The 115343-nt window shown below is 44.3% G+C and carries 112 protein-coding genes, 6 pseudogenes and 1 riboswitch (1 of these 119 only partly in view); of the genes and pseudogenes, 80 read left to right on the top strand and 38 right to left on the bottom strand.

Features of this window, described 5'->3' with window-relative positions; translation table 11 throughout:
* The 4 genes in view from LRL21_RS26375 to LRL21_RS26360 are tightly spaced (at most 49 nt apart) and all read left to right on the top strand, a layout consistent with a single transcriptional unit that may run on beyond the window.
* Positions 1–1331, top strand: partial view of an AAA family ATPase gene (locus tag LRL21_RS26375; protein ID WP_240418752.1) — the 3' end only. 2290 nt of this gene lie to the left of the window's left edge; the window shows 1331 of its 3621 coding nt (coding positions 2291–3621); its start codon lies off the left edge, out of view; its stop codon occupies positions 1329–1331.
* Positions 1332–2372 (top strand): hypothetical protein, encoded by a 1041-nt coding sequence (locus LRL21_RS26370; protein WP_240418751.1) that lies wholly within the window; start codon positions 1332–1334, stop codon positions 2370–2372. It begins immediately after the preceding gene.
* A 49-nt stretch (positions 2373–2421) separates the two neighbouring features.
* Positions 2422–3468: a hypothetical protein gene (locus LRL21_RS26365; RefSeq protein WP_240418750.1), complete on the top strand. Its 1047-nt coding sequence runs from the start codon at positions 2422–2424 to the stop codon at positions 3466–3468.
* 47 nt (positions 3469–3515) lie between these two features.
* Entirely contained in the window at positions 3516–4193 is a 678-nt protein-coding gene (locus LRL21_RS26360) for a hypothetical protein (RefSeq protein ID WP_240418749.1), read from the top strand.
* Positions 4194–4213: 20 nt separating this feature from the next.
* Here the strand turns inward: LRL21_RS26360 and LRL21_RS26355 are convergent, their stop codons facing one another.
* The 7 genes from LRL21_RS26355 to LRL21_RS26325 all read right to left on the bottom strand — a co-directional run bounded on the left by LRL21_RS26355 (position 4214) and on the right by LRL21_RS26325 (position 9503).
* Positions 4214–4489 carry a hypothetical protein gene (locus LRL21_RS26355; RefSeq protein ID WP_240418748.1) on the bottom strand — a complete coding sequence of 92 codons (276 nt, stop codon included), beginning with the start codon at positions 4487–4489 and terminating at the stop codon, positions 4214–4216.
* A gap of 26 nt (positions 4490–4515) precedes the next feature.
* Positions 4516–4821, bottom strand: coding sequence for a hypothetical protein (locus tag LRL21_RS26350; protein WP_240418747.1), 306 nt, complete (start codon positions 4819–4821; stop codon positions 4516–4518).
* 232 nt (positions 4822–5053) lie between these two features.
* Entirely contained in the window at positions 5054–5605 is a 552-nt protein-coding gene (locus tag LRL21_RS26345) for a cyclase family protein (protein ID WP_240418746.1), read from the bottom strand.
* 293 nt (positions 5606–5898) lie between these two features.
* Entirely contained in the window at positions 5899–6252 is a 354-nt protein-coding gene (locus tag LRL21_RS26340) for a hypothetical protein (RefSeq protein ID WP_240418745.1), read from the bottom strand.
* A gap of 231 nt (positions 6253–6483) precedes the next feature.
* Entirely contained in the window at positions 6484–6996 is a 513-nt protein-coding gene (locus LRL21_RS26335) for a GNAT family N-acetyltransferase (protein WP_240418744.1), read from the bottom strand.
* Positions 6997–7318: 322 nt separating this feature from the next.
* Positions 7319–8269 (bottom strand): MBL fold metallo-hydrolase, encoded by a 951-nt coding sequence (locus tag LRL21_RS26330; protein WP_240418743.1) that lies wholly within the window; start codon positions 8267–8269, stop codon positions 7319–7321.
* Between the two features lie 202 nt (positions 8270–8471).
* Positions 8472–9503 carry an aldo/keto reductase gene (locus LRL21_RS26325; protein WP_240418742.1) on the bottom strand — a complete coding sequence of 344 codons (1032 nt, stop codon included), beginning with the start codon at positions 9501–9503 and terminating at the stop codon, positions 8472–8474.
* A gap of 186 nt (positions 9504–9689) precedes the next feature.
* Between LRL21_RS26325 and LRL21_RS26320 the strand changes: the two genes are divergently transcribed.
* The gene (locus LRL21_RS26320) at positions 9690–10280 is read left to right on the top strand and encodes a TetR/AcrR family transcriptional regulator (protein ID WP_240418741.1); all 591 of its coding nucleotides are present in this window, start codon (positions 9690–9692) and stop codon (positions 10278–10280) included.
* 55 nt (positions 10281–10335) lie between these two features.
* Here LRL21_RS26320 and LRL21_RS26315 read toward each other — a convergent pair whose 3' ends face one another.
* The 4 genes from LRL21_RS26315 to LRL21_RS26300 all read right to left on the bottom strand — a co-directional run bounded on the left by LRL21_RS26315 (position 10336) and on the right by LRL21_RS26300 (position 12812).
* Entirely contained in the window at positions 10336–10779 is a 444-nt protein-coding gene (locus LRL21_RS26315; protein WP_240418740.1) for a hypothetical protein, read from the bottom strand.
* 232 nt (positions 10780–11011) lie between these two features.
* Positions 11012–11425 (bottom strand): GNAT family N-acetyltransferase, encoded by a 414-nt coding sequence (locus LRL21_RS26310; RefSeq protein ID WP_240418739.1) that lies wholly within the window; start codon positions 11423–11425, stop codon positions 11012–11014.
* A 159-nt stretch (positions 11426–11584) separates the two neighbouring features.
* Positions 11585–12106 carry a hypothetical protein gene (locus tag LRL21_RS26305; protein WP_240418738.1) on the bottom strand — a complete coding sequence of 174 codons (522 nt, stop codon included), beginning with the start codon at positions 12104–12106 and terminating at the stop codon, positions 11585–11587.
* A 52-nt stretch (positions 12107–12158) separates the two neighbouring features.
* Positions 12159–12812, bottom strand: a complete 654-nt coding sequence (locus tag LRL21_RS26300; protein ID WP_240418737.1) for a TetR/AcrR family transcriptional regulator — start codon at positions 12810–12812, stop codon at positions 12159–12161.
* A 205-nt stretch (positions 12813–13017) separates the two neighbouring features.
* Here LRL21_RS26300 and LRL21_RS26295 point away from each other — a divergent pair, with 205 nt between their 5' ends.
* On the top strand, positions 13018–13218 hold the full coding sequence (locus tag LRL21_RS26295) for a hypothetical protein (protein ID WP_240418736.1): 201 nt from the start codon (positions 13018–13020) through the stop codon (positions 13216–13218).
* 71 nt (positions 13219–13289) lie between these two features.
* Positions 13290–13724, top strand: a complete 435-nt coding sequence (locus tag LRL21_RS26290; RefSeq protein WP_240418735.1) for an Rrf2 family transcriptional regulator — start codon at positions 13290–13292, stop codon at positions 13722–13724.
* Between the two features lie 58 nt (positions 13725–13782).
* Here the strand turns inward: LRL21_RS26290 and LRL21_RS26285 are convergent, their stop codons facing one another.
* From LRL21_RS26285 to LRL21_RS26250, 8 genes are all read right to left on the bottom strand, one after another.
* On the bottom strand, positions 13783–14145 hold the full coding sequence (locus LRL21_RS26285) for a VOC family protein (protein ID WP_240418734.1): 363 nt from the start codon (positions 14143–14145) through the stop codon (positions 13783–13785).
* Between the two features lie 479 nt (positions 14146–14624).
* Positions 14625–15725 (bottom strand): glycoside hydrolase family 88/105 protein, encoded by a 1101-nt coding sequence (locus LRL21_RS26280; protein WP_240418733.1) that lies wholly within the window; start codon positions 15723–15725, stop codon positions 14625–14627.
* A gap of 89 nt (positions 15726–15814) precedes the next feature.
* Positions 15815–16828, bottom strand: a complete 1014-nt coding sequence (locus LRL21_RS26275; RefSeq protein WP_240418732.1) for a zinc-binding alcohol dehydrogenase family protein — start codon at positions 16826–16828, stop codon at positions 15815–15817.
* Between the two features lie 28 nt (positions 16829–16856).
* Positions 16857–18194 (bottom strand): ABC transporter substrate-binding protein, encoded by a 1338-nt coding sequence (locus LRL21_RS26270; RefSeq protein WP_240418731.1) that lies wholly within the window; start codon positions 18192–18194, stop codon positions 16857–16859.
* An 89-nt stretch (positions 18195–18283) separates the two neighbouring features.
* Positions 18284–19867, bottom strand: a complete 1584-nt coding sequence (locus tag LRL21_RS26265) for a response regulator transcription factor (protein WP_240418730.1) — start codon at positions 19865–19867, stop codon at positions 18284–18286.
* A gap of 26 nt (positions 19868–19893) precedes the next feature.
* The gene (locus LRL21_RS26260) at positions 19894–21630 is read right to left on the bottom strand and encodes a cache domain-containing sensor histidine kinase (RefSeq protein WP_240418729.1); all 1737 of its coding nucleotides are present in this window, start codon (positions 21628–21630) and stop codon (positions 19894–19896) included.
* Between the two features lie 103 nt (positions 21631–21733).
* Entirely contained in the window at positions 21734–22576 is an 843-nt protein-coding gene (locus tag LRL21_RS26255; protein WP_240418728.1) for a carbohydrate ABC transporter permease, read from the bottom strand.
* A 1-nt stretch (position 22577) separates the two neighbouring features.
* Complete coding sequence (locus LRL21_RS26250; protein ID WP_240418727.1) at positions 22578–23492, bottom strand: carbohydrate ABC transporter permease; 915 nt, start codon at positions 23490–23492, stop codon at positions 22578–22580.
* A gap of 382 nt (positions 23493–23874) precedes the next feature.
* On the opposite strand from LRL21_RS26250, the pseudogene LRL21_RS26245 reads away from it, so the two are divergent.
* Positions 23875–24015: pseudogene (locus LRL21_RS26245) on the top strand (aldo/keto reductase); the annotation flags it as partial.
* A 162-nt stretch (positions 24016–24177) separates the two neighbouring features.
* Here LRL21_RS26245 and LRL21_RS26235 read toward each other — a convergent pair.
* The 5 genes from LRL21_RS26235 to LRL21_RS26215 form a co-directional block, all read right to left on the bottom strand.
* Positions 24178–25176 carry a DUF1835 domain-containing protein gene (locus LRL21_RS26235; RefSeq protein WP_240418726.1) on the bottom strand — a complete coding sequence of 333 codons (999 nt, stop codon included), beginning with the start codon at positions 25174–25176 and terminating at the stop codon, positions 24178–24180.
* A gap of 237 nt (positions 25177–25413) precedes the next feature.
* Entirely contained in the window at positions 25414–25752 is a 339-nt protein-coding gene (locus LRL21_RS26230) for a GrpB family protein (protein WP_338044682.1), read from the bottom strand.
* A gap of 47 nt (positions 25753–25799) precedes the next feature.
* Positions 25800–27560, bottom strand: a complete 1761-nt coding sequence (locus LRL21_RS26225) for a M91 family zinc metallopeptidase (protein ID WP_240418724.1) — start codon at positions 27558–27560, stop codon at positions 25800–25802.
* Positions 27561–27831: 271 nt separating this feature from the next.
* Positions 27832–28191: an MmcQ/YjbR family DNA-binding protein gene (locus LRL21_RS26220; protein WP_240418723.1), complete on the bottom strand. Its 360-nt coding sequence runs from the start codon at positions 28189–28191 to the stop codon at positions 27832–27834.
* A gap of 231 nt (positions 28192–28422) precedes the next feature.
* Entirely contained in the window at positions 28423–29424 is a 1002-nt protein-coding gene (locus tag LRL21_RS26215) for an oxidoreductase (RefSeq protein ID WP_240418722.1), read from the bottom strand.
* A gap of 147 nt (positions 29425–29571) precedes the next feature.
* Here LRL21_RS26215 and LRL21_RS26210 point away from each other — a divergent pair, with 147 nt between their 5' ends.
* Positions 29572–30006 carry an Lrp/AsnC family transcriptional regulator gene (locus LRL21_RS26210; protein WP_240418721.1) on the top strand — a complete coding sequence of 145 codons (435 nt, stop codon included), beginning with the start codon at positions 29572–29574 and terminating at the stop codon, positions 30004–30006.
* 40 nt (positions 30007–30046) lie between these two features.
* Here LRL21_RS26210 and LRL21_RS26205 read toward each other — a convergent pair whose 3' ends face one another.
* The 4 genes from LRL21_RS26205 to LRL21_RS26190 form a co-directional block, all read right to left on the bottom strand.
* On the bottom strand, positions 30047–30601 hold the full coding sequence (locus LRL21_RS26205) for a M20/M25/M40 family metallo-hydrolase (RefSeq protein WP_240418720.1): 555 nt from the start codon (positions 30599–30601) through the stop codon (positions 30047–30049).
* Positions 30602–30862: 261 nt separating this feature from the next.
* Positions 30863–31474 carry a DJ-1/PfpI family protein gene (locus LRL21_RS26200; RefSeq protein ID WP_240418719.1) on the bottom strand — a complete coding sequence of 204 codons (612 nt, stop codon included), beginning with the start codon at positions 31472–31474 and terminating at the stop codon, positions 30863–30865.
* Positions 31475–31533: 59 nt separating this feature from the next.
* A riboswitch (ZMP/ZTP riboswitch) is annotated at positions 31534–31612 on the bottom strand.
* A gap of 54 nt (positions 31613–31666) precedes the next feature.
* On the bottom strand, positions 31667–31942 hold the full coding sequence (locus tag LRL21_RS26195; RefSeq protein ID WP_240418718.1) for a hypothetical protein: 276 nt from the start codon (positions 31940–31942) through the stop codon (positions 31667–31669).
* Positions 31943–32212: 270 nt separating this feature from the next.
* Positions 32213–33100: a LysR family transcriptional regulator gene (locus LRL21_RS26190; RefSeq protein WP_240418717.1), complete on the bottom strand. Its 888-nt coding sequence runs from the start codon at positions 33098–33100 to the stop codon at positions 32213–32215.
* A 203-nt stretch (positions 33101–33303) separates the two neighbouring features.
* Between LRL21_RS26190 and LRL21_RS26185 the strand changes: the two genes are divergently transcribed.
* The 10 genes and pseudogenes from LRL21_RS26185 to LRL21_RS26150 all read left to right on the top strand — a co-directional run.
* Entirely contained in the window at positions 33304–34338 is a 1035-nt protein-coding gene (locus LRL21_RS26185; RefSeq protein ID WP_240418716.1) for an IS630 family transposase, read from the top strand.
* A gap of 780 nt (positions 34339–35118) precedes the next feature.
* Positions 35119–36543 (top strand): TnsD family Tn7-like transposition protein, encoded by a 1425-nt coding sequence (locus tag LRL21_RS26180; protein ID WP_240418715.1) that lies wholly within the window; start codon positions 35119–35121, stop codon positions 36541–36543.
* 246 nt (positions 36544–36789) lie between these two features.
* Positions 36790–37308 carry an RNA polymerase sporulation sigma factor SigK gene (gene sigK, locus LRL21_RS26175; protein ID WP_338044681.1) on the top strand — a complete coding sequence of 173 codons (519 nt, stop codon included), beginning with the start codon at positions 36790–36792 and terminating at the stop codon, positions 37306–37308.
* Positions 37309–37889: 581 nt separating this feature from the next.
* Positions 37890–38279 (top strand): hypothetical protein, encoded by a 390-nt coding sequence (locus tag LRL21_RS26170; protein WP_240418714.1) that lies wholly within the window; start codon positions 37890–37892, stop codon positions 38277–38279.
* 60 nt (positions 38280–38339) lie between these two features.
* On the top strand, positions 38340–38588 hold the full coding sequence (locus tag LRL21_RS26165; RefSeq protein WP_240418713.1) for a hypothetical protein: 249 nt from the start codon (positions 38340–38342) through the stop codon (positions 38586–38588).
* 208 nt (positions 38589–38796) lie between these two features.
* A pseudogene (locus LRL21_RS26160) lies at positions 38797–38913 on the top strand (IS6 family transposase); the annotation flags it as partial.
* Between the two features lie 29 nt (positions 38914–38942).
* Positions 38943–39029 (top strand): hypothetical protein, encoded by an 87-nt coding sequence (locus LRL21_RS46835; protein ID WP_420832487.1) that lies wholly within the window; start codon positions 38943–38945, stop codon positions 39027–39029.
* Positions 39030–39218: 189 nt separating this feature from the next.
* Positions 39219–39375: pseudogene (locus LRL21_RS46830) on the top strand (transposase domain-containing protein); the annotation flags it as partial.
* Between the two features lie 405 nt (positions 39376–39780).
* Positions 39781–40593 (top strand): metallophosphoesterase, encoded by an 813-nt coding sequence (locus tag LRL21_RS26155; protein ID WP_240418712.1) that lies wholly within the window; start codon positions 39781–39783, stop codon positions 40591–40593.
* 111 nt (positions 40594–40704) lie between these two features.
* Positions 40705–40806, top strand: a pseudogene (locus LRL21_RS26150) (NAD-dependent protein deacylase); the annotation flags it as partial.
* Between the two features lie 261 nt (positions 40807–41067).
* Here the strand turns inward: LRL21_RS26150 and LRL21_RS26145 are convergent.
* The gene (locus tag LRL21_RS26145) at positions 41068–41286 is read right to left on the bottom strand and encodes a hypothetical protein (RefSeq protein ID WP_240418711.1); all 219 of its coding nucleotides are present in this window, start codon (positions 41284–41286) and stop codon (positions 41068–41070) included.
* Positions 41287–41799: 513 nt separating this feature from the next.
* Between LRL21_RS26145 and tnpA the strand changes: the two genes are divergently transcribed.
* The 6 genes and pseudogenes from tnpA to LRL21_RS46375 all read left to right on the top strand — a co-directional run.
* Positions 41800–42171: an IS66 family insertion sequence element accessory protein TnpA gene (gene tnpA / locus LRL21_RS26140; protein ID WP_240418710.1), complete on the top strand. Its 372-nt coding sequence runs from the start codon at positions 41800–41802 to the stop codon at positions 42169–42171.
* On the top strand, positions 42161–42517 hold the full coding sequence (tnpB, locus tag LRL21_RS26135; protein WP_240418709.1) for an IS66 family insertion sequence element accessory protein TnpB: 357 nt from the start codon (positions 42161–42163) through the stop codon (positions 42515–42517). The genes tnpA and tnpB overlap by 11 nt, the downstream gene beginning before the upstream one ends.
* Before the next feature lie 94 nt (positions 42518–42611).
* Complete coding sequence (gene tnpC / locus LRL21_RS26130; protein ID WP_240418708.1) at positions 42612–44165, top strand: IS66 family transposase; 1554 nt, start codon at positions 42612–42614, stop codon at positions 44163–44165.
* Positions 44166–45449: 1284 nt separating this feature from the next.
* On the top strand, positions 45450–45770 hold the full coding sequence (locus tag LRL21_RS26125) for a hypothetical protein (protein WP_240418707.1): 321 nt from the start codon (positions 45450–45452) through the stop codon (positions 45768–45770).
* A gap of 184 nt (positions 45771–45954) precedes the next feature.
* A pseudogene (locus tag LRL21_RS26120) lies at positions 45955–46675 on the top strand (IS6 family transposase).
* Between the two features lie 54 nt (positions 46676–46729).
* Positions 46730–46811: pseudogene (locus tag LRL21_RS46375) on the top strand (VOC family protein); the annotation flags it as partial.
* A 51-nt stretch (positions 46812–46862) separates the two neighbouring features.
* On the opposite strand, the gene LRL21_RS45790 reads toward LRL21_RS46375, so the two are convergent.
* The gene (locus LRL21_RS45790; protein WP_275900903.1) at positions 46863–47192 is read right to left on the bottom strand and encodes a transposase; all 330 of its coding nucleotides are present in this window, start codon (positions 47190–47192) and stop codon (positions 46863–46865) included.
* Positions 47193–47409: 217 nt separating this feature from the next.
* On the opposite strand from LRL21_RS45790, the gene LRL21_RS46370 reads away from it, so the two are divergent.
* From LRL21_RS46370 to LRL21_RS26045, 15 genes are all read left to right on the top strand, one after another.
* Entirely contained in the window at positions 47410–47829 is a 420-nt protein-coding gene (locus LRL21_RS46370; protein ID WP_338044678.1) for a Ku protein, read from the top strand.
* 1 nt (position 47830) lies between these two features.
* Positions 47831–48025: a Ku protein gene (locus LRL21_RS46365; protein WP_338044677.1), complete on the top strand. Its 195-nt coding sequence runs from the start codon at positions 47831–47833 to the stop codon at positions 48023–48025.
* 60 nt (positions 48026–48085) lie between these two features.
* Positions 48086–48262 carry a hypothetical protein gene (locus tag LRL21_RS46360; RefSeq protein ID WP_338044676.1) on the top strand — a complete coding sequence of 59 codons (177 nt, stop codon included), beginning with the start codon at positions 48086–48088 and terminating at the stop codon, positions 48260–48262.
* A 237-nt stretch (positions 48263–48499) separates the two neighbouring features.
* A complete protein-coding gene (locus LRL21_RS26100) occupies positions 48500–49312 on the top strand; it encodes a TnsA endonuclease N-terminal domain-containing protein (RefSeq protein ID WP_240418706.1) in 813 nt (270 codons plus the stop codon).
* A 14-nt stretch (positions 49313–49326) separates the two neighbouring features.
* Positions 49327–51504 carry a Mu transposase C-terminal domain-containing protein gene (locus LRL21_RS26095; protein WP_240418705.1) on the top strand — a complete coding sequence of 726 codons (2178 nt, stop codon included), beginning with the start codon at positions 49327–49329 and terminating at the stop codon, positions 51502–51504.
* A 17-nt stretch (positions 51505–51521) separates the two neighbouring features.
* On the top strand, positions 51522–53198 hold the full coding sequence (locus LRL21_RS26090) for an ATP-binding protein (RefSeq protein ID WP_240418704.1): 1677 nt from the start codon (positions 51522–51524) through the stop codon (positions 53196–53198).
* A gap of 560 nt (positions 53199–53758) precedes the next feature.
* Positions 53759–55333, top strand: coding sequence for a TnsD family Tn7-like transposition protein (locus tag LRL21_RS26085; RefSeq protein ID WP_240418703.1), 1575 nt, complete (start codon positions 53759–53761; stop codon positions 55331–55333).
* Positions 55334–55763: 430 nt separating this feature from the next.
* Positions 55764–56741, top strand: coding sequence for a hypothetical protein (locus tag LRL21_RS26080; protein WP_240418702.1), 978 nt, complete (start codon positions 55764–55766; stop codon positions 56739–56741).
* 16 nt (positions 56742–56757) lie between these two features.
* Positions 56758–59040: a hypothetical protein gene (locus LRL21_RS26075; RefSeq protein WP_240418701.1), complete on the top strand. Its 2283-nt coding sequence runs from the start codon at positions 56758–56760 to the stop codon at positions 59038–59040.
* A gap of 81 nt (positions 59041–59121) precedes the next feature.
* A complete protein-coding gene (locus tag LRL21_RS26070) occupies positions 59122–59793 on the top strand; it encodes a pilus assembly protein (protein WP_240418700.1) in 672 nt (223 codons plus the stop codon).
* Positions 59775–60305 (top strand): A24 family peptidase, encoded by a 531-nt coding sequence (locus LRL21_RS26065; protein WP_240418699.1) that lies wholly within the window; start codon positions 59775–59777, stop codon positions 60303–60305. Before LRL21_RS26070 ends, LRL21_RS26065 begins: the two co-directional genes overlap by 19 nt.
* A gap of 18 nt (positions 60306–60323) precedes the next feature.
* On the top strand, positions 60324–62027 hold the full coding sequence (locus tag LRL21_RS26060; protein ID WP_240418698.1) for a DUF6382 domain-containing protein: 1704 nt from the start codon (positions 60324–60326) through the stop codon (positions 62025–62027).
* Positions 62028–62030: 3 nt separating this feature from the next.
* Positions 62031–62903 carry a PP2C family protein-serine/threonine phosphatase gene (locus LRL21_RS26055; protein ID WP_240418697.1) on the top strand — a complete coding sequence of 291 codons (873 nt, stop codon included), beginning with the start codon at positions 62031–62033 and terminating at the stop codon, positions 62901–62903.
* A gap of 52 nt (positions 62904–62955) precedes the next feature.
* On the top strand, positions 62956–64515 hold the full coding sequence (locus LRL21_RS26050) for an ABC-F family ATP-binding cassette domain-containing protein (protein ID WP_240418696.1): 1560 nt from the start codon (positions 62956–62958) through the stop codon (positions 64513–64515).
* A 397-nt stretch (positions 64516–64912) separates the two neighbouring features.
* Complete coding sequence (locus tag LRL21_RS26045) at positions 64913–65203, top strand: Dabb family protein (RefSeq protein ID WP_240418695.1); 291 nt, start codon at positions 64913–64915, stop codon at positions 65201–65203.
* A 26-nt stretch (positions 65204–65229) separates the two neighbouring features.
* Here the strand turns inward: LRL21_RS26045 and LRL21_RS26040 are convergent, their stop codons facing one another.
* Positions 65230–65706: a DUF2269 family protein gene (locus tag LRL21_RS26040; protein WP_240418694.1), complete on the bottom strand. Its 477-nt coding sequence runs from the start codon at positions 65704–65706 to the stop codon at positions 65230–65232.
* A gap of 41 nt (positions 65707–65747) precedes the next feature.
* Positions 65748–66077, bottom strand: a complete 330-nt coding sequence (locus tag LRL21_RS26035; RefSeq protein WP_240418693.1) for an ASCH domain-containing protein — start codon at positions 66075–66077, stop codon at positions 65748–65750.
* Between the two features lie 97 nt (positions 66078–66174).
* Between LRL21_RS26035 and LRL21_RS26030 the strand changes: the two genes are divergently transcribed.
* The 3 genes from LRL21_RS26030 to LRL21_RS26020 all read left to right on the top strand — a co-directional run bounded on the left by LRL21_RS26030 (position 66175) and on the right by LRL21_RS26020 (position 70884).
* On the top strand, positions 66175–67242 hold the full coding sequence (locus LRL21_RS26030; RefSeq protein ID WP_240418692.1) for a M42 family metallopeptidase: 1068 nt from the start codon (positions 66175–66177) through the stop codon (positions 67240–67242).
* Between the two features lie 3 nt (positions 67243–67245).
* The gene (locus tag LRL21_RS26025; protein ID WP_240418691.1) at positions 67246–69183 is read left to right on the top strand and encodes an ABC-F family ATP-binding cassette domain-containing protein; all 1938 of its coding nucleotides are present in this window, start codon (positions 67246–67248) and stop codon (positions 69181–69183) included.
* Positions 69184–69270: 87 nt separating this feature from the next.
* Positions 69271–70884: an ABC-F family ATP-binding cassette domain-containing protein gene (locus tag LRL21_RS26020; protein WP_240418764.1), complete on the top strand. Its 1614-nt coding sequence runs from the start codon at positions 69271–69273 to the stop codon at positions 70882–70884.
* 50 nt (positions 70885–70934) lie between these two features.
* Here the strand turns inward: LRL21_RS26020 and LRL21_RS26015 are convergent, their stop codons facing one another.
* Positions 70935–71144: a hypothetical protein gene (locus LRL21_RS26015; RefSeq protein WP_240418690.1), complete on the bottom strand. Its 210-nt coding sequence runs from the start codon at positions 71142–71144 to the stop codon at positions 70935–70937.
* Between the two features lie 95 nt (positions 71145–71239).
* Between LRL21_RS26015 and LRL21_RS26010 the strand changes: the two genes are divergently transcribed.
* From LRL21_RS26010 to LRL21_RS25980, 7 genes are all read left to right on the top strand, one after another.
* Entirely contained in the window at positions 71240–71764 is a 525-nt protein-coding gene (locus tag LRL21_RS26010; protein WP_240418689.1) for a hypothetical protein, read from the top strand.
* Between the two features lie 41 nt (positions 71765–71805).
* A complete protein-coding gene (locus tag LRL21_RS26005) occupies positions 71806–72138 on the top strand; it encodes a thioredoxin family protein (protein WP_240418688.1) in 333 nt (110 codons plus the stop codon).
* 14 nt (positions 72139–72152) lie between these two features.
* Positions 72153–72536 (top strand): kinase-associated lipoprotein B, encoded by a 384-nt coding sequence (kapB, locus tag LRL21_RS26000; RefSeq protein WP_240418687.1) that lies wholly within the window; start codon positions 72153–72155, stop codon positions 72534–72536.
* Between the two features lie 23 nt (positions 72537–72559).
* Positions 72560–73930 (top strand): sensor histidine kinase, encoded by a 1371-nt coding sequence (locus LRL21_RS25995; RefSeq protein ID WP_240418686.1) that lies wholly within the window; start codon positions 72560–72562, stop codon positions 73928–73930.
* A complete protein-coding gene (locus tag LRL21_RS25990; protein WP_240418685.1) occupies positions 73927–74580 on the top strand; it encodes a response regulator transcription factor in 654 nt (217 codons plus the stop codon). The genes LRL21_RS25995 and LRL21_RS25990 overlap by 4 nt, the downstream gene beginning before the upstream one ends.
* A 1-nt stretch (position 74581) precedes the next feature.
* Entirely contained in the window at positions 74582–75202 is a 621-nt protein-coding gene (locus tag LRL21_RS25985; RefSeq protein WP_076228566.1) for a trimeric intracellular cation channel family protein, read from the top strand.
* 89 nt (positions 75203–75291) lie between these two features.
* On the top strand, positions 75292–75795 hold the full coding sequence (locus LRL21_RS25980) for a hypothetical protein (protein WP_240418684.1): 504 nt from the start codon (positions 75292–75294) through the stop codon (positions 75793–75795).
* A 115-nt stretch (positions 75796–75910) separates the two neighbouring features.
* On the opposite strand, the gene LRL21_RS25975 is transcribed toward LRL21_RS25980, so the two are convergent.
* The gene (locus LRL21_RS25975; protein WP_240418683.1) at positions 75911–76612 is read right to left on the bottom strand and encodes a response regulator transcription factor; all 702 of its coding nucleotides are present in this window, start codon (positions 76610–76612) and stop codon (positions 75911–75913) included.
* Between the two features lie 218 nt (positions 76613–76830).
* Here LRL21_RS25975 and LRL21_RS25970 point away from each other — a divergent pair, with 218 nt between their 5' ends.
* Positions 76831–77019 (top strand): aspartyl-phosphate phosphatase Spo0E family protein, encoded by a 189-nt coding sequence (locus tag LRL21_RS25970; RefSeq protein WP_240418682.1) that lies wholly within the window; start codon positions 76831–76833, stop codon positions 77017–77019.
* Between the two features lie 141 nt (positions 77020–77160).
* On the opposite strand, the gene LRL21_RS25965 is transcribed toward LRL21_RS25970, so the two are convergent.
* Positions 77161–77472, bottom strand: coding sequence for a winged helix-turn-helix transcriptional regulator (locus LRL21_RS25965; RefSeq protein WP_240418681.1), 312 nt, complete (start codon positions 77470–77472; stop codon positions 77161–77163).
* Between the two features lie 178 nt (positions 77473–77650).
* Between LRL21_RS25965 and purT the strand changes: the two genes are divergently transcribed.
* The 13 genes from purT (at position 77651) to LRL21_RS25900 (ending at position 93775) form a co-directional block, all read left to right on the top strand.
* A complete protein-coding gene (gene purT / locus LRL21_RS25960; protein WP_240418680.1) occupies positions 77651–78832 on the top strand; it encodes a formate-dependent phosphoribosylglycinamide formyltransferase in 1182 nt (393 codons plus the stop codon).
* Between the two features lie 142 nt (positions 78833–78974).
* A complete protein-coding gene (locus tag LRL21_RS25955; RefSeq protein ID WP_076228572.1) occupies positions 78975–79247 on the top strand; it encodes a hypothetical protein in 273 nt (90 codons plus the stop codon).
* An 80-nt stretch (positions 79248–79327) separates the two neighbouring features.
* Positions 79328–81034: a sensor histidine kinase gene (locus tag LRL21_RS25950; protein ID WP_240418679.1), complete on the top strand. Its 1707-nt coding sequence runs from the start codon at positions 79328–79330 to the stop codon at positions 81032–81034.
* 3 nt (positions 81035–81037) lie between these two features.
* Positions 81038–82594 carry a response regulator gene (locus LRL21_RS25945; RefSeq protein ID WP_240418678.1) on the top strand — a complete coding sequence of 519 codons (1557 nt, stop codon included), beginning with the start codon at positions 81038–81040 and terminating at the stop codon, positions 82592–82594.
* Positions 82595–82693: 99 nt separating this feature from the next.
* A complete protein-coding gene (locus tag LRL21_RS25940) occupies positions 82694–83404 on the top strand; it encodes an ABC transporter ATP-binding protein (RefSeq protein ID WP_240418677.1) in 711 nt (236 codons plus the stop codon).
* A 28-nt stretch (positions 83405–83432) separates the two neighbouring features.
* Positions 83433–84431: an efflux RND transporter periplasmic adaptor subunit gene (locus LRL21_RS25935; protein WP_240418676.1), complete on the top strand. Its 999-nt coding sequence runs from the start codon at positions 83433–83435 to the stop codon at positions 84429–84431.
* An 11-nt stretch (positions 84432–84442) separates the two neighbouring features.
* Positions 84443–87355, top strand: coding sequence for an ABC transporter permease (locus LRL21_RS25930; protein WP_240418675.1), 2913 nt, complete (start codon positions 84443–84445; stop codon positions 87353–87355).
* A 2-nt stretch (positions 87356–87357) separates the two neighbouring features.
* Positions 87358–88374, top strand: a complete 1017-nt coding sequence (locus LRL21_RS25925; protein ID WP_240418763.1) for an ABC transporter ATP-binding protein — start codon at positions 87358–87360, stop codon at positions 88372–88374.
* A gap of 2177 nt (positions 88375–90551) precedes the next feature.
* The gene (ytxJ, locus tag LRL21_RS25920; RefSeq protein WP_240418674.1) at positions 90552–90893 is read left to right on the top strand and encodes a bacillithiol system redox-active protein YtxJ; all 342 of its coding nucleotides are present in this window, start codon (positions 90552–90554) and stop codon (positions 90891–90893) included.
* A gap of 23 nt (positions 90894–90916) precedes the next feature.
* On the top strand, positions 90917–91708 hold the full coding sequence (locus tag LRL21_RS25915) for an alpha/beta hydrolase (protein WP_240418673.1): 792 nt from the start codon (positions 90917–90919) through the stop codon (positions 91706–91708).
* A 203-nt stretch (positions 91709–91911) separates the two neighbouring features.
* Positions 91912–92811, top strand: coding sequence for a TIGR01777 family oxidoreductase (locus tag LRL21_RS25910; RefSeq protein WP_240418672.1), 900 nt, complete (start codon positions 91912–91914; stop codon positions 92809–92811).
* 22 nt (positions 92812–92833) lie between these two features.
* Positions 92834–93145 carry a hypothetical protein gene (locus tag LRL21_RS25905; RefSeq protein WP_240418671.1) on the top strand — a complete coding sequence of 104 codons (312 nt, stop codon included), beginning with the start codon at positions 92834–92836 and terminating at the stop codon, positions 93143–93145.
* A 24-nt stretch (positions 93146–93169) separates the two neighbouring features.
* Positions 93170–93775, top strand: coding sequence for a P-loop nucleotide/nucleoside kinase family protein (locus LRL21_RS25900; protein WP_240418670.1), 606 nt, complete (start codon positions 93170–93172; stop codon positions 93773–93775).
* An 86-nt stretch (positions 93776–93861) separates the two neighbouring features.
* Here LRL21_RS25900 and LRL21_RS25895 read toward each other — a convergent pair whose 3' ends face one another.
* Positions 93862–96018: a DNA topoisomerase III gene (locus LRL21_RS25895; RefSeq protein WP_240418669.1), complete on the bottom strand. Its 2157-nt coding sequence runs from the start codon at positions 96016–96018 to the stop codon at positions 93862–93864.
* A 162-nt stretch (positions 96019–96180) separates the two neighbouring features.
* Positions 96181–97020, bottom strand: coding sequence for a helix-turn-helix domain-containing protein (locus LRL21_RS25890; protein WP_240418668.1), 840 nt, complete (start codon positions 97018–97020; stop codon positions 96181–96183).
* Between the two features lie 131 nt (positions 97021–97151).
* Between LRL21_RS25890 and LRL21_RS25885 the strand changes: the two genes are divergently transcribed.
* The 4 genes from LRL21_RS25885 (at position 97152) to LRL21_RS25870 (ending at position 101184) form a co-directional block, all read left to right on the top strand.
* Entirely contained in the window at positions 97152–98153 is a 1002-nt protein-coding gene (locus LRL21_RS25885) for a Gfo/Idh/MocA family protein (protein ID WP_240418667.1), read from the top strand.
* A gap of 25 nt (positions 98154–98178) precedes the next feature.
* Positions 98179–99105 (top strand): aldo/keto reductase, encoded by a 927-nt coding sequence (locus LRL21_RS25880; RefSeq protein ID WP_240418666.1) that lies wholly within the window; start codon positions 98179–98181, stop codon positions 99103–99105.
* Positions 99106–99599: 494 nt separating this feature from the next.
* Entirely contained in the window at positions 99600–100019 is a 420-nt protein-coding gene (locus tag LRL21_RS25875) for a hypothetical protein (RefSeq protein ID WP_240418665.1), read from the top strand.
* Between the two features lie 196 nt (positions 100020–100215).
* A complete protein-coding gene (locus tag LRL21_RS25870) occupies positions 100216–101184 on the top strand; it encodes a helix-turn-helix transcriptional regulator (RefSeq protein WP_240418664.1) in 969 nt (322 codons plus the stop codon).
* 12 nt (positions 101185–101196) lie between these two features.
* Here LRL21_RS25870 and LRL21_RS25865 read toward each other — a convergent pair whose 3' ends face one another.
* The gene (locus LRL21_RS25865) at positions 101197–101697 is read right to left on the bottom strand and encodes a GyrI-like domain-containing protein (RefSeq protein WP_240418663.1); all 501 of its coding nucleotides are present in this window, start codon (positions 101695–101697) and stop codon (positions 101197–101199) included.
* A 241-nt stretch (positions 101698–101938) separates the two neighbouring features.
* On the opposite strand from LRL21_RS25865, the gene LRL21_RS25860 reads away from it, so the two are divergent.
* The 12 genes from LRL21_RS25860 to LRL21_RS25805 all read left to right on the top strand — a co-directional run bounded on the left by LRL21_RS25860 (position 101939) and on the right by LRL21_RS25805 (position 115186).
* Positions 101939–103513, top strand: coding sequence for a response regulator transcription factor (locus tag LRL21_RS25860; protein ID WP_240418662.1), 1575 nt, complete (start codon positions 101939–101941; stop codon positions 103511–103513).
* A 35-nt stretch (positions 103514–103548) separates the two neighbouring features.
* Complete coding sequence (locus LRL21_RS25855) at positions 103549–105327, top strand: cache domain-containing sensor histidine kinase (RefSeq protein WP_240418661.1); 1779 nt, start codon at positions 103549–103551, stop codon at positions 105325–105327.
* A 147-nt stretch (positions 105328–105474) separates the two neighbouring features.
* A complete protein-coding gene (locus LRL21_RS25850; protein WP_240418660.1) occupies positions 105475–106437 on the top strand; it encodes an ABC transporter permease in 963 nt (320 codons plus the stop codon).
* Entirely contained in the window at positions 106431–107291 is an 861-nt protein-coding gene (locus tag LRL21_RS25845; RefSeq protein WP_076228592.1) for a carbohydrate ABC transporter permease, read from the top strand. Before LRL21_RS25850 ends, LRL21_RS25845 begins: the two co-directional genes overlap by 7 nt.
* 109 nt (positions 107292–107400) lie before the next feature.
* Positions 107401–108966, top strand: a complete 1566-nt coding sequence (locus LRL21_RS25840; protein ID WP_240418659.1) for an extracellular solute-binding protein — start codon at positions 107401–107403, stop codon at positions 108964–108966.
* A gap of 112 nt (positions 108967–109078) precedes the next feature.
* Positions 109079–109927 carry a phytanoyl-CoA dioxygenase family protein gene (locus tag LRL21_RS25835; RefSeq protein WP_240418658.1) on the top strand — a complete coding sequence of 283 codons (849 nt, stop codon included), beginning with the start codon at positions 109079–109081 and terminating at the stop codon, positions 109925–109927.
* A gap of 18 nt (positions 109928–109945) precedes the next feature.
* The gene (locus LRL21_RS25830) at positions 109946–110710 is read left to right on the top strand and encodes an SDR family NAD(P)-dependent oxidoreductase (protein ID WP_240418657.1); all 765 of its coding nucleotides are present in this window, start codon (positions 109946–109948) and stop codon (positions 110708–110710) included.
* Positions 110711–110729: 19 nt separating this feature from the next.
* Positions 110730–111755, top strand: a complete 1026-nt coding sequence (locus LRL21_RS25825; RefSeq protein WP_240418656.1) for a LacI family DNA-binding transcriptional regulator — start codon at positions 110730–110732, stop codon at positions 111753–111755.
* 44 nt (positions 111756–111799) lie between these two features.
* Positions 111800–112978 carry an FAD-dependent monooxygenase gene (locus LRL21_RS25820; protein ID WP_240418655.1) on the top strand — a complete coding sequence of 393 codons (1179 nt, stop codon included), beginning with the start codon at positions 111800–111802 and terminating at the stop codon, positions 112976–112978.
* 22 nt (positions 112979–113000) lie between these two features.
* The gene (locus LRL21_RS25815) at positions 113001–114212 is read left to right on the top strand and encodes an MFS transporter (protein WP_240418654.1); all 1212 of its coding nucleotides are present in this window, start codon (positions 113001–113003) and stop codon (positions 114210–114212) included.
* 53 nt (positions 114213–114265) lie between these two features.
* On the top strand, positions 114266–114457 hold the full coding sequence (locus LRL21_RS25810) for a YqaE/Pmp3 family membrane protein (protein WP_240418653.1): 192 nt from the start codon (positions 114266–114268) through the stop codon (positions 114455–114457).
* A 48-nt stretch (positions 114458–114505) separates the two neighbouring features.
* A complete protein-coding gene (locus tag LRL21_RS25805) occupies positions 114506–115186 on the top strand; it encodes a class I SAM-dependent methyltransferase (RefSeq protein ID WP_240418652.1) in 681 nt (226 codons plus the stop codon).
* Positions 115187–115343: the final 157 nt, after the last annotated feature.

Here is a 115343-nt window from a genome sequence, read left to right as displayed (position 1 = left end):
AGACCAAGGAGCTGGTAGAGTCAGCTTTGGGCGGTGTTCTATTCATTGACGAGGCGTATGCCCTCGCTGAGGAAGGTATCAAGGGTGGCGGATTTGGCAAGGAAGCCGTAGATACTTTAGTCAGATTGATCGAGCTGCACAAAGACAATTTGATCGTCATTTTGGCGGGCTATACAGCAGAAATGAGGAGCTTCCTAAAAATAAATCCAGGCTTGTCCTCCCGCTTTCCATTGATGATCGAGTTTCCTGACTATACCGCCGAGCAGTTGGAACAGATCACTTTGAAAATGGCAGAGTCTCGCGGCTTCACCATAGAAACGGATATTCGCGAGGGGCTTATGGCTTATTATGAGAAAAAACAGATTCCCGGCAAAAACGACAGCGGCAACGGCCGATTGGCTCGGAACACACTGGAGGAAGCGATCCGCAACCAATCGATTCGTATCGCTGATCAACCAGACCTGCCTGTGCACCAGCTTAACCTTCTCAATAAGGCGGATTTCAATATTATCCCCGCTTCCGACAAACGAGAGAATCATAATGCGCTGCACGAGCTTGAGGAAGTGATTGGATTAATTGAGGTTAAAGATTTTGTAAAAGGAATCTCTGCGCAGATTGAAATGGGTAATCGCCGCAAAGCAATGGGCTTGCCTGTAGAAGGAACGCAAACGCTGCATATGATTTTCAAGGGTAATCCAGGAACAGGTAAAACCAAAATCGCGCGTATAATCGCCAAACGGCTCAAGGAGCTGGGAGCAGTTAAATCCGATTCCGTTGTTGAAACGGATCGTTCAGGCCTTGTAGCCGGGTATTTGGGACAAACTGCACTAAAAACAAAGGATGTAATCGACCAGGCTTTAGGCGGAGTATTGTTCATTGATGAGGCCTATTCTTTGGCTAGCGGCCAGGATGACTTTGGCAAAGAAGCCATTGATACACTTGTTAAAGCAATGGATGATTACAGAGACAGGCTGGTCGTCATTCTGGCCGGCTATGAGCAGGATATGGACGACTTCATTGCCAGTAATGCCGGCTTGAAATCGCGCTTTCCGAACATCATCTCGTTTCCCGATTATGCTCCTGAGGAAATGCTGCAGATCAGCCGTTTAATCTTCAAATCCAAAGGCTATCAAGCTGCCGCGGGTGCGGATACGGCATTATTAGGTCTTTTCCTGCAATATATTGGCGATCCCACAGCCGGAAATGGGCGATTGGTTAGAAATATATGTGAAAAGGCTATTCGCAATCACGCTGTTAGGCTAAGCGGTAATCCTATGGCAACGGTCGAAGAATTATCTACTATCATTTATGAAGATGTTGGAAGGTTATAAATGAAAAATTCAAATGCAAGCTCAGCTGCAGGCTTAGGGTGCTTAGTGGTGCCTTTAATTATTGTTTTAAGTCCGATATTATTCTTCATTTATATGATTGATACTTACAAGAAAGAGATTTTTTTTGGACCCTTGTACATTATTTATGCTTCGATTAAAGTGTTGGTACTGGAGGTACCAGCCTCTAATTTTCCTTATGGCGTCCTATTGTTCTTAGGAGTCATACTTTACGGTTCTATGATGATTCCAAAGATCCGGGCCCTTTATGATGAACTGCCTGTCCTGATCCCTTTTCTTCAAATGTGCTTTCTTACGCTTATTGCTTCGATCATCGGTTTTTACATCCTAAACGCTTGGGCAGATAACCAAACCTATTCAAAGGTAGAAGCTGTCTTATTAACCGTTACGACATTTGTACTGATGCGTCTGTTCATGTCTTATTGGTACTACAGCTTTCCAATCAGCTCCAAGGTTACGCGTGAGGAAGAACAAGATATTCAGGCCATCCGGGTAAATGGCGGTTCTGCTAGTCAATCATTGCTTCCCCATGGGTCGATGCATAAGAACCTTGTGTTGTTTGCTCTGATATTTGTTTTTTTCCTTACGATGTTTTTTCTTGGTAACATTCCTCCAGCTTTAGACACAAATAAGTTGATGAAAGAGCAAATAAGCAGAGAAGCAGCGGCTGGCGCTATATTGTTCCATGGAGAAGAAAAAAATGGTATTCAAGCTAAAAACTTTGAAGTTCCAGGTCTCAACAGGAGCGTGTCTACAAGAATGTTAATATGGGACTATAACTTGGAGGACAACGATAAAGTACAAATTTTGGTGGATGGAAAGCCTATACATGATTCAATTGTGCTGACCCATACACCTGTAGCTTTCACTGTTCCGGTTCCAAGCGTAATTACTATTAAAGGCATTCATGACCAGGGAGGTGGGCTCACATATGCAGTCAAATTTCCGCAAACCAAATACACCTTCTTCAACATCGTTGCTGTGAACGGTGTGAATACGTACACATTGATGCCTGCACCTTAGGTAGCAACATAAACGCCTCTTCTCTATTGAAGATGTTGGGGGACAGCAGATGACAAATTCCAAGCAAAATGCTGATGCAGGCTTCGGCCTCTTCTTAGTGCCTATCTTTATCTTTATTCTTTTAAGTCTATCTTTGATAATCAAGTATATTCTTAGTAATTACCCGGAAAAGGTTATTTTTGGACCCCTATACTTTATTTTTGTATCAATTAAAGTATTTGTCTTGGAGGTTCCACTCGCTAATTTTACAGTTAACATACTCTTTTTGATAGGAATACTATTTTACGCTTCTATGGTCATTCCGAAGGTCCGGACCATTTATGATGGGCTACCTGTTCTGATTCCTTTTTTTCAAATGTGTTTTTTAATGCTTATAGCTTCTGTCTTTGGACTCGAATTCCTGAACTCGTGGGCAGATAATCAGATGCTCTCAAAAGCAGGAGCTGTTTTATCTGCAATTATTACGTATGTCTTGATACGTCTCTTAATGTCCTACTGGTACTATAAATTTCCAATCAGCTCAATGATCACTCGTGATGAAAAGCTAAATAATCGGACAGTTTCAGCAGCTACCAGCTCTGCTAATACAATATTGCTGCCACATGGTAGGATGCATAAAAACCTTGTCCTGTTTGCTCTAATCTTTCTTTTTTTACTTTTTATTGCTTCTTGTAGATATATCCCCACACCATTAGACAGCAATAAACTTATGAAAGAGCAATTCAGCAGAGAACCAGCGGCTGGCACTCGATTGTTCGATCAAGAATTTAACAATGGTATTCAAGCTAGAGATTTCAATATTTCTGGCTTAACACGGGATGTCTCAACAAGAATGTTAATATGGGACTTTAACTCAGAGGATCACGATATTGTGCAAATTCTGGTGGATGGAAAAATTATTCAAGATTCAATTGTACTGACCAATAGGCCTGTAGCTTTCACTGTTCCGGTTCCTGGTGTAATTACCATCAAGGGCATTCAAGATCAAGGAGGCGGACTCACGTACGCAGTCAAGTTTCCGCAAACCAGATTGACTTGTTTTAACATCGTTGCTGTGAATGGCGTGAATACATACACCTTATTGCCTAAACCATAAATTGCTAAAATAGCACATAGGGTTAAATTTGATTGGAGGATATTGCAATGGATCCAAGAAGAAACGTTAGAAGTAAAGAGGCCACTCAACCCGTTCAACAGAGAACGGGTATCTCTTCACAAGCTCCACTAGTTCCACTTGAGGAAGAGTTAAATAGTGAGGAAACCTTGGTTCCGAGCAGCCCAATTCCAGACACTGCCCCCGCCCCTTCTGCACCCCCCAAAAAACCTAATAAATGGCTGAATTCAATCCTGATCCTTCTTGGAGTTGGATTGCTTTTTCTTACTATCAATTATGCTTTTAATGAGAGTACCCCCACCTTAGGAAGTAACGTGATTAATAAAGATCAAATCAGCAGCCAGGTCGCGGCTGGTACTGTATTGTTCAATAAAGAAGAAAATCCGGGACTTCAAGCTAAGGACTTCAAAGTCAATGAGTTAAAGCAAGGCGGATCTGCCAAATTGGTCATATGGGACTTTAACGTACAGGATTACGATGAAGTGCAGATTTTTGTTGATGGCAAGCCTATTCATAATTCCGTTATATTGACCCATACACCTGCTGAATTCAGTGTCCCGGTACCTAGTGTAATTACCATTAAAGGTATAAGTGACAAAGGGGGCGGAATCACATATGCAGTTAAGTTCCTACCCAATGATTTAACTTATTTTAACGTCGCCAATGTGAATGAAATTAATACATATACCTTGGTACCAGGTCCTTAAATATGAGAAAGTTGTTCGAATTAGATTTGAAAAACCAATAGTACCTGCCGCTTTAACAGCTTTAATGTCCGTAGGTTGATCCCGATGTAATACACTGATTTGATTCTTTGTAATTTTCTTTGTCTCAAGCCTGTCGCAGCATATTTACCCATAATTGGCAGCACCCAGAATGTTAATTTGTTGTACAAAAAAAGCGCCCCCTTCGAGGTGCGTTTCTTTTGTGCTTCTTGAGGTTTTTTAGCAATCGCCACCCTGCCAGGTACGATGAGACCGTTTTGTTCTGCCCAATCAGGCATGACTACAACGCCTCTCGATCATTAAATCATTTTTCTTGAATAATAACTGTACCGTTATAAATAATTGTGCGTTTGCCATTTAACTCGAACAGTATTTTGTTGCCGTATTCTGTATCCTGTACGTCGATTTTGCCTTCATATTCTTTGATGAGATGTCCGCCTTGATCATAGACTTGAACGGTGCGATTCAACCCACCCGAGTTATTGGATATCCATGTTTTAACAGCTCTTCCTCCCACTCCAGTGTTGAAATACCATATTACGCTACCAACTATGATAAAAAGAATAATAGCCAGTACCGTAATTGTAATTACTTTTCCTTTACTTTTCATTTGCTACCCTCCAATTGATATTGCAATGATCTATGACATTATAACTCATTTACTAATCAATATTAATTAGAATGATTGACGATCCAGAGATTTGACATCTACTTTAGAACAAAACGAGGGCTACTCCAGTATGTTACAAAGATATATGCCAATCAACATTAGACTTCAAAGAAACATCAAAGAGGAGCTGTCCTTCCGACAGCTCCATACTATCGTTCCCCGCTAGTACATTTTATTCGTTCATTCCAAGTCCAGCCGGTTCAGCCTCCACTACCGCAACAGCTCGTACCGGGGAACCGTCACCACTGACGATGCGCAGAGGAAATCCGTAAAACATAAAGTCGGCTCCGCCGGAAAGACGATCCAAACCCTGTAGCCCCGTATACGTCACAATTCCGATACCTAACAACGCGCGCTCCAGTTCTTCAGACAGTTCGCCGCCGACGAACGGCGGCCACAGCGCAGCGAGTCGATCAAAGCATTCTAGCCCGACGGATTCTGCAAAAAACAGACCACGACCTTCCGGCCATGTCGGGTCTTCGATCCGTACTAAGCGCGATGATCCGAAAAATCGCTCCAATGGCAGTTCATCCAATGTTGCGGAACCAGGGTGCATGTGTGAAGGCGCGTCCACGTGTGTTCCGGTATGGCTGCCCATCGAAAGCAGCCGCAGCTCCCAATTGTGACTCTCGTATGTATGCGTCACTTTGACTTTTACCTCCGGATCACCGGGATAAACGGGCATGCCGTGCGCAATCGGCAACGACAAATCGATCACTCTCACTCAGATGCCTCCTTCCCTGCAAGCTTATTATCCAAATTTCTCTTCACTTTTGTTTGACTTGAAATATTATATTCCGTTACTTCAATGTAGTGTCATGACATGAATAGCCTGAGCTCCGCGCGGCGTATTCGCAAACAGCCAGTTCTTGCGCCCGATTACAAATAAAGCGCAGCAGGGCCTCTACTCCTGTTCATCATTTCGCCAGTACAGCCCCCAAATCTGCTATCACCTAGCGCACACTCGGAGAAGGATCGTCGTGTTGATTAAACCAGCAGTATATGTCGAGATAGCTACTAATCTTCTGGCATTTGCCAGCCCGCTTCCTCATCCCAAATGGCATCCGTATCATCTAGATGCACATGCCAATCCCCATTAGAAATACTTCTTCTAATATCCGTCAAGCAGGTCAACCAATAAAACAGCGCATGCAATGTATCTTCAAAATCATCTGAAAAGGGAAGCTTTGTTGAGCCTGCAAAAATCACTGTTGGTTCATCCTGCTCATAGTCATAAACACAAAATGTTTCTCCAATATCCTTCATTTCAAAACCTATATTGTATTTATCAATGATGGCTGTTATCTCTTGCTCCTCACTGCTGGTAAGGTTATGGTTTCTCATACAAGTATAATAAATAGAAATACCCATGGTACATTTCTCCTTTTTCTTCAGTATATCAGAACTAATGTTCTTATGCACAATTAATCGACAATGTTCACTTTTATAGTCCCGTACTAACAGAGCCGTCTGTCTAGAAATCCATAAAGACTATGAAACTTTCTTATATTAATGGCTATGTTAAATTCTAATGTTGATAATAAACCATAAGAAAGCCGCCTTGCTGAAAAGGCGGTTCATTGAGCTATCGTGCCCTTTAGTTTAATGTCGCAATCTTAAAATCATTAAGTCTTCATCAAAATACTGTTCATCAAACTTTAATGCATGTGGTTCTACACCGTAAACTTCAAACCCCAGCGAGACATATAAGCGTTTTGCTGATTTGTTATTAGACACAACCGTCAAATGAATCTGTTCCAACCCTTCACATTCTTTTGTTGCTCTTTCAATCAAGGCTATTAGAAGGGCTTTACCTAACCCCCGTCCTCGAAATTTAGGCTCTACGTACATGCCGTAAATATTTCCTTTATGTGCCGTCTTAAGCCTGTTTTCACGTAAAAAATTGACAATGCCAACTAATGTGTTATTGTCGTCAAAACATCCCAATGCAAATTGATCTTTTGTATGGTGTATCCTTTCTATAATGTGCCCCAGAGGTTTAGTTTCTTCTTGCTCATACATTGATCCAAATGCATCAGGATCATTTTTCAATGCACGCAACCTTACTTCCTTGTACACTTGGGCATCAGAGTCATTCAACAGACGAATGTTCATTAGTCACTTCCGTTCATTTATCAAATTGTTCTAAATAAAACTTGCGGATTGAAGTAAACTCCGTTTAGCTTAACAAGAATAAGCAGAAAGCCGAAGCTTGGTGTTCGTGTCGGTCACAGTAAATAGGCACGATTTGGCCCACATATTTTTCTTATTCGATGCGGTATTCTCATATTCCTTGCTGTCTAAGTAACGAAACCAAGCCAAATAATTCTTGCGTGTGCCTTGGATACCTTTACACACATCTGCCATTTGGCTTCAACTGATGGTTTCGTCACAGTTGGTATTCGTGATAATGTCCAGACACTAGGGCTATTGAACGCTATACAATTAAAGTCTCGCCAAGAAGCAGTGTTTGTAGTCTGCGAGCTTCAAGCTCGAGCCGCTCCCACTCCTGATGCAGTCGCGAAAGCGCCTCATGTGCAGTATCGTCAGCCAGTCTGAAGGCTCCATAGTGCATGGGGATAAAGACTTCCCCTTTAACATCCATAAATGCTTGTACAGCCTCCTCAGGTGTTACATGCTGCATAGACATGAACCACTCCGGTTCATAAGCGCCAATCGGCATCAGTACATACTGCAGCCTGCCATAACGCTCGCCAATCTGCTTGAAGCCGTCAAAGTAGCCGCTGTCACCGGCGAAATAAATGCTGCCACCATAACCCTGGGCGGAGCTTCCTCCGTCACCCTCGCCTTCAATGATCCACCCTCCCCAGTGAGAGGTGTTGGTGTCCCACAGCGTACGGCGTGTCCAATGCTGTGCGGGCACAAAATGAAAGACTGCTCCACCGATCGCAATGCTTTCCCACCAGGTAAGCTCTACTACGGCTTTAAAGCCCTTACGCCGCATCATGCTCCCAAGTCCCTCAGGCACGAGCAGCTGCGGGCGGCCCGGCATGGCCCGCAAGGAGCTGACATGCAGATGATCGTAATGGCCGTGCGACAACAGGATCACGTCGATCTCCGGCAGCTCGCTGATCGTGAGACCCGGCTCCGTGAGCCGCTTGGCAAAGCCCATACGCGAAGCCCAGACAGGATCGGTCACGATATTGAGACCTGCTGTCTGCAGCAGGAAGGTCGAATGTCCAATCCAGGTAATTGTCGTTTGTTCACGATTCGTTCGCAACAAATCAAGCTTCTTATCCGGGCTTTGCGATACAGCAAAGCTGAGATCCTTTACCTTCGTCTTCCGCTCCTTTTGCCACTTGCGCACATCCTGCAAAGAATTAACCTTCGCCGCCGCATTCATATTGGCATATCTTTTTCTGGCCATGCTCCGTGCCTCCCTTAAATATGTATGGATACAAGCATCATAACATGGACCATCTCCAGGAGGAAAATTCGACAAAACGCAAGATTAATTCGCATTGGACGATACAAGGGAAATACATTGGATTGCGGGGTAGTTGAGCCCATCTTAGGGCTGGTGATATTACCAATCGAAAGCAATTATTGGGGAGCAGTCTAATCCCATTTCAGTTAATGTATCGTCTGCGCCGTTCGGTACTCATCCACTCCGGAGTCCAGGTTTGCTCTTTGTCATCGATACGTTTGCCTGGTGGAACAATTGCATCAATAGCATCTAACACATCTGTGCCGAGCCTCATCTGTGCACCGGAAATATAGGCTTTCAATTGCTCTAAAGTGCGTGGTCCCCATAGAGTGGATGTGACGGATGGATGGCTTTGGGTAAAAGCTATCGCCATATCCGCTAGTGAAATTCCCGCTTCATTTGCCAGCTGTTGCAACTTTGCAATTATCTTAAACTTATATTCATTTTCAGCTAGTTCAGGATCTAATGTATCCATATATCCTTTTAATGTGGCAGCTCGTGAATCGCTTTGTGCAGCCTGCCCTGCCGTGTATTTTCCAGTTAGTAATCCACCAGATAAGGGACTGTACACCAATAGAGAAAGGTCATATTGTTTAGCTACTTCAGCAAGTTCAAATTCCATTCGTCGATTAATAATAGAATATGGTGTTTGCTCACTTGCAAATCGCTGAATATGATATCGATCACTAATGGCTTGTGCTTGAACAATTTGCCAACCCAGGTGATTTGAAGTGCCGATATGATGAATTTTCCCTTCCTTCACCAAATCGTTCAACGTTAATAGAATCTCTTCATAGGCAACAAATTCAAAAGGAAGATGAAGTTGATAAAGATCTATATAATCGGTTTGCAAACGTAATAGACTTTGTTCAACAGCGGATCGTATCCAACGGCGAGATGCACCGCCTTGATTTAATTCATTGGCAGCCTCAGCACCAAATTTAGAAGCTAATATGACATTTTGCCGCTTGTTCTTAATAGCTTTACCGATAATATGCTCTGATTCCCCATTTCCGTATCTATTGGATGTATCAATCAGATTGATGCCAAAGTCCAATGCTTCATCAATAATTTTTATGCTTTCTTCTTCACTTGTCCTAGATCCAAAACTTGATCCGCCTAACGCAAACGTGCTTACTTTTGTACCAGTTCTTCCAAGATATCGGTATTCCATCGTTCGCCTCCTTAAATTTATACAGCCCAAAGGTAATGAACTCGTGTTGATTAAGGCTATAGAACCGATTATAATCAAGCATGACGAGAGGGTCAATGAACATAAAAGGCCATGTGTTGATTAATAGATACAACGTCAAAAGTGTTGATAACTAAGTACAACGTTCATCATAGGGAGGAATAACAAATGATCGAAAATAGTACGGATATGAGAGTAATCCGCAGTCGTACGCTAATGGAGAACGCATTGTTGTATATTTTAGAGAAAGAAGGTATTAAAGGGCTTACAGTTAAAAACCTTTGTGAAATAGCAGGAATAAATCGAGGCACCTTTTATCTGCACTACAAAGATATTTTTCATCTGATTGAGGAAACGGCGTTTATTCAAGGATTATTGAGTGTATTCGAACCTATTAATCTTGAGAAGTTGATGCAGCATCCTGACCATCAAGGAGCTTATCCTCCAATCACCCAAGCCTTTCAATACTTGCATAAGCATGCCAGTTTTTTTAAAGCACTATTCCATTCGTCAGCTCCAGCAGAATTAAGAGAACGGCTCCAGTATTTAGTAGGCACACGTTTGTATGAAAATCTGAAACGAGATCAATCTAGTAATGAAAGCCTGTTTTCTGACTATGTAATTGCTTATTTAGGAAATGCACAGTTTGGAATTATACAACACTGGTTTAAGACTGATCGTACAATTCCTCCCGAAGATATAGCAAAAATTTTAACGTTATATATACGTAAAACACCATGCCTTGATCAGAAAGTTTGAAATTTGTAGGGTACTGCCAAATCTTAGGACTTACAGGATGGATAAACAGTAAGATTTAAGGGGTGTGTACATTGATATACATATTTGCTTGTGTAGAACCATCAATTCCTAATGCTTGAACTTGGATATGATCATGAAATGTCCGACTACCGAACTCCCATGTGTAAGACCATCCATCACTTCCATCTATGTCGTAACCAATGAGTTTTCTTTCACTCCCTGCTTCCGTCCCTGTTGGTGCTATCCAAAATAAAACTGATTCTGTATTTTCAGCCTCTGCATATATAGTCATCGTACTAACGTTTTCTGGAACAACCCACCAATTCGATTCCTCTGTTAAATCTGTATATACCCTCAAAAGCTCAGTACGTGTATGAATCTGTTTCGCTTGGTTGCTTGAGGTTGATATTGCTTTTTGCTTCGGAGTTTCGACATTAGAACAAGCTGAACAAATCAGCATAATCATTAAAAGACATGCGCCATAAGCTTTGTTTTTCATAAATACCTCCTGAATTGCTAGTATTCTTTAGACTGTATATATGCTTGTAAAGTTGCAAATTCAAATAATTAGTATAACCAGGCTACCAACCTTATTCAATAATCCTGCCTAACTTAAGGCAAAGAAAAAAAGAAATGCTTCCAAAATCGCAATGAAAAAGGGACCCGCAGCAGTCGCAGATCCCGTTTCAATTGATTGCACTATTTTGTCCCGTTGGTTATATCAGTGAGACTTACACGTCATCGTAGAAACGTTCCATAACAATATAAGCTTTGGCGCTTTTACTAAAGGTCGCGTCAGTTTTAGAAAGTCCTAATTTCTCATAGAACGGTGCTTTTTCGATTCTTGCATTGCAATAAATCCGCTTTGCGCCTAGGCGCTCTGCTTCGATGAGTACATAATTCAGGAGTTTGCTTCCATAGCCTTTATTTTGATGACTGGATAGCGTTGCAAGCTTTCTAAACTGTGCTTGTACTCCATGAATGAAGAGTGACACCACTGAAATCAGTTCTTCCCCTTCAAAAAGTCCATAGTGAGTACCCTCGTCGTCATTTTTCAGTTTTATAAAATCGAAATCCTTCTCCGGCCACATTACTTTATGACGCAATTGCCAAGCTTGTTCTTTCTCAATAATCCTAATTTCCAAATGATATCAAACCTTTCTTTAGGTGGCCACGGTTCCCGTTCCGATGATTGACAAAGTCAGATCTCCGCCCTGAACATCACTAGCGGTCGCACGGGCATCCGTGAGCTCACTATCCTAATTTCTTGGTCCACTTAGAAGCCAAGCTTAGATGAGGTGATTTTAGCTTTCTATTTCTACAAAGTGTTGCGGGTTGGAGCGAATATACGTTCTAATTTGTTTGAGACTATCCAGAGCGATCTCATGAAAGCGTTCAAATAAAAGACTTACAGCGTTTAGGAGTTCATTATCGTGATCCAAGTCTTTAAAAGTAGCTTCACTCCATTGCACACCTAGCTTGTGGTTCCTTGCTTCGAGAACCTCTTGCGTTTCCTCAAGCAAACGGATCATGGAAGTATCGCCAAAGAAACGCAAGCCTTCATTCACACTTGACCAATAACCCGGTTTATCCAGCAAGTAGGATATCCAAGCATAATACTCAATCACCGAGTTTTTGGCATGATCGTACAATACTCTAAACATGCATAATGCCTGTTGTCCCTTGGTGAGTTGAGCTATTACTTGTGTTTTCACGGACATATCTTTTCCGCGAATTTGAAGAAAGGTTGGTTCCATGCATACCCACCCGAGTCTTTCATCATCCAATGAATCAAAATCCTGTTTTTTTACTGCTGCTAACGTCATTTGTCCTCTCCTTTTCAGACTATCACGATTGTCAATAATAAGAATAAAAAAATTACTCTGGCCTTACTACCCCTAAAGCCGACTCAATCACTTGCTCTAAAAGCACCTCTAGCTGCTCCTTCATCTCCTGCTCCAAAGTCCCCTGTGAGAAGAGATCTTGCTGCAGTTTGTCTAAATAATTCATGCCTTGTGATACGGCACCCCAGAATTGCATAGCCATAAGGCTTGCATTTCCCCGACGAATCGTCTTTTGGTTAATGCCCTTCTCAATGGCTTGCGCCATCGGTTCTATGAAGCTCTTCACCCATTCAAACGGAGAAAATGGTTCAGCAGTATACAAGTAATGCACATCCATGCTGATTCGCATGTAAAAGCGAGATACCTCAGGTTCATCCAGTACTTGCTTGCAAACCAATCGTGCGTACTCACTGAACAGATTAAACGATGAGCCCTCTTGTTGGAAATGGGATTTCGTAAAATGTTGGGTCCTGTTCATCATGTACTCGTACAGTTCACGAAACAAGGTTTGCTTGTTTTTGAAATAGTGGTAAACCAGCCCGCGCGCCAGACCTGCCCGTTCCGCTACTTCACCAATCTCAGATGCCGCGTAACCTTTTTCCGCATAAACAAGAATGGCTGCCTGCAAAATCTCTTGTGTCCGCTGCTTACGAATCTCTTCATTTTGTTCTTTTGTACGTGGCGACATGGTGTACCCCTCTTTTTTAATTGACATACATGATAATCAAAATATAAAGCGGATTAGGATTATTGTCAATAGAACCGTATCTGCTAGAATGAAGTTTCGTTTTTGTTATTGGATATCCTGATATTCAATCCTGCAAATCTTCTCTGAGATGCTCGGGACATGATAGAATGGCTATGCCAATATGTTCTGCATTACGATCATCTTAATGGACCGTGAATGCATGTCAAAACAGTTGAAAACAATACAGGGTGGAGCCAATGGAGGTGCTCTTGTACTTATGACCATCCAATCCGAACATACATTAGCTATACCTGCAAACGATAGCAACAAGGAATCGCTTGCTCTAGAAACAGTTTGCTTGGCCAACCTGATTAGTGACCAAGCTCCGTTCGTCGGAGGCTTATAGCCCCTACCTTTGTTTTGTCGATTGACCTGTTCTTTAATTGGAATTATACTGTGTAGCAAGAGGGTGAGAAGATGAAGCAAATTAGCAGTCGTTTTTCGATGGCAGTCCATATTCTCTCGATGATTACATTGGACCCGCTATATAGTACAGGCGATCGAATAGCACGAAGCATCAATAGTAACCCTGTTGTCATTAGACGGATCATGGCCCAGCTCAAAAAAGCAGGATACATTGAAACAAAAGCTGGAGTTGCGGGGGCCTCCCTTCGAATATCTCCCGAAAGATTAACCCTTCTGGATATCTATCAGGCGGTCGAATCTGTGGAAGGAAACCAGCTTTTCAATTTTCACAAGGACCCTGACCCAAGTTGCTCTGTAGGCATGAACATTGAATCGGTTCTTGCACCACAGCTCTCTCATGCGCAGTTGGCAATGGAGCATAAACTGGCTTCCGTCACTCTGGCTCAGATTGTTGAGGAATTACGGACAAAAGCGAATGTAAAATAAAGCTGCTCTCTACGTACCGTGGAGCAGCTTTATTTTACATTTTTTATATTTGTGCCAGTCAAACAGTAGCCTGAGCAGGCTCTACATATTCAATAAAACTGCCATCAGGATGTTGTACAAAAATGCTTGGACCAATAGGACCATGCTGATCCCTTATAATAAGGGTATTTTGCTGTTTGAATACGTCCTTCAATTCGTTCATGGAATCAACGTACACTACGGCACGGAGTGACCTGGCGGGCTCCAAGGCCTCCGGACTTCCAGATACGATAACGTAAGGATATACTGTGGCTAAAGACAATCCAGCTTCGGGAATTTCCCAGCTTCGATCCATAGGTCGGTTAGCAAGAGATTCATAATAAGCAACGGTTGTATCTAGTTGATTGGTAAAAACGGGGATAAAATGGTCTGTGATTTTCATATTAACCTCCCAAATTTGAATTTAATTTATTAACCTATAACTATATTGGTTATAACAATTATAGTTATATATTAATATCTCGATCCTGTCAAACTTTTTTGGCGAAAATTCTTCAAATGTTACAAGTACAGATAGAATCAAGCAAGGAATATATCTTCATCATTTCAGAGGATGTATATACGTGTTTGTATAATTAATGTAAAGAGCCCGAAAATACAAGAAACGGTATCTTCGGGCTTTTATTAATCTCGCTTGCACCTTACTTTTGCAGTTTCCTTTGCAAAGCCAATTTTTGTCCATTTTGGATAACGCTACCATGATCCTGTTTGTCTAGGTTATATCTACCCGATAATACTACAAAGATGACTAAAGATCATAGAAGCCCGTATGTCGAGCGAAATGACAAACTCCGCAATATGACAAAAAATCCAATTTATCGCCAATGGTAATGACAACAAATTGGATTTCATCCATTCATATTATTTCAGCAGCTTTATCTCATTGTAAGCCAGCAGCAGCGGTGCAACCCCGTGTCCGTTGTTCTCCACAACCTGCTCTCCGGTAATATAGTACACATAGCTGCCGTCGCGCACAATGCCCGTGTCCGGATTTCTGCCAAGCCCTGCACTTTTACAAATACCGCCCAGCCGGATTTCTCCATCCACCTCATGAATGTATTCCTTTACGGTACCATCAAAAGCTTTTTGACCGTATACCGCATATTCCTTGGGTAGACATCCAAGCCGCACACCTTTTAAGATTGCATAAGCCAGCATCAGCGTTCCACTTGACTCCAGGTAATTGCCTGCACTGTCCTCATGATCTACAACCTGGAACCACATGCCACCTTCGTGCTGATGAGGCAGCATGTCATTAATCGTTTCCAACAGCATGGCCTTTAATGGCTCCGTATCGGCAGGCTCCTTCTCAAGCAGCTCCAGCACATCGACCAGTGCCATGACCAGCCAGCCCACAGCACGCCCCCATACATGAGGAGACTGCCCCGTAACAGGATCGCACCAGAAAATTTCAAGGCTCTCATCATAAGCATGCGCATATAGCTTTTTACTGTCATCATATAAAAATTGGCGCGCATTCGCGAATTGGCGCAGGGTATCGGAATAATCCTTGGTTTCGCTGAACTCCTTTATATACTGCACATAAAACGGCTGGCCCATAAACAAGCCGTCAAGCCAAACCTGATTCGGATAATTCTCTTTGTGCCAGAAGCTTCCCGATTTCGTACGCGGATACGAATCCAGCTGCCTATAAATCTGGTCCAGCACGTTTTTGTATCTCTCATCCTTCTCCTGTTTATAAAGCGCGAACAGGTTAGAGGCCATCCGGATCTGATCTATGCTGTAATAATTCACATCAATGAATTCAATAATACCCGCTTCATTAAATTGACGATCGATAAAGCTTTTGGCAAAATCGTACTCGGCTTGGTCTCCTGTCTGCTCATAGCTGTCCTGATAAGCCTTGAGAATGCAGCTTTCAATATAATGCCAGCGCAGCGAATACCACTTCTCTTCTGTTCGATACTGCTTCTTAAGCAGATCAATTTGTGCATAAGTCATTGTCAACTACCTCCTAAATTCATGAAAATGCGCGTTCCCCCAAGATGGCCCAAGGCTCTTGGTGAACACGCACTGCTTGCCGTATGCTCTTAAACCTCAACCATTGCTTTAATGACACCGTTCGCCGGATCCAACCATCCTTCAAATTCCGCGATCATGCCATCAAAGCTTGTTTTATGTGTAATATAAGCATTCATATCCATCTTACCGCTGCTTAAGGCTTCAATGACAACCTCAAAATCCGCCTTGGTGGCATTGCGGCTGCCCATCAGGGTCAGCTCTTTTTTATGAAACTCCGGATCGTTGAAAGTGATATCCGCACTGACCAAGCCGACATATAACAGCTTGCCGCCATGGGCTGCCCATTGAAAAGCACCAGTCATCGAATGCCGGTTGCCCGTGGCATCCCACACAATCGTCGGATAGTCACCATCTGTGATAGCCTCCAGCTGCTCCTTCGGATTATCGGATGCGTTCACGATATAGTCAACACCGATCCATTCGCGACAAAACTGCAGACGCTGATCATTCATATCCATCGCAATGACAACGGCACCACGCTGCTTGGCAAAGGCCATAACGCCAAGTCCGATCGGACCCGCTCCAATGACAAGCACCTTCTCTCCCGGCTGTGGCTCGGCACGTCTTACAGCGTGGGCGCCGATGCTCAGCGGCTCCAATACAGCTGCCTCGTCCAGCGTAAGCTGATTGACCGGGATCAGGTGATCAGTCGGTACAGCAATAAATTCTCTCATACCGCCATCTGTATGAACGCCCAGCACACGCATCTTCGTGCAGCAGTTCGTCTTGCCATTCCTGCAAGCAATACATTCGCCGCATTCCAGATAAGGAATGAACGCCACTTGATCACCGACGGAAATCCCCTTTGCTTCGCCTTCAATCTGCTCGACGATGCCCGACAGCTCATGACCCAATATGCGTGGATAGCTGAAGAAAGGCTGATTGCCTTTATAAGCATGAAGATCCGTTCCACAAATACCGATCCTTTTAATACGGACAAGCGATTCGCCGGGCTGCTGTATGGGAATTTCCGCTTCAGTCATTTTGAATTCATTGATTTGTTGACAAACGATGCTTCTCATTCAGCTTGTCTCCCCTGCTTGATTTCACTTATTTACCAACAGTTTCCTGCCATTTTTTCTTCAGCTCATCGAAGCCCTGCTCCGGTGTGATCTTGCCAAATCCGATTTGCTGAGAGACCTTGTTGTATTCGCCGGCAAAGCTGCCATAGCCTTTGGGTCTGCTGTTAAATTCATTTGCAATAGGAGCCGTCTTTTGGATCAGATCAATCTGCTGCTTCTCCACATCCGTATATGTAGAAGTGAGAGCCTCTGAAACTTTTTTGGAAACCTGCGGTCCGCGCGACAATCCTAAGATTTTGCCCGCTTCTACATCATTCACGAACCAGTCGATGAATTGCTTTGCTTGCTCCGGATATTTGGACTCCTTGGAAACTGCAAAAAATTGGGCAGGCAGCAGGAAAGAACCTGATTTTACAGCTTTAGGTGTAACCATTAATCCGAATTGGCCTGGCTTCACACCATCAATAGCACCGATGCTTGCCGCATATCCACGCTGGATCATGATGGTACCATTCAGCAAATTGTCTAGCTTCGGATCATTCTCCTTATTCGCTACCGTAACATCAATCGGAGGTACGATACCATCCTTGCGCAGCTCCGCAAACAGCTGATTGAATTTCACGAAGGTGTCTTTATCGATATTGAATTTACCGTCTGGCGTGTGCAGAAGGCCTTTGCCTTGGGCCAGCTGGTAAATCTCATATTTGTCCGTTTCATTCCCGGCAATGGAAACCGATAAATCCTGAAGCAAATACTTTCCTTTGTCCAGCTTCGGCTTCACCTCGCGCGCCAGCTTGATCAGCTCATCCCATGTGAAGCCTTGATCGGGAACCTGAATGCCCAGCTTCTCTAACATCACCTTATCGTAATGCAGAGCTATGGCGTTGGCACCGATCGGAATCGCGTACTGCTTGCCATCCACATTGCCGGCTTTAATCAGGGAAGGATCAATATCGGATGCGCTGATACCGCTTCCAATGTCTAATAATTGACCGCGCTGAGCGTAATCCATCAAGTTATTCGTATCGATTTGCATAATATCGGGCAAATTTCTGGCTGCGGAGAGCGTACCCATCTTGGTCCAATACGTATCGAATCCCATATACTCAGGCTCGAATTTCACTTCAGGATGCAGCTTGGTATAAGCATCCAGAGCTTTAAGCGTAGCATCATGTCTAACTTGCGAGCCAGCCCATGTAATTCGCAATTTGACTTCCGATTTTTTATCCCCGCCTTGGGCAGGCTGGGCTGTCGGACTGCCCGAACCGCACGCCGATAAGGTTAAGCTTAAGCCAAGTACAGACAGCATAGCAGCCGTCTTTTTACGTCCAAATCCCACTGTAATCACCCTTTTCTTTGTTTTCACCCTTGACCCTTCATATTATAATTTAACGGCAGATTGAATCCTATAACACAAAGTTACAATTGTTTCTACAAAACAACAAAAAACGATTGTTATTTAATTAAATCCGTCGGATTATAGCCGGTATATTTTTTAAATTGCGTACTAAAATAGGAAATACTGTTATATCCAACCTTTTCGGCCACCTCATAAATGTATAAATTCCCTTCAAGCAGCATACCTTTGGCCCGCTCCATACGGATTCGGGTGATGTAGTTATTAAAGGTCTCGTTCATTACATTTTTGAAAATTTGGCCCAAATAGTTTTTGGACACCTGAACCTTCTCCGCAATCATACCGAGTGTAATATCTTCCATGTAATGCTCATGGGTAAACTGGGTGATGAATTCGACTATTTTCTGATGGCGTACATTTTCATTCATATACGTGCTGTGAATAATGGTCCGCACCATCTCTTGGAGCCAGCGCTGCAGGCTGTCTGTAGTATGCTCCCCGCCTGGCTCCGGCACGGGCTCAAAAGCCGGATACATGTTCTTCAGCTCGATTCCGATATCATACAGCGAATAGTTCATAATAATCCAAAGCTCACTCACAAACTGCTTCACATCCTGCTTATGAAACGGTTCGTCAGCCTTCAGCCCGGCTATATATTCAGCTATGAGCTGGTTGCCGTGCTCCTCTTGAACATTGCGAACGGCTTCAGCCAATTGATGGAAAAAGCGTACGGAGCTGATTTCCTGCCCCTGAATAGGCTTATCCTCTCCAAGCGTCTCACCCTTAAGGCTGTGGCATGCCTGTTCGAACGATTCGCCCAGCTGTCTCCAGTCCTTCTGGAAGCTGCCGACCCCGGTTGCCATCGTCAGCTTGACATGATCCCGCAGAGCGAGCTCGATCTGACGGCTGCTTTGGCGGGTGATCGTATGCAGCAGCTGCTCACTTTGTTCATTCGCATCCAGATGGATCAACAGCGCGTACAATCGGCTGTTCATTTCCATATATTCGTACTCGACTCCGTAGGCGTCGAGTATTTCCCGGACCACATTCTGGATCGCAAATCGCATCAGACTGCGGTCGAAAGCATACCAATTCTTCAATCCATCCGACATTTCCAGCTCCATGCAGAGTACGACATGCACCTGTTTCTCCCATTGCTCCACCTTGATTTGAACCAGCTCCGATCGGATGACCTGCTTGCCGGCATCTCCGATCAGCAGTGATTTCAGCCATTCCTTCATTACATAAGGCTCAAAATCCTGCAGCCTCTGCTCATGCTCCTGAGCTTCCTGTTCCTTCAACCGTTCCTGCTCCAAATTCCCGATGACCCGCTCCAATACCTTTTTCAAGCTTTCAATTGAAATCGGCTTGCTTAAATAATCATCTACCGACAAGCGCAGCGCCTGCCTTGCATATTCAAAATCGGAATATCCGCTCAAAATAATAAATTTTCCTTCGTACTGCTCACGACGCAGCGCTTCGAGCATTTCCAGCCCATTCATCACTGGCATGTCAATATCGCTAATCACAATATCGGGCCCTGACTGCAGAATCAGCTCCAAACCCTCCTTGCCGTCAATAGCCTCGCCTACCCACTCTGCCTGCAGCTCCTTCCACGGAATTGCATATCGCATCCCCTCCAGTAAATTGGGGTCATCATCAATAATCGCAACCTTCCACATGACGTAGCCTCCCTCCCGGTTCTGGTCTATAGCTTCGTTTCCAGCTTTGGAATTTGAATGGTCACCCGGGTCCCCTCGTGCTCCAGAGCGATTAATTCAATACTGTAATCCGAATCAAAAAACTCATTCAGCCTCGCTCGTACATTACCAATGCCGTAGCCGCCAGCCGTTTTTTTCCCAATCTGCTTCGTGTTATGAAGGCCCTTCCCATCATCGGTGATCGTGATTACAAGCTTCGTTTCCGTCGCGCTGACATGGATATCCAGATTGCCGTGCTCCCTGCCGTGAAATCCATGCTTGATACTGTTTTCAACGAAAGGCTGCAGGGTCATCTTAGGAATAAACAAGGGCAGCAGCTCCTCACTGACATCGATCCGGTACTTAATTTTCTTCTCTCCAAGGCGGATTTGTTGGATTTGCATATAATTTTTTACAAAGTCCAGCTCCTGCTCTACGGTTATCAAAGCTTCTCCGTCTGATAACCCGATCCGCAGCATCGCACCCGTCATCTCCAGCACGACGCTCATCCGTGTATTCCCGTCCTTAATAGCCATCCAATTCAGCTGGTCCAGCGTATTGTATAGAAAATGCGGATTCATCATCGCCTGCAGCGCTTTAACCTCGGTTTCCTTTTTGCGTTTATATTGCTCTTCGAGCGACTGGTACAGCTCCTCAATCCGTGTCAGCAGCCGGTTGTAGCCTAGAAACAGCTGTCCGAACTCGTTGCGGTAATCCGAGGGCAGATGACCCTTATTCAGATCAGGGTATTGGTTCATGCTTCGGAGCAGCAGATAGATTGGCTTCGTAAACTGCCGATTCAAATAGACACTGATCAGCATTACAGCAATAATTGATAGCAAACCGATCATTCCGAGCACCTTCAGCATAAACAGACTGTCCTCTGCAAGCAGCTCCCACGGCGTAATTTCCGCAACCACCCAGCCGGAGCCAGCCATCTTGGAGGAAACGACCAGAGCTGTCGAGGATGAAAATACAAGCTTCTCGACGCTCGTCATTTCCTGAGCCGTCAACGGTAGTGCGCTGCCGAGCATTTTCTTGTATTCATCGTCGGTCAGCACAATGGACGGATTACCGATCTGGACAATCTTGTGTCCGGTGGAATCAACCAAAAGCCGCTGTGACAGCAAATGCTGATCTCCGAGCACCGCCTGCAGCGTGGTCGCTTTCATATGAATCAGCACGACTCCGGCATAATCACCCGACAACGAAGTCAGCTTACGTGCAAAGCTAACGACCGACTTTTTACCATTTGGGGAATCGATCAAATGCTCGCCAACCCATAGAAAATCGTTTTTTTCCAATAACGGGTACCAAGCTTCCTTGTCCAGCTCCTGAAGCGGAAGATAGGCCACTGGGGACACGGGGGCTGGGGGCATATTCATATAAACATGGATGCTGTCAATCATCGGTGATGAGAAGGTCAGCCCAAGCAGCGCCGAGGAAACCCGCTCCGTCAGAGCATGCTGCTCATAAGCCTCGTTTTGATTGCCCAGCAGATTAATTACATCGGGATTTCTGGATACCGCTAACGAAATGGACTCTATAAAGTCCAACTTCTCCTTAAGCCGTCCGTTTAATTCAACAAGCATTTTCTCCTGGTAACCCGAAGCGGTCTTCACGATAGCTTTAACCGAGTAGTGATAGCTGATCCAAAAAATGACGGTGAACAGGCAAAGGGCGAACACCGCAAAAGATCCGAAATACAGATAACGTATAGGAAGCTTTTTGAATAACGACTCCAAGCTCTTCGCCTCTATTCTATAAATTAGTGTCCGCCCAAAACGCAAAGACCGAAATATGCCGTAAACCGGCACATTTCGGACTTGGATGCAACTGAACTTGAACTTAGCCTTTTAAACCGGAGGTCGCCATACCCTCCACGATATATCGCTGTGCCAGGAAGAAGATCAACGTTCCCGGCATGATCGACAAGAATGACATAGCGAACAGTTGGCCCCATGGCGTACTCGATTGAGCGTCGACAAATACTTTAAGCGCCAAGCCGACGGTGTACTTGTCTATGGATTGAATATAAATCATATGTCCCAAAAAGTCATCCCAATTCCACAAGAAGCAGAATATAGACATCGTAATTAAGGCGGGGACAAGCAGCGGTAATATAATACGCCAGTATATTCCGAACGGCGAGCATCCGTCGATCTTGGCGGCCTCATCCAGCTCGTGAGGAATACCGCGAATAAACTGTACGAGCATAAAAATAAAGAATGAGCCGCCCACGCCGCCTGCAAGCGAATGCGGTACGATAAAAGGAAGGTACGTATCTATCCAGCCGAATTTGCTGAACATCACATACTGTGGCACAATAGTAACCTGATTCGGAAGCATCAGCGTGACCAGAACGATGGAAAACCAAAAGCTTTTTAAAGGAAAATTCAATCGTGCGAACCCAAAAGCAACCAGACTGCAGGAAAAGAGCGATGTGAACAGGACACTCAAGATCAAACGGAACGAATTCAGGTAGAAATGACCGAATGAGTAGCCTGTAATCGCGGTCCAGCCCTTCACGAAATTATCCAGGGTCGGATGCTGCGGCCAGAAGCCCGGTGAAGCCAGCTCCGCATTTGTTTTGAAAACAGCTCCCACCCACCAAAATATCGGATAGAAGAGAATTAAACATAACACAATCAGGAACAGATGTGAAAGAATTCGATTGCGGCCCCAAGTCATTCTATTTCCCTCCTTCAGTTTCGTAATGAACCCAGCGCTTGGATGAAAAGAAGATCAAAGCCGTCACTACGCCAATAATTAACAACAAAATCCAGGCTAATGCAGAAGCATAACCCATTTGGTAGCGGGTAAACGCCTTTTCGAATAAATAAAGTGCGTACATATATGTAGATTCCAATGGTCCACCACGTGTAATAATAAAAGCCTGAGTAAACATTTGAAAAGCTCCAATCGTCTGGAGGACCAGATTAAACAAAATAATCGGGGACAGCATCGGCAGTGTGACGGCGAAGAAGCTTCTAACCTTGCCTGCGCCATCCACAGCAGCCGCTTCATAAAGCTCATGAGGAATTTGCTTTAAGCCGGCCAGGAAAATAACCATCGAGGAACCGAACTGCCAAACCGCCAGAATAATCAGTGTCAACAGCGCCGTTTGGGGAATCCCGATCCAGTTCATGCCTTCAATTCCAACTGTCAGCAGCAGCTGGTTGATCAGGCCATCACGACCAAATAAGTTGCTCCACAGAATCGCAACCGCGACGCTTGACCCGATCAAGGAAGGAAAATAAATGACTGTACGATAAATGAACATGCCTTTGAGCTTCATATTGAGAACAACAGCAATGAGTAGAGCTCCTGCCAGCTTAATCGGTACGGCCAGTAGAACGAAAATAAATGTAGCTTTAATCGAGTTGATAAACGACGAGTCATCCAACAGGATTTTGTAGTAGTTGTCCGTACCAATCCATTTCTCCGCTTCCAGCAAGGAATAATCGGTAAACGAAAAGTAGAGGGATTGCAGCATGGGCCAAAACGTAAGTAAAAAAAATCCCAGCAACCATGGTGAAATAAACAAATACCCTTGTAAATAAGACTGCCATTGCTTTTGTTTGTTTGCTGCTGCAAGTTTTGTCATGTGCTAATTCACCTCGCTTAATTTGGTCTTTTGCAGGTTTTCGAAATATCCATTGTCCGGTAAAGCCATTTTTCCTACACCCCTTCTGTTGCCTTTCAGTTATCAAGTATAGGATTAATTATAAAGCATAAAGAAGCCGTCCAGAGGCATGATCTTTTTAAGATAGTAACGAAACTTCTCAATAACTAACGTTTCCTGCTAGCCTACTGAATTCTTTTCTAACTATCTGGAAAGGAATGTGAGAGGATTAGGCAATCATTTGGCAAGAATGGGATAACGGTCATTTTGTCATCTGGTGCATAATAAGGGTGTGAAGCGGGGGATCATACATCGCAATGAGTAACACTTGAAAAATTTACCTTCGGTTAATAAATAATTTTAAGATCAAAATGAATGTGAACAAAGCGTTTATGACGCTATGATGGCAGGCTATCGGCTGATTGATACAGCTGCCTCTTATCAAAATGAAGAAGCGGTTGGCAGAGCGATCAAACGGAGTGGAGTAACAAGAGAGGAGCTATTTTGAATTAAACCAAGAGGATATGGAATCGATTACTACATTAGATACGAATCAGAGCCTGTTCTTTTCACATCGCGATCCTGAAATGGTAAAGTGGATTGGTAAACGTAAACTTGATATCTAACAATTGGTTCACCGCACTGTCTGTAACGGCAAGCTATTCCTTTATTCCATGCGAACCAACTGCTTTCTCTCAGAGTCCCAGCGCCATGTTAAATCACCCTGCAGCCGCAGACCGCCATACCACTCATTCATTCCCTTCACCTTCACCCAGTCCTTTACTCCCGCGGCTACTTCCATCCCTACCTTTGTTAATGAAATATCGCAATTTTCAAAGGAGGGAGTAGTTTTCTTTCGGTAATCAGGAAAAGTATGTGAGCCCCGTACCTCTAATAGTGCATTCGGTTGTTCCGACATCCTCCTTAAACGATACCAAAATTCCAAATCACCCATCCCTAGCACACTTAAGCGGTTCCCGATTTCTTTAAAAAGCTCGCGCGGGGTATCCACCCCATGCCGAATAAGCTCCAAGATGGTCTGTTCCACAATTCCCAACCCATTCATTGCTGAAGGCAGTCGAGATAAGTGCAGCTCAAGTGCAGCGTGAGCGTAGGGCAACTCCGATGTGTCTTCATGCAAAAGCTCAACATGCCGTTCTATATCCGGAGAGGCGTATGCCTCCCAAATTCTTCTACCCGTCTCAAGCTCCTTCTGCCCGATCCTCTGCCACGTACCTGACAATGTTTCCAACTGCTTGGTTGTAAGCTGTCCCAATCCACGAAACAAATCAATGCCTGGGTAGTCGCCGATACACAGTAAATTCAGTTTTGTATGTCCTAGTGTCCGCTTTGAAAACCAATGCAGCAAAAAGCTTAGCATGAGCTGGTCAAACAAATCATGCTCGAACCATAATACAACCTCATCGTATGTGTGGAAGCTTTGTAGAATCTGTTCTTGCGACTTACAATTTGTCACATAATCATCTGCCGGAATGCCCATGGTGTTTTCCAAATACTCCACTCTTGTCGACCTCTGAATGGGTTCGCCCATTTCAACGAATACCGGACCTACGGGGTACACTTCTCTCCAGACCAAGATATCTCCGCCAATATTCCCCTTTCTTAACTTATCACCAACAAAATCTCCGTTTACTATATGGAGCATTGATACTCCCCCTTCGTATAGATCGTCGAACATGGATTTTATAAAATCCATATCTGATGCTAATTTGCACAATTTTCTAAGTTCATTGATATGTTCTTTGATTAGTTTATCCAGCAAGTCAGTTTGCTTACATTATACACAAATGAGCCCATATCGCGCTTTTATCTGGGGTTTATACCGTTCAGGCGAGATTTGAGGTTATCCAAATGGCCAAATTTGAAGAAGTGAAAAATGCTGTTATTTTTCCAGCCTTGCTCGTTCCAGCAAGCTGTATACGTAATCAGCTTTTTCATCAGAATAGGCAAGAAGAGTTGTAATTCCTTTATGAAGTGAACTCAGTTTCCGATCTGAATATTGTTTAGCGAAGTCTGGATTCTCTCTTAGGTAATCCCAAATCAGAATGTTGTTAATCCATTGTTCACCATTCCATACAACGACGGCAAGATTGTATGCATGTTCCTTACGTTTTCGGAAATACAGTCTTCCCTTTACACCGGCTTCACCGAAACCCTCATAGCCCATTTGTTCTAATGAAGAAGTTATAGAACTAACAAGTTCAAGTGTACTGACACCAATATGATTTTATTTATGTAAAATTACAAAATTCAGAGATTATTGTCTTTTTAAAAAGTAAAGTCGAAATCGACATCCTCCAGCAATGAGGCTACCTTGAACTCCATGCTCATGCTCCGCCCTTTCGCTAATTCATACAATCGGCCCAGCTCCGCGGCAAGTCCGTCGAGTGGCGCCTTTTCGATCGCCTGCTCGAATAAAAATTTATACTCCTGAAATGGCTCATCATCGTTCAACCGCGATTTGACGGCTTTATTCGCTTTAGCGTACAGATCGTCCGGCGTTTTGCCCTTCAACGGTTCCAAAGCGGCCAATATCGGTTCGAGCTCATTGAGCCGTCGCATCAGCAATGCTATGGCATCGGGGTCGCCAAAATCGGCTTGCGGCTCCACGAATTCGGCTCTGAGCACTTTGTTCGCCTCTTTATGATTGAACAACTGCCTTGCGGCCCATTCGAACCGGTTGAACAAAGCCGTACGGCGCAGGTCATACCGCTCGTGCAATACCTGCTTATTCACATCGTCGACCGAACCGACATGATATTTTCTTTTGCCGATGCCATGATCGTCGCGAACCTCATTTTCCACCGAATTAATGTTCAGATATTCCTCGGAGTTATGCCACAGTTTCATGTCGGCCTTGCCTCCCACCCCGAGCTGGTCAACGCCGATAAAGGAATCAGGCACCATCCCTTTCATGAAACGGGACGCGTGCCCCAATTCATGGCCGACCGTGACAAATTCCGGCGTGGCAATTTCCTGGTTCCCTTGGCCGACCATTTTTTTCATCCCTTCGTCGTTAATGCGTACCAGGCTCCCTGTTGATTGGCCTGTCTTATATACTTTGCCATTGAATTTGAAATAGGGCTGTCCGCGATTCTCATGCAAAAACCGATTGAGTGCGGAGGCGTCTCCCACCTCTCCCCCGTACCCGGGAATTGCAGCCATATCTACTCCCACAAGCTCATCATCATTAGCGGGTTTGAAATTGTAGCGTTTATCTTTCGATTCCAGATCGCTCCGCGGGATCGCCTCGTTTGAAGTCGTATCGGTGATGCCGGTGCCAGTCAACTCTGTGGCAAAATTGGAAGACAAAATGACCTGTTTCTTATCGCTGTCCTGCGCTGCATTCAGCTCGGCAATCAGCTTGCGGCCATTCGGCCCCTGCAGCAGCTTAGCAATAGCGGCTAACATCCGGTCGCGAAAGCCGACCGTTTTTTCCAAAATTTTGATGTTACCTGCTCCTGCTACGATTTCCCTCCAAATCGTATGGACGGTTTCGATGGCCTCGCCCCCTAGGCCAGCCGTGTCGATCGGAACAAGCGCTTCTTGCCGCGCGATCTCCTTAACCAGTTTGCGGTGCTCGTCCTCACTTTCCCTCAGCAACGACATCAGCAAGGTACCATTCGGAACTTCATTGATCTTCCTCTCAACGAATGTATTCATCCAACTGTGGATATGTGTATCCAACTGTTTCAGGGCATGCAGCCGCAATTGACCATTAGCGTCGTTTTCACTGCTGAGCAACCGGTATTGCTCCAGTTGCTCGGCAATCTGCTCGAGCAGTTCGTTTTGCCCTTCACGAGGTGTACGTTGAGTGAGAAACGTATCTCTGTCCCTCATCATTTGAATCGTTGAGGAAGGGTTTGGGGAGCGGGTTAGCCATTGGCCTACCGCGCGATTTCCCACCGTCTTCTGCATTTGCAGCACATGCGACCACATCGTAGCCGGAATTTCCCGATTCGTTTCCGTGGGGCGGACCGGGCTATTTCGCTTGACTTGTCCCTCCGTCCGATTGCGTGTTCGTTCCATAAGTTCCCTCTTTTCATTAAAAAAGTCTGAATTGGGTTACCTGCCACACTATCTCACTCGATCTCTACTTATCGATGTATCCTTGTTGTCCCATTCAGTCTAGCACCCGTTCCAGATATTGACAATCAGAAAAATCCGCCTCATGGCTGTTTGCACAAAAAAAACACTCCCGGCATCAGGAGCGTTTGTTCTCATAAAAAGCTTAACATTCCTTTACCAACGCCGAGCATCTTGCTCTTTCGGATCGGTTACGTCGGTTCATGCCTCTCGCCTACAATCCGATAAGTCCTTGTCGCTCCGATTTCGGGAGCTTGGCGACGACGAGCTGGTAGGATTCCCTGAGCATCGTTGCAATGACGTCTTCGGGCACCGTACCGTTAAGAATAACGGTATTCCAGTGAGTCTTGTTCATATGGTATCCGGGTATGACAACCCCAGGATAGCTCTCGCGCTGCAGCCAAGCTTCGTCTGGAGATGTTTTCAGGTTGATGCTCTCCACGCCCTGCTGCTTGCCAAGCAAAGCAAACATTTTATTCCGTACAAACAGCACCGGCATATGCGGGTCGAACGGATACCGTAGGCTTGTGCCGTAGTAGCTGAGCCCTAGCTCAATTAATTGTTCATGATTCATAAGTTCGGTCCACCTTGTCCCGTTTAATTGGTCATCTTGGCAGGAAGGAGGAGTGTCCGTTTTCCTGCCTAATGGAATATTACCAAAATCACGGTGCCAAGCAAACCCTTATTCTTGAACGCCAGGCTCATAGGGCGAACGATGACATTCTCTATGGTGACCGTCAGGTCAAGGTAATTGGGTACACCCTTCTGCTGCTCAGATCAATTCAATAGCCTTAGTGTTGGTCATTCATCCACGGTTACTAGCTTGCTCTTGATTCATCAATAGACTTTCCGCATAATCCGGGTCCTCCAAGAGCGGGCTCCCGAGGGCAATACAATCGGCTAATTGATCCTCAAGGATACGGTTGGCGAGACTGCGGGTATATATCTTTCCGACTGCAATAACCGGTATATTGACATGTTGCTTGATCGCAGAAGCATGAGGCAGCTGATAACCGGAGTATACGTCAATAGGTTGTATAGGGAGAAGTCCACCTGTTGAGACATGAATCGCGTCCAATTCAGTCTCAAGGGGCTTTAGTATCCGCACCCACTCCTCAGGGGTTAACCCACCTGTACAATAGTCCGTGGCAGAAACCCGTATGGTAACCGGATAGTGTCGACCGACTTCTCCCCTGATGGCCAGGAGAACCTCTTTCAAAAATCTTGCCCTATTCTCCGAGCTGCCCCCATAATCATCCGACCTCACGTTGGATAAAGGAGATAGAAATTGATGGATTAAAAAACCATGTGCCGCATGAATTTCAATGCCATCGAATTCCGCTTTGACCGTTCTTATCGCTGCGAGGCGGTATTCGTCTATGATGCTTTCAATACCTGCCACAGACAACGACTCGGGCAGGCCGTAATGCTCGTCGAACGCAATTGCGCTCGGCGCAACTAATGAATTCGTAACTTCCGGCGAAGATTTCCTTCCGCCATGTGATAATTGGATAAATGCAGGAGTGTGATGGGCATGGATGGCATCGGCAATTTTTCTTAGTGGTTCCACATGCTGATCTGTAAAAATCCCAATATCATTTTTCCACAGTCTTCCATTGGGAGAAATCGCGGTAGATTCCAAAATAACAAGCCCCACATGCTTCGCCCTTCGGCCATAATGTTCAATGTGGTGGTCTACGGGAAACGCCTCAAGCGTGCCTTTATATTGCTGCAAAGGCGCCATAATTAATCGGTTCCTCAGGCGTAAGCTGCCCAGATCAATCGGGTCATCCAAGGTCCATGACATATCTATTCATCTCCTTTACACGTTATTCTTTAATTTTAGTATTGATAACAAGTAAAATACATAGTAATATTAAACTTAATAACGAATAATAACTAATATATTAAGTTATTTATACGTTACAACCTTATATATCGAGGTGATTTTACAGTGGACCAAATCGATTCCAAAATCTTATCGTTGATGCATGAAAATGCCAGAATATCAATTTCTGAAATGAGCAAAACGATTGCCATGTCGCAGCCCGCTGTAACTGAAAGACTCCGGAAACTGGAGGATCAGGGATTCGTTACTGGCTATCGTGCGCAATTGTCCCCACAGAAGCTTGGCAAGCATACATCTGCTTTTGTCATGTTCAAAACCAATTGCTGCCCGGACTTCATCAAATTCTGCGAAGCATCCCCTGAAATTGTCGATCTTTACAGAATCAGTGGAGAATATAACTTTCTTATGAAAGTGTTAACCCAAACAACAGAATCGCTGGCACAATTTCTTGACACTTGCAACCCTTATGGATTTTCAACGACTTTAATGGTTCTCTCAACGGCATTTGAAGATAAAAGTCTTATACCAAGAAAGGTGTAATTAAGGAGAGGTGCGGACGCTGAGGAGCTGAATTGTCCGGCTAGACTTCGTCCTCCTGGCTGAGTCCCTCCAGTACAAAAGATAGATGCATGGCAGCGCCAATCTTGAGGGCATGTTCGTCAACATCAAAGCACGGATGATGGAGCGGATGAACAATTCCCAGCGTTTCATTGCGTATGCCGAGGAAGGCGTAAGCGCATGGGATCTGTTCCGCGTAGAGGGCAAAATCCTCTCCCGCAAGACTCGGTGTCTCCAGCCATTGAACTTCCGCCCCGCTTTCTGTGACTGCTTTGGCCGCTGCTCGCACAGCTCCCGCATCATTCAGCAGAGCCGTCCCTAGCCGGTAGCTGGAGGCGTAAGTTCCGCCGAACGATTTGGCAACGGATTCAGCTCGCTGCTCAAGCATGTTTTTCAACCACAGTACGGCATCTTCGCCAAACGTACGGAAGGTGCCTTTCACTACGCCTTCATCCGCGATTGCATTCTGTACTTCCCCCGCATGCATCATACCGAAAGAGAGCACCACTGGAACTAACGGATTCCACTGGGTGGCTACCGCCGTCTTGGCTTCAATCGCGAATTGAGCCGTCATCATATCGCAAAAATAATCAATTGACCTTAATAAATATATGTTAATTATTTTAATAATTTGGTAAAATCAAGAATTACCTTTAAGAGCTAGAAGGAATGTTGGCATACTGCAGAGGAACCTGGTGAATTTTATGAAATAATGAATATAGACAATCCAAAAAGAGCTGCCGTGGTTCAGCAACTCCTTCATCTTGGTAATGTCCATCTGTGTGTGATTAATCCATAATTTCAACTATTTGGTGTGAATTCACTAAAAGATCTCTACCTAATTCTGCTCATCTTCGTTAGGCATGAAAATATTAGATAAATTCCCTGCCTGATAGTACGGATAATCCATCATCTTTTGAACCTTTTTCGCCATATCCGCATTCGTTAATGATTCAACAAAGTATAAACCTAAATCAATAGATGCTGAAACACCGCCACCTGTAAAAGTATCCTCGTCTCTTACAATACGCGCCTTAACGACCTCTGAGCAATAAGGAGTCAACAATTTGTAAGCAGAAGGGTTCGTTGTTGCCATTTTGCCATTTAAGAATCCTGCAGCCCCTAAAAGCAATGCACCTGTGCAGACAGATACTTTGTACTGTACATCGCGTGCACTTTGGATCCATGAAACGAATTCTGTATCATATCGCAGTTCTCTAGTGGGCATACCGCCAGGAATAAATATTAAATTATACCCAGATAAATCTGGGCTAATATGCTTGATTTTAATCGTCATACCCCGATCGTCAGTAATTTCCTCTTTGTTCGAACAGAGATCCCACGTTACTCCTTCCTTGACATTTAGAATGCTTAACCAAGATACCGCGTCGTAAAAACCGACAAAATCTAACGTTGTCATCTTGTCAAACAGAATATAGGCGATCTTCATCTCTAAGCACCTGACCTTTCCTAATTTGAAATAAAAAAAAGTATCTGATCTAAGATCAAATACTTTGCCCAGGCGTACGGCTTATGAAATATGTGCTCCCTCGTAGTTACCTACGTTGCGCCAGTGACACATACCAAATTATTCCTAAATCATTTATATCAGAATTTTTTGAATAGTTCAACTCAGCTTTCTTTATTTCTCACCTAATAAAAGCTCCATTACATACATTTCAAGTGCTTCATAGTTTCTCGTTTCCTGGTATTGCTTCAACACATTATTATCAAAACGATTTACTTTAGACTCCAATATTTTAACGATTTTCAAGCTATTCTCCAAATGGGAAAATGACTCCTCAATGGATTGTGTCCTCATCGCCTTTACATCAAGACCAATGTATTCTCCGTTTTTGCCATATCCATTATCAATAAGCACCTTGAGTTGGTTGAAGGCGGACCGGATATTTTCCACACCAAATGATTTGTCTTGATCATGATTTTAAAATCTTCCAGTAGCTCGCTCCGATTTCTACAAAAGCTTAAGAGTAACATCCAGCTCCTGATCTGAGCTGCGATCCGCAATGATCCGATCTGAAGCCTGATCGAATTTACATTGCGCTCGGGCGTTCCACATAGTGATAAGGGGGCATGAATGCGTAAATAAGCATGCGGCAAATTCGCTGCATACTCAGAATGTCGAGATAATCGACAGGATTTATTATGGATTAATGGGACATCATGATTACATAGTCCCTTTGGATATCGACCCAAAATATTCTAATACTACTTGACAGAATTCCTGAGCAATCCGCGAAATATACCTACTCTTGTGCCATAACAAAGCAATCTCCCGAACCAATTCGTGGTCCTCTAATTTGAGATAACAGATATGTTCCTGTGGATTCCTTGCTGTACTTGGTATGAAGGCTATGCCAATTTCTGCTTCCACAAGAGCGGTTAGCCTAGCAGGTTCGTCTCCCTCATATACGTATTTTGGTGCAAATCCAACTGATTTGCACATAGAGTCCACTAGATCGCGGGTACCATAGCCTTTCTTTACACCGACAAACCATTCATCCTTTAATTCTGCCAAGGATACGCTGCTTTGTTCGGCCAGACGATGCCCTTTGGGAACAGCTACTAGAATCGGGTCTAAGTACACGATTTGGCATTCAATGTCATCCCCTTGTATAGAAGGTGAAGACAAACAAAAATCGACCTCTCCTCTATGAAGAAGCGTAACCATTTCCTGTGTGGTCAGCATTTGTACATGAAATTGAACATGGGGACGCTTTTTCCGAAACTCTCGAAGGATATTTGGCAGCTTGCTTGCGGCCGTCACCGCCAATTCGAGTGTGCCATATTCCGGGCTGGATAAATCACTAAGCTCCTGCTTCCCTTGCTCCAATTCAAACAAAGCCCTTTCTGCACGGCGAAGGAATCTTTTTCCGAACTCATTCAATCGCAGCTTCCTCCCTATTCGATCGAATAGAGGGACCCCTAAATCCTCCTCCAAGCGTTGTATCGTTTTGCTTAATGACGATTGCGTAACGTGCAGATTTTGCGCAGCTTCGGTCACATGTTCCAATCGAGCTAATGTAAGAAAATATCGTAGTTGAAGTAGTTCCATATCGCAACTCCGTTCATTCCTTCGTGTCACTGAAATCATAACATACAATGTATTCAAATGAATAATTTATTTGGAGTAAGTGACATCATTGCGGGTAATATCTACTTGCCGTCAAACGCTTCTATATAAACCGCACATGAAAAACTTACCAAGCCACCAAATGGGTAATAATCAGTAAGACAATCCCAAAGGTGGCGTTAAACATGAGTACAAGTGAAATCAATAAGCTGAATAAAGCCATGAAAGAAACCAACGACAAACGACTGTATGAACGTTATCTGGCTGTGCGGCTGCACTTGGAAGGACACAGTTTTGCTGAAATTAGCCGTCTTCTGGGTCTGGTCCGCCAAACCATCAGCCTCTATTGGCAGGGCTACCAAGAAAAGGGTCTGGAAGGTCTATTCATGAAGCATTCGCCTGGAAAGCCGCCTAGATTGAATGAAGAACAGCTCGATCAACTGGCTGAATTACTAATCAGCAAGCAGCCCGTAGATGTAGGCTTTGAAGCACGCTACACCTGGACACTGCCGCTGATTGCTTCCTGGATCGAGCGTGAGTTTGACATTATCTATAGCGTTCGTGGTGTCAGCAAAGTTCTGAAGCGGTCGGGTTTCAGCTTCACCAAGGCAACCTATACGCTAGCTAAGGCAGATCAGGAGGCTCAAACCGCCTTTCGAGACGTGACGTTTCCCGAGTTGAAGCGCAAACTTGGGGACGGTGCCATTGATCATCTGCTGTTTGAAGATGAGTCCATGATTCGGGCCTATCAAGCTTTGCAATATAGTTGGTTTCCTCGAGGACAGCAGCGTAAAGTCAAAACCTACGGTCGACATGAAGGCGCCAAGTTGTTCGGAGCGATCAACTACGAGACGGGTCAGGTTCATCATCGGGAAGAAGAGATTGCGGACCTGTCGGCATGGATTCGTTTCCTTTCCGATTTGCTGAAAGCTTATCCAACAGGAAAAATCGTTATGATTTTGGACAATAGTCGAATCCATCACGCCGCGGGCCTTCGGGCCTTTTTACAGGAACATCCACGTCTGCAGCTTGTTTTTCTTCCGCCCTACAGTCCTGAGTTAAACCTAATGGAAGGAGTTTGGAAATGGCTGAAGAGCGACGTCATCAACAATGTGTTTTTCAGCAAATTCTATCGCATTCGACTTCATGTCACGGCCTTCATGAAACGACTCAACAAGCACCCTATGCAAACCATCGATCGGTTGCTCGTTCGGTTATAATCTTAAGTGCGTTTTATATAGGAAAAAAAATAATGGAACGCAGAAGTAGCGCATTGAAACCAGCTATCGTTATTTCAAAGAACTGCTGGGTTTCGACCAATATCAATTGCTATTGTTACAGGCACACAGCGGTTTGGGGCGATTCAGTATCTTTCTGTAATCCCATTGTCAGGACTGGTTGAAGAAAGACATCCCTCTTACGTTTGAATGTGTGGTTTACCAAATTCGACCGGAATATTTCCGGAAAATCATCGTGTATGTATATAAGCAGATCTTAGAGAAGAGCCCGTTATTCACATCGATACGATGAAAATAGGACAACTTTAATGAAGTAACTACATTAAAGGCATCCATTGAATCGTGAAAAGATCGATTTGTTTATTACCTTGCCGCCATCTTAGCAAACAAGATCTACCGGACTCGAGTCCATATGAACTTTTGAAAAGCGTGGACCATTCAGCTAAGTGGGTCTTTGCTTAGCAACACTCCTAAGTAAAGCTCCGGTGAAGAAAGCAACTACCAAGACGCCGCCCAGAGAAACGCCATAGAATGATAATATAGGGAAGGCAAACTCAGATTTGGACTAGATATAATCCGTGCACGCCGTTCAACATCCAACCAAACTCAATCACTCTCAGTTCCTCATCGTGAACTTAAAGAGGCAATTACGAGCTCTATATTTCCTCATTTTCAAGTTGTTCGGTTTTAGAATTTTACAATGGGCATAAGGCTGGATAATCTTGTTCAGCAAGCCCTAAATGATAAGGAGGTAAATGTTCAATGCTCAATTTTTTTCCTAACCCCTATCCTGATGAAGACTTTAGAAGTATTGTTTATCGATTTTCAAAATTATCTGCAAATACTGACAAAAAAAGTGTGATGTACGAATTATTTCAAGCAAAAACCGTTAGAAATAAACTTATTCTTCCACGTAATATATTGAATTTATTAAATAAGATACCCGGACAACACACGTATTCTTTAAAAAGAATGATTAAAGAACATTCTTATTTACCATTAATGAAACCATTTTACACTCTTACTGAATATAATCGTATTGTTGAAGATATAGGCCAGACAACAGGAGCGATTGTTGTTGGTACTAACCGACTCAGGCATATGATCTCAAATCAAGTTCGGTATTGTCCACTCTGTTTATTAGAGGATTATCAAACGATTGGCGAGACATACGTTCATAGAATTCATCAAATTAAGTTTGTTCAAGTTTGCCCTTACCATCATGTGTATCTAATATCATCGTGTCGCGAATGTCAACGATCTTTTTCATATGACAAAGAATTATTAGGAACACCTTTTTGTAGCAATCAACATTATCTCCCATCATACGCCAAACAAATCAATCATGTCGAAACCAATGAAACATTACTTTATAAAGTGGCTACTAATACAAATTTTCTTCTACAGAATGAAAAGGATATAGGTATTGAATTGCTTAGAGAAAACTACAGGGATCATGCATTAAAACAAGGCTACTTTTCACCAAATGGGTTAACTAGAAAAAATACAAACTTTATACGTGATTTCTTGGTCTATTTCCCAATCGGACATTTAGAAGCTTTGGGTATAAACCTTAACCAAATAAATAGAAAATTTGCACAAATCTACTTTAACCTTCAAGGCAATCATTATAATGTGTTATTTCATATTTTAATCATGAATTATTTCTCTGGTTCTGTAAATAATTTTCTGAATCAAATAATCCCGAATACTGAACCTTTCATTCCATTTGGATGTGGTCCTTGGGAATGTCTTAATGAGCTTTGTACAGAATTTAATCAACCTTCTATAAAATTATGCAACCGGTATAGTTATAAGGAAGTAATTTATGGAACGTTTCGTTGTGAAAAGTGCGGATATACCTATACCAAGAAATGCAATAGAGAAACGCTACAAACCGTAGAGAAGATTTATGTCAGGGATAAGGGTTGGGTATGGAATAAAAAGGAGTTTGAAATACATAATTTGTACGCTATGAAAATCCAACAGACACAAAGATTTAATAAAAGGCAACGTACAATAGTTGAAAAAATGCATATACCCAAAAAACATTCGTTTGCTTGGACTAAACTTTTGCTTCAAGTCTACTTGACAGTAAAAAGTTATAAAGAAACTGCACGAATCCTTGGAACTACAGAGATAACAGTAAAAAAGATTTTGACAAAAAATCAGATGAAAATTTCATAGTTTTATTAAGGAACTTCAGGCATTTAATTCCACAAGTCTTTTGCAGGAAATATAACCAAGGTCAGAGTGTTTGTCTAACAAAAGAATACAGTCTATTTGAAAATTAATAGTTATGATGTTGTTTTATTCTGATAAGGGAGACTAACAGGACAATACTTGCCTAAAAATGAAGTCAGATGCTGTTACACTGTAACTGCCAATATTTTGTGATATATTTCTCTCAATGTTGATAAACTCTAAAGGAAAATATCATGGTTTAGTGTTCATATCGTTAAAAAATTCGACAACACAGGGGAGGATTTAGAGGATTTAATCTCCATTGGTACGATTGGGCTGATCAAAGCGATCGAATCTTTTTCTCCAGACAAAGGAACCAAGTTAGCTACGTTTGCTGCACGCTGCATCGAGAACGAAATACTTATGCATTTAAGATCACTTAAGAAAACGCGCAAGGATGTATCCCTGCATGACCCCATTGGAACAGATAAGGAAGGGAATGAGATCACGTTAATCGATATTCTTGGGTCAGAAGCCGACGACGTTGCCGATTTAGTGCAACTAAAGATTGAAAAGTCGAAGATCTACCGGAATCTCGATATCTTAGAGGAGCGGGAACGGGAGGTCGTTGTTGGCCGTTTTGGTCTGGAGGCCGGCAGTGAGGAGAGGACGCAGCGAGAGATTGCCAAGTCGTTGGGCATCTCGCGTTCATATGTGTCGCGAATCGAAAAGCGTGCATTGATGAAGCTATATCATGAGTTTTATTAGGTGAAACGTTAGGAAATAGGATATGAACCTTTAACGAGTCTGCCTGGACGGCAGGCTCTAATCTATAAGTGAAAGGACGTAGTGGTTTTGGACGAGCTACTGGAAGTTGTTGAAAAAAACATAAATAGTATAAAGTCAACGATTGAACGAAACAAGAAATATCATAAGTATCCATTTACCACAAATTGTGACCATTATTACACGCTTATATTGTTACAAAATCGTTTGGACAATTGGGAAAGCTTTTCGAAATTAATACTAAGTTTTAAAAATAGTCACTGTGTCCCCGTGAGTAAAATGAGTAATAGGTTTGAGAAAATAATAACGGTTGAAAGGAATGGTGTTCCTGGATTTATCACACGAAAAACGGAAGAGGAAATGTTAGCGTACATCAGAGTGTTAGAGTGGAAAATCGATGATTTGCAAGGGATATGGTTAACGTGCCCTACTTAAGAGCTTAGCTTAAGCAGGTATATAATTAAAAAACAGCTTATCTGTGAAGAAAGAGATCATCACATTTGTAATACAATAGTTAGTTAAGATGAACATGTGGAAAACAAATTATAATTGGGGTGAAAATAATGACACTGCCAAATGACGGAGAAAAGGTCAATATCTTAATCGAACTTTTAGAACGTCATATTGATAAACTTCCGAGTGAGAACAGCTTTGCCAATTATCTTGAATCAATCCGTGGGTTTCTAAAGACAAAAGATCCAATTCTTCAAAAAGCAGCATTTTCAAATAGTGAGTTGTTTATTGACAACTTTTCTAATGTTTTAAATAACCATATTACATCTAAACAGGCGGTAGGTTCACTAATAGCTGCATTCGATAAAGTGGGATATGCTGATTCAATGGATGCTGCTATGATAATTATTAAGTTTGAGGATTTCCTAAAACAAATGCCTGTAGTAGATGCTGAAAACTTTTATGAGGAACGTTGGATAACTGATAAATATCGGGGTTAATGTTTGATCTTACTTTAAATCGAAAGGAATAGCTTAATGTCTCAGTTGATAAACCGACGAATGATGAAAAAACATTATGCACAAGGCGTTATTTCGGAGCTTCAGCAATTAGGGTATCCTTGTGAACAAGCGAAGGCTGCTTTTTTTCGCCACTATAGAGACATGAAGCGTACGTTTGGACTTGAGCCAAATGTATGCGAATTTGCTAAGTTGATCGATGAGTTTGAAAAAGCGATGAAGCGCAAATACAACCCGAATGATCCAAATCAAATTTTTGTGGGCCACCTTCGGGAAAGGGTTAGAAAATAAGTGAGTAAGGGCTGATATCGCTGCCCAAGAGCCGTTTGATAAAGGGGCCAACTATAAACTGGAGCTGTGTAAGAAGCTAACCGCTTATGCAAGACGGTGGCTCTAGATCGACAATATCTATGAAGAGCGATGATTAAACAGTCCATTTTGATCGAACGAACTGTGCAAAAGGCAAACTCTCAACTAAGGCTGTCTGTTATTTAAATAGATTCAATTTGAGTCGGCGATCATTTTACTTACGGTGAGGTGGTATTTGAAATATAGTTTAAGCTATCGAGATATAGTAAAGATGATGGGCGAGCGAGTATTAATGATTTGCCATACGATGAACTCAAAATCCTGCATTGGGACCATGTGGGATTTTGGATTTGCTATCCCAGGCTAGTGCGCGGCACGTTTGGGTGGCCTTCCGACGGCACAACTCCGCTGCATCTCACCTAGCGGGAGCTGCGATGGCTGCTCGATGGCTTATCGCTTACACAACAGCAGGCGCACCCTCGTGTTTCGCCGGAAGTAGCGATTTAATGGTAGCCGGCAGGAGAGGGCACGTATCCTGTCGAATCTTTCTACTATCAAAATCAAACCCTTACATAGAATAGAACAAATCCAGCAGCAAAACGTCGAGCTTGCCGTGAGCTTGCCGAGCTGTCGGTCAAGCTCTCATGGTACGAAGAACAGTTCCGTCTGTCGCAGCGGAAGGCGTTTTGGCACTTCGATCGAGAAGACGCATCCAGATCAACTGGAGCTGAACCTATTTAATCAAGCCGAAGTGATCGCAGAGCCTGAACCCGAGCGATTTAGAGTTTCGAGAGGAATCGGGTCATAAATCAGCAGGCTGCAGGTGTCGGTAGCCTTTAGCATTGCCGGGCAGCTCCACGGGGTGCAGTTCACTCTGAGGCTGACCCAGTTTTTTTTATTTGGAATACAAAAAGAAACCATCCTTTGTTGAAATAGAAGTGTCGAGCAACCCATAAAAAGGAGAGTTTCTTTTCAATAATTATCATGGATCAGCGGATCAGCTTACTCTGTATATAATTTAGAAGAAGACATTCCAGAGAACTATCTCGTTCGAGAAGTAACGCAACTGTTAATCGGTTTAGTGACCAGATTTCCAATTCATTCTACCCTGGTGATGGCCGAGATAGATGAACAGTGAATGATCCTGTTAAAATATCAGATTTAGGGAGAGCCAATGCAAACTTTTGATTTGATTTCTGACATTCATCTTGAATTCTGGATTCCCTTTATTCAAAACGTGGATAGAATGAGATCTCAAATAGATTCATTCATTGATGATATACTGCCTGACAAACCCTCAAAAGTCCTAGTAATCGCTGGTGATTTAGGGCATTACAATGAACAGAATATTCTTATGTTGACAAGCTTTAGGCGGTATTACGAATATGTACTGTTTACATTTGGGAACCACGACTTATATATGATTTCCACCGCGCAGCGAGAGCGTTATAATAATAGCTCTATAAATCGTTGGGGAGAAATGAAACAGCATGCATCAGAAATTCCTGGTGTTTTTCCGCTTGATGGACATCTGATGGAAATTGAGGGCGTAACATTTGGTGGCACAGGGATGTGGTACGATTATTCGTTTGGCATTCAAGAATTAGGTATGACAAAAGCAAGAATCCATGAACTGTGGAAACGAACGATGAATGATGTAAATTATATTATCGAGTCTCCTATATTTCTTCAGGAAGAGGAGAAACTTGTAAAGGTATTTAAGCAGTGTAACGTTGTAGTTACTCATGTCGGACCTGATTGGTCTAATGTACTTGAGAAATATCGGATAGATCCTATCACAAGTTTTTTCTACTTTGATGGTTCCAAATGGTTGTCTCAAGCTAGTGGAAAGATTTGGTGTTACGGACATACTCATTCTCGTAATGATTATGCGATCGAGGGTTGTCGTCTAGTAAATAATGCACTGGGCTATCCGAACGAAAATCCTTTCTCAAAGTTAGTATCTATTGAAATAGTACAGGTATAGATGAGAGATTTTGATACCGATATTGTTTACAACTCATCCAAGTTTGCGGCTCTTAGTTAGAGAATCGGAGGGAAAAAAGGAGGGAATTTGAATATAAATGAATTAAAGCAGATGGTGGGCGAGAGCGGCAACATCGTTTTCTTCGGAGGTGATGGTACTTCCACAGAGAGCGTGATTCCGGATTTTCGGTCAGCAGATGGACTACATAATTCTGGAACAAATGAGGCTAAATCTAGAGAGGCACAAGCGGATTCTGTGGAGCTAAATGAATATTCAGGATGCAAGGTTTTGGTGCAACTATTGAAACTAATTTTATCCTATCAACCCGCAAAATGACTTGATTAAGCAGTTCAAGGTGAGTTTCACAACGGATGAAAAAAACATTACCCGATAATACTCCTTAATTGTAGGGAGTTTTGCTTCTTGGCTTGGTGAGCGAGGAGGGGGATTTACAACTAAAATAAAATATGTTGCTCATCGAGGAACTGTATGACAGCCTGATGGTAATGACCTGTTAACAGTAAGGGATTTTTCGGTCTTGTTCTGAACATCTACAATGATGTTTAGAAGCCGCTGAAGTCCATCCCGGTTATGCAGAAAACGAAATGTTTTACCGTATGGGTGGCCCTTATCTAAGAAAATTTGGCCATCACTTTTTCCCTTTGAAATATCCAGACCGATGACTGGATTCATAAGCAAACTCCCTTTCTATAGCTTTAATGCCGGTACCCCGTATGCACCTTGAAGTTCCACAGCATCGCTTGTTATACGAGATCTGAGTCCCAACCAGCTTAAACATAGTTTCTACAAGTAGGGGGCGATCACTGTTAGCGACGGGTTATAATCCCAGGAGAACGACCGATCTGCTCCGGCTAATGTTTCATACACCACAAAAATAAAAGTGGTCAACCAGCAAATACTGGCTGACCTCATAATACGACGGATAGCGATAGTGGAGGGGCTTGCTAAGCGGCAGCTCCTCTTTTCCATTAGAGAAACGGGCAGGATACTTCCAATATGTGTTAATGCGATTTAGAATGACTAATTTATATATCGACTGTTATTGGGAGAATGAGACAGGAACTAAGTAAGCGTCCAATAAGAAGGTGTATAGAATCAACAGCTAATCTCTGAGACAATTTTCTTAGATTAGAGTCTTTAGAGTTTTTCGACTCTAGTCGAAAAACTCTAAAGGGGATGTTCGTATTGAATACTGCGACAATCACTAAGCAATACCGGTTGAATAAATGGATTGAGATCGTCCGTGAGTGTCGAAGTAGTGGACAGACTGTTTCTGCTTGGTGTGCTCAGAATCATATAAACTTAAAAAGTTATTACTACTGGCTTAAACGTGTTCGGGAAGCAGCTTGTGAAACTTTGCCTGCACTCCAGCCTCAAAATCTTCCCATTGTACCCGTAGATTTTTCCGCATCACCGACAGTACAGAATTTTCCGGAGTCTTCACACACCACTTCAGAAATTCTCATTCATATGGGGGCAGTTACGCTAGAAATTCGCAATCATGCATCTGCTACGCTAATTGAGCATACGTTAAGGGCATTGCAGCATGTTCGGTGACATCTCCAAAGCCGATCAACTGTACATCGCTTGTGGCTATACCGACATGCGTAAGTCCATTGACGGGTTAGCCAGTATGGTTCAGCAAAACTTTCAGTTGAAACCTTTCCAAAACAGTTTATTTCTCTTCTGCGGACGTAGACGTGATCGCATGAAGGTACTCTACTGGGAAGGGGATGGATTTGTGCTTCTCTACAAACGTTTAGAAAATGGCAGTTTTCAGTGGCCCATGCATGCAGAAGCTGTTCGTACAATTACATTTCAGGAATTTCGTTGGTTGCTAGAAGGACTTTCTATCAACCAACCAAAGGCGGTCAAGAAGCTATCTCCTACCGTATTTATTTAGTCTTAAAAGTGCCGAAAACCCGTATAAACACTGGGTTTTCGGCTGTTTTTATGTTACAATAAATTTAACAGAAAACGGTAAAGGATTGGCATTTATGAGTCCTGTTGAACAGCTTCAACAAATGGAGAACCGCATTGGTCAACTTGAAAAAGAAAATAAGCGACTCCATGAAACTGTACAATTTCTGACGCAGAAACTGTATGGCAGGAGCACGGAGAAGACAGCTGCGCTCCCAATTGGCGTAGAGCAATTGTCTTTGTTTGACGAGGCAGAGACTGCTGCTAGCCGCAGTGCATCTGAACCAGATTTTAAGCAAGTGGCAGGTTACCAGCAGAAGAAAAATAAAGGTGATCGGACGGATCTATTGAAAGATATTCCGCATCACAAATTTCTCTGTACCCTCACAGATCAAGAGCGTTGCTGTGAAGCGTGTCAGACTGCACTTGTCGTTGTTGGTGAAGAATTTGTCCGTACAGAAATAGAATTTATTCCTGCTACAGTTCGAGCCATCGATGTGTATCGTGAGACATTTGAATGCCGGACTTGTCGTAAGCATGGAAAACCATATATGCAAAAGGCAACAACGCCGGATCCCGTGATTCAACATTCCATGGCTTCTCCTTCTTCCGTCGCATGGGTTATGCATCAGAAGTTTGTGAATGCCCTTCCCCTATACCGCCTAGAGAAGGAATGGCAAACACTTGGTGTAACCCTCAGTCGTGCAACAATGGCCAATTGGATGATCGTTGCCGCTCGAGTCTGGTTGACGCCACTAATGAATCAACTTCACCAAAGACTACTGCAAGAAAAATATGTCCATGCGGATGAAACAGTCGTGCAAGTCATGAACGAAAAGGGACGAAAGAATACGTCCGACTCCTATATGTGGATCTATAGCAGTGGTCAGCATAGCACGCATCCAGTCCGAATCTTTGAATACCAACCAGGAAGAAGTGGGAAGTATCCGCAAGCTTTCCTAAAAGGGTTCAGAGGATACTTACACGCCGATGCCTATTCGGGATACACAAAGCTTTCTGATGTAACCAGATGCTTATGTTGGACCCATCATCGAAGGAAATTTGTAGATGCGCTTCCGCAAGATACACAACATCCGGAAGCGACGCTGCCGAGTGAAGGGATTGCGTATTGCAATAAGCTATTTGCCATAGAAAAGTCACTTGAGCTCTTATCCCGTGAGGAACGTCATCAGAAACGTCTGGAACAGGAGAAGCCTGTTTTGGATGCTTTTTGGGCATGGGTCGAATCTGCAAGAGGAAAAGTGATCCCCAAATCCAAGCTAGGCGAGGCATTAAAATATGCACGAAATCACAAGCAAGAATTTATGAACTATCTATTAGATGGTAACTGTGTGATCTCCAACAATCTAGCAGAGAACAGTATTCGTCCATTTACAATCGGGCGCAAAAATTGGCTCTTTAGCGGCAGTCCGAAGGGAGCAGCAGCGAGTGCTACAATATACAGTATAGTCGAGACTGCAAAGGCAAACGGTCTAAATCCATACAAATATTTCGAATATCTCTTCAAGCAACTACCGGCAATCGCATTCCGTCAGCAACCAGAATTATTAGAAGATTATTTTCCTTGGAGCCAGAAAATTCAAGAAGCATGCAAAGAGAGCAAAGCTTGAGGTTCAAAACTACTCGCTTTGCTCTTTTCAATACACCGTCTTATTAGACGCTTACGGAACTAATAAAGGAAGTCTTAACTTTGCTGGATATAACCCGCTCGGACTACAAGCTTATAGGCGGATACAATAGCAATGTATTTGATAGAAAAGTCTGCTGTTAATGAGTCAATCTGAGTAGCTGAATTGGAATGGCTGGATTACCTTCTTTTAAGGGGAGTTAATGTTGCTAGACCAATACGTCTACAAGAAAAAGATTATATTCAACGAATCAACGATGATTATTACTTCGTTTCTTATTTATCGTAGTCATTGACTATGGGCGGGCAGGAATAAAAGCGGTGAGATCGGTCTGAGGATACCTAATTTCTAGTGATCAATCCGTAGTAACCGTGAAGCACGGAAGTAGTCATAGGGCGATACAATGTTATTACATACAAAAGCGAGAAGCATTGTATGCTAATCGAACAATTTGCGAAATGCCCGATGACGAGTAATAGCTCCAGGGCGGACGAAGCCTCATTCCGAGGATGGCGTATTTGTGTTGTGGTAGGCGCATGAATAAATTATCGCTCATTATGGTATTAGTGTGAGACTTTTGCCTTTGTCATTCTTGTTAGTCTTGTAAACAAACCTTGAAACGGCCTCAGCTGATGTTCAACGAAAGCATCACACAGTTTATGGATTTTACTGAAGTGGGAAAACAAAGCCATTCTCACAGTAATACCATAAGATTCGCTTACACGCATATCCTCCCGAAATCTCCTCATTCATAACCAATCAGCACGGGAAAATGCTGCAAGGTGGAGACTCCTCCTTTATGTAACGCAGATGCCACGCGTTAAGGATATGATCGGCAGCGCATGGTTGGACGCGTAAGTAAGTTTCTACCAACATAAAAACTAAAGGGCCAACGCGGAGGCAGTCACGCAAAGGGAGCTTCCTGATAAGAAGTTCTAGCTATACGTCTTTTGCTGTTTTATGTTGGATAAATATAAAGTCATTTTCGAAGTTCTGTCCTTTACCCAACTCGGAAGCTTTTCGCTTTCTCAGATGTACTGTTTAACATAGCTGGAAAACCCCAGTTGACCATAATAAACATAATCACAGCAAAGAGGACAAAAGCAATAAGTGTTTGGCTGAATGTTAGTCGGGGTTGTTTGCTGGATTTTTTTCTTGCCAAAGTTGCGACACCTCCATATATACAAAATACGACATAAAAGAGGGAAATCCTTCCTTGTGTTCGAATAACAATTTGAGTATGGAAATCGAATGGAGTGGCTATATATGTCAAAACAAATCGAAAATTTGAGAGGTAATTATCCAGGAGTGTTAGCAGCAAAAGGCAAGTGGATAAGTAGTAAGAATGAACTATTGGATATAAGTGATGGAATGAGCAAGGGGCATATAGAATCTACAATAAAGATGTTGGAAGACATGAGAACTAACCCGAATTATTGCAATTCTGCATATGAAGTGGAAACTAAAATTACAACTTATTATGGAGCGGGGCATCTAAAGATTGGAGATAAGATGGATGAATTGAAAGCCGCTCTTATGAGGACAAAGTGTTGTCGCCTTAAACTTCTTTTTCTTATGCATGTCTAATGCCGGTAAAAGTGACATCAGTATTCCAGGCAATGACACAAAGGCCTTAATGAGAGCAATTTGATTAATGAAAATACTACTACTGATTGCTTCTTTGTCGCTTAATGCATACCAAATATAATATAACCCGGTTGTGGTGCAAAGCTCCAATTCATGATAACGTAATTAATAATGTAGACATGGGATGGAGCAACTTACTTTGGAAACCAAATTGGATTTATTTAAATGGAAGCAATATGAACCAGCAATCATTTTACTAACCGTGAGGTGGTATTTAAAATAAAGTTTAAGCTATCGAGATATTATAGAATAATGAGCGAGCGAGGATTAAAGATATCTCATACAACGATCATGAGATGGTCCATGAATTTGGACCCGAAATAGATAAACGAATTCGCAGATATTTGAAACCCTCAAACGATTCGTGGCGCACGGACGAAACCTACATCAAAGTCAAAGGACAATGGAAGTATTTATATCGGGCCGTTGATTCTATGGGGAAAACGATTGATTTCATGTTATCTGAAAATCGTGATATGCCAGCAGCAAAGCGTTTCTTTACAAAGGCTTTGTCCTCTCCACATAATCAATTACCTCGTGTGATCACTTTGGATAAGAACCCGGCATATCCACGAGCCATACTAGAATTAATAAATGAAAAAGGCTTACCTAAAGAAACCTTGATTAGACAGACCAAGTATCTAAACAACATTGTCGAGCAAGATCATCGTTTCATAAAAAAAATCACAAAACCGATGCTTGGTTTCAAATCATTTCTAACTGCAGAACAGACGTTAAAGGGAATCGAGGCCATGCATATGATTAGGAAAGGGCAGGCCGAAAATAATTCGTCTGTCCCCTCTGCTGTTGAATGGCTCCATATAATATTTGGTATTGTGGCATAGGTAATTACAATTTATGGGCTAATTTCTGTCTTTTTTAATTCTTGCACCACAACCAAGGATATTACTGAATATCCTGATTGAAAATAAAATAATTGTTCATGTGGAATTAGATTTTGGAAATGGTTTTTTGCAGCTGGAACTCAACCTCTACAGAATCATCCTTGTATTCTATGTAGAAGTCAGGTGTTTAAACTCGTTTTCCGCAAGTAGGGTTCGTTTTTTTTAGTAGGTCTTTGAGAATTTCCCTTTCTAGGGCTTGTTCCGCTAATAGCTTCTTCAATTTTTCATTCTCTTGCTCAAGCTGTTTGAAATCTTCAGCGGTTGGGATAAAGGCGGATTGCCTCTTGCTGGCTCCGTCCAACTGGTCCACATCTTTGCGGTTCAGTTCTTTGGCCCACCGCAAGACCATCTTGGGATCCAGTTCATGCTGCCGGGCTACGGCCGTAAAGTTCCCAATCTCTTTCACTTTTCGAATAATCTCCATTTTGAAATTAAGGTCATACTGCAGACGCTTCATAACGTTCCCCTCCGTCTACTTTTATTGTATTTGATTAAGGGGTGTGCTGTCCAAGTCTTCTAGGGGGCTAAAAAGCAATTACTGGGCATAGACGCGTTCTTGCTGGTCTTTCTTCCGGTCTTCAATTGTTTGCTAATTTTTCGAAAGGATCACTTCCGAGTATAAATCTATATTCACTGGTTAGAATGATAATAGTAAAGTTGAGGGGGTTCTAATTTTGCACACCATTTGGAAAGGCGCTATCTCATTCGGATTGGTACATATTCCTGTCAAAATGCATTCAGCAACAGAAGAAAAAGACATATCCATGAAATCCATTCATAAAGATTGTGGAACCAATCTCACCTATGTTAAAGTCTGCCCATCCTGCGAAAAGGAAGTTCCTATAGACCACATAATCAAAGGTTACGAATATGATAAAGGGAAGTTCGTTATATTTGAAAAAGATGAGTTAGAGCAGCTTCTACCGGAGAATACGAAGGAAATCAAAATGTTAAATTTCGTTGATCTTCATGAGATCGATCCAATATATTTTTTCAAAAAACGTATTATCTCTCACCAGGGGATTCAAGTACCAATGCATATCGTTTGCTATATGTGGGGCAATCCGTACTACAAGAAAAATAGGAATCTGTAAAGTGTCCATTCGTTCAAAAAGTAGTCTTGCTGCGCTACGAGTTATTGATCAATGTATAGCAATGGAAACAATATATTATCCAGATGAAATTCGGCCCGTACAATTGGTTCCAAATTTGCAGTTCAATCGGGAAGTTAGCGAAACTGAGCTGAAAATGGCGCATATGTTAATTAATCATTTATTCAAGCCATTTTAACCAACTATTTATCAAGATGATCATTGAGAGCAACTAGCTTCATTAATTCAAAAGAAAATCATGGGCAAAGAAATTCATGCCCCTCAGATCGTAAATAAATCATCAGTGTTGGATCTAATGTCAGCTTTACAGGCAAGTTTAAATTCGTATATAAAGATCGAGGAAACTAAAAAATCAAAAACAAAGCGAATATCCTCTGCAAAGCAGATTTCTACAGGGACAGAAGAAACAGCATAAGAGTAATGAGTTTAAACGCAGACTTAAAATTTAAAAGTCAGTTGCTCCTGGTTTTGTAACATCTAAGACATTGGCGCAAGTGATTGAATACATGCGAACGCATGAGTGGAAGATAGAAGAGTTAGTTAGAGTCAAGAGCCAGAATTAGGAATTCTAACGATGCAAGTTGGAAATAAAGAATAATTTTTTGGTGAAATATGCCAATTGCAATATCGAAGCAGACGGAGTGTCAAAAAAATGGCTAAATTCAAGTATGCAATTGATGAGAATACCATCGCTAAGCGACTGAAAGAAGAGAGAGGAAGCGGTATAGGTATAGAATATAAACCGTGGATTTTTGTACACGAGGTTCCTTCTATTGGAAAATCAAGTATTCGATACAGCTGGACAGTAGGACGCGACCATCACTTCTTATCATTGCTAGAAGCAATGTATTTTTATTTATTGGAATGGGATGACGATGTCCTCGATTTCAGAGAACAGTTTCCCCTTTTACCAAGAGAAGAAACACAGTCAATAGCTGCGGAGCTTGGAGTTAAGCATCCAACTGACCCGAAAACAAAGGTTGAAATAGTTATGACGACCGATAATGTTATTACCCAGAAAACTCAATTTGGTCAAGTTATTAAAGCGCGATCCGTAAAATATGAAGATGCGCTTCAAAAGCGAAGGAATGCTGAGAAACAGCTGATTGAGAAGATATATTGGTCAAGAAGAAAAGTGGAGTGGAATGTTGTGACAGAAAACTCTATTCACATTCCCAAGGTTCAAAATGTACAAATGTTTCATAAGTTAAGAAGCAAGTTCGGATTATTTCCGAATGTTGACGAGTCACTTCTGAAGACTATGGAGGAGAAGTTAATAAAGCTGTTGCCAGGAAACAATAAAATCTTGGCTGATATTACGGATGCAGTGGATAAACATTTCAATGTTCCAGCTAGTACAAGTATTACAATTTTAATGCATCTGATTGCAAATAAGCGATTGATGATAGATATGGATGTACTATTTAATCCATGTAAACAAGTCAATATTTCACTAACAGTCTAAGAGAGGGATTTCTAATGCAATTTGTGAGTATTAATCAAGTTGTTCAATGGGCACCATTTGAAGCAGATAATTCAGTTTTCGAACGCATACTATATTTAGAGCATAAAACTGATCGCATGCATGTGATTGATTTAAATAAGGATGACTTTTCATTTGAACGCTCGATAGAGGATGTGACAAAAGCACTAACAAATGGTGAAGCACGAATTGTCAAGTATATCTCAGAAGTAGAAAAGAAATCATACGATCTCTTACCTGATGAAAGAAAAAGAGAGATAGATGAATCCTGGAACTACCTGAAGGAGTACCTTGAAAATGAACCATATATCTTCATGAGCGAGTATCGCGGACCAATGGTAACGGAACTCAAAGCCAAGTCTTTATATTCTATTCCTAAGTTGCATCGGCTGCTAAAAAGATATTGGAAATCAGGGAAGCTAAAAATAGGATTACTTAATCGATACGACAACTGTGGGGGACCTGGTAGTGATAAGTTGGCTACTGAAACCACAAAAAAACGAGGCCGAAAACGTAAAATTACAAAGCTTGAACCTGAAAAAGTCGGAGTTAATACAGATGCAACCATTCATAAAGATATGTTGATTGCATATAAACAATTCCACCTTAGAGAAAAGCTTTCATTGAGGAAAGCCTTTAAAAAAATGCTTAGAACCTATTATATTAGTCATTATGAGGAAAACAATGGTCAAACCAAACCGATTCTCTTACCTGAAGAAGAACGACCTTTGTTTAAAACGTTTTATTACCACGTTAATAAATTTAAAAATGCAAACTTTATTGGTACTTCACTAGCCCTGATTGGTGATCGGAGGCACAATCTGGATAAGAGAGCTAAAATTGGGAATCAAACGAAACAAGCATTGATTCCAGGTTCCATATTTCATATTGACTCAACTATAGCAGATACTTATCTGGCAAGTAGCTATCGCTCTTACCTACCCATTGGAAGGCCAGTAATTTATTCTGTGATTGATTTGTTTAGTCACTACATTGCAGGAATTTACATAGGGTTTGAGAGATCCTACATCGGGGCTGCCATGGCCATCTATAATACAGGTTCATCAAAAGTAGATCTATGTCAACGGAGTGGCATGATAATCATGCCAGAAGAGTGGTCATTAGCTTGCTTACCTCGACAATTTACTGCAGATAGAGGTGAATTGTTAAATACAAAAATTACAGGCCTCCGAAATATTCTTGGTGTAGATATTGAGTACATGGCTCCGTATCGCGCAGATTGGAAAGCGCTGGTTGAAAGCTTTTTTAATGTTTATAATGTCGAAGCCATTTCTAGATTGCCGGGAGAAGTTTCAATTGAAATGCGGCGTAGAGGGGATCCAGACCCTAGAACAAAGGCCGTATTAACACTTAAAGAATTTTCACAGATCATGTATGATTTAGCCATTTGGCATAACAACATTCATTATATGGAAGGTTATTCTCTAGATGACGATATGATTGCTGATGGTGTGAAGCCTATTCCACGTGAGTTACTAGAGTGGGGGATGAAACGTAAAGGGCACTGTTTCAGAAGTTTCGATGAAGAAACCTTAAAAATTAATCTTTTACCAACCGAGACAGGAAGAATTACGAATTTGGGCATTAAATTTAAGGGACTACATTTTAGCTGCGAACAGGCTATACGTGAAGGGTGGTTCGTAGACGGTAATCCACGTATCGGAAAAAAGTTAAACATCGCATATGATCCCAGAGTTAGAGATAAAGTCGTATTAAAAGGAGATAATGGAGACGGTTACCTTGAACTCAGAATGATCAATTCGGATCCTAGTACTCTTGATAAGTCATGGGATGAATACCAGCATATTCAAGAAGTTCTTGGACTTGAACGAGAACAATATAGGCCAATTGAAGAGCAAGCGGAAGCTGAGAAGGATTACCGCAGAGATATTATTGTTGAAATGGCAAAAGCACTTAAACCAGAAAGTGGGTTAAGCAATGCCAAGCTAATTGACGGTATCGCGGAACGTACAGCCTTAGAAAAGGAAATAATGCGTTTAACCGAAAATTTCCTGTCTGACGATAACAGTGAACTGCAAGAAGTTCAACGTAATTGCTCCGAAGAACCGCCAGAGGAAATTTCGAAAGCTCCGGTGAATCAAAACTTAGGAAATTCTAGGATTCAAGCTTTACTAGCGGCGCAGAGACAGTAAAAGACGAGGTGAATAGTATGGATGTTTTTGGAGAACGACTTTCATTTCTTAGAGGTGAAGATGTTGTGGCTTCTTATAGAAGAACAGAGATTGCTAAATATCGTGACAACCCTTTAATCGAAGCCCTTCAGTCAATACACGATGTTCCTATAGTAATCAAGAAACTGACCAAGAAAGTTTCTTTCCATGAGCGGGATAGATCAAAGAACACAATACTTAGGCTTCATTGTATTTACGATCTCCCGCGGCTCGTTCAACCCCTAGAAAACCATCTACGTATAGAGCAGAGCCTGTCTATCTTGATACGTGATGGTTATGTTGACCGAAATCCTCTCACAGTGAATGGTGTTAGAATACGAAATGAGGCAGCCGATAATGTCGCCAAGGCGATGGAGGCATTTGAGCAATCAAAGAAAACTTCTCAAACCGTTTCATTTGATAATAAATCCTATAAGACTTCAGGAGGAGGGTTATCAATAATCGGGGTCTCTGGGATGGGGAAGACAACAGCGATAAATAACATCCTAATGACAATGTATCCTGCTCAGGTTATTCGACATGGTCAATATAAAGGACGAAATATCAACTCAACGCAGATAGTTTGGTTAAAACTGGAATGCCCACCTAAGGGTTCGATTAAAGCATTATGCCTAAATTTCTTTCAAGTTCTAAAAGACCTTGTTGGAGATGAACACTATGATAAATTTATTATTAAGGGTACTGTCGAACAAATGATCCCTGTCATGGCTCAAATGTGTGCGACGTACATGATTGGTGTTTTAATCATTGATGAGATTCAACATCTAAGTGGAAATACGGATGTAGAAGAGCATATGCTTAATTTTTTTGTGACGTTAAAAAATATGCTGGGTATTCCAGTTGTGCTGATTGGAACCAACAAAGCTTGGGAAATGTTATCAAAAGAGTTTCGACAGCTTCGTAGGGCTTGTGAGCATTTTGGAGTTGTATTTTGGGAGCGAATGGAATTCCGACCTCTTGATGCACCATTCGATTCCGCAACTGGTATGGAGTGGGAAATTTTTCTAACTGCATTATGGAAGTATCAGTGGACTCGTAACCCAATTGAAATAGATGATTTGTTAAATCATGCTATGTATGAATACTCCCAGGGAGTTACGGATATCGCTATTAAGCTATTTATGGTTGCTCAGTGGAGGGCTATCAATAATGAAACAGAGTTTCTAACTCCTCAAATCATCCGAGATGTAATTGATAACGAATTGTGTGCACTAAAGCCAGTACTATTAGCGCTCAAACTAAATGATTATGCAAAGCTTGAGTCTTTAAAAGATATTTATATTAGGGATTTGAAAATTGATAAGTTTTTTGATAGGGCTTTATCAGAATTAGCTAAGAAACAGTTTACTGCTGCAAAAGCCGAATCTGATAGCAACTCAAAGGATGAAGTAGATGTTGCATATGAAGCAACTAAATGGTTAATGGAAGCCCAGGTTCCTGCACATCAGGCTGATTTGATTGTAAAATCATTAATCGAGGGGAACAAAAGCATTCTGCTTCCTGAATTAAAAAACGCAGCATTTCAGGCTTATACGAAAATAAAATCGAAAGTAGAACGTAAGCAGAGATCAGGTGAAAATAGAAGAAATAAACCTGATGTACAAAAGTTGCATGCTGAAATTAGTGAAAGTACTTTGAAAATCGGTAGTATATAAAGTACATAAGTCAGGAATATCTAGATTGAACATGTTTAGTGAATGAGTAGTATTGGCAATCTCATAAGCAATATTTAAGACCCCAGGGTTTTTATTGAGTGAGGGGCGTCACCACTGGCTGGTTTAACCTTCTCATTTTCTATGAGAAAAGCAAGTAAAATATGGAGTGGTGAGTCCACCCACGAAGAATGACGTTAAAGATGCGAAAGTGATCGTACAACAGCTTGAGGACAGGAGAAAAGCTTGTCGAGCCGCCTACACAGGGTGTATGAAAAAATCTTGCTTAAAAGGTGATTCCTGTACTTTACTGAACAGGAGTCACTTTTTTTTGAAGTCAATTAATAACTATACGAGCATTGTAGTTGGAAGCTCGGGGACTTCATTATTGTAAACTAGACCAATGAAATGTGGCCCCCATCAACCATCGCAGAGTTGGTATATGACATTTCTATAGCTATTTAGATTCAAAAAATAGTGATAAGTTCAATCAGTTAAATACATTGCATAATCTTGGAAAAATTCGTTCATAATAAATAGAAACTTAATGAGGATGTCATGATTTGCTTTCACACTTCGTATTACCGCCACCACTACCAGATGAGGATATTCGAAATATTGTTTACAGGCATTATAAAGCGAGAGGGAGCATTCATTTTGACCTGATGTATAAGGAATTATTCGGCATTCGCTCTGGTTTTAATGCTGTATTTCCAAAAAATATTGGCGATATGCTTAATAAAATCCCAGGTGAAAACTCCTACGTTTTGGCTGAATTTCTAATGCAGCATTCGTATTTACCATTAGTTTGTCTATTTTTAGAAGAATCAGATATTCAAAATGCAACCCAAATAATGGATCACTCTGAAACTAATGACCCGTTATTGGTTGGGCAAAATCTCATTGTGTCAAGTGAAATTAATTATTGTCCAAAGTGTGCATATGATGATTATAATATGTATGGTGTTACCTATGTTCATAGGATTCACCAAATACAAAAAATGGATATTTGCAAAATACACCACGTGAATTTAATCTCAAATTGTCCCTGTTGTAAAATGCCTCTTGCCAATAATACAAAGAGGAATCAGTTATTAATAAAACCATCATGTACCAGTTGTGGCGCTCTATTAATTGAGTACAGAAATGAGGTTAGTAGAACTTCTGACTTAAAGATAAAAATTCTTGATGATATAGTGTTTCTCTTCTCAAATAAGTTAGGGTTACTTAATATTGAAGTACTTAGAAGTAAAAACCTACATTATGCACTAGCTAATAATTTGTTGCGGAAAAAGGGGGTATTTGAAGATGAAAAATATCGAATTTTGATCAATTCCCATTTCGGTGAGAACAATTTAAAGGAAATAGGTATCACAACAGAGTCAAGTGTGATGACCTTTTCGCTGAGTAGTTTAGGTGTTAAGCAAAACTCGCTTCTGATGCAAATATTAAATATGAGGTTTTTTACTGGAAGTGCAGAAAATTTTATTTTGAATCCATTACCGGTGATAGTTTCTAATTTACCTCCGTGGGATTTAACCTACTATAAATGCCCAAACAAAAATTGTGACCAAAAGTTTAACACTTACAAAAGATTTTTTGATAAAAAGAAGCAGGTTTTTATGCGCAAATATACATGTGCAAAATGTAAAATTGGTTTCAGTACAGATGATGAGGGCGGATTTTCTAAAATAACAATCTTCAAAAGTCCCGATGAAATCAGAAAAAATGTAGACTCCTTAAAAGGGAAGTATTGGAACAGTAGAAGTAAGGAATGGTTTGGAAAACTAATCCAATTATACTCTCAACATAGAGAATATAAGTATGTAGCAAGTGCGTTAAGATGTGCCCCTACAACTGTAAAAAAATATCTTCAAATTTACACAGAAAATGGTAATGATATAGATGTATTGCTAAAATTGACAAGTGGTGAAAAATATTCTTACTCTAGAATAAATGATCTCAGAGAAAAGTCATTGAAGATTATAGCCGAGAATAGTGATATTAATCTGACTCAACTAAGTTTAGCTATTGGAAAATCAAGTTATGACTATATGATAAAACATGATAAGGAATGGACAAAAGAAAACTTTCCACCCAAAAAGTATTTCTCTAAATCAAAAATTAAGAATGTTTAGAGTATAACAAAATTTTGTGTGGAGTTGCCGCGAGCAGCTCCATTTTATGTTTATTTTGTAAAAAACATCGTGAAACCAAAGATATTATTCATAAAATGAACAAAAAAATGTAATATATTTGGCAATTTTTGTTTAATTGGTTACAATAGTAAACACTAGTAACGAACTTTAATTTCCGATTTTTCAGCGTGTTGGCTTGGAGAGTTCAACATACTAACGAACTTAATAGCTTATAAATATTATTTATGGACCTAGCATTTACTGGGTTTTGGGTAACAATCTTTAATTTCCTGAATCAACAACTAATCAATCTAACACAATCAAATCTGATTCAGATTCGCTTAATCCCAAATAAGTGGGACACATTTATTGTGGAATGATTACAAAAAAACGAAGGAAATTACCAATACTTGGATTTTGCAGGCTGCCATTGCTTCGCGAAACCCGTGGTACCTTCACCATCGAGGCCAGCTTTGTGATGCCGCTCATTCTGCTCAGCACGTTGTCGCTCTTATTTCTGGCGTTATTCGTCTTTCAGTCCTCATCCGCCCAGCAATCTGCAGGGATTGCGGCTGATCGTGCTGCTTTTACATGGGATAACAGTACGAAGAATACGAGCACAGGGGCCTATAATGTTGGTGAGGATGATGGATTGTATTGGAGGCTGCACAGTGATAGCATTTCGGATCTATTTGCGTTCCTGATTCCCAATGCGGCTTCACAGGTAACCCTGCCTACTACAGCGTCTAGTGGAGATCGAAGTCCTGAGGAAAAGCTGCGTCGTGTAGGTGCTACGATTTCCAAGGAATGGAACGGGAAGATGCAATATCGCAACAGCGGCATATTTAGGGAGGTGTCCGTCTATCTCAATAAACCGTTTCATTCACCTAAATATGCGGAAAAGCTGCTCATCCATGAAGTACAGTCCACGGCACAAGCTCAAGTGGTTGATCCCGTAGAATCGATTCGTATTATTGATCTGACACGAACATTTATTAGTGAAGTGAAAGGACGTTTGTCACCACGTGCTGCGGTTGAAACTTTTATAGAGCCCACCTCAGTTCCTGAACCTCGTGCTGTCATCAATAGTCATGCGACTGCAGTTAAATACTTACAAACGCTTGTCAACGGAAAGGCCGAGACAGTCAGGGTAAATGCTGCAACGGAGCGTCAAGTAGACGCCTTGGATGCCAATCAGGTTGCACATCAAGCCTTTTACACCTTTAATGAAAGTCAGCTTCGACAAGTCCAAATGCCTAAGGATGCGGAGCTGCTGCAAGAGGGTACCCAGATCAAGGGGGTCGTCTGGCACTTCTTTAAACAATCCAGCAGAGACACGGTGACGCTCTCGGCCAGCTTTAGACAAGAGCTTCAGCGCAAAGGTATCGTTATAGTTATCCATGAATAATAAGGGGGTATGGCGTTTGAAGTGGCTGCGGAGGCTGATAAAGGAACAGCGGGGTGCGGTCTCCTTGTATTTAATTTTGATCTTGGTTCCTATGTTTTTATTTTGTGCATTACTGATCGATTTCTCTAGAATTAAGGTTGCCGAGAAGGAAGCTGAAAATGCAGTTAAAACGGGAGTTCGTTCTGTACTGTCGGCCTTTTCCCCGCAGCTGCACAATTATGGTTTGTTTGCACTTGATCAGGAACAGGAAAAAACGGAAGCACTTTTTCTTAAAACTGTCGACGGCAATCTTTCGGGCTCCATCCAGGCGGCATATTTCCAATTTATTGACCATCGTTTGGATAAATCTGATTCCAGTATAACTTCGATGTATACATTAGCCAGCCATAAGGTGTTCAAAAAACAAGTTCTGGAGGAGATGAAATATCGGGCACCGATGATTTATGCTTTGGAGCTGGCTGATAAATTTAAAAAGACGGGCCTTGCCACCACAATGTCTCAAGCCCAAAAATTTTCAAAAAATGCAATTTCGATAGAAAAATGGATTGAGGATCGTGATGATAAGCTGGACGATGCGTGGGATGCGTGGGAAAGCATGTACCATAAAGCACAAACGATGCATCCATTTTATAAAACTCAATTATCAGATTTAAACAAATTAAGCGAAAAGGTGGGTATTCATAACGTAGATGAAGTCAGGCAGTCTCTGAATGAAGCCAAGATGCATCTAAAAAATCTCGAGGAGCAAATTAAAAGCATTGATAAAAGCATTGAATCCCTGGCGAAGGCGGGAGCGGGAGCCGCAGATTCGATTCGGGGGCTTTCTGAAAGCAGAAACAAGCTCAATGAACAATTGAACGAGGTGTTTTACAAAGTAAGCGATCTGGAGGAGCTACTGGAAGATACAATTAAATATGCCAGCCTGCTCACCGTACTTAAGCTTCGTTCGACATCAGATTTAACTGCTTTAAAAAGCTCTCTTGATAAGTTCGAAACAGCGCTGAATGCGGCCAAAACGGCGAATGATAAGCTAAACGCAGAGCTGAGCACTATAGATTCCAGTTCTACCGGTGCGTCCGAATACCCTGCGGATCAGGTGTTTCAAAACATACATAGGATCAGCAGACAGGAACTGGATGACTATGGAGCTCAAGCAGCGTCTAGTGTGGCACTATTTTCGGGTTTGCAGGCACAGCTTGGCAGTATCTGGTTGTTTGATGCACAAAACTATCAGAATGCAGATAAAGCCAATGAATCATTTTGGCAAAAAGCGAATGGTTTGTTTACCCAGCAAAGTCCCAAGGAAGCGGCTCGGAATAAGAATAGGGACAGTGTAAAGACTTCAAAACGGGAACAAAGGAAAAAGGCACAGCCTTATCTTGATCAGATTACGAAGGCTATGGGCAGCTGCAGTCTGATACAAACATCGGACCCTTATAAAGAGAGCTATATTCGGCTTCAAGGAGATCCATCGAAAGGATCAGTCGGCTATTATCAAGGGTACATGATGACCAATGAACAAGCTAATATGGCCCAGCCTGTTCCTAATCTCGATTTCAAAGATGCTGATAAAGCTAACGACAGTGCAATGAGTTTAATTACTTCGTTCGAATCCATTTTGACTGATGTGCGTGATGAGTTCTATATAGATGAATATGCACTAAGTAAATTTAATTATCGTACGCTCGGGCTGGAGAAAGATGTGAGTGGATCCATCAAGGTGTCCAAAGAAGCATCTCAGCCGGGCAGCCATCCGTTGACGAATCAAGAGGTCGAATATTTGTTGTATGGAGGTAACTCCTGCTTGAGCAATTACTCAATGGCCTATGGTGAAATGTTCGCCTTTCGTTTGGCAGTGGGTACAGCGGAAGCTTTATTGGAGCCCCATATTCAAGCCATGAATGCAGGATCCCCCTTATTGATGCTGCTGGCAGCAGTGGCTGAAGGTGCTGTGAAAGCACAGCTGGATATGCTCAAGCTGGTACAGGGGGACGCTGTTCCTTTGGCTAAAAAGCTGGGCAATCTCGTTACCTTGACTTATAAAGATTATTTGCGGATTTTCCTTCTTATTCATAGTCGAGATAAGGTGCTGATGTCTCGCATGCAGGCATTGATTCAATTAAATACAGGGAAAGATTTACAATTGAGTACAACTTATGTGTCAGGCACCGCTGCTACCTCAATAAGGCTGTGGTTTTTACCGGGAATTATGAAAATGCTTGGATCAACACAGCTGTCTCCCTGCGAGGTGAATGGGAATCGGTGCCAGCTTATACGAACAGGTGCAATGTCTTACTAGCAGCGGGGTAAGTCTTACATAGAAAGCAGTTTTGGCAGCAGTGCTTTTAGTAGTTTTACGGAGGTTTTGAGGAGGTGAAAAGTGAAGTTTATTCATAGGGAAGAAGGCGGTATTGTATTGGAGGCTTCGCTCGTTCTGCCGCTATTTTTATCTTTTATTTTATTATTAATTGCATTTATTCAAGTATCACTGGCAGAAATGGCTTTACAATCGGCTGTATCCGATACGACCAAGGTAGTCGCAACCAATATGTATCCGATTGATCTAATCTATCAGGAGGCCAAATCCAAGTGGGGTCAAAGCTCAGCCAAGGGTCTGATAGATACAACGCTGGATAAAATCGATATGGTTAGATCGAAGGCTGTGCAAGGTGAGGAATTTGTTGATGAATACGAAAGATGGATCCCTGAGCCTGTCGTCAAGCTAATGCAATGGGAAAAAACTCAGCGAGAACAGCTCGAAGCATTGAGTCAAGCAGGGACCGAAGAGGCCAAACAAAAAATCGAAGCTATCTACAAGCCTCTGCTGAATAGCGTAGTGACACCGCTGGTTGTTACGTATGCCAATAAATCTCGGCTAAAGCCCGAAAGACTGCAGGTAACGAAAGTCATTATGCCCGATTTGAACAACAAGGAGGAGGCATTTATCGGAATTGAAGCCCAATATGAGGTGCCGCTGACGGTCCCTTTTTTCAGAAAAGCAATTGTGATTCGTAAGCATGCCTATGAGCACGCATGGGTAGGGGGAAGCTGATGGGGATGATGCTGCTGACAGGCGGGCTGCTCACCGCAGCCTTCATCACGGACATAACAAAAAGAAAGATTCCTAATATACTTTGCGCTGCGGGTTTTATAGTGGGAATTGGATTTCATGCTTTTATTTCGGGTGGTGCGGGAATTGGCTATGCGCTGCTTGGTGCTCTGTTAGGGTTCGCTCCATTGCTTATCCTGTATATGATTCGTGCAGTTGGAGCGGGAGATGTAAAGCTTTTTGCAGCGATTGGAGCTTTGAGCGGTGGAGAGTTTGTGCTGCAAAGCTTAATGTATTCTTTAATATACGCCGCTGTGATCGGCTGTCTGATTTTGTTCTGGCGAGGTGAGTGGAAGACGCGAGGAGGTCCTATCTATACGATGTTGATGGGGATACTGATTTGGAAGCGACTCAAACCGCTCGATACGTACCGTAAATCAGCTCATCATATCCGGTTTCCATTTATGTGGGCAGTTATGCCAGCAGCCGCAACGGTATTTTGGCAATTTAGTTAGTGAAGGAGGTCAGCATCGTTGAACGCGCTGTTATATGGTTTAAAGGTCGATTTTGTAACACGCAATGGACATTACATGGTGCTGTCTGCTGATGACGGACTGCACAGGGATCAGCTTTCAGACTTTCAAGTGAATATGCTGCTTGCTAATAAAATTCCGCATTTACTTGATCTTCAGGTGGAGGAACGGGATCAGCAGATTAAGCTATATTACAATATTACAGGCAAAAAAATGTTAACCCAGTGGCTGCGCATGGACACTATGAGTATCAAGCAATTTTTTTCTTTGTTATATGCAATTGTAGATATTGTCGGAGAAAGTAATGTTTACATGCTTCAGGAAGGCAGGTATGTGCTCAAAGAGGATTATATTTACTGCGGGGAAGATTTGACCGACGTTCATCTGACCTACATTCCAAAAGACACATTATCCGAAAAAAACGCCGTATCTGTAGACCTGCAGCATTTGGCGTCACGCTTAATTCATAAAGTATCCGAACTGTCAGGCAGCGGCTATCAGGAGATCATGAATTATTTAATGGAGGAGTCATTTAATATACCTGTGTTCAAGCAATTGCTGCTGAAGCATCGTAATCGTCTTGGACAAGTCTCAATACCTCATGAGCATGGTACGAAACAAAGGGAATTTGCTCAGACCCAGCCAACGGTCTCCTCAACGATTTCACATTCCAGTAATACTATTAATAACAGTGTCGGCTCGACAACGTCACAACAAGCCAAATCATCGTTCGCCCCATCGACTGGAGCGCCGATTTCAGCAGCGCCTTCGACAGCGGCATCTGTTGATCCAAACCCTGTTCTGCCTTCGTATGCGCCACCAGCCTTTTCACCATCCTGGTTTGAAGAGGACGATCAAAAGGAAATTGCTGATAAAAGAAAGAAGTTTCAATTTCCTGCGCTGCTGGTCGGTTTACTTGTACTTTGTCTGGTCTGGAAGTTATATTTGGATCATCCGTCAGAAGGCTGGCTTTTTATATGCGCCGGTTTGTCTGTGCTAGTTATTGATCTTGTTTTTATTGTGTTGAAAATCTGGTTGCCAGGTTCGAAAGCGGCTGAAGCTGCTTCATGGGATTCGGTTCATAATGAACTATCCCAAGAACGGCAGCTGCTTCAGACGTCTTCAGGCTTACAGCCTTTTTTTAATCCTAATCCTAATCCAATACATTATCCAGAAAATTCCAATACTAACAACGGTGTAGTACATCATGCAGGTCGAGAACCTGCTGGACTTCCGGGATCACGTTTGGAATCAAGGCTTGAAAGCTTGAAGCAGGAGCCATCCTTGGTCAAGGAAACAGATTCTTATTATAAAAGTCTTGATCAGCACACGACTTTGTTAACTCCACAGGATGCCACCGTTTTTTTAAGCGCTTCCTCCTTACAGCTTGGCGTCAAAACAGCTCGACCTTATCTTGAATGGAGCTTGAATGGAACAACCCAAGTGACCAAGCTGGAGAAATTCCCATTTGTATTGGGGAGATCCGGTTCAGGAGTTGATTATGGGCTTGAGGAGCCTGGTGTATCCAGACTGCATACCGAATTAACATTGGAAAATGGTTTGTACATGATGAAAGATTTAGGATCACGCAATGGAACCCTCATAAATGGTGAAATTTTAGTGCCATACCGGATGTATTCTTTGCAGGAAGGTGATATAGTTAGAATCATAAGCACTGAATTTGTATTTAAAATGGGGTCGTAGGGGTTGAAAACAACGTTTGCCGTAAACTGGCAGTATGGAGTGGCTACCCATTCGGGTTGGTTTCGGATGATTAATGAGGATAGGTCGCTGCTCCGCATAGGTTCAACGGAGAATGGTGAGCCTTATGCAGTTGCCGTCATAGCTGATGGCATGGGTGGAAGTGGAGATGGGGAGAAAGCCAGCGATGTGGCAACGGAGGTAGTCCGTCGTTGGCTGGATGAACAGCTCCCTTCTATTTTGCGTCGAAAACTCATCTGGGGGAAATTGGATAACTCCATCGAGCGGTTATTTTATGAGGTTAACGATCGGCTCCTCCAAATCGGCATGGATGCAGGGAATCAGATTGGTACGACTCTGACCCTGCTTTTTCTGCTGAATGAAACCTACTTTCTTTGTCATATCGGAGACTGCCGTATCTACAAAGTCAACTACAAAATGCATATTCGACAGCTGACACGGGATCAGTCATGGATCTACGAGCAGATCCGCAAAGGCAGACTGTCCAGACAGCAGGCGCGGAAGCATCCCAAACGTCATGTGCTTATGCAATGTCTTGGCTATCAGAAAAATCTGAAGCTTATTAAACGTACCGGTTTTTTTGTTCCGGAGCATTTGTTTTTACTCTGCACGGACGGCTTTTACGATCGATTGTCAGATACACGGATAGAACGCTTTCTTCGTGAAGGCGAGAAGGAGCAGCAGGATCTGCAGCAAATGAGTGATATGCTGATCGACAGGGCTTTGGATAAGCGTTCGAATGACAATATTAGCGTAATGCTTCTACGTTCATTGAACGCCAGCTTCACGTTTTGGCAAAGATTGTGGCATAGAACGAAAAATTTTCAGATTTTATTCCCTGTACAGTGGCGAAAGTGATATAATAAACTGTCACACATTTTATTACTGGACAGGAGCCATTCGAAACGCAATGAGTTTGTTGACTGTAGAAGATTTAAGCCATAGCTTTGGTGATCGGGTATTATTTAAAGAAGTATCTTTTCGTTTACTTGCAGGAGAGCATGTTGGCATTGTGGGCGCAAATGGTGTGGGCAAATCTACGCTGATGAATATATTGACTGGACAATTACTGAAGGATCAAGGGAAAGTGGAGTGGACACCGCGAGTTCATTACAGCTATTTGGACCAGCACACGAAGCTGACGCCCGGCAAAACAATCCGAGATGTGCTTAAGGATGCTTTTTTATCGTTATACGAGCAGGAAAAAGAAATGCTTCTGATCACGGAGCAGATGGGTGACGCCGATCCGGATAAGCTGGAGCTCTTGTTGGAGCAAATGGGTGAAATTCAGGACCGTTTGGAAAACAGTGGTTTTTATCTGCTCGATTCCAAGGTTGAAGAAATGGCCAATGGTCTGGGTCTGGATGCTATCGGGTTGGATCGCGATGTATCCCAGCTTAGCGGTGGACAACGGACAAAGGTTCTGTTGGCCAAGCTGCTGCTCGAACAACCAACGGCGCTGCTGCTCGATGAGCCTACAAACTATCTGGATGTTGAGCATATCGATTGGTTAACGAATTATTTGCAAAACTATCCGTACGCCTTTATGTTGATTTCACATGATACGGAATTTATGAATAAGGTTGTTAACATCGTGTATCATTTGGAATTCTCCAAGCTGACCCGTTACACGGCTAATTACGAGAAGTTTTTGCAAATGGCCGATGCTAATAAACAGCAGCATCTCGATGCTTATGAAAAGCAGAAAGAATATATTAAAAAGCAAGAGGACTTCATTCAACGTAACAAGGCGCGTGCATCAACTTCTGGTCGAGCTAAAAGCCGCGAAAAGCAGCTGCAAAAGGTAGATCGCATAGACCGCCCGGAAACCGCAGCCAAACCGGTATTTCAATTCAAGGATGCAAGATCAAGCGGGAAGGTCGTATTTGAAGGCGAAAAGCTGGTTATCGGTTATGATCGAGCACTGCTGCCTGAAATGAATATGATCATTGAACGCGGTGATAAAATCGCCATTGTCGGCTGTAACGGGGTTGGTAAATCAACGCTGCTCAAAACGATCATCGGGAAGGTTCCTGCATTTGGTGGCAAAACCTACCGTGGCGATTTTCTGTTCCCTGCTTATTTCGAACAGGAAGTTAAAGCGCCGAACATGACCCCTATCGATGATGTGTGGAATGAGTTTTCCCATATGAGTCAAAATGAAGTGCGCGGCGCTCTTGCTCGCTGCGGCTTGAAAAACGAGCATATAACGCGTCCTATGAGCATGCTGAGCGGAGGCGAACAAGCCAAAGTCCGGTTATGCAAGCTGCTGCTGCGCGAAAGTAACTGGATTCTATTCGATGAACCTACAAACCATTTGGATGTAGCAGCCAAGGATGAACTGAAACGTGCGCTCAAAGCTTTTAAAGGCACCGTTTTGCTGGTCTGCCACGAACCCGATTTCTACGAAGATTGGGTAACCAAAGTTTGGGACGTCGAAGAATGGTCCAGCAAAGCTTTAGTTCAGTAACAATAGTAAAAGGTAGGTAGTAAGGAACAGGCAGTAAGAGAGTTTAATTAAAGTAAGCAATCAACTGGCAGCGGTGTACTATCCTACAACACAAAGTGCTAAGCGTGTCCCAGCGGGATAAAGCGAGCCCAACAAGTGGTTTATTAAACACATCCAAACCCAAGCGTGTCCCATAGGGACGAAAGCGCCCCGAGAATACCAAAGTACCACCCATCACACAGCCCATAACACCCAAACCCAAGCGTGTCCCGTAGGGACGAAAAGCGCTCCGAGAACACTAACGTCTCTCTTCCAGCTAGGGAGTCCAGAGGGCAAAGTCCTTTGGAGCCCTCCCTATAGGGAGGGTTTGGGAGGGTAAACAATTTCAACCCTAAACAGGGTAATAGGAGGAATTTTAATGATCACTCACATCGTATTTTTCAAACTAAAGGACCGAAGTCCTGAATCCATTCAAGCAACTGCACAGGTACTTACCAACATGGAAGGTAAAATTCCGGTTCTTAAGCATATTGAAGTGGGATTGGACATTTTGCATCAGGATCGTTCATACGACATTGCCCTGGTTACAAAATTTGATTCCTTGGAAGATTTATCTGCATATGATGGTCATCCTCTGCACCTGGAAGTAAAGAAGCACATGAAAGAAGTGCTGGATGGAACCAGCGTTTGCGTCGATTATCAATCATAAAAAAACCGACTCTGGTGAATTCTGCATCACCACAGAGTCGGCTTCATGATCATCAGCCATAACATAACAAACAGGACAAACATATACATATACAAAGCTCTGGAGAGCTTGTTAACGAGATAATGTCGATCATGCTCCGGTTGCCGCAGCTTGCGAATCGTCGGTGAAAAAGCACGAGCCATAAAAAGCAATGAAGCAAACAGGACAATAAACGTACCGGCTATCCAGGGTGTGCTCCAGGGCCAGCCGCCAAGCCACATCAGGAGCAGCCCTGAGGCAACTAGAACATGGCCGGTATGCTTGGATAATCGAACAGTAAAATGAAATGAATCCAGATAGGAATTCAATACGGCACCCTCAGCAGTCCGAAGTTTGGAAAGCATAGGAATGAGCACAAAAAAGGGACCGATAGAAACCATAGCACTAACGGCATGAATAAAGATGAGCCATAAATACAAGATGAAGCCTCCAAACTTGAAAAGATAAATTAAACAGTGTAGCATTCATTTAGATGAGTACTACACTGTTTTTGGTATTCGCAGCTTTACAAGGCGCGGAACTCGTGAACCCATACTTTCATATGCGGTAACCAAGGCATTCCAGCGTGCATGCCGAGAATGTAGTTTTTGTAGCTTTCCACGTTTTCAAAGCCTTCGGCTTGAACGGCCTCATCGGTCAATTCACCCAAGCTTTGCTGGTACACCTTGTGAACCTCAAATTTATGGCCTTGAAGCTCCATAATTTCACCGATATCGGCATAACGTCCGTTTCTGCGGGTAGCGGTTTTTTCGCCGCTGATCACTTTCTTCACATCTTCGTCAACAGTAACCAGACGTTCAATTGTACAGGTTTTTGGTGCTAGTACTTCGGACATAGGGGTTATTCCTCCTTTATTTATACAAATGCTAGCTTACATGAAAACAGTATTTGACGCAAATTTATTAAGACTATTAATTGCAGGAGGCAACAGGATGAAAGCGCAAATAAACCAGAGCTACGTCATTCAGCTGCTCGAGCAGCTGCTGAACATACCGAGTCCTAGCGGATATTGTGGTACGATTATGAGTTTTGTCGAGCAGGAAGCGAAGAAGCTGGGATTTGCGATGAGCTATACGAAAAAAGGTGCGGGCTTGATCACAGTACCGGGAGCCAATCCTGCGCGCGTGATCGGGTTGTCGGGACATGTCGATACCTTGGGGGCGATGGTTCGATCCATTAAGCCAAGCGGCATGCTGCGCTTGACACCTGTTGGCGGCTACATGATGAACGCTATTGAAAATGAATATTGTCAGATCCACACCCGAGATGGACGTACCTATGAGGGCACGATCCTGACGACAAAACCTTCGGTTCATGTGTATCCGGATGCGCGAGATTTGAAGCGTGATGAGGCTGCGATGGAAATACGATTAGACGAACCGGTAAGCAGTGCAGAGGATGTGCATAAGCTTGGAATCGGAACCGGAGATTTTATTTCCTTTGACCCGCGGGTGAAATCGATGGATAATGGCTTCATCAAATCCCGGCACTTGGACGATAAAGCGGGAGTCGCTGCGCTATTCGGGCTGCTGGAGCTGCTTCACAGAAACAAGATCACACCTGCGCATACCTTGAAGCTGCTGATCAGTACTTATGAAGAGGTGGGGCACGGTGCCGCCTATTTGCCTCCGGATATTGACGAGCTGCTGGCTGTTGATATGGGAGCTATGGGTGAGGATCTAACATGTACCGAATTCGATGTGTCGATATGTGCAAAGGATTCATCCGGACCTTACGATTACCAGATGACCTCGAAGCTGATCGAGCTTGCCAAGCGTGACGGGATCAAACATGCTGTGGATATATACCCGCAATATGGCTCGGATGCAACGGCTGCTCTGCGCGGCGGAAGTAATATTAGGGCGGCATTGATCGGGCCTGGTGTGCACGCTTCCCATGGGATGGAACGAACCCACCGTGAAGCCATCATCGGTACGATCGCATTGCTGGCCGCATACATCATGGAACCTAACGCAATTCAAGAATCAAAGGAGCTGTAACCATTGAATATTTTATCTATTGAACATTTTCATAAAAGCTATGGAGAAAAGGTGCTGTTTGATGACCTGACCTTCGGTATTGACGAGAGACAACGGATTGGCCTGGTAGGTGTCAATGGAACCGGCAAATCCTCCTTGCTAAAAGCGATAGCAGGTCTTGAGCCCGTCGATTCGGGTAAAATGTCGCATTCCAATCATTTTAGAGCGGAATATTTGCCGCAAAACCCACAGTTCGATAAGGAGTCTACGGTTCTGGAGCAAGTGTTTTATGGCGACACGCCGATGATGCAGACACTCCGCGAATATGAGGTGGCACTTGAAGCCTTACAGGCGGAGCCGGAAAATGAAAAGCTGCAGGAACGATTGTTTGCTGTTCAGCATCGTATGGATACGTTGAATGCGTGGGAGGCCAGCACGACGGCCAAAACCGTATTAACACGGCTCGGTATTGTCAACTTTTCGCAAAAGGTCGGTCTTCTCTCGGGTGGACAGCGTAAGCGCGTTGCCATGGCAAGAGTTCTGATTCAGCCTGCAGATCTGCTCATTCTTGATGAGCCTACGAACCATATTGATCATTCCACCGTCGAGTGGCTGGAGGAGTTTTTGTCCAAATGGAAGGGGGCGCTGCTGCTGGTCACGCATGACCGGTATTTCCTTGATCGGGTGACAAATCGGATCATTGAGCTCGACAAAGGCAAGCTGTACAGCTATGAGGGCAATTATGCTTCCTTTCTGGAGAAAAAGGCCGAGCGTCTGGACCGGGAAGCCTCCGAAGAGGATAAGCGCCAAAATTTGCTGCGCCGCGAGCTGGCATGGCTGCGTAGAGGTGCGAAAGCACGCACGACGAAACAGAAAGCCCGTATCGATCGGACTGTAGAATTACGAGATCGGAAGGTCGATGGACCAACAGCACAGATGGATATGGCGCTTGGAGCCAGCCGTCTTGGCAAGAAAGTAATGGAGCTGGACAATGTGACCAAATCGTTCGAGGGACGGACCTTGGTACATGATTTCAGCTATATTGTAATGCCGGACGATCGGCTTGGGATCATCGGTCCTAATGGTAGCGGGAAATCGACTTTGCTCAATATGCTGGCAGGCAGATTGCAGCCGGATGAAGGCTCCATTGAAGTGGGTACAACCGTCAAGCTAGCCTACTACACACAGGAAAGTGTTGAGATGGATGAGAAGCTGCGGGTAATTGAATACATTAAGGAAGGTGCCGAGGTTATCCGTACAGCCAGTGGTGAATCGATCACAGCGTCACAAATGCTGGAGCGGTTTCTGTTCCCTGGAGCTTTGCAGTGGACGCCAATTGGCAGGCTGTCAGGTGGAGAACGCCGGAGGCTGTACCTATTGCGAACGTTGATGGGTGAGCCTAATGTTCTGCTGCTGGATGAACCGACGAATGATCTGGATATTCAGACGCTCACGATTCTTGAAGAATATTTGGAGGATTTCCCTGGAGCTGTTATTACGGTTTCCCATGATCGCTACTTTTTGGATCGAACAGCGGATCATTTATTTATTTTTGAGGATGGTGCCATCAATCGTTTTATAGGTAACTATTCTGATTATTTGGCGTCAGTCAAGGAAGAGGAAATGGTACTGGCCAATGAACGTAAGCAGCAATCCCAGAAGGCAGCCCCTGCCGCAAGTACGAATACATCGGCATCAGGAACAGAACGCAAAGAGGGTACGCGTGCGCGCAAGCTGAGCTTCAATGAGCAGCGGGAATGGGATCAGATTGAGGATAAGATCGCAGAGCTTGAAGAAAAGCTTGATCATATCAAGCAGGGCATTGAGCAAGCGGGCAGTGATTTCGGTAAAATTCAGGATCTTTACGCCCAAGAGCAGCAGCTGACAGCACAGCTGGAGCAGGCTATGGATCGTTGGACTGAGCTATCCGAGCTGGTCGAGCAAATTTCTAACAGTAAATAGCGTGAATGCATAGGGTTTTTGTGGTATAATTTATGTTTGATGGCAAGGTATTATTTTTATCGCAAATTGAAGAGAGTAGGGAATACGATGATTACGGTTTCTAATGTAACACTACGATATGGTAAAAGGGCTTTGTTTGAGGATGTTAACGTCAAGTTCACACCAGGCAATTGCTACGGATTGATCGGTGCTAACGGAGCAGGTAAATCGACATTTTTGAAAATTTTGTCCGGTGAATTGGATGCTAACAAAGGAGAAGTAAGTATTACTCCGGGTGAGCGTATGGCGGTTCTGAAGCAGGACCATTTTGAATTCGATGATATCGAGGTTCTGAGAACGGTTATTATGGGCCATGCAAGACTGTTTCAAATTACGGAAGAGAAAAATGCATTGTACAGCAAAGCCGATTTCTCCGAGGAAGACGGTATGCGTGCGGCAGAATTAGAAGGCGAGTTTCAAGATCTGGACGGCTGGCAAGCGGAGTCGGATGCGGCAGAGCTGCTGATCGGGTTGGGTATCCATAAGGATCTGCATGAGCAGAAAATGAAGGAACTGAGCGGTAATGAGAAGGTTCGTGTGCTACTCGCGCAAGCGCTTTTCGGAAATCCTAATATTTTGCTGCTCGATGAGCCTACGAACCATTTGGACATCGAATCAATCAACTGGCTGGAAAATTTCCTTTCCCGATTTGAAGGCACTGTTATTGTTGTATCACATGATCGGCATTTCCTGAATCAGGTATGTACGCATATTGCCGATATTGACTTCAGCAAGCTTCAGCTTTATGTCGGTAACTATGATTTTTGGTACGAATCCAGTCAATTGGCTTTGAAGCTGAGCCGCGAGTCAAACAAGAAAACAGAAGAGAAGAAGAAAGAGCTGGAGGCGTTTATTCAACGCTTTAGCGCCAATGCATCCAAGTCGAAGCAGGCAACCTCTCGTAAGAAGCAGTTAGAGAAGCTGACCTTTGAAGATATTAAGCCTTCTACACGTAAATATCCATTTATCAAGTTTTCACCCGAACGTGAGGCTGGCAAACAATTGCTGGCTGTTGACAAGCTGACCAAATCGGTTGAAGGCGAACTGCTGCTGAACAATATCAGCTTTACTTTGAATAAAGGCGACAAGGTTGCGCTTGTAGGTCCTAACGGAAATATCAAGTCGCTGCTATTTCAAATCCTGATGGGTGAAGTTGAGGCGGATTCTGGGGAATATACATGGGGCATTACAACAACTCAAGCGTATTTTCCGAAGGATAACGCGTCATATTTTGACACTGACATTAATTTGGTTGACTGGCTTCGCCAATATTCCAAGGAGCAGGACGAATCATATCTGCGCGGATTCCTAGGCCGTATGCTGTTCTCTGGTGAGGAAGCGTTGAAGAAAGCCAGCGTGCTGTCCGGGGGAGAAAAGGTTCGCTGCATGCTCTCCAAAATGATGATGAGCGGTGCGAATGTGCTGCTGCTCGATGAGCCTACGAACCATTTGGATTTGGAGTCGATTACAGCACTCAATAATGGTATGGTCGATTTTGACGGCACGATGTTATTCGTATCTCATGACCATCAGTTTATCCAAACGGTAGCCAATCGAATCATGGAAATTACTCCAAATGGTTTGATTGACAAAATGACAACATATGATGAGTATTTGCAAAATGAAGATGTAAAAAAACAACGTGAGCTTCTGTACGTTTAATTGAGAGCATAAAAAAAGGATGAGCTTGTCTGGATAGCTCATCCTTCTCTTTAACTGCCTCCGGTGCGGCGCCGTTGATTATTTGGTTTTTTGTTGTTCTGATTTCTCATAACGGCACTGTTGCCACCGCGCAGCTGACCGTTCACCTTATCATCGGCTTGCTCTTGCTTCTTTTGGGCAAGCTTGTTTTTAATGGCGTCAGCCAAACTGATTTTCTTGGGCTCTTGTACGGAATCATTTGATTGTGTTTCGTCGGACATGAGGTACACCTTCCTTGTTCTTGATGATTCAATTGTACTGATTTTGTAAGGATTTGTCCAACAAGTTGCTGGTATATCTTGAAACAGGAGTGTACATGATGTTTGACCCAACGATTTTTGATAATTTAAAGGTTGTGCTTGAGGGCGCTGTATATGATATGGACTTGAATGATACTGTCGTCATTATTGGAAGAACAGATCGGATCGAGCTATCCTCCATGTCCCGTAGCTTCTCCATGACCATGGCTCGTAAAGAGGCTGGTGTAGCTGAAGGCAGCTTCATGCTGACCGCGTCTGTCGCTGATTTGGCAGCAGAGCTGCTTGCTGATTCCAAACAACAGCCAGGCTGCAGCCTGGAGCTTAGCTTTGTATTTCCGATTGCTGATATCGAACGGGATTGCTCTGAATCGGCTACCATGATCGGTGAGATCTGGGGTGTCGGCCCGCAATTATCACAATGTATCATGATGGAGTATGGTGAGCAGCCTAGGCAAATGAAATCGAAGCTGGTTGTTAAATTTGTCAAGAAGCTCGATGAGCGGCATATTGACGATATTCCGAGTCTGTTAGAGCATTTCTACCTCTGTCTTGAGCGTCTGGATGGACGAATCAGCGAATGAGTGACAGATTTTCATTATTTTGCAGGAAAGGGGCTTTCACCATGGAGATAGCGGAATGGACAGAGCAGCAGCTGCGAACGAGGCTGACATTATTATCCGAGAGTCAATTCGTATATTTATATACCCCTTGGTGCGGTACCTGTAAAATGACTGAAAAGATGCTCCAGGTCGTTATGACTTTAATGCCTGATCTTCCCATTGTAAAAAGTAATGTTAATTTCTGCCCGCAGCTTGTGCAAAGCTGGAAGATTGAAAGCGTGCCTTGTATCGTACATCTCAAGCAGCATGGTATTACAGACAAAAGGTATCGGATGCAGGGAGTGGACGATTTACTCCAATGGTTTCAGAAATCTATTAGCTGCGCAGAACTTTAAGGAGGATAACCGAGATGAGTAATGAATTTGAAATTGGAACAATAGTCACAGCCGCTTATAAAACCGGAGAATATGTCGGTGAAATTGTTGAGATCTCGAGCTCCGGCAAGGCTGCAGTTAAAATTAAAGCAGTAATCAAGCATCCGACACAAGGGGACTTACATAATCCAATGGATCCTAATGTACCCTTCTTTCATCAGCGTCGTGCATTGTCTGACGGAGAAATCGCCTTAATGCCCATGTATACCGTTAAACCGTTTAACGGAACGGTTCAAGAGTACCGTATTTCATTGGAACGTGCCTTATATACCGAGATTCGGAAGCTGGAAGAACAGGCGCAATGGGTAGCTCGCTCTCTGCAAGAGCTGGAGCAGCTGAAACAAGACTATAAGCTATAACAGGAACGGATGTGCCGATCTTTATGCTGTTTGTACTGATAGGCCTATGGACGATTGGGCTGCTTCTAGTAGTTACAGATCCCAGAAGATCTACGACAAGGTGGATTGCCAGCATTGCCTTCACAGGCGGTTTTGGCGGTTTGTCCGCTGTTATTAATGAGCAGTTAGCTCCTTATTTGACCAGACAAGGCTGGCTGACAGCATCTCTTTCTCCGTTTATGGGCTATTTGGAACGATTTTCTTCAATTATTTGTTATTATGGTTTGCCCTACACCTTCCTGATGTTTACTATCGTGTATCACCCGAACAGTGGGGGCTGGCATTGGAAAAGATGGCTTTCCTGGGCGCTTCTTTTGCCTGCACTGATATCGTTTGCATTCGAGCCTTTGCCCAGTGACCCCATTCCGTATCAATTCGTGATGTGCTGGACGGTTCCTTACATTGTTACGGGAATACTATTATTGATACATGCAACGGCTAAGGAATTGAATTCATACCTTCGCAAGCTGCGTATGCTGACGACGTTGGCAGCCGCTCCCACTATGTTCGGTGCTTTGTTCACCCTGTATATTTTGCCAACGCTGTACGGTAATAATCAATGGTGGCGTTATAATGCCTGGCTGATCGGATTTACACTTGCTGTTATTTTTTTCTCCAGCTTTCGTTATGGATTCATGGGCTTGCAAATTTCGATTCGCAATCAACAGCTCGACTATACGCTGCGGGCTATTACATCAGGTACCTCAATTCTGAACCATGCAATCAAAAATGATGTAGGAAAAATTCGTTTGTTCGGTGAAAAGATCAAATCTGAATCCGCTGAGTCTGACCCAGAGCAATTGGAAAATGATGTCGATGTTATCCTCAACGCTTCGCAGCATATTTATGATATGATCTATCGTATACAGGGGCAAACACAGGATGTAGCTCTGCACGAAGAGCAGGTGAGACTTGCTGAGCTTTTGGATAGATGTCTAACGGCGCTGGAACCGAGTCTTCAACAGATTGAGGTCCTAAAGGAATTGCCCAATGAAGGTGCTTTGTGGGGTGACCCTGCTCAATTGGAGGAGGTCATGACCAATGTGCTGATGAATGCGGTGGAAGCAATGCCGCAAGGTGGCAAGCTGCTCGTTAAATTGACCGAAACGAAGCGCAACCTTACCTTAGAAATAAGGGATACTGGTATAGGGATGGATAAATCGCAGCTCAGGCAAGCCTTTGATCCCTTTTACACAACAAAAGGGGGCAGGAAGCTTAATTTTGGCCTCGGCCTCTCTTACTGCCACACCATTATTCATAAACATAAGGGCACGATGTCCATTCATAGCAAGCCTGGCGTAGGAACGGCAGTTTTTATCATTTTCCCTAACAGGAAAGGAGGTGGGAGAGGTTGAGCAAAATACGCATTGTTATTGTAGAAGACGATCCGGATTGGCTTCGCGGTTTGACGAGCTATTTGGTCAAGGAAGCTGATTTTGAGCTAGTCGGTCAAGCTTCCTCCGGACAGACTGGAGTCGAGCTGCTGGAGCGGGTAGAGGCCGATGTGGTGCTGATGGATATTATGATGTCGGACAGCCCGGACGGAATATGGGCAGCTGCAGAAATCGTGCAGTGTACCGGGGCCAAAGTGATTATGCTAACCTCGATGGAGGATAAAGAGCTTATTTTTGAGGCGTTCAAGGTCGGTGCGGTCGATTATATGGTCAAATCGAATTTTGCCGAAATCCCGCAGGCCATTCGTAACGCTTATGCAAACCGCAGTCCCATCCATCCCAGTGTAGCTGAAAAAATGCGCGAGGAATTTCGCCGCCTGAAGCATATGGAGCATGAGGTCAGGGTGAAGGAGCTGCGTGATCTCTTGACACCGACGGAAGTACAAGTTCTGGATTTAATTGAGAAAGGGCATACACAAACGCAAATTGCCGATAAATTTGTAGTTTCCATACGGACGATTAAAGTTCATGTGGGCAACATTTTGCGTAAGCTCGGAGGCAAAAGCAGTAAAGAAGCAGCTCAAAAAGCAAAGGATATGGGTATACTTTAACATGGACTTATTAGAAATTAATTTACAATTATTCAGTATTATAGGTACGGTAGCTTTTGCGGTCAGTGGGGCCGTAGTAGCCATGGAAGAGGATTTTGATGTATTGGGTGTGTTTGTATTAGCGTTGGTTACAGCTTTTGGTGGCGGTGTGGTGCGTAATTTGCTCATTGGCATTCCGGTAACGACCCTATGGGAGCAGAGCTTATATTTGAAAACCGCCTTGATTGCTGCGGCACTTGTCTTTATAGTCCCCAGCAGCTGGATACGGAAGTGGAAAACCTGGGAATCCTTGTTCGACGCCATTGGACTTGCCGCTTTTTCGATTCAGGGCGCTATTTATGCAACCAATATGCATCATCCGATCAGTGCTGTCGTCGTCGCAGCGGTAATGACCGGGATTGGTGGAGGTATCATTCGCGACGTATTGGCCGGACGCAAGCCGTTGGTGCTGCAGGACGAAATCTATGCGGTATGGGGCATGATGGCTGGCTTGTTTATTGGTCTGGGCTGGTTTCAAGGATCTTATCACCTGTTGGCGTTGTTTGGTATCATTGTTTTTCTGCGGATGTTATCTGTCTTCTTTAAATGGAGACTGCCGCGCCGCAGCTTGCGGTTGAAATGATGCTTACGAAGCAAGTTTCGCTAAAGCGAAACTTGGATGATGCTTACGAAGCGAGTTTTGTTAAAGCGAAACTTTTAGGAGGGTTACCCATGAACGAAGATCAATCCCTGCAGGACATGAAAAGAATTCCCGCTGAGCTGCTGCAGGAGCGTCTGGAGGTCGTTAAGCAGTTAAGCAACGATGAACTGGAGCTGTATGAGATTTCCAAGGATAAGCTGACAGGTGAGCATTATTTGCATTATGCTTATCTTCATAAGCAGGTAGCAGCTATGGGACCGGAGAGCAGCGGTATAGAAACTTTCCATCAGCTTATGCCCTTGGAGAGCGATGATGTGCTCGCTTTCATATTCGGGGAGCAGGAATTTACTTATCCGGCAGCATGGAACAGGTCATTTTTACGAAATGGTCCTGAAGGCGATTATGTCTGGTTTAATCCTGAATACACACAGGATGAGGAGCACAGTGAGGCCATCGCGAACGAGCTGAGGGAGCAGTTAATGCGCTTTAAACAATCCTCTGAGTTGACACCGGAAGGTGTGAGCAAGCTGCTGCAGGATTTGGATCGAACCCGGGACGGGAACCAATCAGAATGAGGGTTAAGTGCGAACAGCGTAATTTGGAAGCTCAGCGTGCAGAAGTAACAGTACTCTTAATAATGAAAGCCCCTGTCTGGTTGTGCGAGCTGCACAGCCTTGCAGGAGCTTTTTTTTAATGCTCAAATTTATAGCCTACTCCCCAAACTGTTTTGATATGTTTAGGTTCCTTGGGATCAATTTCGACTTTCTTGCGGAGGTTAGTAATATGTACATCAACGGTTCGTTCCGTTACGAAGGTGTCGATTCCACGAATTTTATTCAGCAGCTCCTCACGGGAAAAGACTTTGCCTGGATGCATCCAAAAAAGCTTCATAATTTCAAATTCAGAAAATGTTGTTTCCACAGGATGATTAAGTAAGTAAATACATCGTTTTTCCATATCGATTTTGATGGACTGCGGATCCATTTCACCTGATTCTGTAGGAGGCGTTGATTGTACACTATGATTGGAGATGGCCGATCGACGCAGCAGGGCACTGGTTCTTGCAGCTAATTCACGCATGCTGAAAGGCTTGCATAAATAATCATCAGCTCCGATAATTAAAGCTTTGACCCGCTCCGAGACTTCACTTTTGGCAGAAATCACCATAATGGGCACATTGGAGACCTCTCGAAACTCTTTACATAGATCCATACCGTTGGCATCAGGAAGCATGATATCCAAAATAATAACATCCGGTTCAACCGTATTAAATAATTTGGTGCCTTGTTGTCCATCTGCGCCCCAATGTACGTTATAATCCTCTTCAGATAAATAAATCGAAATCATATCTGCGATGCTCTGGTCGTCCTCAATAAGTAAGACGGTAGGCATGAGCTCCCTCCTCACTATGTTAGGAAATGGTTAAGAAAATTAACAAATAAAAAACGAGAAATAACAACATTATTTTAACAAATGTTTTATATAGTGACAAAAAGGAATTACTTGCATTTTTAATGTATCTCAAAAGTCGATTTAGGACAAGCTTATGAAGAACTAATTAGTTAAAATTTGAGAAAAAGTAATGAATTCACTCATGGGAGGCTGCTAAGATGAACATTGCTGCTCATATTGAACAAGAGATTCTCCTGCTCAACAAAGAATTGCATACACTAGTCACTTTGAGGGGTTATGAACTTACACATTCTGAAGTTGTGAGTAAGAGTACGGAATTGGATCAATTAATTATTTGCGCAATGAGCAGTCAATCTAAGCGTTTTCAGAATATGCAAGCATCCTAGCAACTACAAACCTAAATAAAATGAAATCGTAACAAGTAAAAAGCCATTTGTTTGGAGGCCCTGATGAGAAGACCCGTTCGCAGGTCTTGCTCTAGCAGGAGTGCCCAAGTAAACGGCTTTTTTGTGTGGTCACATCTGAGATCACTTTACCCAATTTTCTCCCCAATCGTGTACAGCCTCCATAACAGGTCGGAGTGCTCTTCCTTTATCGGATAGCTCATATTCAATACGTACGGGAGTTTCCGGATATACATGCCGATGGATGAGTCCCTCGTTTTCCAATTCTTTAAATCGTTCAGCTAACATTCTATCGCTCATTCCAGGGATCATTTCGGAAATATCCTTAAACCGTCTTGGGCCCTGTAGCAGGGATTGAATAATCAAGCCAGTCCAGCGTTTTCCTAAAATGCCAAATGCAGCTTCAAATTTGGGGCAAAGCTGATGATCAGCCATTGCTATCATCTCCTTCTTACTATACATTGTAGCATAAGTTACTCAATAAAAGTAAGCTATCATTAAAAGGAATTTTTATGTCTTTTTGCAAGAATGATTGAAAAATGTTCCATTGTAAAGTATAACAACGATAGAGCCTTTTAATTTGAACTGTATATATTGAGGGGGAACTGCGTTCATGTACGGATCACCGCTATCAGGATTAGCCAAAAAAATGATGCTTCTGGGTTCAGGCGAGCTGGGCAAGGAAGTTATTATTGAAGCACAAAGACTAGGAATCGAAACCATCGCAGTAGACCGATATGCGAATGCACCAGCGATGCAGGTTGCGCACCGTTCCTATGTGATTAATATGCTCGATGAGGACCAGCTTCGCGAGCTGATCAAGAAAGAACAGCCGGATTTAATTGTCCCGGAAATTGAAGCGATCGCCACTCAAGTGCTGCTTGATCTGGAGCGCGAGGGGATGCGTGTAGTGCCAACCGCTACAGCTGCCCAATTGACAATGGATCGCGAGGGCATACGTCGTTTGGCTTCGGAAATTTTAAATTTGCCTACAGCCAACTACGCTTTTGCTGACAGTCTTGAGGAGCTTCAGGCGGCGGTTGCAGTTATTGGTACACCGTGTGTCATTAAACCGATTATGAGCTCTTCAGGTAAAGGTCAGAGCGTTTGCAAATCTTTGTCGGATGTAGAGAAATCGTGGACGTATGCGATGGAGGGCGGCAGAGCGAAGAAAACACGGGTGATCGTGGAGCAATTTATTCATTTTGAATCCGAGATCACTCTGCTTACCGTACGATCGGTATCAGGCACTGCGTTCTGTGAGCCAATTGGTCATGTGCAGAAGGAAGGCGATTATATCGAATCGTGGCAGCCTCACGAGATGACAGCGGTACAGATCGAGCAAGCACAGCATATAGCCAAGACGATTACTGACGCTTTGGGTGGTACAGGTATTTATGGTGTGGAGCTGTTTTTGGCTAAGGATCAGGTGTACTTTAGTGAAGTATCTCCACGCCCTCATGATACGGGGATGGTCACAATGGCTACTCAGGATTTATCTGAATTTGCTCTGCATGTTCGTGCCATATTGGGGCTGCCGATTTCAACGATTCGCATGCTGACGCCAGGTGCTTCTCATACTTTGAAGGCTACTGAAGAACAGCAGGTGTTCAGTATAGAAGGAGTCGACAAGGCGCTAAGCTATCCGAATACACAGGTGCGTATTTTCGGCAAGCCGGAAACGAAGATAGGACGGAGAATGGCTGTTGCACTAAGCACGGCGGACGATGTCGAAGAAGCTCGCAGAGTTGCAGCCCTGGCCGCTGGCGAATTGAAGCTTCGTTACGAGCATTAAGCGTAAAAAGGAAGCTATCCATCGTTATTTTGTTGATCCCATGCCCGCTTGCTTGACGAAAGCGCCTAAAACAGGCTATTATTCAAGGTACACATGATAATGGTGATCAAAGACAACCTATATAAAGAGAGGTACCGAAATAATGGCATACCAACCAAAGGTAATCAAAGCAGAGATTGTAAGTAATAACCCGAAAAACGGATTGTTCGAGGTCGTTGTTAACCTGAAGGACCGCACATCGTGCAGACTTATTTATGAAAAAAAGGCAGACAACGCGACTCCGTTCGCATCGCATATCAACCGTTTGTTGAATGAGCCTTGCCCCATTTGCCGTAAAGATTTTCTGTGCGATTGCATGACCAAGTACAAGGAAGATATTTCCGAGCAAGCGTTGGAGCTAGTTGGAACGCCATAAACCAAACATCCATTGAACCCGTGGGCTGTAAGCTCATGGGTTTTTTCCAAATTCTGAGGATAACCGGGTGAGGGTTACTTATGGTACGTATGTTAATCTATATCGTGCTTAGTTGTTCCGCACTCATAACCAGCTGTATTGTCTATTATTCGGTGCAGGCGGCCTCTCAAACACAGCTGGCATCGGGTGAGCAGCTGCAGCAGGTGCACGATCAAACCTTAATAAGAATTCAAAAATCGTTTGAAGAGCTCGACCACACACTGAAGCGGATCAGTAACGATTATGCCATTCAGCGATTAAGTGAGGGAACGGTTATTACGGATTCTGCCGAGGATCGTTCGCTGCGGGAATATGCCGATTACTTGCTTCGCTCTGAGCGCTCGCAATTTCCTTTTGTAACGAATATGTGTATGTCGTTGGATGCGTTGAGCTATAACTTATGCACCGAGGCATTGATATCCGTTCCTCCTACAGACACGACTCTTCCCATGCTGCGAAAGTTTGATCGGTCCCTGCAAGCCCGTGAAAAGAAAGAAGCTGCGGATGGTTATGAGGTCATATATACGGCACCACTGACGAATCGGAAAAATATAGTAAAGGGCTCCTTTCAAATTACGGTAGCATTAGACCCGCTAATGAAAGATATTTATGGCAGGCTGCCGCTGCTTCGTAATCAGATCATGGACAGTCATGGCGTATTTATGTACAGCACACTGCCTGGGACTGATAATGAAATGCTCCAGAAGAAAGAGGGATGGAAGACAGTGACGGAGCCACTTCAATGGGGTAAATTCTCTGTGGTGTCGACGAAAAAGCTGGAGCTTCCGGGAGCGGTATGGTTGTCACAGATTGAAGCCCGACAGTCTTTGGAAACTTCTTTTGCAAAGGCGTTTCAATCTACGCTTGGACTGTTCATTGTGCTGCTGCTGCTGGTCTGTATGTTGAGTGTATTCGTGTACCAGCATTATTCGGCTCGACCGATGAAACACCTCCGCGGGCTGATGAATCGTGCTGAACTAGGTGATTTTAAAGCGTACTGGGTGCATAAAGGCAGCAGAGAATGGAACGAGCTGGGCGAGAGCTATAATCAGATGCTGAACCGATTGGAAGAGCTGATCAGACAAGTAAAACGTGAAGAATCGCTAAAAAAGGAAGCTGAAATGGAAGCGCTGCAATATCAGCTGAACCCGCACTTTTTGTACAATACGTTAAATACGATCAAATGGGTTGCCAAAATGCACCGTACCCCGCAAATCGCGGAGGTTGTCACTTCCTTGGTCCGACTGCTGCAGGCGAGCTTGGGGAAAAAGGGGGATTTTATTACGGTTCGTGAAGAAATAGAACTGATCCATGCTTATATGGATATTCAGGCATTCCGGTACGGGGACAAAATACGTATGGAGTATGATATTGATCCGTTGTCCGAAGGTTGTCTGGTACCGCGAATGATCCTGCAGCCGCTATTGGAAAATGCGATTATTCATGGGATTGAGCCGAGCCGGCAGGAGGGAATTATCCGTATAGGCTTCCGCATAGAAGCCGAGCGTGAGCTGTTGATTTGTCAGGTTGAAGATAACGGGATCGGTATGTCCATGGAGGACAAAGCTGTTGAATCCGCCACAAGCGGAGGGATGCGGGAGAGAATGAGCGGAATCGGACTGCGCCATATTCGCGAGAAAATCAAGCTGTACTATGGAAGCGGATACAATATGACTATGGTGAGCAAGCCAGGACAAGGAACAACTATTCGTCTGACGCTCCCGGTACATTATGATGAGGAAGGATAAACGATGAAGGTATTAGTAGTCGATGACGAGCCAATTATTAGGCAGGTGCTGAAAACGATGATCCGCTGGGAGGAGCACGGCTTCGAGTGGGGTGGTGAAGCCTGTGATGGTAACGAAGCATGGGAAAGGCTGGCGGACGGGGGCATTGATCTGGTAGTGACCGATATTTTGATGCCGCGTATGGACGGTCTGGAGCTGGTCAGAAGAATGAAGCAGATGGAATCTGATGTAGCCGTCATCGTGTTAAGCTGTTTGGATGACTTCAAATATGTGAAAGAAGCGATGAAGCTTGGCGCACACGATTATATATTAAAGCCTACGATGGAGCCAGAGCAGCTGATCACTATTCTTAACGAAGCGAAGCTTGATTTGCAAAAGCAACGTGAACAGAAGCAGAAACAGCTAATGCTCACACAGCAGCTGCTGCAGTCGAATCAGGCACAGTGGGGATTAAGGCTTAAGAAAGCATGGGTAAGCGGTCAGCCTGATATAGAGCTTGAGGAGGCGCTTTTTACGGCTGACGGAAAGCTGTCGAGCTGGATGATTTATTTGGCACCAGACGTTCGATTATCAATAAACGGATGGGATTGGCCGGATGTATGGGCCTATGTATCAGTGAACGAGCATCAAGTGCTGCTTATTTATAAGGATCAAATAACAGCCGCTCATCAGGAGCGTAAGGCTCAGCTGCAGCAATCTTTAGCAGGTTCAAATACAGGTTTAACAGAGCATGGCTTTTGGCTGTCGGCTGTTACTGGAATCAACCAACCCGAACAGCTGTATCGTATTGTACATATGCATGATGAGCTCAGAAAGCGGTGTTTTTACGGGGTTCAAACGGGGCTTTTCATTCAGCAGGCTTCAGAGGTAAAGGTAAGTGATGAGCAGCATTCGGCCTGGAAGGGGGAGCTTCCCCAGGACGAAAAGCAAAATCTGCTGCGTGCGATAGCTGGGCATAATGAAGATGCGGTTGTTTATTGGTCTGAGCAAATCTGCAAGCGACTGGGTAGTCTCCAGCCTCCGATCACACAGACTTCCAGCTTTCTATATGAGCTGCTAAGCTTTGCAGCTGCGTTGGCTCGACAGGAGGGGACGGGCAACCTGGATGATTTTGATCGTAAGGTTGCAGCAGCCCAAGCGCAAGCCTATTTTCGGTTGGAAACGCTCGGAATGTGGTTTACGGAGGCATGTCGGGAGCTGACTATTCTGCAATCAGGCACGGCCGTGGTTCCGACCTCGCGAAATCCTTTTGTCCGTAAAGCACAGATATATATGAAGCATAATTACCATCTGGCCATCAGTACAACGGATATTGCGCAAAATGTTAAGCTGAGCCGCAGCTATTTGAGCGATTTGTACAGCAAGGAGACGGGGGAGTCGTTGATCGAATCACTGGTGCGCATCAGACTTGAAGCCGCCAAGCAGCTTTTGCTGGCTAATAATAAAAAGGTATATGAGGTTGCCGAAGCTGTCGGCTTTACCGATGCCAAGGTATTCGCCAAAACGTTTAAAAAAGCTGTCGGCTGTACACCAAAGGAATATGAGGAACAGAACAAATAGACACCAATTCCAACAAATTGGTGTCTATTTTTATGTGCTGGAAAGGTTTACATTATAAGTAAAGAATACGTTTACAATTGAGACCTTGGAGGAATATCCATGCAGCATCCCATACACAACTATCCAACGAGTGATCCGATCTTACAAGCTGTCAGTCTGACCCGAACCTTCGGCAAAGCCGGTGCTGCCGTGCATGCACTGCGTGGTGCTTCGCTTCATATCGCCTCCGGTCGTCTGATCGCGCTAAGGGGACGTTCGGGTTCAGGCAAAACTACGCTTTTAAATATGCTCGGACTGTTGGATCGGCCTACAGAAGGAGCGATTTATTTTGAAGGTCAGGATGTGACAGGATTATCCGACAAAAAAAGGAATGAGCTGCGTCGCACTCGTCTTGGCCTTATATTTCAGTCATTTGCTTTGGTTCCTTATATGTCGGCTTATGAGAATGTTGAATTTGGCTTGCGTATTGCAGGCATACCTTCGGCTCAACGTCGTGAGTATGCGGAACAATCGCTTGATTTTGTCGGTTTGAGACCAAGAATGAAGCATCGCCCCTATGAGATGTCAGGTGGTGAGCAGCAGCGCACCGCGATTGCCAGAGCGATAGCCCACCGACCGAAGCTGTTGTTGGCGGATGAACCAACTGCTGAGCTCGACAGTCGTATGGGGCTGCAGGTGTTGAAGGTATTCAAGGATTTGGTGCAGTTTGAAGGAATGACGATTATTTTGACGACACATGACCCGGCGATTATGGAAGTGGTGGATCAAGTGTATGCACTGGAGGATGGACATATTGTGGAAGAAAGCTAACAAGCGCTTTATGATAGTTTCTTGGATAATGACAGCATCGATCGTAATAACATGTATCACCGGCTGCAGTCTGCTGCCCCAGGAGGAGGAAGCGTTAAAGCCACCGCTCGTGAAGCCGGTCAAGGAAAATTTTGAGCTGTATGAGGTCAAGAAGGGCACTATCAAGAAGCAAATCAATGGAGTAGGCATCTTTGCTGCGGACAAGATGCAATATTTGTTCTACCCCGAATCCGGAGGGAGGCTTGCCGAAATCAATGTGAATCTTGGGTCTGTTGTCAATAAGGGGGATGTTGTTGCTCAGCTTGAAAAAGGTGAAATTGAAGGAAAAATCCTCCAGCAGGAGCTTGTTGTGGAAAAGGCAAGGCTTGCTCTGGAACAAGCCAAGGATGAGAAACGCGGTGATGCGATTGCCATCCGAATCAAGCTGCTGGATATACAGAAGGAGGAAATACAGCTGGATCTGTATCGAAAGCAATTGAGCAAGACGAAGCTGATTTCCGATGTCAGCGGTATTGTAACGTTCCTTGATCCCATCAGGCAGGGAGATCCTGTTGTGGCCTATAAAGCGATCTTAACGGTATCCGATCCTAAATCGGTGCGTCTGGTGTATGAAACGACCAATACGAATGATTTAGTTGGAGTCCAGATTGGAATGCCTGCAGAGGTAAAGGTAAAAGGAGGCGTCTACCCCGGCATCGTGTCGCAAATTCCCGCAACCGCACCCCAATCTGATGTAAAAGCTATTGCGGATAAGAATGCGAAAACGATTGTCATCACAGCCCAAGGGCTGCCCGATACGATAGAGATTGGCAATAGCGCCGATATTACCATCGTTACCGAAAATCGGGAGGACGTGATGATTATTCCCAAGATTGGACTCCGCTCCTACATGGGACGAGATTATGTACAGGTGCTTGAAGGGGAAAGTCGTAAAGAGCTTGATGTTGAAAAGGGAATCGTATCGTCTACGGAAGTTGAGATTCGCAAAGGCATCAAAGAGGGACAAAAGGTGATTTTAAACAATTGAGGTGATACCGTGTGGCGATACTTGTGATGATCATGCGCAAAATGATCAAAAACAAATGGCTCGAATTCAGCCTTCTGCTCGGCTTGATCATCTCGGTCGGACTTGTGAGCAGCATGCCGATTTATACAAGTGCAATTTTGCAGCGGCTCCTGGTTAAGGATTTGGAGCTGCTTCAGACGAACAGCCAGCAGTACTCGGGGATTTTTTGGAGTTCGGTATATTTGACCGGAGAAATATCACCTGAGGAATCGAGGCAGGCCATTATAAATGCGGACGCTTACATGTCCCAATCCATTGCTCCCGCTTTTCAGCTGCCAATCCCCAATTTCGTCACGGAAAGGTCAACGGATAGCTGGAATTTGGTCCCGGTTGATGCCAATAAAATTGACAACAAAGTTAGTCGACGCGCCGATATTACAGCTCTACGCGGAATGGACGAGCACGTTCGTATTGTCGACGGAAAGCTGCCTTCGGCTGCCCCTGTAGATGGTGTGGTAGAAGCGGTTGTTGTGGATCAAGGTCTGTCACTATTGAAGATGGTCGTTGGTCAGGAATATGTGATTGAGGATGACACAGCCAAAACTCCGATTAAATTCAAAATTGTTGGGGTTGTTGACCGCAAAACGTACGATGATATGTATTGGTACAATCCGCTGTCCAGCTACAAAGCCAGTCTATTGGTTTCTTACGATTGGTTTGAACAGACGATAACCAAGGAGCAGCAGCTTATGCTTCGTTCCAGCAGCTGGTATATGACTGTTGATTACAGCCAAATGAAGCTGGATTCGATCGAGCGTTTTATTCAGACACACCAGCGTACAGAAAATTACCTTGGCAACCATTTTCCGAATAGTTCGGTTAAGGCTCCTGCCTTGAAAACGTTGACTGGTTACTACGCAAAGGAAGAAAAGCTTCGGATGATGTTATGGTCATTGAATGTGCCTGTGATGATTATGCTGGCTTATTATTTATTCATGGTTTCCAATCTTATTATTGATCGTCAGAAAACCGAAATTGCCGTACTTCGCAGCCGCGGTGCAAGTCGTTTGCAAATTGTGCTCGGATATGTTGTGGAAGGGGTTATGTTAGGTGCTATTGCACTCCTATGCGGACCGTTCGTGGGTCTGTCGTTGACCAAGGTGCTGGGTGCTTCCAATGGTTTTCTTGAATTTGTTCAGCGGGCGACGCTGGATGTCAAGCTGAATCAGGAAGCATTTCAATACGGGTTGTACGCCGTTCTTTGCTCAGTCCTCATGACATTGCTGCCTGTGTTGTTTGCGATGAAAGCTACGATTGTTGGACATAAGCAGCAGATGGCCAGACAATCGGGATTATCCTTTTGGCATAAGTACGGAGTGGATATCGTTTTGTTGGCTATCTCCATGTATGGACTGTATACATTCCGCCGTCGTATGTCCGATATGCAGGCACTTGGACTGGATACGACAGATCTGCAGATGGATCCTCTGCTATTTCTGGTTCCAGCGCTGTTTGTACTGGGAGCGAGCTTTCTGCTGTTGCGGATATATCCGTATCTGGTTCGCTTGCTGTATCATCTCGGTAGACGCTGGTGGCCGCCTTCTCTATACTCTACGCTGCTGCAGGTCGGGCGCTCAACAACTCAGTATCAAGCGATCATGGTGTTCTTAAGCGTTACGCTGGCTACGGGCTTGTTCAGTGCAAGCGCGGCCAGAACGATTAATAAAAATGCCGGCGAGAAAATCATGTACAGCAACGGTGCGGATATTGCGATGCAATTGAAGTGGGAGGATGATGCGCCTCCGCCAAGCATGGGTGGTGATTATGGCAGTGAAGCCGTTACTGAAGAGAGTCTGGCTGCTGCCAAGAAGAAGGTTCAATTTTCTGAGCCTCCCTTCTTGCCGATCACCCAGCTAAATGGAGTTGAGCAAGCGGCCAAAGTATTTACGAAAAAGGAAGCCGGGTTCACCGTAGGCAAGGAACGCGGTACAGCTACCTTGATGGGCATCGATACCGATGATTTTGGTCGAACGGCCTGGATGCGCAATGGCCTGCTTGACCACCACTTTTATGATTATTTGAATTTAATGGCCGTGAACCCTGCTGCGGTGCTTGTATCCCGCACGATGGCTGACCAGTACAGCCTGAAGGTAGGCGACCCCATCTATGCGAGCTGGAGCGGTGTGGAAAGCACGATGTTCCAGGTTTTTGGAATTGTTGATTACTGGCCATCCTGGAATCCCAATCCGCTCTTTACGGATAGGGCTGCCGCTTCTGGCAGCAGTTCGTCAAGCAATGCCAAAAATAAAAAGGTCAAGGACCCGATGCTGATTGTGGGTCATCTGTCCTATATTCAGAACAATATGGCCCTGGAGCCGTATGAGGTTTGGTTAAAGCTGAAGCCTGAAACGAAAAGTCAGGAGCTTTACCAAACGCTGGAGGATAAGCAAATTCCGATTACCAAGCTTGTAGATGCCAAGCAGGACTTGATCCGCTCCAAAAACGATCCTTTTCTGCTTGCCATTAATGGTGTCATGACACTTGGCTTCATTATTTCAATAGTGATCAGTTTTTGCGGATTTTTGTTGTATTGGGTGTTGTCCTTATCAGGACGTGTTCTGCAATTTGGGATATTGCGGGCTATGGGGGTTTCATTCCGTCAATTAATATTGATGCTGATCGGGGAACAGCTTCTCACCTCGGGTGCGGCCGTAGCCATTGGGCTATTAACGGGTAATTTGACCAGCCGATTATTCGTACCGATGTTCCAGTTATCCATGCAAACGTCGAGCCAGGTTCCGCCATTTCAGGTAACCTTTGATCCCCGGGATCAAATTCAGCTCTATATCATCGTGACGGTTATGCTTTCCATGGGTTTGCTAATTCTGGGGACGATGCTCTCACGGATCAAGATTCATCAGGCAGTCAAGCTCGGGGAGGATTAATGATGATCCATTGTGATAACCTCGTGAAAATTTATAAGGTAGCCGATCTCGAAGTCGTAGCGCTTCAAGGTCTTGACCTGCACGTAGAATCAGGAGAGCTGATGGCTATTATCGGTAACAGTGGGAGCGGCAAATCCACATTATTGAATATGCTGGGAGGCTTGGACCGACCTTCAGCCGGACAACTGCAGGTTGCTGGTAAAGATTTGTTAAAGTTTACGGAACATGATCTTGTGCGCTACAAACGGGAAACAGTAGGGTTCGTTTGGCAAAATAATGCACGCAATTTGATACCTTACCTGACCGCACAGGAAAATGTAGAGCTTCCCATTCTTCTGCAGGGTAAACGCAAGCGTGAACGTGCCTTGGAGCTGCTGGATGCAGTCGGGTTAAGCCATCGGATCAAAAATCGGCTCAATCAGCTGTCCGGTGGTGAGCAGCAGCGGGTGGCGATTGCTATTGCTCTGGCGAATAATCCGAAGCTGCTGCTTGCAGACGAGCCCACCGGCTCTGTCGATTCCAAGATGGCGGATCAAATACTGGATTTATTTCGTGATTTAAACCGGAGAATCGGTTTGACAGTTATCATCGTAACTCATGACCCGCTGCTCGCCAAAAAAGTGGATCGGGTAGTCGCCATACGGGACGGTAAAACCTCATCGGAAATGATCCGGCGTAAAACCTATGCAGATGAGCTGGCAGAGCTTGAGTCTGGGATAGGGCAGAACGATGATGAAACCCATACTGAATACGCGGTTCTCGATAAATCAGGCCGTCTGCAAATTCCCGGAGATATGCTTAAATCCATAGGTATTCATTCGACAAATAAGGTAAGAGTCCAACTGGAGGACGGGCGAATCGTCCTGCTGCCTCCGGAAGCCAAGGAGGAGAGTATACATGTGCCGATTAAACATGAAGACCGGACTGCTGCTGATCATGCTGGCGCTCGCGGCGATGTGGCTAATGCAAACACAGCGGGCAATGGCGGAAGGGGAGAGCTACCAAAGGGAAGAGCTTGATACGTCCTTACAGCTCCCCGCTGTTTCCATAGGATCAAGCAGCTCCATACAATTGAAGAACGCAGCTGTGGTGCCTACAGATGGGGGGAGGATGCTCTTTTTTACGATGACGGTCATGAATGCAGGAAGCGGTAAGCTTTCCTTTCTTGATTACTGGGTTAAGGTTATCAGTACATCCGGTGCTGAATTTAAAGCGGATTTGGTCGCTCAGGATAAGCTGAAAAAAGAAATTCCAGCAGGGCAGCAGGTGGAGTTCTCTTTTTACGCAGCGGTTAATGACTCGGTTCAGCTAGGTGAACTCGGATTCCGCATAACAAAATGGGATTATACGAGTGCCGATTTGGAAACTACAGTCGGTGAAATTCGCTTCCCGGACGCAGCCGAAGCATTGTGGGCGCCTGTCTCAGGAGGAAAGACGGTACAGCTATCAGCGATGCCCGTTGAACTGAACGTCACTGCATGGTCGGCACTTGTTAACGATAACTATACGTCCCCCAAGCTGACACTGCGCATGACCAATAAGGGAAAGACCTCCATTCGAATCGCCGGCTATCAATACGCGCTTAGAACCTCAAACGGTGCGATGTACCCGCTGGATATCGTTCTGAACGCTGACAAGCAGTCGCTGCAGCCGGATGTTCCGCTAGAGCTTCAGCTAAGGGCTAATCAGCTGCCTCTGTCAGCAGGAACCGATTCCTGGGATCTGGTCATGACACAGCCGTTTGCGCTAGCGACGGATACCAAAATCAATTTCCCTATCGCTTCATTACGTATATCAACTGACCCTAAAGCTTTGCCGGAGTTAGGTGGAGTTGTCATGTATACGAATGCAGAGGGTACGTATGCATTCAAGGCAGACAAAGTTGATCGTTTACCATGGGAGGATCAGGATATTTTGAGCGCTGAAGTATCCTTGTCCCATAACCAATCGGTCGCATTGCCATTTCCCGAATTGAAGGCTTACTTTGAGCTTGATGGCGGGAGTAAGGTAGATGCCAAGGTTATTAAACTTGACCGATCTGTCGGTGTGCCTCCCTCTGAATCTGTTCATGTCAAGCTTGTTGGCAAAATTCCATACACCTATCCGTTCGCGTCCGCGAAGCTGGTCGTTCAGGAAAAGAAGAGCGAAACCGCAACCGAGGAAATCGCTCAATTCCAGCTGCCGGAATCAAAGATTGTACTTCCTTTGCTGGCGTTTGGTCAATCCCAATCCATTACCGGTTCTGGCCGATCAACCAGCTTTTCACCCAGAGAAATCAACACCTATACCGACGGTGCAAGCAATCTTCTTGAGGTGCAGGTGGAGGTATCCAATCTTGAGAAACGCTCGAATATGATTCCCAGGCTAACAGCATTCTTTAAGACAGCGGATGATGCGCTGTACCCAACCAGGGTTCGCGAAGTCAAGCAAAAGCTGAATCCCCAAGGGAAAGCTCTGTTATCTTTTTCAACCAAGCTTCCCAAGGATTTGGACGTACAAAGCCTCAGGCTGGTCATTGGTGAATCGGTCACCGAACAGCGACTCAGTGGCACGGACGATAAAGCGGAGGCTTACATCAATGCCGTACAAATGGAGCTTCCCCTGGAAAATACCACAGTAAGCCCGACTTTAAAGGAGCTTGTGTTCTACCCGTATACGATTTCATTAAGTAATATGAATACGTGGCTGGATCGCAATACGCTGCGGATTAATTTTAAATACAAGCTGACCAAGGACAGCTTTTACGAGACAAATACAGAAGGCAGCAAGCTGATTATCCAGTTCGTAGACAGTAAAGGAAAAGTCGACATCGATGAGGTTTTTTACCTGGAAACAGCTCCTGAGGAGGAAGATAAGCGACTTAAGCTCGGAGAGTTTGATTATCGGATTACCAAGCAGGATGACAGCCTGATTTTCAAAATTGAATCGTTGAAGCAATATCAGATGAACATCTATCATGAGTTCCAGGGGAAACGCAAGCTGCTGGGATCTCAAACGATGGATTGGTTCGGTACAACGGAATAGTTTATTATCAAACATGAATATGGTAAAATGATTATAGAACAGAGGCGGCGACCACGCTACTCCTTAGGCATCCCCAAGCTATAAAGCTGTGGATGCCTTCACTTTTACGACAAAAAAGCGTAAATTGGTTGTTAAATACAAAATGATTTGTAGAAATATGGAGGAATGAAATATGAGCCAGTGGAGAGAAATTGATAGTCAGGAAGAATGGAACCAATTATTTGAAGGTTCATCCGAAAAGCCGGTAGTTGTGCTTAAGCACAGTACGACCTGCCCGGTAAGTGCTAATGCCCTGCAAGAGTTTGAAAACTATTTGAGCAAACAACCAAACGAACAGGTTGATTATGTACTTGTCAAGGTAATTGAATCCCGTCCGGTTTCAAACCAAATTGCTGAGGATACAGGTGTCAAGCATGCTTCTCCGCAAATTTTGTATGTTAAAGATAAAGAATCGGTATGGAACACTTCACACTGGGCTGTAACCGAGGCTCACATCACAGCAGTTCTTAATTAAGCTTGAATGGGAGGATCGATCTTTTGAGTATACAGCCGCATTCTTTTTTCTCCGGGGCGTTGTACGCTCGGAAGTCATGCTTCGTTTATGTGCCGGCGGGATATGAGCAGTCGGAGCAGCGGTATCCAGTTATTTATTTACTGCACGGTATGCACGGAAGTGAGTCCAGTTGGATGCTCAAAGGGAATGCTGAGCAAACTCTGGATCAACTGATGAACAACGGCGAACTCATTCCAAGTATTGTTGTTATGCCTAGTGACGGCGGTTATGGTCAAGGCACCTTTTATATGGATTGGTACGATGGTACGGGTAATTTCGAGCAATATTTTATCTACGATCTGGTTCCTGAGATTGACAGGCACTATCGAACAATCGACAGCAGTGTTCAGCGAGTGCTCTGCGGCTTGTCGATGGGCGGATTTGGGGCTGTATCGCTTGCCTTGCGGCATCCTGAACGGTTTGGAGCAGCAGCAAGCCTATCAGGAGGTCTGGTATCAAGCCAGCATTTGAAAGATCAATTTGCTCGTTCTGATGTCGGCCGGATGATTGGACCGCTCCATGGACCGTATGCGGAGTCGTATGACCCGCAGCTAGTCGCCAATTTACGAATGCAGGACGGTCGATGTCCGGCCTTGTATATGAATTGTGGGACAAGTGATTATTTGTACACGATGAATCAGGATTTTCATCAGCATCTCAAGACTATTGGCTACACGCATACGTACGAGCAGTTTGAAGGCGAGCACAATTGGACCTATTGGAAGGAGCATCTGCCAGATGCTTTACGCTTTATTCAATCCTATTTAGCCCATTAAGCCACAAGACCAGAGTCCGCAAGTAGCAGAAGTAACCGGGATTATCAACACTTTAATGAAAAGTGCTTGTATCCGGGTTACGTTCCAGTTACTGGGATTCCGGTCTTTTTTAATTTATTGACATTCAGCAGGAATTTTGGTTCTTTGGAGCTGTTTGTTATATAATGAGAAACACATATCAATCGAAGGTGGGGAAACCACGGATGAAAATTGCCATAGCAGGCAGTTCGGGATTTATCGGTCAGCATTTGACCCAATATTTCCTTGAACGTAAATATTCACTGATCTTGATTTCTCGCAAAAAACTCACCTCTACCAATCCATTAATTCGACATGCTACATGGTCGGAGTTGAAAAATGATATAAAAGTCATGACAGGTACAGATGTGATCGTAAATTTAGCGGGCGAATCGATTAATCAGCGTTGGACTGACGAAGCGAAGGGGAGAATTCTGAACTCCAGACTTGACGCTGTTGCGCAAATTGCTAGTATCGTAGAACGAATGGAGCAAAAACCGTCGGTCGTTATCAACGCTTCAGGTGTATCCATTTATGGTACGTCGGAACGTGGCAGCTTTGTTGAGCACAGTGACCCGAATGTAGAGGACTTTCTTTCAGGTGTTGTTGAGAAGTGGGAAGCCGCGATGGATGAGATCCGCAATACAAGAATCGTCAAGCTGCGATTGGGTATTGTTTTGGGTCTCGATGGTGGCGCTTTCCCCAAGCTGTTAACACCATATAAGCTTGGCATCGGAGGTCGAGTTGGCAGCGGCAAGCAGATTATTTCATGGATTCATATCGACGATTTATGCCGGCTTATTGATTTCTGTATCGAAAATGAAGATATTATTGAACAAATTAACGCGACTTCTCCGCAGGCTGTGACGAATGACGAAATGGGTAAAGCGATAGCCAAAGCGCTGCGCACCCGGCATTGGTTTCCAGTTCCTGCTTTTATGATGAAGCTTATGTTTGGGGAGATGTCGGTCCTGCTGCTCAAGGGTCAGCGAGCTATACCTCTGCTGGCGATTGACTATGATTTTTCGTATCTATACCCTACGATCGATATGGCCTGTGCCAATCTTTTAAAAAAGCAATCGTAAAAAAGACAACGGAGGTAACAAAATGATTCAATTCGGCTCTTTGGATTATGCAGAATTGCGGTTTCATCAGATGCGGGCAACGGTCGAAATTCGTGATAAGCAGTGGATCGATGTGGAGCTGCATTTGGAGTTGGAAGAAGGTATGGCGCTGCCGGACGATTTTACGGAACTGACAGCATTGATATTTTGTACATATGCAGGGGAAATTGCGCAAATTGTGCCACAGGATGAAGGGCGAGACTGTGAATACCAATTCACGGCAGATGAGAAGGCACAGCTTATCCATTATTATGAACAGAACGTCAAGCCGAAGCTGTTGTCGATGGTAAGCTAGACAGGGGGAGGATGGTCACTTCGGATGCGAAAACTTGTATTTTTCTTAGGTCCTGCCGGGGCCGGTAAAACAACCATCGCGAAAGCCTTGGCCAAACGGTCCCGTGCGGCTATATTTGATATGGACACCTTATTACGGCCAGCAGCCGTAGCACTCATGAAGCTTGCCGGTCAAGACCCGGAGGATCGGGATTCAATGACCTACAAGACATTGTGCCGCGATTTGGGCTATCGGATAACGATGGATGCCGCACTGGAAAATGTGGAGCTTGGATCGGATGCTTTTGTGATCGGTCCCTTTACGAAGGAGACTGAAAGCGAGGAGTGGCTGGTTAACGAGCTAGAAGGCATAGGTGCTTCTGTTGCTGATGTCGCAGTGAAAGTGGTTTTTGTTCATCTTGCTGACCAAACGAGCTACTATGAGCGTATTCAGGAAAGAGGCTCATCGCTTGATGACTGGAAGCTGACAAATTGGGATGAATTCAGCCGAACGCTTATTGTCCGAGACATTAAATGGAATATCCCGGATTCTTCTGTTCTTTATGTTGATAACTCGGCTCCATTAACTGATGAGAGCATAAATTCGGTTGCAAAGTTTATATACGGAGATTCAGAGCTTGATGTCAAGTGAAAATAAGAAATCAAGAGCAGCAGCCAAACAATCCCCATCAAGCCGAGAATCGCACAAGGCTGAATGGGGATTGTTTCATTGGATCATTAAGATTCCGGGTTCTGCTTCTTTTGCATCGCGGCTTTTAGTGCCTCTTCCAGACTGGAGCCTACAGCGACGTTATCGCTGAATTGGTTGATCAGTTGGGCGCTGTTTCTTTTGGCGGCTTTACCGCCTGCACGTGGCTCATCGCTTAGCATCTCAATGACGTTGCAATGACGGCATTGTGCGTATTTACCGGCTTTTCCCGTGTGAATTTCCATTTTCTTATGGCATTGCATACAACGCTTGTTGGACAGCATAGGTTCGCCAGCCCGCTTATAGCCGCACTCCCTATCGATACAGACGAGCAGCTTGCCGCGTTTGCTCTTGATTTCCTGTAAATTTTTACCGCAATCTGGACATTTGGAATGGGTAAGATTATGCGGCTTGTATTCGATTGTACTTTGTTTGACGGCTTGAACCATAGCAGTCGTTTGCTCACGGATAGCTTTCAAAAAGGTTTTCATGCTGCCCGTTCCTTTGGCGATATGTTCAAGCTCCAACTCCCACTTGGCAGTCAGCTCCGGTGAACGCAGTGAGGGTACGACCAGCTCGATTAATTGCGCGCCCTTGCCGGTAGGCTGAAGCACATTCATTTTCCGTTCGATTGTATCGGTGGAAAGCAGCTTTTCGATAATATCGGCCCGGGTTGCAGGCGTTCCCAATTTATGCTTCTCCATAACGGACAGCAGAGAAGCTTCGGTATATCGGGAAGGGGGCTTGGTTGCATGCTTTTCCAAGGTGCAGCGATGATCCGGGATGACTTGACCCGATTGCAATTTGGGTAACGACTGTGAGCCTCCTGAATCTTCATCCCGAGTATCCTCATCTTCCTGCTCGGACGGGACTAACTCCTGCCCGTAGACACTTTTCCATCCGGCCTCCTTGGTGACGCGTCCCTTGGCATAAAAGCTCTCGCCGCCTATATCGATGCTGACAGCCGTTTCATCATAACGATATGCAGGATAAAACAAGGCGATAAAGCGCCGCGCGATCAGATCGTACAATCGACGTTCATCATGGCTTAAAATATGAAGCAGCGGCGTTTGCTCCGTTGGAATGATGGCATGGTGATCGGATACTTTACTATCATCTGCGATCCGCTTGGTTATGTTCAGAGGCTTGTTGAGCAGCGGTCTGACAAGTTCTGCATAGGTTTGTATACAAATGGCATCCAAGCGTCCCTTCAGAGTCGGAACCATATCCGATGTCAAATATCTGGAGTCCGTTCGCGGGTAGGTGACCAGCTTGTACTGCTCATATAGACGCTGCAGCAGATTTGAGGTTTGCTTGGCTGAAAATCCGTATTTACGATTGGCGTCCCGCTGCAGCTCGGTCAGATCGTAGGCTAGCGGATGAGGCTCCGACCTTTCGGTCATTTTCAATTGACTAACCTTCGCTTGAGCACCTTTAACCCGATTTAACAACGTATCTGCTGCCGCTTTGTCGAACAAACGGCCGTCCGGATTGTGCTTCCCTCTCCACATTGCCTGAAAACCACCCAGCTGTGTCCTGAGCAGCCAGTAATCCTTGGATTGAAAGGCACGTATCTCCTTTTCTTTTTCCATCAGCATCGATAGAGTGGGGGTTTGTACACGTCCGGCAGCAAGCTGTGCATTATATTTGCAGGTAAGTGCCCGCGTAATATTGAGACCAATCAACCAATCCGCTTCTGCACGGCATACAGCTGATTGATACAGGTTATCGTAGTCACGACCCGGCTTCAGCTTGGCAAAACCGTCGAGAATCGCTTTATCGGTTTGCGAGGAAATCCACAAGCGTTGAAAAGGCTTGCGCCAGTGAATCTCTTCCATAATCCAACGGGCTACAAGCTCGCCTTCTCGTCCTGCGTCGGTAGCTATAATAAGCTGGTTAAGATCGTTACGCTTGGCTAATTGAGCAATGGCGCGAAACTGAGGTGTCGTTTCCTTAATGACCTTAAGCTTCATCCGTTCAGGCAGCAGCGGAAGCTGATCGAGCTCCCAAGCTTTGTATTTGGAATCATAATCCTCCGGTTCAGCCAAGGTTACGAGATGACCCAATGCCCAGGTTACGACATATTTAGGTCCCTCTATATAATGCTTTTGTTTCTGGGTGCAGCCGAGAACACGCGCGATTTCTTTGGCAACGCTCGGTTTTTCTGCAAGTACAAGAGATTTCATAACAAGCTCCTCCGTAAATCTGTGTAGTCATAGTCGTGTGTTTATTTGATCATACAATAATTTACCTCATTATGCAGCTATCTTGGCTTGCTTACAAGCGGCGGGTCAACGGAGAGATGCTCCTATAGGTGTGAATTTATCTCCTTTTGAGAGAGTAATCAGTTAATTCTTCCAATACAGCTCCCGGTATTCTGTAGGCGTCATACCTTCCTGCTCAAGAAATCGTTTGTTGAAATAGCTTGTGCTGGGGTAACCTGCATCGAATGAAATTTGACGTATGGTCATTTCTTTTTTCTCCAGCAGCCATTGCTTGGCTTTTTGCAGGCGGCACAGCGTCACGTAAGTCATTGGAGTCATTTGGGTAACCTTACGAAAAAGCTTGCAAAAGTAATAAGTGCTGACGCCAGCCTGCTCAGACCAATAATCAAGCTCAAACGGCTTGCACGCCTCCTGCTGGATGCGAGGGAGCAGCTGTAAAATCAATTCGGAGGTCGCCGCAGTTCTTTGTGTAGACAAGGGCACAGCTTGATTGACGAATTCGGCAATTACCGCATAAGTGAGCGTTGAGAGTCGAGTCATTTCAAACAGGGTACTGAGCTCCGCTTCAAGAAGCAGTTCATCAAGAGCACGCTCAAGCGGCTTCACCTGACGAACTGTCCACAAATGGGATTGGTGAAGCCCCCTTTCCAGCAAGTAGTCGCTAAGCCTGGAGCCATAAAAGTGGACCCAACGAATTTCCCACGGATCCTCCTGAGAGGAGTAATAGCGCTGCCGCTGAAGCGGAAAATAAAGAAAAGCATCGCCAGCGGTCAGCATATGTTTCTCGTAGGCGGTTTCGACGTAGCCTTTGCCGCTAATAATGAGATGAATACTGAAATTGTTCAGTGCACCTTCCTGGCGGTCCACAGTATGGAAAGGGTCCTGCTGGTACCAGCCAACGGATTCCGGTAAGCAAAAGTAAACATGCTCTGACAATGTCGGAAGAATTCGCTGTTTTTTCATAAATAGAACCTTTCTTGAGAACAATATAGTTTTATATATGTGCAAAAAGCTTCTATTTTCATTTTAATAAGCATTCAATATAATAGCAATATAGTCTTACTAACATAAATGGTTGAGGAGATGGATTGTACATGTCGCAAAAAAAATTGCGCTGGGGAGTACTCGGATGCGCAGGTATTGCCAAGAGAGCTGTTATTCCGGGAATTCAGCAATCGCAAACCGGAGAAGTCGCCGCAATTGCAAGCCGTAACGAAGACAATGCGAGGAAAACGGCGGAACAATTTCAAATTCCTACAGCCTATGGCAGCTATGAAGCACTATTAAATGATGAAACCTTGGATGCCATTTACATACCGCTTCCGAATCACCTGCATAAGGAATGGACGATCAAAGCTGCTCAGGCGGGTAAACATGTTTTATGTGAAAAGCCGATTGCACTGGATGCCGCAGAAGCCGCTGAGATGGTAGCCGTTTGTGAGAAGGCAGGCGTGAAGCTGGTAGAAGCATTTATGCATCGTCACCATCCGCGTTATGCGATGATCAAAGAAATTATACAATCCGGTGAAATCGGTGAAATTCGTGGTCTCCATGGTGCTTTTACATTCAATAGCTCCAAAAACACAGGCAATGTAAGATTCAATCAGGAAATGGGCGGCGGTTCGCTGTATGATGTAGGCGTATATCCGATCAGTACAGCTCGTATGGTATTGGGACAAGAGCCTGAGGCTGCTACTGTGCACGCTTTCTTTTCACCAGAACACGACAATGTCGATATGATGGCATCGGGCATTTTGGAGTTTCCTAATAGTGTCGCCTTGACCTTCGATTGCGGCATGTGGGCAGCTGGTCGTAATATGTTTGAAATCCTTGGAACGGAAGGGCGTATCGAAATACCAAGCGCCTATGTGTCCCGTGGAAATGCTGACGATCATTTTATCGTTACAGTGGGTGGTCAGCGCAGGGAAGTTGAAGTGCCTTATGTCAATCAATATGCACTGCAGGCGGATGATCTGGGGCGCAGCATTCTGGATGGAACACCACTTCGATATGAGTCGTCGGATGCTGTGTTAAATATGCGTGTGATCGACGCCTGCCTGAAATCGGCAAGAGAGCGCGTGCGTGTCGTACTCTAAATCCAAATGAGAGGAATATAAAACGATGAAAACTATAACAATCGCTGGACTGGAAAAGCCGGTTACGAACCTGATCCAAGGCTCTGATTTTTTTACTCATGAGGTTTATGATAAAGTGTGCAGCGTGCTTGATAATTATTTGGAAATCGGTGGCAATACGATCGATACCGCTTTTATTTACCGAGGTGGACAAAGCGAAGAAACCATTGGCCGCTGGATGACAGAAAGGAACAATCGCGATCAGGTCGTGATATTGACGAAGGGGGCGCACCATAATGCCGATGGTCCCCGAGTGACACCACAGGCGATAGCTGCGGATTTGAAAATAAGTCTGGACAGACTGCAAACCAGCTACACCGATTTGTATGCATTGCACCGTGATGATACGAATATTCCGGTTAAGGTTATTATCGATGCGTTGAACGAGCATATTCAGGAAGGACGAATTCACGCCATTGGCGCTTCCAACTGGACCCATCAACGCCTGCAGGAAGCTAACGATTATGCAACAGCCAATGGATTGGTCGGTTTTTCCTTTAGCAGCCCCAATCTGAGTCTTGCCAAGCCAAATGAGCCGCGTTGGGCAGGATGCGTTTCAGCGGATGTGCTGGATTGTGCGTGGCACGAAAAGACTCAATTGCCATTATTGTCATGGTCCTCACAGGCAGGCGGATTTTTTACCGGAAATTTTGCACCTGACAAATTGGACAATGCCGAAATGGTTCGTGTATATTACAGCGCTGCGAACTGGGAGCGTCTGCGTCGTGCTGCTGAATTGGGTGAACAAAAAGGCGTGAGCACGATTCAGATTTCACTGGCTTATGTGTTGAATCAAAAGTTCCCTACGGCTGCGTTGATTGGAGCACAAAACCAGGTGGAGCTGGAGTCCTGCGTGGAAGGTGCGCAGATTCAGTTAACTGAGGATGAAGTACACTGGCTGGAAAACGTATAAGCATCGAGCATAGAATGAATTGTATACAACAGTTTCGACATACAAGGGCTGAGCCTGTAAGCGCGAAGCATGCACGTTTATAACATATGCCATCGTAACTCCTGCAGAAAACCTGCTACTGGAGCGACGATGGCATTTTTGCATGTTAAATGGTTTGATTTACCGGAGAGTATAGTCGGTTCCCTTTTTAAAGGGCCCGGTATATCGATACGAAAAGCAGGATAACGTGCAATGTCAACATTAAACGTTCCTATTTTGTGGTATGATTTTGTTAATCTTGCTATGCTTGTTGGGAGGAAAAATTTATGCATCAACTTAAGAATACGTATGGCACAGGAGACAATAACATTTTGCTATCTGGTCATAGGTATACAGGGGACAAAGGCCGTCACGGTCGGGCTCGTTATGTGAAATTACCCAGTACAAAAAAGAAACATAAATTACCTTATTGACGTCGATAATGTATCAACTTAATCAAAGTCAGGAGGTTTACTATGAACAGAATATTTTTACTTCTAGTTGTAATTATCATCTTGGTTCTTTTTTTAGGCTGTCAGGAGAACCCTAAAACAAAAGTCCTTGTGCCTATTACAATTTCTAAAGTCTATCCAGGTGACATTTTAGAAGTAGATCGAATTGAATTATTGGATGGATCCTCGGGGGACAGAAAAACTATAAAGGATGGCAGTCAAATTATTCAATGGATAAATCACATCAAAGAAATCGAATTGATTCCAGATAAGGATCAACAACCTCGAGTAGGTAACATCTATAATATTAGTTTATTCAAGGGAGAAATAAAGAAATTAGGGTTTGTTTCTAATGAAATAAATGGAGTGTATTATAAGTCCGATTTGGAATTTCAAGGATACATCAAAGCATTTTTTGAAGAGCAATTTGGAAGGCATTTCTAAGTGGCGGCAACATCGATAGTATCTCGCACTTTTTCCTGGCCAAATGGCTAGGGTTTTTTTATTTCTTTTTTTGAATGGAACCACAGCTTATAAAAACGGCAAACCTAAGGGTTAAGTCACATATCATTATATATGACAATTAGTGACATAGATATATGTTATAATCAGAGAAAATGTCATCGGTGGTGGTGAGTGTATGGCCAAGTCTAAACGTGTGATTGAGCTTATGATAGCCATTAATCAACGCAAGAAATTTACGGCGCGTGAGCTAGCGGATGAGTTCGAGGTGTCCATCAGGACGATTATGCGTGATTTGCAAGTATTAAGTGAGCTTGGTGTTCCGCTCTATACAGAGTATGGACCTCATGGCGGGTACCGAGTGCTGAGGGAACGTCAGCTTCCGCCGATCACATTTTCCGAGCAGGAGGCGGTGGCGATTTTTTTTGCCTATCAATCGCTGCAGCATTATGGAGCCTTGCCGTTTGCAGAGGAGTCCATCACGGCTCTGAATAAATTTTATTATTATTTACCCGACGATACCAAAAGCAAAATTGATAAAATGAAGCAGCGGGTCGTATTTTGGACACCCAAACGTCAGGCTCCGACCCCATATCTGCAATCTTTGCTTGATGCCGCGTTACAGCAGCAGCCCATGCTGATCTTGTACGACTCCAAGGAAGGAGCCAATCAGCGTACCATTCAACCCATCGGGGTGTATTCCTATAACGGGTATTGGTATTGTCCGGGCTATTGCTTCTGGAAGGAGCGTTATTTGCTGTTTCGGATTGATCGTGTGCTATCGGCAGAGGCGGCAGCTGACGGACACAGAACGGTAGATTTGAGTGGATTTTCCATTATGGATTGGTTTAAACCACCTGAAGAACAGCCTGTTGTAACCGATGAGCATATTCAGATTGAAGCCGTCTTAACAAGCGATGGTGTACGCAGGTGTCAGTGGGAGGCGTGGAACCATACGGATATGGAGGTTCATGAGGATGGAACAGGTACTGTCCGAATGTTTATCAGACCTAACGAGGTTGATTATTTTGCCTCCTATTTTCTCGGATTCGGGCCAGAGGTTAAGGTGAATCAACCGGAACAAATGGTAGAGCTCATTCAAACCTTGGTAGCCAGGATGGCGCAATTGTATGCGCCACCCAAATAAACGTAGCTCCTGCTACTGACTCACGATCGGAATATAAATATCAAATTCGCTATCCGCTCTTTCAGTGCCTGTGTAGCGGCTGTCATAATATTCGAATTCGGGAGCCTGTGCACGCACGTAGATTTCATTACTGGCAAGCCATTCAGAGATTACTTTATAGGTCGCACCCAAATCGGAGATAGGACCGGTATGAGTGAAGATCGCGTACGTTTGCGGCTTCAGGAAGATTTTGCACATCGATTCAGGTACGGAAGTATCCAGTTGTGTATCCATAAGCACTGCTGCTGTCACATATTCGAAAGGGCTGTCTGGTTGTACATCATAACAAACGCCTATTGTTACTGCGTGCTGGCCTTGAATTTCACCGATACGACTCATAAACAAGCTCCACTGATCAACGATCGATGGAATACCCCCCTCACTATATACATGGGTTTGACGCAGGCCGATGGCATGATAAGCGGGCTTACTTTCAATAACGGGATTCAATGATGGCTTAAATGTGGGCTGCATAATGCAACATCCTCTCTTGAATTAGATGTAATGAACAGACTCATAACCGTTGTTCATTTGTTTGGCTTACGACCTAACAATAACATTCAAGCACGACAGTTCTTGTCATAGTCTTTTGCGATATTGGTACTTTTTAACCGTTTTTATGTATAGGAGCACTCAAAATCGTATGCTATGATGGAGTATACGATATGGAAGCGGTTTCATTAAATTGTTTTATATTTTTAAAGGAGGGGTTCATATGCAAGAAAGTCCTTTAACCGTTCTGGTAGTAGATGATGAGCTGCCGCTTCGTGAAGAGCTGCGATTATTTCCTTGGTCATCCTGCCATGCAGAGCTCGTTGGTGAGGCTGAAAATGGGGAAGAGGCTTTGGAGCTGTGTCGCAAGCTGGTACCTGATGTGGTGATTACCGATATCACTATGCCCATGATGGACGGAATTGAGTTGTTCAGATCCTTAAAAAAAGAATTTCCGCTGACTCAGGTCATTTTACTTACTTGTCATAGTGATTTTGAATATGCGCGTGATGCGTTGCGGCTGGGAGCGCTTGAATATTTGATCAAGGTTTCTTTGCTCGATTCCGATCTGGAGCAAGCCTTGGATAAGGCACGGACTACCATTCAACGTGAGCACAGTCACAAGCGAAGTGAGCTGGATAAGCAGCGTTGGCAGCTGGTTAAAATCTGGAATCGATATGCAAACGATCAGCTATCCATAGCTGCCGTACCTGTGGAGGTTATGGATGAGCTCAGGTCCATTATGAAGGAATGGCAGCTGCATGTTCCCATACACTTCACGAGACTGCATGTTCATGCCAAAGCAGAGGATGAGATGTATGTGCATCACGAGCTGCAAGCGATACTCAGTGAGTGGGAGCAGAGTGACAAGATACGGAGTCGTTGGGTTCAACTGGATAAATCAGATTATGTGATTTTTCATTCACGACTTAGTGAACATGCATCTTCAAGACGTGAACGGACCGGATGGATGATGAATGGCTTACAAGCTGCTCTGGAGCAGCGACTGTCTTTTTTGAGCGAGGCAGTTCGTCTGTATGCGACCTTAAGTGATGAAGTGACTAATGAATCCTTGCTGTTCCAAGCACTGAGGCAAACGGCGATTACTCTGGAAGCGCCTTTTTATGATCAATCAGGAACCATTTATGATCAAGCGCTGCTGCCTAAACCAGCTGCAGGTTCAATCGAAGATCAAATTAAGCAGGAGCATACGGAACAATTGCGATTGGCATTAGCTAAGTCGAAGGAGCATCTGGTCCGATACATCCGTGAAGAGTTTACAGTATGGGCCTGCTCTGAACGGCCTAATCCCGATGAATTAAAAGCATGGCTGCTAACCAAGCATAAGGAGTTATTCAAGGATGGCGGCCATCTGACAGAGGAATTAAGCAGACAGAGGCTGAGTGAGGCGAAGACGCTAACAGAGCTGACCACAGCCTTCACTCGAGAACTGGAAGCAGCTGTTGGGGCGAAGAGCAAATGCCGCAAAGAGGTACAGCATGCCAGACAGTTGATTGCCGAACAGCTCATGGAGCCGATTACCCTAACCTCAATCGCGGATTCTGTTGGACTTAGCTCGTATTATTTAAGTCGATTGTTCCGCGAGGAGGTTGGAGAATCCTTTAATGAATATGTGACGAGCTTGCGGATAGATAAAGCAATTCAGTTGCTGCAAACGACGAATATGAAGGTATATGAAGTAGCCGAACAGGTGGGGATACCAAGCTACCGATACTTTTCTGTATTATTTCGCAATCGAACTGGCGTAGCGCCAACAGAATTTAAGAAAAGTTATTAATCGATGTGACAAGCATAGAAAAAAGGGGGAGCAGTATGCTAAGCCGGGTCAACCATTGGATGAGAAGCCGCAGCATGGTTTTCAAGCATTTTCTGTTTCTTTTTGCGGGAACGTTGGTGCTGTTCGGTTTGCTGGCATGGAACAACCTGAAAGATGCCGAGCAGTTATTTCGTAAGCAGGTGCTCTCCGACGCCGCAGTCATTAACGATCGTACGAATCTGTATTTAGACGCTTATTTGGACAATGTGCAAAATATTTTGCTGCTGCTATCGACGCGTGACGATCTTCTGGACGAGGGAATGGAGGAAGAAGCGGTTAAGGTGCTGCGTAAATACGCGGAGAAGAACAGCACACTCTACAAAACCTTGTATATGGTGCGCGCCGATGGCAAAGCGATGTCCAATACTCAGGTTTTTCTTGACATCATCGGCAATCCGAATCTGGCTAAGCTGTACGAGATGTCCAAATCAAGCTACGGCGTTAGGATTACCGAGCCCTATCAATCGCCTTTATCAGGAAAGACGGTAGCGTTTGTGCTGCCGATCAGCTCCAAGAACGACGATGCAATCAAAGGGATTGCAGTTGTCGAAATTGATCTTGTGCGTTTGACCAACATGCTCGCACAGTTCATGAATACACGCAACCAAACCTTCTCGATTGTAACGAACAAGGGTAACGTCATTAATACTTTCGATACAACCTGGCCGCTGGATTATTATAAGCTGCTGCCTTATAACACAAGTGTATTTCCACCTGAACTGAATCAACACTTTGTTAACGAGATTCAAGAGCTGCCGATCGGCATCACCGAAATTCAAGGCTCGACAAACAAGCTGATTGCAGTGAAATCGGGGATGAATAAGCTGGGCTGGTATTTTATCGCTTTTATTGAGGACAGCTATTTTTACCAAAATATCATAATTCTTTATGACAATTACAAAACGGCTGCGTTAATTTGGGTACTGATCCTGTTAATTAGCTCCTATATGATGAGTCGTTATATCACCTATCCGGTTCGTACTTTGGTAGCCAAGATGGACAGGGTGCGCGATATGGAGGTGCTGCCTTCGATCTCTATGACCCGGGAGGACGAAATCGGCAAGCTGGCCAAAAGCTATAATGCTATGATGGAGCGGATTCATAACCTGCTCGTGGAAACGAAGGAAATGGAGATGCGCAAAAATCAGTATGAGCTGAAAATGCTGCAGAGCCAGATTGCCCCGCATTTCTTGTATAATACGTTAGCTTGTATAAGCAGTTTGGCCAAGCAGCAAAAGATCGAGGCTGTGCGAGAAACGATTCGCGCGCTTGTCGGTTTGTTGTCGTTCAGCTTTGATAAGAGTGGGGAGTTCGTGACACTAGAGGAGGAGCTTGAGGGTCTGCGGATGTACGCCTATATCCAAACTGTACGCTATGGAGAGAAGTTTGTGTTGACGATTGACGCCGCGCCAGAGACGCTTACCTGCAGAATTCTCAAGCTGACGCTTCAGCCATTGGTCGAAAATGCGATATTCCACGGTTTGGCCCCTCAGAAGGTCCAGGGCCACATTCACATACGAACCTGCATACGCCGCAAAAAGCTTTGTGTCGTTATTCGCGATAATGGGCTGGGGATGGACTCCGAGCAGCTCAGCAGCATTTTCAGTGAGCGCCGGAAAGCACCCAGCAAGCATCGGTTTACAGGGATCGGGATTATGAATGTTCAAGAGCGAATCCGGCTGCACTTTGGTACAGAATTCGGATTGCAGATAGCCAGCAGGCCCCAGGTAGGGACCTTGATTCGCATAGAGCTTCCGAATGTGTCACAGGAATAAAAGCGTTTGCAAAAATTCGAACACTTTCGCACGATCACTGTATATTTCCTGAAGAAAGCGCTTGCTATAATACAACTATAGAAAGAATGCTTATAGAGCTTGGAACCACGCTCTAGCAGCAAATGAAGCATTCGGGGGGATGTCATCATGGATCAGTTGACCGTGGGGAATGTGGCTGATGCCAAATCAAAGCAGGCCAAGGGCAGGTTGTTGGGCAAGAATATTTGGGCTTTTCGCGCTTTTTATTTGATGCTGCTGCCAGGTGTGCTGTACTATATTTTATTCCGATATGTACCGATGTATGGTGTTATTATCGCATTCAAGGATTTCAATTTATTGGAGGGGATTGTAAGCAGCCCGTGGGCAGATCCCTGGTACAAGCATTTTCAAATCTTTTTCAATTCACCGTATTTCACGCAGCTGATGGTCAATACCTCATTGATCTCGCTGTACAAACTGGTATTCGGTATGGTTCCACCGATCCTGCTGGCTCTGATGCTGAATGAATGCCGTGTCAAATGGTTCAAAACCATCATTCAAACGCTAACCTATATGCCACATTTTCTTTCCTGGGTGATCATATACGGGATACTGATTGCATTGCTATCGCAAAACTCCGGGTTGTTGAACCGTTGGCTTGAAGAAAGTGGAGCGCACTCCATCGGATTTATGACCTCACTCGATTACTTTCGTGCTATTCTCGTCGGTTCGGAGATATGGAAGGATTTGGGGTGGGGAGCAATTATTTATTTGGCGGCTATGACGGCAATCGATCCTACGCTATATGAGGCTGCTCGTGTAGACGGCTCGGGACGCTTGCGGATGATATGGCATATTACACTTCCAGGTATTCGCAATGTCATTGTGCTGCTGCTCATTCTGAAGCTGGGTCATATTATGGATGCGGGCTTCGATCAAATTTATATTTTGTATAACATTCAAGTATATCAAGTCGCCGATATTCTGGATACCTGGGTATTCCGCACCGGTCTGCAGCAGTTGAATTTCAGTCTTGGAGCAGCAGTAGGCCTGTTTAAATCAGCGATTGGACTTGTTCTGGTTATGGGAGCCAATCATTTATCGAAGAAATGGGGTGATGGCATATGGTAAAAAGCATGGAGGATCGTTTCATTAACGGAATCGTTTTTGTGATACTGGGCTTGGCTGGGTTGGCAGCGATTTTCCCGCTGATGTATGTCGTAACCGTATCGATCACACCGTTCACCGAGGTATTAAAAAATGGCGGCTTCATTCTGATCCCCAAGTCGATCACATTCAGCGCTTATCATAAGCTGTTTACTGAATCCAATATTCCTAATGCCTTTTGGGTAACGGTATTGATTACTGTAGTTGGAACGATCGTCAATCTGATTTTGACAGCTTTGATGGCATATCCGCTCAGCCGTAAGGCGCTCCCGGGGCGCAATATATTTTTAATGATGGTCGTATTCACGATGCTATTCAGTGGCGGGATAATTCCTACCTATCTGATTGTAAAGTCACTGGGTCTGATTGATTCGATTTGGTCGATGATTCTTCCTAATGCCGTATGGAGCTTTAATGTGCTTATTATGAAAAGCTTTTTTGAAAATCTGCCGGAGGAGCTGTTCGAATCGGCCCGAATGGATGGTGCCAAGGAATTCAGAATTCTCATGCAGATTGTCATTCCGCTGTCGGTACCCTCACTGTTGACGATAGGATTATTTTATATGGTTGGACATTGGAATGAATTTTTCCAGGCCGTCATGTATGTAACCGATCGTACGTTGTTCCCGCTGCAAGTCGTCATCCGGGAAATCCTGATGCTCACTCAGCAGCCGATGGAAAATGCGGAGAACATGATGCCGACCGAAACGATTCAGATGGCTTCAGTTGTGATGGCGAGCTTGCCGATTATTATCATTTATCCCTTCATTCAAAAGCATTTTACGAACGGGATGCTGCTCGGCTCTGTGAAAGGTTGAACGACGGTTCGTCCGCTCCGGACTGCAGCTGGGGCCGCTACCGCTTCAATATAGATGTATTACAAATCCATACAGGTCATCAACCATGAAAGAAAGAAGGGGTTCGTCTATGAGCCAAAAGAAAACAATGGTCGTTTCGCTGGCATTCCTGATGCTGGGTGGAACCCTATTATCGGGGTGCGGAGGTGGTGCGGCCAAACCTGAAGCGGCTGCTCCCAAAAATGAAGCAGCACCGACACCCGCAGCAGCACCAGCAACTGCTCCAGCAGCAAGTGCCAAGAAGATCAAAATTGACATCATAGAAACAGGAAACGGTCTACCTTCACCGGATCAGGATATTATTAAGCAAGAGATTGATAAGGCTATAAACACGGATTTGAATTTGACCGTATACGCTTCAGGGGATGATTACAAAAATCAGCTGAATGTGCGCATGGCTTCAGCCAACTTTCCCGATTTGTTCGCTGTGGATCGTCAGCAGCTGAAGCAATTTTCGGAGCAAGGTCTGCTGCTCGATCTGACCCCGTACATGGATAAGCTCAAACCTGTTAAAGATTTCATCGGTGAAGAAAGCTTGAAGAAGGGGACGATGAACGGCAAGGTATTTGCTGTTGCCAAAACGCCGACTATTCCCTACGATACGTACTTCATCCGCAAGGATTGGCTTGATAAGCTGGGCATGCAGGTACCGAAAACGACTGACGAATTGCTGGAAGTGGCTAAAGCTTTTGCGGATAAGGATCCTGATGGCAATGGTAAAAAGGACACCTTCGGTATTACCGGCGGCAAATTGTCCGCTTTCAACACCGTATTTGGTGCCTATGGGATCGGATATTCGGCTAACACTCCAAGTCTTTATGTGAAGGATAACAAGCTGATTAATGCGTTATACGATCCGAATATGAAGGATGCGCTTGGTTTTATCAAAAAGCTGACGGATGCAGGTGCAGTTGATCCCGAATTGCTGGCGAACAGCGGCTTGCAGCATCAGCAGAAAGCCATTAAGGGGCAGGCGGGCATCATTTATATCGATTGGCCGAATATGACCAAGGATCAATTCGTAGAACAAATCAAAGCTGTCAATGCCAATGCCAATTGGGTGCAAATGGATGCAGTTAAAGGACCAGGCGGGCAAAATGCAAGCTCATGGGATATTGGGGTTACAGCCGGTTTGTATGCAATTCCCAAATCGCTGGAGAAAAATCCGGAAAAGCTGCAAAGGGTGTTTGACCTGCTGAATTATGTTTCCGGTAAAGAAGGCTCTCCGCTCGTTCAGTATGGTGTGAAAGGCAAACATTATAATCTGGAGGGAACCAAAGTCGTAGCCACTGATTTGATGGGCAAGGAAGGCGGATATTTCTGGCTGTATCAGTTTACCGGCCGTCCTGAGATGGATTACCTGCAGGTCAAGTTTGCCAAACAAACACCTTTCATTGAGTTTGCCAACAAGCAGCCGCGTATCCAGGCTCTGAATGGTTTTGTTGATCTCCCTGCTGGTTATAATGCAGCTGATGCGGGTCGCTATATTGAGGAGGAGCTATCGAAATTTATATATGGCAAACGTCCTCTCACTGAGTATGACAGCTTCCTTAAGACTTTGGAAACTTCTATGAATTATAAAGTATATATGGATGCTGCACAAAAGCAGCTAAAGGAATTGGGATATTTGAAGTAGCTGTATAAGCAGCTATTGACTGTCGATGGGTCTGGGAGGTTAACCTCCCTTATCTTTATCCTTATTATTTACACGAGTAAATTATATAACAAACCCTAAGGAGTGTTAAAACATGGACACAACGCAATCTGCCAAAACCGCACAATGGAACCTACCCGAGCTGATGAAGCAATTTGATGAGCAGGGGTACCTGCTGCTACCTAACGTGATTTCACAGGAGAAGGTCGATCGCCTGAACGCAGCTATTGACGAAATCGTTTCCAGAGAGCCGGATACGCTGGCCCATAACATATACAATAGCGTGGAGCGTCATGAAGAAATTGCTTCACTAATCGATGAACCATCGATATTGCCCTTGATCGTGAATCTGCTGGGCTATAACATTCAATTGCACATTTCTCATCTGACGATCCGCAAGCCAAACCCTAATAACACAGCCACAGAAACACACAGCTTTATTAATTGGCATCAGGATGGTCCCCACCCCCAGTTTCCACGGATCCATGGGATTACACCGACGTATTATATCAAAACCTGCTATATTCTGAGCGACATGTCAGAGCCGAATCGTGGCAATACGAAGATTATTCCCGGCTCACACAACCGACCGTACCAGCCGGATACGCATAATGTGACGGATGATTTGCCTGGAGAAATGCAGGTATGCGGCAAGCCTGGAGATGTGTTCGTGTTTGCCCAAAATTTGTGGCATGCAGGAGCACCCAATCATTCAGAGTTTACACGAAGACAGCTGTTTCTGGGATACAGTCCAATCTGGATGCGTCCAATCGATTATCGGACAGCAACCGCAGAGCAATTAAAGAATGCCAGCCCTATTCGCAAGCAGCTGCTTGGTGTCATTGATGAAAATCCATTTAAAAATTACGTTCCGTCGGAATCTATGGTACCATTGAAGCAATTGTATATGGGTGATGCTGGTAGAGGTGGATATGCCCATTAGGGATGGAGGAGACAAACTTTGAATCATAAGGTGCCTGGTAAGCTTGAAGGCAAGCTGGCGGTAGTCACAGGAGCTTCCCGAGGATTGGGCAGATGGATCGCAGTCGAGCTGGCAGGTCATGGTGCATCAGTTGTGGTCAATTTCGCCAATAGTGTCGCTGATGCAGACGAAACGGTACGTCTCATTACAGAAGCGGGTGGCACGGCAAAAGCCATTCGTGCCGATATTACGCAGGAATCAGAGGTTGAGCGACTTATTGAGGATTCGGTTCGGTGGTTGGGTCGTTCTGTCGATGTATTAGTCAATAATGCTACAGGACCGCAGCCAATGTTATCCATTGAGGAAAGCAGCTGGCAAATCTATACGGATCAATTGGAGTTTTTCGTGAAAGCACCTCTCTTGCTGACCAAGGCGGTCTTAGCAGGAATGAAGTCACAGGGCTCAGGCAGCATTGTCAACATTGGCAGTGAGGTTGCACAGCTTGGCAACGCGAATTTCTCAAGCTATGTGACGGCCAAGGCTGCCATGATCGGCATGACACGTTCATGGGCTAACGAGCTGGCTCCCTATGGAATTCGGGTGAATTTGGTTGCTCCGGGCTGGATTCCTGTAGAACGACATAAGGATTCCGACACGGACGGGTATCAGAAGCAGGTACCCCTCCAGCATATGGGGGAGCCGATTGATATTGCAGCCGCTGTGTCGTTTTTGGCTTCACAGGAAGCCAAATTTATTACCGGACAATGCTTGTCTGTTAACGGAGGCAATACGTTCGGAATTTAGCAGTCAGGTGGTTCACAATATGGTATCCAGACAAGATGTAGCCGACCGCGCGGGAGTATCCGCAGCGGTCGTTTCTTACGTATTGAACAATCGCAATATTGTTAAGGAAGCAACCAGGCAAAAAGTATTGAAGGCCGTGCTTGAACTGAATTACAAGCCTAATCTGTTAGCACGCAGTCTAAAAACCAAGAAATCCAAGCAAATTGTCGTTCTTGTTCAATTTCTCGGCAATCCTTTTGAAGCTGGCATTTTACTGCGTATTGAATCTGTAGCAAAGGAAAATGGATATTTTGTTTTTTTCCAGACATATGAGGAAACGCAGGAAGTGCAGCTGCAGGAGCTGTATATGGGGCGGGTGGATGGAATTCTATTGCTCGGGCAATCGCTGAAAGAGAGCACGATTGAGCATTTTAATGCTATGGGAATCCCTATTGTCTCAATAATGGAGCCTGTAAGGAGGCTTCAACTGGACGGCGTTGTCGATATCGATTGGATCGGTGCTATGAGGCAGCTGGTTCGGCATCTGAAGGAGTATGGACACGAACGGATCGCTTTTATGAGCGGAGGCAGTGATAACCATCATTATGAGTGCAGATTTCGAGCTTTTTTGGAGGCGCTCACCTGCGAGGGAATGCTGTTTCACTCCGGGGACAAGCTGGAGAATCCAGGGCGTTTCGAGTCGGCGCACGCACAAATGAAGCAGCGGTTGGAACAGACTGGGGGCAGACTCCCTTTCCAAGCGTTAATATGCGCTAACGATTTGATGGCAGCCGGCAGCCTGGCTGCTTGTCGTGAGCTCGGTATCGAGGTGCCAGGAACATTATCGATAGCAGGCTGTGAGGATATTCTGATGTCCTCGCAGACGCATCCTCCGCTAACGGTGATCCATTTTCCCAGACCGGAGGCGGCTGAGCTGGCGGCTTATCAGCTGCTGGCCAGGATGGAGGGAACAGAACCGCCATTTGAAACCGAACGAATGCTGAAGGGTACACTCGTCATTCGCGATTCAACGGGCAGACGTTTGCACAATACTGTGGTAGAATGAATGGAAATGTGACAGAGAGTGATACCTATTCAGGAGGATCAGTCATGAAAGCTGGCAATTCCAAGCCAAGAAGAGCGATGGTTATAGGGGCTGGCATCGGCGGATTATGTACAGCTATTGCTTTAAGGAATGAGGGCTGGCAGGTAGCTCTGTATGAGCGATCACCCGGGATACCTCAGGTTGGTGCTGGAATTGTATTGGCAGCTAATGCCATGAAGGCACTATGCAAGCTGGGGGCAGCTGATCAGGTTCAGGCACAGGGAGCTCCTATTGGAAAAGCGGAGATCCGCACCTGGGATGGAAAGCTGCTTGTCGATTTGCCTACCACTCAACAAGCCATGAAATATGGGACGTCCAGCTACATCATCCATCGGGTTACTTTGCAATCCATTTTATTAGATGTTTTGGGTACAACGGCAGATGTGCAATTTAACAAAAAGCTTGTTGGCTGGACACAGGATCAGGATTTGGTAACGGCGACTTTTGCGGATGGATGTACAGAAGCAGGTGAGCTCTTGATCGGTGCGGACGGCATACGTTCCGAGGTGAGAAGACAACTCCCTGAACTCACACCGCTTCGTTATTCCGGATTTACGGCGCTGCGTGGCATTTCCGTGTTCGAGGACCAGCGTTACCCGTTAGGCATTGGCGGCGGTTTTGAAGCCTGGGGGCACGGCAAGCGGTTTGGCTTTACACATCTTGGGAACGGACGCATCTACTGGTTTGCAGCTATCAATTCCAGAGAAGGTATTCCACATCCGGCAGCGGAACGAAAGCAGCTGGCACTTTCGACATTTCGCGGCTGGTATCAACCAATCGAGTCCGTTATTGCTGCAGCTGAGGAGGATTCTATTCTTTCTCACGATATTTATGATTGCAGCCCTATAGGACATTGGACAAAGGGAAGAGTTGCTTTACTCGGCGATGCCGCACATCCGATGCTGCCTAATTTAGGTCAAGGCGGTGCTCAGGCTATGGAGGATGCGTTAGTGCTGGCACAATGCTTGCATTCCGTGGACAATGACATTCCTGCAGCTCTACAGCAATATGAACAACGTCGCCTTGCACGCGCAACGAAGGTGGTGCGTCAATCGCGACTCATGGCAAAAGTCGTTCAAACGGAAATTCCAGCAGCGATCTTTGTAAGAAACCGGCTGCTGCGTATGATTCCACCCAGCATGCATGTCAAACGATTTGACTGGCTGGTCGGATATGAGGTTTAGAGAAAAAAGGAGAGTACCAACTGTGGCAAAAGCACAAAATCAATCAACACAAATCCAGACAACCGTATTTCCGATTTTATTCGCGATCAGTATTGTTCATTTATTGAACGATACGATGCAATCCAGTGTATCCGCGTTATTCCCGATTCTAAAGGATTCCTTGCAGCTCAGTTACACGCAAATCGGGATGATTGCATTGGCAATGAATGTGACCGCTTCGCTCATTCAACCGCTTGTCGGTTATTATGCCGACATTCGGCCGCGTCCTTATATTTTACCAATAGGCGTATGCTTTACCTTGGTAGGAGTAGTTGGTTTGGCGCTGGCACCTTACTATGCGATTATTTTATTTTCGGTTATAGCCATGGGGATTGGTTCCGCGATATTTCACCCCGAATCCTCACGGGTAGCTTATTTGGCTGCAGGAGCTAGAAGGGGACTGGCACAGTCGATTTTCCAGGTTGGCGGTAATATCGGGAGCGCATTGGGTCCCATTATGACGGCTGTCGTATTTGTTTCCATCGGTCAATTCGGTGTGATCTGGTTAACCTTTGCAGCCATCATTGCGATCATTATTCAATTTAATGTGGCTCGCTGGTATAGTCGGCAGGACATTCGTCCGAGACCCAAAGCCAAAACAGTCACAGCTGGAAGCAGCAAGGCAGGCTTGACACCTGCACAAATTTCTTGGGCAATTGTCATTCTTGTATTCCTTGTATTCACGAAGCATGTATATATGTCGGGTATTACGAGCTACTATACCTTTTTCTTAATCGAGGATTATGGGGTTACCGTGAGCAATGCGCAATGGTTTTTATTTGCTTTTCTAGTCGCTTCAGCAGCGGGGACCTTCGTTGGCGGACCGCTTGCCGACCGTTACGGTCGTCGCAATATTATTTGGTTCTCCATATTTGGAACAGCTCCGTTTTCGATTTTGCTGCCTTATGCGAATCTGTTCTGGTCAGGTGTATTGTGCGTATGTGCCGGATTTGTACTCTCTTCGGCATTTTCGATTATTGTCGTCTATGCACAGGAGCTGCTGCCCGGTAAAGTAGGTCTGATTTCTGGTTTGTTCTTCGGACTGGCATTTGGCATCGGCGGACTTGGGTCGGCGGCATTAGGCTGGGTTGCGGATGCTACAAGTATTTCCTTTATCATGAAGCTGGTTGCTTATTTACCTCTGTTAGGCATATTGGCTATTTTACTACCCAAGGATAAAAAAGTGCTTGCATAAGCTTCAGGAATGCGTTGAAATAGAGGTATCCCCGAATAAGGAGAGGATGAGTCATGTATTTAATAGCCATTCTGCTGCCACCGCTTGCGGTGCTGCTCTGCGGTAAGCCATTTCAGGCATTGATAAATCTAATATTGACTTTATGCTTCTGGCTTCCTGGAGTCATTCATGCCATCATGGTAGTCAGTGAAGCTAAGAGCAATAAAAGAATGGAACAATTAGCAAGAACGATGAAAAATAAATAACCGAACTATGCTTTCTACGAAAACTCTCGGAATCGGGCTGATATACGAATGAACCCTCGCGAGCTGTACGGTGATATCGATATTTATTTGTTCGATCAGCTGTTAAAGGGTCGAATTGTAAAAGGTATGAGGATTCTGGATGCAGGCTGTGGATCTGGACGTAATCTGGTTTATTTCCTGCGCAGCGGATTCGAGGTGTATGCCATTGACCACTCGGAGGAAGCGATAGCAAATGTACGCAGGCTTGGGGCTGAGCTGGCTGCGGACTGGTCGGATGAATATGCCCAGGTCCAATCCATCGATAAAATAAGCTTTCTCAATGAAAGCTTTGATGTCGTGATCAGTAATGCTGTGCTGCACTTCGCTGATCATGATGCACATTTCCAGCATATGCTGTATGAGCTGTGGAGGGTGCTTCGTCCAGGGGGCCTGCTGTTTGTCAGATTGGCTTCGTCCATAGGCATTGAAGACAGGGTGATACCGCTTGGACAGCACCGTTACCGATTGCCTGACCGTAGCATACGTTTTCTTATGGACGAGGAGCGTTTGTTAAAAATGACCGAGAAGCTGCAAGGTATTCTGCTAGAACCGCTCAAAACCGTCAATGTCGCGAACCAGCGCTGTATGACAACCTGGGTAATGAAAAAACCGCACATTTTATTTTTCGACCCGATTGAGGAGATACAGCACGAGCAGGGTACATCTCCAGAGCCCACCTCTTTTTCATGACGTAACCTTTTATTGTACAACGCATAGGAACCAAAAGGCTGCCACGGCAGCCTTTTTTGTATGTGGCCATGCAAATCGGCAAAAAAACAATCAAATAAAAGCTATTAGTGAACTTTTATTAGGCAACGAACCAATATAGGGTGATTTATGAAGTTAG

The organism is Paenibacillus periandrae (assembly GCF_022458865.1).
In the GTDB taxonomy this organism is placed as follows: Bacteria; Bacillota; Bacilli; order Paenibacillales; family NBRC-103111; genus Paenibacillus_S; species Paenibacillus_S periandrae.
This window is presented reverse-complemented; position numbering and strand designations above follow the sequence as displayed.

Excerpts from the sequence above, each read along its gene's own strand:
- LRL21_RS26320 (WP_240418741.1), top strand. The coding sequence starts at position 9,690 with ATGATCGAAAATAGTACGGATATGAGAGTAATCCGCAGTCGTACGCTA.
- LRL21_RS25895 (WP_240418669.1), bottom strand. The coding sequence starts at position 96,018 with ATGAAATCTCTTGTACTTGCAGAAAAACCGAGCGTTGCCAAAGAAATC.
- LRL21_RS25950 (WP_240418679.1), top strand. The coding sequence starts at position 79,328 with ATGGTACGTATGTTAATCTATATCGTGCTTAGTTGTTCCGCACTCATA.
- LRL21_RS26220 (WP_240418723.1), bottom strand. The coding sequence starts at position 28,191 with ATGAATCATGAACAATTAATTGAGCTAGGGCTCAGCTACTACGGCACA.
- LRL21_RS25875 (WP_240418665.1), top strand. The coding sequence starts at position 99,600 with ATGAACAGAATATTTTTACTTCTAGTTGTAATTATCATCTTGGTTCTT.
- LRL21_RS25865 (WP_240418663.1), bottom strand. The coding sequence starts at position 101,697 with ATGCAGCCCACATTTAAGCCATCATTGAATCCCGTTATTGAAAGTAAG.
- LRL21_RS26295 (WP_240418736.1), top strand. The coding sequence starts at position 13,018 with ATGGACCGTGAATGCATGTCAAAACAGTTGAAAACAATACAGGGTGGA.
- LRL21_RS26340 (WP_240418745.1), bottom strand. The coding sequence starts at position 6,252 with ATGGGTATTTCTATTTATTATACTTGTATGAGAAACCATAACCTTACC.
- LRL21_RS25805 (WP_240418652.1), top strand. The coding sequence starts at position 114,506 with ATGAACCCTCGCGAGCTGTACGGTGATATCGATATTTATTTGTTCGAT.
- LRL21_RS26185 (WP_240418716.1), top strand. The coding sequence starts at position 33,304 with ATGAGTACAAGTGAAATCAATAAGCTGAATAAAGCCATGAAAGAAACC.
- LRL21_RS26280 (WP_240418733.1), bottom strand. The coding sequence starts at position 15,725 with ATGACTTATGCACAAATTGATCTGCTTAAGAAGCAGTATCGAACAGAA.
- LRL21_RS26215 (WP_240418722.1), bottom strand. The coding sequence starts at position 29,424 with ATGTCATGGACCTTGGATGACCCGATTGATCTGGGCAGCTTACGCCTG.
- LRL21_RS25970 (WP_240418682.1), top strand. The coding sequence starts at position 76,831 with ATGAACATTGCTGCTCATATTGAACAAGAGATTCTCCTGCTCAACAAA.
- LRL21_RS26100 (WP_240418706.1), top strand. The coding sequence starts at position 48,500 with ATGGCTAAATTCAAGTATGCAATTGATGAGAATACCATCGCTAAGCGA.
- LRL21_RS26365 (WP_240418750.1), top strand. The coding sequence starts at position 2,422 with ATGACAAATTCCAAGCAAAATGCTGATGCAGGCTTCGGCCTCTTCTTA.
- LRL21_RS46360 (WP_338044676.1), top strand. The coding sequence starts at position 48,086 with ATGGGCAAAGAAATTCATGCCCCTCAGATCGTAAATAAATCATCAGTG.
- LRL21_RS26170 (WP_240418714.1), top strand. The coding sequence starts at position 37,890 with ATGACACTGCCAAATGACGGAGAAAAGGTCAATATCTTAATCGAACTT.
- LRL21_RS25985 (WP_076228566.1), top strand. The coding sequence starts at position 74,582 with ATGGACTTATTAGAAATTAATTTACAATTATTCAGTATTATAGGTACG.
- LRL21_RS26305 (WP_240418738.1), bottom strand. The coding sequence starts at position 12,106 with ATGACGTTAGCAGCAGTAAAAAAACAGGATTTTGATTCATTGGATGAT.
- LRL21_RS25940 (WP_240418677.1), top strand. The coding sequence starts at position 82,694 with ATGCAGCATCCCATACACAACTATCCAACGAGTGATCCGATCTTACAA.
- LRL21_RS26355 (WP_240418748.1), bottom strand. The coding sequence starts at position 4,489 with ATGCCTGATTGGGCAGAACAAAACGGTCTCATCGTACCTGGCAGGGTG.
- LRL21_RS26265 (WP_240418730.1), bottom strand. The coding sequence starts at position 19,867 with ATGTGGAAGGTTGCGATTATTGATGATGACCCCAATTTACTGGAGGGG.
- LRL21_RS26255 (WP_240418728.1), bottom strand. The coding sequence starts at position 22,576 with ATGACTTGGGGCCGCAATCGAATTCTTTCACATCTGTTCCTGATTGTG.
- LRL21_RS25840 (WP_240418659.1), top strand. The coding sequence starts at position 107,401 with ATGAGCCAAAAGAAAACAATGGTCGTTTCGCTGGCATTCCTGATGCTG.
- LRL21_RS26315 (WP_240418740.1), bottom strand. The coding sequence starts at position 10,779 with ATGAAAAACAAAGCTTATGGCGCATGTCTTTTAATGATTATGCTGATT.
- LRL21_RS26050 (WP_240418696.1), top strand. The coding sequence starts at position 62,956 with ATGAGTTTGTTGACTGTAGAAGATTTAAGCCATAGCTTTGGTGATCGG.
- LRL21_RS26035 (WP_240418693.1), bottom strand. The coding sequence starts at position 66,077 with ATGTCCGAAGTACTAGCACCAAAAACCTGTACAATTGAACGTCTGGTT.
- LRL21_RS26020 (WP_240418764.1), top strand. The coding sequence starts at position 69,271 with ATGATTACGGTTTCTAATGTAACACTACGATATGGTAAAAGGGCTTTG.
- LRL21_RS25935 (WP_240418676.1), top strand. The coding sequence starts at position 83,433 with ATGACAGCATCGATCGTAATAACATGTATCACCGGCTGCAGTCTGCTG.
- LRL21_RS26190 (WP_240418717.1), bottom strand. The coding sequence starts at position 33,100 with ATGGAACTACTTCAACTACGATATTTTCTTACATTAGCTCGATTGGAA.
- LRL21_RS25955 (WP_076228572.1), top strand. The coding sequence starts at position 78,975 with ATGGCATACCAACCAAAGGTAATCAAAGCAGAGATTGTAAGTAATAAC.
- LRL21_RS26335 (WP_240418744.1), bottom strand. The coding sequence starts at position 6,996 with ATGAACATTCGTCTGTTGAATGACTCTGATGCCCAAGTGTACAAGGAA.
- LRL21_RS26090 (WP_240418704.1), top strand. The coding sequence starts at position 51,522 with ATGGATGTTTTTGGAGAACGACTTTCATTTCTTAGAGGTGAAGATGTT.
- LRL21_RS26300 (WP_240418737.1), bottom strand. The coding sequence starts at position 12,812 with ATGTCGCCACGTACAAAAGAACAAAATGAAGAGATTCGTAAGCAGCGG.
- LRL21_RS25905 (WP_240418671.1), top strand. The coding sequence starts at position 92,834 with ATGATTCAATTCGGCTCTTTGGATTATGCAGAATTGCGGTTTCATCAG.
- LRL21_RS26360 (WP_240418749.1), top strand. The coding sequence starts at position 3,516 with ATGGATCCAAGAAGAAACGTTAGAAGTAAAGAGGCCACTCAACCCGTT.
- LRL21_RS26330 (WP_240418743.1), bottom strand. The coding sequence starts at position 8,269 with ATGGCCAGAAAAAGATATGCCAATATGAATGCGGCGGCGAAGGTTAAT.
- LRL21_RS45790 (WP_275900903.1), bottom strand. The coding sequence starts at position 47,192 with ATGAAGCGTCTGCAGTATGACCTTAATTTCAAAATGGAGATTATTCGA.
- LRL21_RS26005 (WP_240418688.1), top strand. The coding sequence starts at position 71,806 with ATGGAGATAGCGGAATGGACAGAGCAGCAGCTGCGAACGAGGCTGACA.
- LRL21_RS25890 (WP_240418668.1), bottom strand. The coding sequence starts at position 97,020 with ATGAAAAAACAGCGAATTCTTCCGACATTGTCAGAGCATGTTTACTTT.
- LRL21_RS26350 (WP_240418747.1), bottom strand. The coding sequence starts at position 4,821 with ATGAAAAGTAAAGGAAAAGTAATTACAATTACGGTACTGGCTATTATT.
- LRL21_RS26045 (WP_240418695.1), top strand. The coding sequence starts at position 64,913 with ATGATCACTCACATCGTATTTTTCAAACTAAAGGACCGAAGTCCTGAA.
- ytxJ (WP_240418674.1), top strand. The coding sequence starts at position 90,552 with ATGAGCCAGTGGAGAGAAATTGATAGTCAGGAAGAATGGAACCAATTA.
- LRL21_RS25965 (WP_240418681.1), bottom strand. The coding sequence starts at position 77,472 with ATGGCTGATCATCAGCTTTGCCCCAAATTTGAAGCTGCATTTGGCATT.
- LRL21_RS26180 (WP_240418715.1), top strand. The coding sequence starts at position 35,119 with ATGCTCAATTTTTTTCCTAACCCCTATCCTGATGAAGACTTTAGAAGT.
- LRL21_RS26275 (WP_240418732.1), bottom strand. The coding sequence starts at position 16,828 with ATGAGAAGCATCGTTTGTCAACAAATCAATGAATTCAAAATGACTGAA.
- purT (WP_240418680.1), top strand. The coding sequence starts at position 77,651 with ATGTACGGATCACCGCTATCAGGATTAGCCAAAAAAATGATGCTTCTG.
- LRL21_RS26040 (WP_240418694.1), bottom strand. The coding sequence starts at position 65,706 with ATGCTACACTGTTTAATTTATCTTTTCAAGTTTGGAGGCTTCATCTTG.
- LRL21_RS26370 (WP_240418751.1), top strand. The coding sequence starts at position 1,332 with ATGAAAAATTCAAATGCAAGCTCAGCTGCAGGCTTAGGGTGCTTAGTG.
- LRL21_RS26155 (WP_240418712.1), top strand. The coding sequence starts at position 39,781 with ATGCAAACTTTTGATTTGATTTCTGACATTCATCTTGAATTCTGGATT.
- LRL21_RS26225 (WP_240418724.1), bottom strand. The coding sequence starts at position 27,560 with ATGGAACGAACACGCAATCGGACGGAGGGACAAGTCAAGCGAAATAGC.
- LRL21_RS26285 (WP_240418734.1), bottom strand. The coding sequence starts at position 14,145 with ATGAAAATCACAGACCATTTTATCCCCGTTTTTACCAATCAACTAGAT.
- LRL21_RS25925 (WP_240418763.1), top strand. The coding sequence starts at position 87,358 with ATGATCCATTGTGATAACCTCGTGAAAATTTATAAGGTAGCCGATCTC.
- kapB (WP_240418687.1), top strand. The coding sequence starts at position 72,153 with ATGAGTAATGAATTTGAAATTGGAACAATAGTCACAGCCGCTTATAAA.
- LRL21_RS25825 (WP_240418656.1), top strand. The coding sequence starts at position 110,730 with ATGGTATCCAGACAAGATGTAGCCGACCGCGCGGGAGTATCCGCAGCG.
- LRL21_RS25880 (WP_240418666.1), top strand. The coding sequence starts at position 98,179 with ATGAAAACTATAACAATCGCTGGACTGGAAAAGCCGGTTACGAACCTG.
- LRL21_RS26250 (WP_240418727.1), bottom strand. The coding sequence starts at position 23,492 with ATGACAAAACTTGCAGCAGCAAACAAACAAAAGCAATGGCAGTCTTAT.
- LRL21_RS25945 (WP_240418678.1), top strand. The coding sequence starts at position 81,038 with ATGAAGGTATTAGTAGTCGATGACGAGCCAATTATTAGGCAGGTGCTG.
- LRL21_RS25810 (WP_240418653.1), top strand. The coding sequence starts at position 114,266 with ATGTATTTAATAGCCATTCTGCTGCCACCGCTTGCGGTGCTGCTCTGC.
- tnpC (WP_240418708.1), top strand. The coding sequence starts at position 42,612 with ATGAGTCCTGTTGAACAGCTTCAACAAATGGAGAACCGCATTGGTCAA.
- LRL21_RS26290 (WP_240418735.1), top strand. The coding sequence starts at position 13,290 with ATGAAGCAAATTAGCAGTCGTTTTTCGATGGCAGTCCATATTCTCTCG.
- LRL21_RS26010 (WP_240418689.1), top strand. The coding sequence starts at position 71,240 with ATGATGTTTGACCCAACGATTTTTGATAATTTAAAGGTTGTGCTTGAG.
- LRL21_RS25980 (WP_240418684.1), top strand. The coding sequence starts at position 75,292 with ATGAACGAAGATCAATCCCTGCAGGACATGAAAAGAATTCCCGCTGAG.
- LRL21_RS26325 (WP_240418742.1), bottom strand. The coding sequence starts at position 9,503 with ATGGAATACCGATATCTTGGAAGAACTGGTACAAAAGTAAGCACGTTT.
- LRL21_RS26165 (WP_240418713.1), top strand. The coding sequence starts at position 38,340 with ATGATGAAAAAACATTATGCACAAGGCGTTATTTCGGAGCTTCAGCAA.
- LRL21_RS26235 (WP_240418726.1), bottom strand. The coding sequence starts at position 25,176 with ATGCTCCATATAGTAAACGGAGATTTTGTTGGTGATAAGTTAAGAAAG.
- LRL21_RS25860 (WP_240418662.1), top strand. The coding sequence starts at position 101,939 with ATGCAAGAAAGTCCTTTAACCGTTCTGGTAGTAGATGATGAGCTGCCG.
- LRL21_RS25845 (WP_076228592.1), top strand. The coding sequence starts at position 106,431 with ATGGTAAAAAGCATGGAGGATCGTTTCATTAACGGAATCGTTTTTGTG.
- LRL21_RS26145 (WP_240418711.1), bottom strand. The coding sequence starts at position 41,286 with ATGAATCCAGTCATCGGTCTGGATATTTCAAAGGGAAAAAGTGATGGC.
- LRL21_RS26205 (WP_240418720.1), bottom strand. The coding sequence starts at position 30,601 with ATGATGACGGCTCAATTCGCGATTGAAGCCAAGACGGCGGTAGCCACC.
- tnpB (WP_240418709.1), top strand. The coding sequence starts at position 42,161 with ATGTTCGGTGACATCTCCAAAGCCGATCAACTGTACATCGCTTGTGGC.
- LRL21_RS26015 (WP_240418690.1), bottom strand. The coding sequence starts at position 71,144 with ATGTCCGACGAAACACAATCAAATGATTCCGTACAAGAGCCCAAGAAA.
- LRL21_RS25885 (WP_240418667.1), top strand. The coding sequence starts at position 97,152 with ATGTCGCAAAAAAAATTGCGCTGGGGAGTACTCGGATGCGCAGGTATT.
- LRL21_RS26095 (WP_240418705.1), top strand. The coding sequence starts at position 49,327 with ATGCAATTTGTGAGTATTAATCAAGTTGTTCAATGGGCACCATTTGAA.
- LRL21_RS26065 (WP_240418699.1), top strand. The coding sequence starts at position 59,775 with ATGGGTAGGGGGAAGCTGATGGGGATGATGCTGCTGACAGGCGGGCTG.
- LRL21_RS26200 (WP_240418719.1), bottom strand. The coding sequence starts at position 31,474 with ATGAAGATCGCCTATATTCTGTTTGACAAGATGACAACGTTAGATTTT.
- LRL21_RS25855 (WP_240418661.1), top strand. The coding sequence starts at position 103,549 with ATGCTAAGCCGGGTCAACCATTGGATGAGAAGCCGCAGCATGGTTTTC.
- LRL21_RS25995 (WP_240418686.1), top strand. The coding sequence starts at position 72,560 with ATGCTGTTTGTACTGATAGGCCTATGGACGATTGGGCTGCTTCTAGTA.
- LRL21_RS26030 (WP_240418692.1), top strand. The coding sequence starts at position 66,175 with ATGAAAGCGCAAATAAACCAGAGCTACGTCATTCAGCTGCTCGAGCAG.
- LRL21_RS25900 (WP_240418670.1), top strand. The coding sequence starts at position 93,170 with ATGCGAAAACTTGTATTTTTCTTAGGTCCTGCCGGGGCCGGTAAAACA.
- LRL21_RS25820 (WP_240418655.1), top strand. The coding sequence starts at position 111,800 with ATGAAAGCTGGCAATTCCAAGCCAAGAAGAGCGATGGTTATAGGGGCT.
- LRL21_RS25975 (WP_240418683.1), bottom strand. The coding sequence starts at position 76,612 with ATGCCTACCGTCTTACTTATTGAGGACGACCAGAGCATCGCAGATATG.
- LRL21_RS25835 (WP_240418658.1), top strand. The coding sequence starts at position 109,079 with ATGGACACAACGCAATCTGCCAAAACCGCACAATGGAACCTACCCGAG.
- LRL21_RS26125 (WP_240418707.1), top strand. The coding sequence starts at position 45,450 with ATGTCAAAACAAATCGAAAATTTGAGAGGTAATTATCCAGGAGTGTTA.
- LRL21_RS25870 (WP_240418664.1), top strand. The coding sequence starts at position 100,216 with ATGGCCAAGTCTAAACGTGTGATTGAGCTTATGATAGCCATTAATCAA.
- LRL21_RS25850 (WP_240418660.1), top strand. The coding sequence starts at position 105,475 with ATGGATCAGTTGACCGTGGGGAATGTGGCTGATGCCAAATCAAAGCAG.
- LRL21_RS25910 (WP_240418672.1), top strand. The coding sequence starts at position 91,912 with ATGAAAATTGCCATAGCAGGCAGTTCGGGATTTATCGGTCAGCATTTG.